The 112695-nt window shown below is 64.9% G+C and carries 113 protein-coding genes, 1 tRNA gene and 1 other RNA gene (1 of these 115 only partly in view); 52 read left to right on the top strand and 63 right to left on the bottom strand.

Features of this window, described 5'->3' with window-relative positions:
* From BH683_RS09600 to BH683_RS09555, 10 genes are all read right to left on the bottom strand, one after another.
* Positions 1–2122, bottom strand: partial view of an NADH-quinone oxidoreductase subunit G gene (locus BH683_RS09600; protein WP_084836011.1) — the 5' portion only. It extends 317 nt beyond the left edge of the window; the window shows 2122 of its 2439 coding nt (coding positions 1–2122); the start codon lies at positions 2120–2122; the stop codon falls past the left edge of the window.
* Positions 2119–3420 (bottom strand): NADH-quinone oxidoreductase subunit NuoF, encoded by a 1302-nt coding sequence (nuoF, locus tag BH683_RS09595; RefSeq protein ID WP_084836010.1) that lies wholly within the window; start codon positions 3418–3420, stop codon positions 2119–2121. Before nuoF ends, BH683_RS09600 begins: the two co-directional genes overlap by 4 nt.
* Before the next feature lies 1 nt (position 3421).
* Complete coding sequence (nuoE, locus tag BH683_RS09590; RefSeq protein ID WP_084836009.1) at positions 3422–4276, bottom strand: NADH-quinone oxidoreductase subunit NuoE; 855 nt, start codon at positions 4274–4276, stop codon at positions 3422–3424.
* On the bottom strand, positions 4273–5580 hold the full coding sequence (gene nuoD / locus BH683_RS09585; RefSeq protein ID WP_084836008.1) for an NADH dehydrogenase (quinone) subunit D: 1308 nt from the start codon (positions 5578–5580) through the stop codon (positions 4273–4275). Before nuoD ends, nuoE begins: the two co-directional genes overlap by 4 nt.
* A complete protein-coding gene (locus tag BH683_RS09580) occupies positions 5580–6272 on the bottom strand; it encodes an NADH-quinone oxidoreductase subunit C (RefSeq protein ID WP_084836007.1) in 693 nt (230 codons plus the stop codon). Before BH683_RS09580 ends, nuoD begins: the two co-directional genes overlap by 1 nt.
* Positions 6269–6823 carry an NADH-quinone oxidoreductase subunit B gene (locus tag BH683_RS09575; protein ID WP_084836068.1) on the bottom strand — a complete coding sequence of 185 codons (555 nt, stop codon included), beginning with the start codon at positions 6821–6823 and terminating at the stop codon, positions 6269–6271. The genes BH683_RS09580 and BH683_RS09575 overlap by 4 nt, the downstream gene beginning before the upstream one ends.
* Before the next feature lie 35 nt (positions 6824–6858).
* Entirely contained in the window at positions 6859–7254 is a 396-nt protein-coding gene (locus BH683_RS09570; protein WP_084836006.1) for an NADH-quinone oxidoreductase subunit A, read from the bottom strand.
* 262 nt (positions 7255–7516) lie between these two features.
* Positions 7517–7936, bottom strand: coding sequence for a response regulator transcription factor (locus BH683_RS09565; RefSeq protein ID WP_084836005.1), 420 nt, complete (start codon positions 7934–7936; stop codon positions 7517–7519).
* 42 nt (positions 7937–7978) lie between these two features.
* On the bottom strand, positions 7979–10138 hold the full coding sequence (locus BH683_RS09560; RefSeq protein WP_084836004.1) for an MMPL family transporter: 2160 nt from the start codon (positions 10136–10138) through the stop codon (positions 7979–7981).
* A gap of 35 nt (positions 10139–10173) precedes the next feature.
* A complete protein-coding gene (locus BH683_RS09555; RefSeq protein ID WP_084836003.1) occupies positions 10174–11754 on the bottom strand; it encodes a long-chain-fatty-acid--CoA ligase in 1581 nt (526 codons plus the stop codon).
* 146 nt (positions 11755–11900) lie between these two features.
* Between BH683_RS09555 and BH683_RS09550 the strand changes: the two genes are divergently transcribed.
* The 3 genes from BH683_RS09550 to BH683_RS09540 are packed head-to-tail and all read left to right on the top strand — an operon-like array spanning position 11901 to position 14852.
* On the top strand, positions 11901–12710 hold the full coding sequence (locus tag BH683_RS09550; RefSeq protein ID WP_084836067.1) for a crotonase/enoyl-CoA hydratase family protein: 810 nt from the start codon (positions 11901–11903) through the stop codon (positions 12708–12710).
* Complete coding sequence (locus tag BH683_RS09545) at positions 12646–13833, top strand: acyl-CoA dehydrogenase family protein (RefSeq protein WP_084836002.1); 1188 nt, start codon at positions 12646–12648, stop codon at positions 13831–13833. Before BH683_RS09550 ends, BH683_RS09545 begins: the two co-directional genes overlap by 65 nt.
* Positions 13833–14852 (top strand): acyl-CoA dehydrogenase family protein, encoded by a 1020-nt coding sequence (locus tag BH683_RS09540; RefSeq protein WP_084836001.1) that lies wholly within the window; start codon positions 13833–13835, stop codon positions 14850–14852. Before BH683_RS09545 ends, BH683_RS09540 begins: the two co-directional genes overlap by 1 nt.
* A gap of 142 nt (positions 14853–14994) precedes the next feature.
* On the opposite strand, the gene BH683_RS09535 is transcribed toward BH683_RS09540, so the two are convergent.
* The 5 genes from BH683_RS09535 to BH683_RS09515 form a co-directional block, all read right to left on the bottom strand.
* Positions 14995–16161 (bottom strand): thiolase family protein, encoded by a 1167-nt coding sequence (locus tag BH683_RS09535; protein ID WP_084836000.1) that lies wholly within the window; start codon positions 16159–16161, stop codon positions 14995–14997.
* 39 nt (positions 16162–16200) lie between these two features.
* Positions 16201–17358: an acyl-CoA dehydrogenase family protein gene (locus tag BH683_RS09530; RefSeq protein WP_084835999.1), complete on the bottom strand. Its 1158-nt coding sequence runs from the start codon at positions 17356–17358 to the stop codon at positions 16201–16203.
* Positions 17359–17458: 100 nt separating this feature from the next.
* Entirely contained in the window at positions 17459–17911 is a 453-nt protein-coding gene (locus BH683_RS09525; protein WP_084835998.1) for a DUF6764 family protein, read from the bottom strand.
* A 76-nt stretch (positions 17912–17987) separates the two neighbouring features.
* Positions 17988–18563, bottom strand: coding sequence for a TetR/AcrR family transcriptional regulator (locus tag BH683_RS09520; protein WP_084835997.1), 576 nt, complete (start codon positions 18561–18563; stop codon positions 17988–17990).
* Between the two features lie 2 nt (positions 18564–18565).
* Positions 18566–19060 (bottom strand): hypothetical protein, encoded by a 495-nt coding sequence (locus tag BH683_RS09515; protein WP_143696025.1) that lies wholly within the window; start codon positions 19058–19060, stop codon positions 18566–18568.
* Positions 19061–19220: 160 nt separating this feature from the next.
* Here BH683_RS09515 and BH683_RS09510 point away from each other — a divergent pair, with 160 nt between their 5' ends.
* From BH683_RS09510 to tgt, 3 genes are all read left to right on the top strand, one after another.
* Positions 19221–19850, top strand: a complete 630-nt coding sequence (locus BH683_RS09510) for a TetR/AcrR family transcriptional regulator (RefSeq protein WP_094647368.1) — start codon at positions 19221–19223, stop codon at positions 19848–19850.
* 63 nt (positions 19851–19913) lie between these two features.
* Positions 19914–22262 carry an MMPL family transporter gene (locus BH683_RS09505; protein ID WP_084835994.1) on the top strand — a complete coding sequence of 783 codons (2349 nt, stop codon included), beginning with the start codon at positions 19914–19916 and terminating at the stop codon, positions 22260–22262.
* A 52-nt stretch (positions 22263–22314) separates the two neighbouring features.
* Positions 22315–23577, top strand: coding sequence for a tRNA guanosine(34) transglycosylase Tgt (gene tgt, locus BH683_RS09500; protein ID WP_084836066.1), 1263 nt, complete (start codon positions 22315–22317; stop codon positions 23575–23577).
* A gap of 1 nt (position 23578) precedes the next feature.
* On the opposite strand, the gene BH683_RS09495 is transcribed toward tgt, so the two are convergent.
* Positions 23579–24259 (bottom strand): RDD family protein, encoded by a 681-nt coding sequence (locus BH683_RS09495; protein WP_084835993.1) that lies wholly within the window; start codon positions 24257–24259, stop codon positions 23579–23581.
* A gap of 454 nt (positions 24260–24713) precedes the next feature.
* Here BH683_RS09495 and BH683_RS09490 point away from each other — a divergent pair, with 454 nt between their 5' ends.
* Positions 24714–25694 (top strand): hypothetical protein, encoded by a 981-nt coding sequence (locus BH683_RS09490; protein ID WP_084835992.1) that lies wholly within the window; start codon positions 24714–24716, stop codon positions 25692–25694.
* Here BH683_RS09490 and gluQRS read toward each other — a convergent pair.
* Entirely contained in the window at positions 25660–26610 is a 951-nt protein-coding gene (gene gluQRS / locus BH683_RS09485) for a tRNA glutamyl-Q(34) synthetase GluQRS (protein WP_246833284.1), read from the bottom strand. The two genes, BH683_RS09490 and gluQRS, sit on opposite strands and share 35 nt — an antisense overlap.
* Before the next feature lie 34 nt (positions 26611–26644).
* Here gluQRS and BH683_RS09480 point away from each other — a divergent pair, with 34 nt between their 5' ends.
* Together BH683_RS09480 and BH683_RS09475 are read left to right on the top strand one after the other, a co-directional pair.
* Entirely contained in the window at positions 26645–27685 is a 1041-nt protein-coding gene (locus BH683_RS09480) for an ATP-dependent DNA ligase (protein ID WP_084836065.1), read from the top strand.
* The gene (locus BH683_RS09475) at positions 27682–28725 is read left to right on the top strand and encodes a DNA polymerase domain-containing protein (protein WP_084836064.1); all 1044 of its coding nucleotides are present in this window, start codon (positions 27682–27684) and stop codon (positions 28723–28725) included. Before BH683_RS09480 ends, BH683_RS09475 begins: the two co-directional genes overlap by 4 nt.
* Before the next feature lie 559 nt (positions 28726–29284).
* On the opposite strand, the gene BH683_RS09465 is transcribed toward BH683_RS09475, so the two are convergent.
* Positions 29285–30130, bottom strand: a complete 846-nt coding sequence (locus BH683_RS09465) for an ImmA/IrrE family metallo-endopeptidase (protein ID WP_246833283.1) — start codon at positions 30128–30130, stop codon at positions 29285–29287.
* Between the two features lie 458 nt (positions 30131–30588).
* Here BH683_RS09465 and BH683_RS09460 point away from each other — a divergent pair, with 458 nt between their 5' ends.
* On the top strand, positions 30589–32310 hold the full coding sequence (locus BH683_RS09460) for a sodium:proton antiporter (protein WP_084835989.1): 1722 nt from the start codon (positions 30589–30591) through the stop codon (positions 32308–32310).
* Between the two features lie 4 nt (positions 32311–32314).
* Here the strand turns inward: BH683_RS09460 and BH683_RS09455 are convergent, their stop codons facing one another.
* Both BH683_RS09455 and BH683_RS09450 read right to left on the bottom strand, forming a co-directional pair.
* Entirely contained in the window at positions 32315–32647 is a 333-nt protein-coding gene (locus tag BH683_RS09455) for an Lsr2 family protein (RefSeq protein ID WP_084835988.1), read from the bottom strand.
* A 224-nt stretch (positions 32648–32871) separates the two neighbouring features.
* Positions 32872–32960: transfer RNA gene (locus tag BH683_RS09450), tRNA-Ser, on the bottom strand.
* Between the two features lie 93 nt (positions 32961–33053).
* On the opposite strand from BH683_RS09450, the gene ffs reads away from it, so the two are divergent.
* The 5 genes from ffs to BH683_RS09425 all read left to right on the top strand — a co-directional run bounded on the left by ffs (position 33054) and on the right by BH683_RS09425 (position 39411).
* An RNA gene (ffs, locus tag BH683_RS09445) (signal recognition particle sRNA small type) lies at positions 33054–33148 on the top strand.
* An 85-nt stretch (positions 33149–33233) separates the two neighbouring features.
* Complete coding sequence (locus BH683_RS09440; protein WP_084835987.1) at positions 33234–34514, top strand: aminotransferase class I/II-fold pyridoxal phosphate-dependent enzyme; 1281 nt, start codon at positions 33234–33236, stop codon at positions 34512–34514.
* A complete protein-coding gene (locus tag BH683_RS09435; RefSeq protein ID WP_246833282.1) occupies positions 34498–35784 on the top strand; it encodes a glycosyltransferase 87 family protein in 1287 nt (428 codons plus the stop codon). Before BH683_RS09440 ends, BH683_RS09435 begins: the two co-directional genes overlap by 17 nt.
* Before the next feature lie 32 nt (positions 35785–35816).
* Positions 35817–37151, top strand: coding sequence for a glycosyltransferase 87 family protein (locus BH683_RS09430; protein WP_246833281.1), 1335 nt, complete (start codon positions 35817–35819; stop codon positions 37149–37151).
* A 37-nt stretch (positions 37152–37188) separates the two neighbouring features.
* Positions 37189–39411 (top strand): DNA polymerase III subunit gamma and tau, encoded by a 2223-nt coding sequence (locus BH683_RS09425; RefSeq protein ID WP_084835985.1) that lies wholly within the window; start codon positions 37189–37191, stop codon positions 39409–39411.
* Between the two features lie 86 nt (positions 39412–39497).
* Here the strand turns inward: BH683_RS09425 and BH683_RS09420 are convergent, their stop codons facing one another.
* Entirely contained in the window at positions 39498–41201 is a 1704-nt protein-coding gene (locus BH683_RS09420; RefSeq protein ID WP_084836062.1) for a nitroreductase family deazaflavin-dependent oxidoreductase, read from the bottom strand.
* Between the two features lie 121 nt (positions 41202–41322).
* On the opposite strand from BH683_RS09420, the gene BH683_RS09415 reads away from it, so the two are divergent.
* Positions 41323–41877, top strand: coding sequence for a TetR family transcriptional regulator (locus BH683_RS09415; RefSeq protein ID WP_094647360.1), 555 nt, complete (start codon positions 41323–41325; stop codon positions 41875–41877).
* Between the two features lie 13 nt (positions 41878–41890).
* Here the strand turns inward: BH683_RS09415 and BH683_RS09410 are convergent, their stop codons facing one another.
* Together BH683_RS09410 and BH683_RS09405 are read right to left on the bottom strand one after the other, a co-directional pair.
* Positions 41891–43216, bottom strand: a complete 1326-nt coding sequence (locus BH683_RS09410) for a class I SAM-dependent methyltransferase (RefSeq protein WP_084835984.1) — start codon at positions 43214–43216, stop codon at positions 41891–41893.
* The gene (locus tag BH683_RS09405) at positions 43213–44637 is read right to left on the bottom strand and encodes an FAD-binding oxidoreductase (protein ID WP_246833280.1); all 1425 of its coding nucleotides are present in this window, start codon (positions 44635–44637) and stop codon (positions 43213–43215) included. The genes BH683_RS09410 and BH683_RS09405 overlap by 4 nt, the downstream gene beginning before the upstream one ends.
* 151 nt (positions 44638–44788) lie before the next feature.
* Here BH683_RS09405 and BH683_RS09400 point away from each other — a divergent pair, with 151 nt between their 5' ends.
* Genes BH683_RS09400 through BH683_RS09370 form a run of 7 tightly spaced genes read left to right on the top strand, consistent with a single transcriptional unit; the run spans position 44789 to position 49292 of the window.
* Positions 44789–45229, top strand: a complete 441-nt coding sequence (locus tag BH683_RS09400) for an SRPBCC family protein (RefSeq protein ID WP_084836060.1) — start codon at positions 44789–44791, stop codon at positions 45227–45229.
* 25 nt (positions 45230–45254) lie between these two features.
* On the top strand, positions 45255–46172 hold the full coding sequence (locus tag BH683_RS09395) for a pseudouridine synthase (protein WP_246833279.1): 918 nt from the start codon (positions 45255–45257) through the stop codon (positions 46170–46172).
* Between the two features lie 27 nt (positions 46173–46199).
* On the top strand, positions 46200–46550 hold the full coding sequence (locus tag BH683_RS09390) for a hypothetical protein (RefSeq protein WP_084835982.1): 351 nt from the start codon (positions 46200–46202) through the stop codon (positions 46548–46550).
* A gap of 28 nt (positions 46551–46578) precedes the next feature.
* Positions 46579–46890, top strand: a complete 312-nt coding sequence (locus BH683_RS09385; protein ID WP_084836058.1) for a YbaB/EbfC family nucleoid-associated protein — start codon at positions 46579–46581, stop codon at positions 46888–46890.
* Between the two features lie 7 nt (positions 46891–46897).
* Complete coding sequence (recR, locus tag BH683_RS09380) at positions 46898–47509, top strand: recombination mediator RecR (RefSeq protein WP_084835981.1); 612 nt, start codon at positions 46898–46900, stop codon at positions 47507–47509.
* A gap of 7 nt (positions 47510–47516) precedes the next feature.
* The gene (locus BH683_RS09375; protein ID WP_084835980.1) at positions 47517–48080 is read left to right on the top strand and encodes a hypothetical protein; all 564 of its coding nucleotides are present in this window, start codon (positions 47517–47519) and stop codon (positions 48078–48080) included.
* The gene (locus BH683_RS09370) at positions 48081–49292 is read left to right on the top strand and encodes a CoA transferase (protein ID WP_084835979.1); all 1212 of its coding nucleotides are present in this window, start codon (positions 48081–48083) and stop codon (positions 49290–49292) included. It begins immediately after the preceding gene.
* A gap of 114 nt (positions 49293–49406) precedes the next feature.
* Here BH683_RS09370 and BH683_RS09365 read toward each other — a convergent pair whose 3' ends face one another.
* From BH683_RS09365 to BH683_RS09315, 11 genes are all read right to left on the bottom strand, one after another.
* A complete protein-coding gene (locus BH683_RS09365) occupies positions 49407–50069 on the bottom strand; it encodes a phosphoribosyltransferase family protein (protein WP_210405187.1) in 663 nt (220 codons plus the stop codon).
* A 23-nt stretch (positions 50070–50092) separates the two neighbouring features.
* Positions 50093–50623 (bottom strand): hypothetical protein, encoded by a 531-nt coding sequence (locus tag BH683_RS09360; protein WP_143696024.1) that lies wholly within the window; start codon positions 50621–50623, stop codon positions 50093–50095.
* Entirely contained in the window at positions 50624–51187 is a 564-nt protein-coding gene (locus BH683_RS09355) for a hypothetical protein (protein WP_084835977.1), read from the bottom strand. It abuts the gene before it with no gap.
* Positions 51188–51193: 6 nt separating this feature from the next.
* Complete coding sequence (locus BH683_RS09350) at positions 51194–51919, bottom strand: glutamine amidotransferase (protein ID WP_084835976.1); 726 nt, start codon at positions 51917–51919, stop codon at positions 51194–51196.
* A gap of 2 nt (positions 51920–51921) precedes the next feature.
* Positions 51922–53190 (bottom strand): MurT ligase domain-containing protein, encoded by a 1269-nt coding sequence (locus tag BH683_RS09345; protein WP_084836056.1) that lies wholly within the window; start codon positions 53188–53190, stop codon positions 51922–51924.
* A gap of 64 nt (positions 53191–53254) precedes the next feature.
* Positions 53255–54136: an SDR family oxidoreductase gene (locus BH683_RS09340; RefSeq protein ID WP_246833278.1), complete on the bottom strand. Its 882-nt coding sequence runs from the start codon at positions 54134–54136 to the stop codon at positions 53255–53257.
* Positions 54133–55065, bottom strand: coding sequence for an EamA family transporter (locus BH683_RS09335; RefSeq protein WP_084835975.1), 933 nt, complete (start codon positions 55063–55065; stop codon positions 54133–54135). Before BH683_RS09335 ends, BH683_RS09340 begins: the two co-directional genes overlap by 4 nt.
* 80 nt (positions 55066–55145) lie before the next feature.
* Positions 55146–56828 (bottom strand): VWA domain-containing protein, encoded by a 1683-nt coding sequence (locus BH683_RS09330; RefSeq protein ID WP_168187002.1) that lies wholly within the window; start codon positions 56826–56828, stop codon positions 55146–55148.
* A gap of 50 nt (positions 56829–56878) precedes the next feature.
* Positions 56879–58516, bottom strand: a complete 1638-nt coding sequence (locus tag BH683_RS09325) for an MFS transporter (protein WP_084835973.1) — start codon at positions 58514–58516, stop codon at positions 56879–56881.
* A gap of 59 nt (positions 58517–58575) precedes the next feature.
* Entirely contained in the window at positions 58576–59169 is a 594-nt protein-coding gene (locus tag BH683_RS09320) for a class I SAM-dependent methyltransferase (protein ID WP_084835972.1), read from the bottom strand.
* A gap of 66 nt (positions 59170–59235) precedes the next feature.
* Positions 59236–59853 carry a TetR/AcrR family transcriptional regulator gene (locus BH683_RS09315; protein WP_084835971.1) on the bottom strand — a complete coding sequence of 206 codons (618 nt, stop codon included), beginning with the start codon at positions 59851–59853 and terminating at the stop codon, positions 59236–59238.
* Positions 59854–59950: 97 nt separating this feature from the next.
* Here BH683_RS09315 and BH683_RS09310 point away from each other — a divergent pair, with 97 nt between their 5' ends.
* Positions 59951–61273, top strand: coding sequence for a cytochrome P450 (locus BH683_RS09310; protein ID WP_084836054.1), 1323 nt, complete (start codon positions 59951–59953; stop codon positions 61271–61273).
* Positions 61274–61353: 80 nt separating this feature from the next.
* On the top strand, positions 61354–62256 hold the full coding sequence (locus tag BH683_RS09305) for a LysR family transcriptional regulator (RefSeq protein ID WP_084835970.1): 903 nt from the start codon (positions 61354–61356) through the stop codon (positions 62254–62256).
* Between the two features lie 16 nt (positions 62257–62272).
* Here BH683_RS09305 and BH683_RS09300 read toward each other — a convergent pair whose 3' ends face one another.
* From BH683_RS09300 to BH683_RS09280, 5 genes are all read right to left on the bottom strand, one after another.
* Positions 62273–62536 carry a hypothetical protein gene (locus BH683_RS09300; RefSeq protein WP_084835969.1) on the bottom strand — a complete coding sequence of 88 codons (264 nt, stop codon included), beginning with the start codon at positions 62534–62536 and terminating at the stop codon, positions 62273–62275.
* Between the two features lie 98 nt (positions 62537–62634).
* Complete coding sequence (locus BH683_RS09295; RefSeq protein ID WP_210405186.1) at positions 62635–63027, bottom strand: thioesterase family protein; 393 nt, start codon at positions 63025–63027, stop codon at positions 62635–62637.
* Positions 63028–63032: 5 nt separating this feature from the next.
* On the bottom strand, positions 63033–64889 hold the full coding sequence (leuA, locus tag BH683_RS09290) for a 2-isopropylmalate synthase (protein ID WP_084835967.1): 1857 nt from the start codon (positions 64887–64889) through the stop codon (positions 63033–63035).
* Positions 64890–65014: 125 nt separating this feature from the next.
* Positions 65015–65617: a nitroreductase family protein gene (locus BH683_RS09285; protein ID WP_308203581.1), complete on the bottom strand. Its 603-nt coding sequence runs from the start codon at positions 65615–65617 to the stop codon at positions 65015–65017.
* 36 nt (positions 65618–65653) lie between these two features.
* On the bottom strand, positions 65654–67165 hold the full coding sequence (locus BH683_RS09280) for an MFS transporter (RefSeq protein WP_084835966.1): 1512 nt from the start codon (positions 67163–67165) through the stop codon (positions 65654–65656).
* 121 nt (positions 67166–67286) lie between these two features.
* Here BH683_RS09280 and BH683_RS09275 point away from each other — a divergent pair, with 121 nt between their 5' ends.
* Together BH683_RS09275 and BH683_RS09270 are read left to right on the top strand one after the other, a co-directional pair.
* Positions 67287–67985, top strand: coding sequence for a TetR/AcrR family transcriptional regulator (locus BH683_RS09275; protein ID WP_084835965.1), 699 nt, complete (start codon positions 67287–67289; stop codon positions 67983–67985).
* A gap of 348 nt (positions 67986–68333) precedes the next feature.
* A complete protein-coding gene (locus tag BH683_RS09270; protein WP_143696023.1) occupies positions 68334–68639 on the top strand; it encodes a hypothetical protein in 306 nt (101 codons plus the stop codon).
* Between the two features lie 94 nt (positions 68640–68733).
* On the opposite strand, the gene BH683_RS09265 is transcribed toward BH683_RS09270, so the two are convergent.
* Positions 68734–69996 (bottom strand): hypothetical protein, encoded by a 1263-nt coding sequence (locus tag BH683_RS09265; protein WP_084835963.1) that lies wholly within the window; start codon positions 69994–69996, stop codon positions 68734–68736.
* 157 nt (positions 69997–70153) lie between these two features.
* On the opposite strand from BH683_RS09265, the gene BH683_RS09260 reads away from it, so the two are divergent.
* The 6 genes from BH683_RS09260 to BH683_RS09235 all read left to right on the top strand — a co-directional run bounded on the left by BH683_RS09260 (position 70154) and on the right by BH683_RS09235 (position 76229).
* The gene (locus BH683_RS09260) at positions 70154–71419 is read left to right on the top strand and encodes an aspartate kinase (protein WP_084835962.1); all 1266 of its coding nucleotides are present in this window, start codon (positions 70154–70156) and stop codon (positions 71417–71419) included.
* 2 nt (positions 71420–71421) lie between these two features.
* Positions 71422–72447: an aspartate-semialdehyde dehydrogenase gene (locus tag BH683_RS09255; protein WP_084835961.1), complete on the top strand. Its 1026-nt coding sequence runs from the start codon at positions 71422–71424 to the stop codon at positions 72445–72447.
* Positions 72448–72456: 9 nt separating this feature from the next.
* A complete protein-coding gene (locus tag BH683_RS09250) occupies positions 72457–73395 on the top strand; it encodes a serine/threonine dehydratase (protein WP_084835960.1) in 939 nt (312 codons plus the stop codon).
* Between the two features lie 91 nt (positions 73396–73486).
* The gene (locus tag BH683_RS09245) at positions 73487–74893 is read left to right on the top strand and encodes a hypothetical protein (RefSeq protein WP_246833277.1); all 1407 of its coding nucleotides are present in this window, start codon (positions 73487–73489) and stop codon (positions 74891–74893) included.
* 22 nt (positions 74894–74915) lie between these two features.
* Positions 74916–75434 carry an SRPBCC family protein gene (locus BH683_RS09240; RefSeq protein WP_246833276.1) on the top strand — a complete coding sequence of 173 codons (519 nt, stop codon included), beginning with the start codon at positions 74916–74918 and terminating at the stop codon, positions 75432–75434.
* Between the two features lie 57 nt (positions 75435–75491).
* Positions 75492–76229 carry a hypothetical protein gene (locus BH683_RS09235; protein WP_084835958.1) on the top strand — a complete coding sequence of 246 codons (738 nt, stop codon included), beginning with the start codon at positions 75492–75494 and terminating at the stop codon, positions 76227–76229.
* Positions 76230–76237: 8 nt separating this feature from the next.
* Here the strand turns inward: BH683_RS09235 and BH683_RS09230 are convergent, their stop codons facing one another.
* Positions 76238–76951, bottom strand: a complete 714-nt coding sequence (locus BH683_RS09230) for an FCD domain-containing protein (RefSeq protein ID WP_084835957.1) — start codon at positions 76949–76951, stop codon at positions 76238–76240.
* 125 nt (positions 76952–77076) lie between these two features.
* On the opposite strand from BH683_RS09230, the gene BH683_RS09225 reads away from it, so the two are divergent.
* Complete coding sequence (locus BH683_RS09225; protein ID WP_084836051.1) at positions 77077–77577, top strand: gluconokinase; 501 nt, start codon at positions 77077–77079, stop codon at positions 77575–77577.
* Positions 77577–78974 carry a gluconate:H+ symporter gene (locus BH683_RS09220; protein WP_084835956.1) on the top strand — a complete coding sequence of 466 codons (1398 nt, stop codon included), beginning with the start codon at positions 77577–77579 and terminating at the stop codon, positions 78972–78974. The genes BH683_RS09225 and BH683_RS09220 overlap by 1 nt, the downstream gene beginning before the upstream one ends.
* A gap of 73 nt (positions 78975–79047) precedes the next feature.
* On the opposite strand, the gene BH683_RS09215 is transcribed toward BH683_RS09220, so the two are convergent.
* Positions 79048–80013, bottom strand: coding sequence for an SMP-30/gluconolactonase/LRE family protein (locus BH683_RS09215; protein ID WP_084835955.1), 966 nt, complete (start codon positions 80011–80013; stop codon positions 79048–79050).
* Between the two features lie 132 nt (positions 80014–80145).
* Between BH683_RS09215 and BH683_RS09210 the strand changes: the two genes are divergently transcribed.
* The 5 genes from BH683_RS09210 to crcB (BH683_RS09190) all read left to right on the top strand — a co-directional run bounded on the left by BH683_RS09210 (position 80146) and on the right by crcB (BH683_RS09190) (position 83658).
* Positions 80146–80586 (top strand): Fur family transcriptional regulator, encoded by a 441-nt coding sequence (locus tag BH683_RS09210; protein ID WP_084835954.1) that lies wholly within the window; start codon positions 80146–80148, stop codon positions 80584–80586.
* An 84-nt stretch (positions 80587–80670) separates the two neighbouring features.
* Complete coding sequence (locus BH683_RS09205) at positions 80671–82125, top strand: catalase (protein WP_084835953.1); 1455 nt, start codon at positions 80671–80673, stop codon at positions 82123–82125.
* A 57-nt stretch (positions 82126–82182) separates the two neighbouring features.
* The gene (locus BH683_RS09200; RefSeq protein WP_084835952.1) at positions 82183–82656 is read left to right on the top strand and encodes a DNA starvation/stationary phase protection protein; all 474 of its coding nucleotides are present in this window, start codon (positions 82183–82185) and stop codon (positions 82654–82656) included.
* A 157-nt stretch (positions 82657–82813) separates the two neighbouring features.
* Positions 82814–83296, top strand: a complete 483-nt coding sequence (crcB, locus tag BH683_RS09195) for a fluoride efflux transporter CrcB (RefSeq protein ID WP_084835951.1) — start codon at positions 82814–82816, stop codon at positions 83294–83296.
* The gene (crcB, locus tag BH683_RS09190) at positions 83293–83658 is read left to right on the top strand and encodes a fluoride efflux transporter CrcB (protein ID WP_084835950.1); all 366 of its coding nucleotides are present in this window, start codon (positions 83293–83295) and stop codon (positions 83656–83658) included. Before crcB (BH683_RS09195) ends, crcB (BH683_RS09190) begins: the two co-directional genes overlap by 4 nt.
* 12 nt (positions 83659–83670) lie before the next feature.
* On the opposite strand, the gene BH683_RS09185 is transcribed toward crcB (BH683_RS09190), so the two are convergent.
* The 3 genes from BH683_RS09185 to BH683_RS09175 are packed head-to-tail and all read right to left on the bottom strand — an operon-like array spanning position 83671 to position 85789.
* A complete protein-coding gene (locus tag BH683_RS09185; protein ID WP_084835949.1) occupies positions 83671–84429 on the bottom strand; it encodes an AIM24 family protein in 759 nt (252 codons plus the stop codon).
* A gap of 8 nt (positions 84430–84437) precedes the next feature.
* Positions 84438–85160: an AIM24 family protein gene (locus BH683_RS09180; RefSeq protein WP_084835948.1), complete on the bottom strand. Its 723-nt coding sequence runs from the start codon at positions 85158–85160 to the stop codon at positions 84438–84440.
* Between the two features lie 5 nt (positions 85161–85165).
* Complete coding sequence (locus BH683_RS09175; protein ID WP_084835947.1) at positions 85166–85789, bottom strand: AIM24 family protein; 624 nt, start codon at positions 85787–85789, stop codon at positions 85166–85168.
* A 163-nt stretch (positions 85790–85952) separates the two neighbouring features.
* Here BH683_RS09175 and BH683_RS09170 point away from each other — a divergent pair, with 163 nt between their 5' ends.
* Positions 85953–86426, top strand: a complete 474-nt coding sequence (locus BH683_RS09170) for a hypothetical protein (protein ID WP_246833275.1) — start codon at positions 85953–85955, stop codon at positions 86424–86426.
* A 7-nt stretch (positions 86427–86433) separates the two neighbouring features.
* Here the strand turns inward: BH683_RS09170 and BH683_RS09165 are convergent, their stop codons facing one another.
* The gene (locus BH683_RS09165; protein WP_084835946.1) at positions 86434–87390 is read right to left on the bottom strand and encodes a helix-turn-helix domain-containing protein; all 957 of its coding nucleotides are present in this window, start codon (positions 87388–87390) and stop codon (positions 86434–86436) included.
* Positions 87391–87472: 82 nt separating this feature from the next.
* On the opposite strand from BH683_RS09165, the gene BH683_RS09160 reads away from it, so the two are divergent.
* Complete coding sequence (locus BH683_RS09160) at positions 87473–87682, top strand: hypothetical protein (RefSeq protein ID WP_143696022.1); 210 nt, start codon at positions 87473–87475, stop codon at positions 87680–87682.
* Here the strand turns inward: BH683_RS09160 and BH683_RS09155 are convergent.
* Both BH683_RS09155 and bfr read right to left on the bottom strand, forming a co-directional pair.
* Positions 87660–88325 (bottom strand): peptidase S1 family protein, encoded by a 666-nt coding sequence (locus tag BH683_RS09155; protein WP_084836049.1) that lies wholly within the window; start codon positions 88323–88325, stop codon positions 87660–87662. The two genes, BH683_RS09160 and BH683_RS09155, sit on opposite strands and share 23 nt — an antisense overlap.
* A 156-nt stretch (positions 88326–88481) precedes the next feature.
* Positions 88482–88961, bottom strand: a complete 480-nt coding sequence (bfr, locus tag BH683_RS09150) for a bacterioferritin (protein WP_084835944.1) — start codon at positions 88959–88961, stop codon at positions 88482–88484.
* A 111-nt stretch (positions 88962–89072) separates the two neighbouring features.
* On the opposite strand from bfr, the gene BH683_RS09145 reads away from it, so the two are divergent.
* From BH683_RS09145 to BH683_RS09135, 3 genes are read left to right on the top strand one after another with little or no spacing between them, the layout of a single operon-like run.
* Positions 89073–89726 (top strand): fatty-acid--CoA ligase, encoded by a 654-nt coding sequence (locus tag BH683_RS09145; RefSeq protein WP_246833274.1) that lies wholly within the window; start codon positions 89073–89075, stop codon positions 89724–89726.
* Positions 89727–89739: 13 nt separating this feature from the next.
* Positions 89740–89919, top strand: a complete 180-nt coding sequence (locus tag BH683_RS09140; RefSeq protein ID WP_084835943.1) for a (2Fe-2S)-binding protein — start codon at positions 89740–89742, stop codon at positions 89917–89919.
* Between the two features lie 49 nt (positions 89920–89968).
* Positions 89969–91969 (top strand): SDR family oxidoreductase, encoded by a 2001-nt coding sequence (locus BH683_RS09135; protein ID WP_084835942.1) that lies wholly within the window; start codon positions 89969–89971, stop codon positions 91967–91969.
* A 28-nt stretch (positions 91970–91997) separates the two neighbouring features.
* Here BH683_RS09135 and BH683_RS09130 read toward each other — a convergent pair whose 3' ends face one another.
* From BH683_RS09130 to BH683_RS09120, 3 genes are read right to left on the bottom strand one after another with little or no spacing between them, the layout of a single operon-like run.
* Positions 91998–93200, bottom strand: a complete 1203-nt coding sequence (locus tag BH683_RS09130; protein ID WP_084835941.1) for a lipid-transfer protein — start codon at positions 93198–93200, stop codon at positions 91998–92000.
* A 40-nt stretch (positions 93201–93240) separates the two neighbouring features.
* Positions 93241–94398, bottom strand: coding sequence for an epoxide hydrolase (locus tag BH683_RS09125; protein ID WP_084835940.1), 1158 nt, complete (start codon positions 94396–94398; stop codon positions 93241–93243).
* A gap of 42 nt (positions 94399–94440) precedes the next feature.
* Complete coding sequence (locus tag BH683_RS09120) at positions 94441–95388, bottom strand: SDR family oxidoreductase (RefSeq protein WP_084836047.1); 948 nt, start codon at positions 95386–95388, stop codon at positions 94441–94443.
* A gap of 17 nt (positions 95389–95405) precedes the next feature.
* Between BH683_RS09120 and BH683_RS09115 the strand changes: the two genes are divergently transcribed.
* Positions 95406–95999: a TetR family transcriptional regulator gene (locus BH683_RS09115; RefSeq protein ID WP_246833273.1), complete on the top strand. Its 594-nt coding sequence runs from the start codon at positions 95406–95408 to the stop codon at positions 95997–95999.
* A gap of 139 nt (positions 96000–96138) precedes the next feature.
* Positions 96139–98295 (top strand): HNH endonuclease signature motif containing protein, encoded by a 2157-nt coding sequence (locus tag BH683_RS28910; RefSeq protein WP_246833272.1) that lies wholly within the window; start codon positions 96139–96141, stop codon positions 98293–98295.
* Here BH683_RS28910 and BH683_RS09100 read toward each other — a convergent pair.
* Together BH683_RS09100 and BH683_RS09095 are read right to left on the bottom strand one after the other, a co-directional pair.
* Positions 98292–99161 carry a TIGR03619 family F420-dependent LLM class oxidoreductase gene (locus BH683_RS09100; protein WP_084835939.1) on the bottom strand — a complete coding sequence of 290 codons (870 nt, stop codon included), beginning with the start codon at positions 99159–99161 and terminating at the stop codon, positions 98292–98294. The genes BH683_RS28910 and BH683_RS09100 overlap by 4 nt on opposite strands.
* A 64-nt stretch (positions 99162–99225) precedes the next feature.
* Positions 99226–100374 (bottom strand): acyl-CoA dehydrogenase family protein, encoded by a 1149-nt coding sequence (locus BH683_RS09095; protein ID WP_084835938.1) that lies wholly within the window; start codon positions 100372–100374, stop codon positions 99226–99228.
* A 194-nt stretch (positions 100375–100568) separates the two neighbouring features.
* On the opposite strand from BH683_RS09095, the gene BH683_RS09090 reads away from it, so the two are divergent.
* On the top strand, positions 100569–101981 hold the full coding sequence (locus BH683_RS09090) for a cytochrome P450 (RefSeq protein ID WP_084836045.1): 1413 nt from the start codon (positions 100569–100571) through the stop codon (positions 101979–101981).
* Between the two features lie 10 nt (positions 101982–101991).
* Positions 101992–102183, top strand: coding sequence for a ferredoxin (locus BH683_RS09085; RefSeq protein WP_084835937.1), 192 nt, complete (start codon positions 101992–101994; stop codon positions 102181–102183).
* Between the two features lie 11 nt (positions 102184–102194).
* Here BH683_RS09085 and BH683_RS09080 read toward each other — a convergent pair whose 3' ends face one another.
* Positions 102195–103490 (bottom strand): EAL domain-containing protein, encoded by a 1296-nt coding sequence (locus tag BH683_RS09080; protein ID WP_168187001.1) that lies wholly within the window; start codon positions 103488–103490, stop codon positions 102195–102197.
* Between the two features lie 175 nt (positions 103491–103665).
* On the opposite strand from BH683_RS09080, the gene BH683_RS09075 reads away from it, so the two are divergent.
* A complete protein-coding gene (locus BH683_RS09075) occupies positions 103666–104070 on the top strand; it encodes a hypothetical protein (protein ID WP_084835935.1) in 405 nt (134 codons plus the stop codon).
* 27 nt (positions 104071–104097) lie between these two features.
* Here the strand turns inward: BH683_RS09075 and BH683_RS09070 are convergent, their stop codons facing one another.
* The 7 genes from BH683_RS09070 to BH683_RS09040 all read right to left on the bottom strand — a co-directional run bounded on the left by BH683_RS09070 (position 104098) and on the right by BH683_RS09040 (position 109428).
* Positions 104098–104718, bottom strand: coding sequence for a response regulator transcription factor (locus tag BH683_RS09070; protein ID WP_084835934.1), 621 nt, complete (start codon positions 104716–104718; stop codon positions 104098–104100).
* Positions 104693–105868, bottom strand: coding sequence for a histidine kinase (locus BH683_RS09065; RefSeq protein WP_246833271.1), 1176 nt, complete (start codon positions 105866–105868; stop codon positions 104693–104695). Before BH683_RS09065 ends, BH683_RS09070 begins: the two co-directional genes overlap by 26 nt.
* A 5-nt stretch (positions 105869–105873) precedes the next feature.
* Positions 105874–106698 (bottom strand): ABC transporter permease, encoded by an 825-nt coding sequence (locus tag BH683_RS09060; protein WP_084835933.1) that lies wholly within the window; start codon positions 106696–106698, stop codon positions 105874–105876.
* Entirely contained in the window at positions 106695–107636 is a 942-nt protein-coding gene (locus BH683_RS09055) for an ABC transporter ATP-binding protein (RefSeq protein ID WP_084836043.1), read from the bottom strand. The genes BH683_RS09060 and BH683_RS09055 overlap by 4 nt, the downstream gene beginning before the upstream one ends.
* Positions 107633–107872, bottom strand: a complete 240-nt coding sequence (locus tag BH683_RS09050; protein ID WP_084835932.1) for a hypothetical protein — start codon at positions 107870–107872, stop codon at positions 107633–107635. Before BH683_RS09050 ends, BH683_RS09055 begins: the two co-directional genes overlap by 4 nt.
* Positions 107873–108029: 157 nt before the next feature.
* Positions 108030–108698, bottom strand: coding sequence for a TetR/AcrR family transcriptional regulator (locus BH683_RS09045; RefSeq protein ID WP_084835931.1), 669 nt, complete (start codon positions 108696–108698; stop codon positions 108030–108032).
* A 187-nt stretch (positions 108699–108885) separates the two neighbouring features.
* A complete protein-coding gene (locus BH683_RS09040; protein WP_084835930.1) occupies positions 108886–109428 on the bottom strand; it encodes a TetR/AcrR family transcriptional regulator in 543 nt (180 codons plus the stop codon).
* Between the two features lie 76 nt (positions 109429–109504).
* Between BH683_RS09040 and BH683_RS09035 the strand changes: the two genes are divergently transcribed.
* Together BH683_RS09035 and BH683_RS09030 are read left to right on the top strand one after the other, a co-directional pair.
* Positions 109505–110497, top strand: coding sequence for an alpha/beta hydrolase (locus BH683_RS09035; protein WP_246833270.1), 993 nt, complete (start codon positions 109505–109507; stop codon positions 110495–110497).
* Between the two features lie 69 nt (positions 110498–110566).
* The gene (locus tag BH683_RS09030; protein ID WP_084836042.1) at positions 110567–111205 is read left to right on the top strand and encodes a TetR/AcrR family transcriptional regulator; all 639 of its coding nucleotides are present in this window, start codon (positions 110567–110569) and stop codon (positions 111203–111205) included.
* Between the two features lie 52 nt (positions 111206–111257).
* On the opposite strand, the gene BH683_RS09025 is transcribed toward BH683_RS09030, so the two are convergent.
* Both BH683_RS09025 and BH683_RS09020 read right to left on the bottom strand, forming a co-directional pair.
* Positions 111258–111743 carry a globin domain-containing protein gene (locus BH683_RS09025; RefSeq protein WP_084835928.1) on the bottom strand — a complete coding sequence of 162 codons (486 nt, stop codon included), beginning with the start codon at positions 111741–111743 and terminating at the stop codon, positions 111258–111260.
* Positions 111743–112695, bottom strand: a 953-nt coding sequence (locus BH683_RS09020; protein ID WP_143696021.1) for an oxygenase MpaB family protein, incomplete at its 5' end; no start/stop codon positions are given. The genes BH683_RS09025 and BH683_RS09020, both read right to left, overlap by 1 nt.

Genomic DNA, 112695 nt, shown 5'->3' with positions numbered 1-112695 from the left:
TTGCCTCGCCGGCCCGCGCCACGGGCACAGTGGCGGACGGTGTCGCCGTGGCCCCGGACAAGGTGTCTCGCAGCGATGGTCCGCCGGGGAAGTCGCCGTCCCATACTCCGAGACGGGCCAGTTCGTTACGGGAATCCTCGGCGGTGGGCAACCCGAGGTCGCGGCCCATCTGGCGGGCGAGGGCGTCGAGGACTCGCTGGTCGGGCATGGCACCGTCGCTGGGCAGCGCGGCATCGAACGAGCGTGGCCGTCCCTCCCAGTCGACGAAGGTGCCGCTCTTGCGGACCACGGCCGACACCGGCAGCACGACGTCGGCGAGGTCGGTCACCGCGCTCTCCCGAAGTTCGAGGCTGACCACGAACGGCGCGGCGACGACTGCCGCGAGGGCGGCCACCGGGTCGGGGAGGTCCGAGATGTCCACGCCACCGACGACCAGGGCTCCGAGCTCGCCTGAGGCCGCCTGCGCCACGATCTCGTCGGTGCTCAGTCCGGCGTCGGCGGGCGGTTCGGTTCCCCAGATCCGGGCCACCTGCCTGCGGGCTTCCGGGTCGACGACAGGGCGGCCACCGGGCAGCAGGTTGCCCAGAGCGCCGACCTCCAGCGCGCCACGCTCTCCGGCGCGACGCGGAACCCAACCGATACGCGCGCCCGTCGAGATGGCCAACGCCGCAGCCGCACTCAACGCGCCGGGCGAGGTGGCCAGTCGTTCCCCCACCAGGATCACCGCGCCCGGCTGCCGGAGCAGTTCGGAGTCGCGGAGCAGTTCGAGTGCGGTGCGTTCGGTTCCGGGCATCGTCTGGATGAGACCGCCGGACAGCTTCTGGAGCCCGGTGCTCGCATGCGTCGCGATGGACACCACGGTCAGCCCGCCCTTGCGAACCGCCTTGCGCAAACGCAGGAAGACGATCGGGGATTCCTCTTCCGGCTCGAACCCGGCCAGCAGTACTGCCGGTGCCTTCTCGAGGTCGTCGTAGGTCAGGTTCATCGGCCGGCCCGCGATGTGGGTGGCCAAGAAGGAGGCCTCTTCCGCCGAGTGCGCGCGACTGCGGAAGTCGATGTTGTTGGTGCCGACAACTGTTCGGGCGAACTTGGCGTAGGCGTAGGCATCCTCGGCGGTGGCCCGGCCGCCCACCAGGACGCCGGCCCGGCCATGTGCAGCCGTCAACCCGGTGGCCGCGATGGCCAGCGCGGCGGACCAGGACGCCGCTTCCAGGTTGCCGTCGGCACCACGGATAAGCGGAGTGGTGATCCGGTCACGAACCGTTTCGTAGGCGAAGGCCCAGCGGCCCTTGTCGCAGTTCCATTCCTCGTTGACCTCGGGATCGTCACCGGCCAGGCGCCGCAGCACCTTTCCGCGCCGATGGTCGGTGCGCTGCGCGCATCCGCTGGCACAGTGCTCACACACACTCGGGGTGGAGACCAGGTCGAACGGCCGCGCCCGGAAACGGTAGGCCGCGCCGGTCAGTGCACCGACCGGACAGATCTGCACGGTGTTCCCGGAGAAGTACGATTCGAACGGTTCGTCCTCGGCGATCCCGACCTGCTGCTGGGCACCGCGTTCGAGGAGGTCGATGAACGGATCTCCGGCGACCTGCTCGGAAAATCGGGTGCATCGCGCACACAGGACGCAGCGCTCGCGGTCGAGCAGCACCTCCGATGACAGCGGGATCGGTTTGGGGAAGGTACGTTTGACGCCTTCGAACCGCGATTCGGTGCGGCCGGTGGACATCGCCTGATTCTGCAGGGGACATTCGCCACCCTTGTCGCAGACCGGACAGTCCAGCGGGTGATTGATCAACAGCAGTTCCATCACGCCGCGCTGGGCTTTCTCGGCGCTCTCGGAGGTCAGCTGGGTCTTGACCACCATCCCCTCGCTCACCGTGGTGGTGCAGGAGGCGAGCGGTTTGCGCTGGCCTTCTACCTCGACCAGGCACTGCCGGCACGCGCCCACCGGTTCCAGTAGTGGATGGTCGCAGAATCGTGGAATCTGCACCCCGATGAGTTCGGCGGCGCGGATCACCAAAGTGCCTTTGGGTACCTGCAGTTGGGACCCGTCGATGGTGATGGACACGAGGTCGCTGGGGGCCGTGGCGGCGGAGGTCGAGTTGCTGGTCACCGTCATGGCGCGCCCACTCTCTCGAACAGGGTTGATCGGGCGGGGTCGAAGGGACAGCCCCGGCCGCTTGCGTGCTCGACGTACTCGTCGCGGAAGTACTTCAGAGAGGACATGATCGGGCTCGCCGCACCGTCGCCCAACGCGCAGAATGATTTGCCGAGGATGCTGTCTGCGATGTCGAGGAGCTTCTGCAGATCGTCAGCGGTTCCGGTGCCGTTCTCCAGGCCCTGCAGGATCTGCACAAGCCAGTAGGTCCCCTCCCGGCACGGCGTGCACTTGCCGCAGGATTCGTGGGCGTAGAACTCGGTCCAGCGCAGGACGGCCCGGACCACGCAGGTCGTCTCGTCGAAGATCTGTAATGCCTTGGTGCCCAGCATGGACCCGGCAGCACCGACGCCTTCGTAGTCGAGGGTGACGTCGAGATGCTCCGCGGTGAAGATCGGCGTGGACGAGCCCCCGGGAGTCCAGAACTTCAGCTCGTGGCCGCCTCGCACACCGCCCGCGTAGTCGAGGAGTTCACGCAGGGTGATGCCGAGCGGTGCTTCGTATTGCCCCGGGGTGGTGACGTGGCCCGACAGCGAGTAGAGGGTGAACCCGGGAGACTTTTCCGTACCCATGCTCTGGAACCAGTCGTTGCCGTTCAGGATGATCGACGGCACGCTCGCGATCGACTCGACGTTGTTGACCACGGTGGGGCTGGCGTACAGGCCGGCGACTGCGGGGAACGGGGGACGCAGGCGCGGTTGCCCCCGCCTGCCTTCCAAGGAATCGAGCAGCGCGGTCTCCTCACCGCAGATGTAGGCCCCGGCGCCCGCGTGTACGACGATGTCGAGGTCGAAACCCGAACCGAGGATGTCGGTGCCGAGCAGGCCTGCCTCGTGGGCCTCCGCGACGGCGGTCTGCAGCCTGCGCAGTACCGGAAGCACCTCTCCTCGTACATAGATGAACGCCTTGGCTGCCCGGATCGCGTACGCGGCGATGATGATGCCCTCGATCAGCACGTGTGGGGTCGCCAGCAGCAGCGGCATGTCCTTGCACGTGCCGGGTTCGGACTCGTCTGCGTTGACCACCAGGTAGTGGGGCTTGCCGTCACCTTGCGGGATGAACGACCACTTCATGCCCGTCGGAAAGCCTGCTCCACCGCGACCCCGTAGGCCCGATGCCTTGACGCTCGCGATGAGGGCGTCGGGATCCATGTCGAGGGCCAGTCGTAGCGCCGAATAGCCGTCGTGGCGGCGGTAGCTGTCGAGAGTCCACGACTCGGGTTCGTCCCAGTAGCGCGACAGCACAGGCGACAGTGGCATGTCAGACTCCCTCACCGTGCGGTGTGGTCTCCGGCGATCCGGATCGCGGAGGCGCAGTTGCATCCGGTGCGGGTGCAGGTTTGTCGGCCGTCGTCTCCGCAGCGGCCTGTTGGTCGTCCGGGCCCGCCGCATCACCCGAGGCGTTCACCGAAGGTGCCTGCATGTCGAGTTCGCGGGCGATCCGGAGGCCTGCAAGCGTCGCGTCGCCGGGTAGAGCGGCGTCGGATGCACCGGGACGGGTATCGGTGAAACCCGCGAGAATCCTGGCGGTCTCGCGGAACGTGCACAACGGTGCACCGCGCGTCGGCGTCACCTGCTCGCCGCTGCGTAGTGCGTCGACGAGATCGCGACCTGAGCGGGGTGTCTGATTGTCGAAGAACTCCCAGTTGACCATCACCACCGGTGCGTAGTCACACGCGGCGTTGCACTCGATGTGCTCGAGTGTGATCGTGCCGTCAGCGGTCGTGCCGCCGGGCCCGACGCCGAGGTACTCGCTCAGGTCGGCGAGGATCTCGTCCCCACCCATCACCGCGCAGAGCGTGTTGGTGCAGACCCCGACCAGGTAGTCGCCGGTCTCCCGGCGGCGGTACATCGAATAGAACGTCGACACCGCGGTCACCTCGGCCGGGGTCAGGCCGAGTTGCTCTGCGCAGAAACCGATTCCGCTCGGGCTGATGTACCCCTCTTCGCTCTGCACCAGGTGCAGCAGCGGGAGCAGTGCCGAGCGCGGACTCGGATAGCGCGCGATGATGACCGCGGCGTCGGCCTCGAGCCGAGCAAGGATCTCGGCCGGGTAGGTATCGATCGTGCTGGCATGGCGCACCGCGAAATCGATGAACACCGGTTCGGCAGTCATCGGTCGACACCCCCCATCACCGGGTCGATGCCCGCAACGGCAGCGATGACGTCCGAGATCATCCCGCCCTCACACATCGCCGCTACCGCTTGCAGATTCGTGAACGACGGGTCCCGGAAGTGGACCCGGTACGGCCTGGTGCCGCCGTCGCTGACCATGTGCACTCCGAGCTCGCCGCGCGGTGATTCGACGGAGACGTAGACCTGTCCCGGTGGGACGCGCATGCCCTCGGTGACGAGCTTGAAGTGATGGATCAGACCCTCCATGGACGAACCCATGATGTTGGAGATGTGTTCGGGTGAGTTGCCCAGTCCGTCCTTGCCGACGGTGAGATCGGCGGGCCACGCGATCTTCTGGTCCTCCACCATGATCGGGCCGGGCCGCAGCCGGTCGAGGCACTGCTCGACGATCTTGAGCGACTCCTTCATCTCCTTGATCCGGATCTGGTAGCGGCCATACGAGTCACACGCGGTGTCGGTGATGACATCGAACTCGTAGTTCTCGTAGCCGCAGTACGGGGCTGACCGGCGAAGATCGTGAGGCAGTCCGGTGGCCCGCAGGATGGGGCCGGTGATGCCCAGCGCCATACAGCCGGTGAGGTCGAGATAGCCGATTCCCTGGGTGCGGGCCTTCCAGATGTAGTTCTCGCTCAACAGGTCTTCCACGTCACGCAATCGACCAGGCATCACCTTGAGCAGATCGCGGATCTTCTCCACCGCACCGTCGGGAAGATCCTGGGCGAGGCCACCGGGGCGAATGAATGCGTGGTTCATCCGCAGGCCGGTGATCATCTCGAAGACGTCGAGGATCAGTTCCCGCTCCCGGAACCCGAACAGCATCGCGGTCACCGCGCCGAGTTCCATACCGCCGGTGGCCAATGCGACCAGATGTGAGGAGACCCGGTTGAGTTCCATCAACATCACGCGGATGACGTTGACCCGCTCGGGAATGGCGTCGGTGATGTCGAGCAGTTTTTCCACACCCAGGCAGTACGCGGTCTCGTTGAAGAACGGGGACAGGTAGTCCATGCGCGTCACGAACGTGACGCCCTGGGTCCAGTTCCGGAACTCCAGATTCTTTTCGATTCCCGTGTGCAGGTAGCCGATCCCGCATCTGGCCTCCGTGACGGTCTCACCGTCGAGGACCAGGATCAGCCGGAGTACCCCGTGTGTGGACGGGTGCTGCGGCCCCATGTTGACCACGATGCGTTCTTCTCCGGCCTCGGCGACGGCGCTCGCCACCTCGTCCCAGTCCTGCCCGGACGCACTGTAGAGGTTCTCGGCCTGTTCGATGTGCTCGCTCATCAGTTGTACGACCTCCGCTGATCGGGCGGTGCGATACGAGCGCCCTTGAACTCGACCGGGATGCCGCCGAGGGGGTAGTCCTTGCGCTGGGGATGGCCCTCCCAGTCGTCGGGCATCTCGATCCTGGTCAGCGACGGGTGGCCGTCGAAGATGATCCCGAAGAAGTCGTACGTCTCCCGTTCGTGCCAGTCGCAGGTGGGATAAACGTCGTACAGCGACGGGATGTGAGGATCAGCATCGGGCACTGCGACTTCCAGCCGGACGCGCCGGTTGTGGGTGATCGACAACAAGGGATAGGTCGCATGAAGCTCTCGGCCGGTCTCATCCGGATAGTGCACACCGCTGACGCCCAGGCTGAGCTCGAATCTCAGTGCGGGGTCGTCCCGGAGGACCGAAGCGACAGCCGGCAAGTGCTGCGCCCGCACGTGCAGCGTCAGCTCGTCGCGAAAGACCACCACCTTCTCCAGTGCGTCCTGGGCACCCGGATTCCCCTCGGCGGCGAGCGCCTCGGTCAGCAGGTCGACGACCTCGTCGAAGTAGCCTCCGTAGGGCCGTGGTGTGCTGCCGGGCAGCGAGACAGGACGGATCAGCCGGCCGTACCCCGAGGTGTCGCCGCTGCCGCGGACCCCGAACAACCCACGCCGGATGCCGATGACCTCACGGTCGCCCCCGCGGCTGTCGTCGGCCGTCATCGCAGCAGTCCCTTCATCTCGATGGTCGGCGTCGCCGACATCGCGGCCTCCTCGGCGGCTGCGATCGCCGCTTCGCGGTCGACACCGAGCGGCATCTCACCGATCTTCTCGTGCAGCTTGAGAATTGCGTGCAGCAGCATCTCCGGCCGCGGCGGGCAGCCGGGCAGATAGATGTCGACCGGGACAACATGATCGACACCCTGGACAATGGCGTAGTTGTTGAACATCCCACCCGAGGACGCGCAGACACCCATCGCCAGTACCCATTTCGGCTCGGCCATCTGGTCATAGATCTGACGCAGCACCGGCGCCATCTTCTGGCTGACCCGGCCGGCGACGATCATCAGATCGGCCTGCCTGGGGGAAGCGCGGAAGGCCTCCATACCGAAGCGGGCGATGTCGAAACGGCCACCACTGGTGGCCATCATCTCGATGGCGCAGCAGGCCAACCCAAATGTCGCCGGCCACAGTGAGCCTTTGCGCATGTACCCGGCGAGTCCCTCGACGGTACTCAGGAGAAATCCGCTCGGTAGCTTTTCTTCCAGACCCATGATGGTCACTCTTTCCGAAACTGCTTGGTGTGCGGTCAATCCCAGCTGAGCCCGCCACGCCTCCACTCGTAGGCGTAGGCCACCGAGACGTTGAAGATGAACAGCGCCATGGCGATGAGACCGAAGAGGCCGAGGGAGTCGAAGTACACGGCCCAGGGGTAGAGGAACACGATCTCGATGTCGAAGATGATGAACAGCATCGCGGTCAGGTAATACTTCACCGGAATGCGCTGTCCGGTCCCGCTCGCCGCGAGATTGCCGGATCCCAGTCCGCCCAACGGGTTTGGAACAGGTTCGATGCCGCACTCGTATGCTTCGAGTTTGGCCCGGTTGTATCTGCGCGGGCCGACCAGGTTTGCGAGCATGGCCGACACCACGGCGAAGGCGACCGCGATGGCGCCGAGAACGAGGATGGGGACGTAGAGATTCATCGGGTGCGATCCTCCTTTCGCGGGTGAGGCGGGCGGAGGTGGTCGGGGCGATCGGGCGGGTGATCGGGAGTACGTCCGGTCGCGGTGACCACTCAGGGCTGTGTGTGATCTGGAACACACACTACCGGCGATTGTGGCGATGCCGTCGGCGTTATGGGGGCGGCGAAAGGTGCCGATTTGTCATTGCAGTTATCTGTTCTGCTCATAAATGGTGGATGACAGCACAGCGCGTCGACGCACAAGGTTGGGCGCGAGCAACGGATTACGCGGTGGGTGTGAAGATACCGACGACCGCTTCGGTGAGCCGGAAGGGATCGATCGGCCGCGACACCACGGCCTCGGCCTGCGACCAGTTCGCCAGCCACCGGTCTTCGGGGCGACCGGTCAAGACCAAGACGGGCGGGCACGGATCGATCTCGTCCTTGAGCTGTTTCGCGATACCCATACCCCCGGCGGGCGCTGCCTCACCGTCGAGGATCACCAGATCGATGGCGCCCGCATCCATCTCGCGGAGTACCCCCGGTGCGGTGGCGACCTCGACGTAGACGAACGGGGCCAGACCTGACGGTGGATGGTCCCCGAGGGCGGCGATGATCTGTCGACGAACACTGGCGTCGTCGCTGTAGACGAGAACACGCGTGGCATCGAGACGATTGGTCGCGCGTACCGGGGCGTCGGTCACGACGCCGATGCTACTCGCCGGAACACGTCCGTTTACTCGCCTTCAGGATTTCACCAACGATGAATCGTCCGGACTGGTCGGGCCCTCCGGGAGTTTCGCATCCCCTTCGGGGCCTGAGGGTTTGGTCTTGTTCGCGGGCCACCAGAAAGCCCCACGCTGTAGTACGGACAATCCTGGTACCAGCATCGGTGCCATCACCAACGAGGCGAGGAGTACCCCGATCGCCACACCGGCGCCGAGTTCCCTGAGATTGTCGAGGCCGGTGAGCACGAGGGAGGCGAAGGTCAGCGCGAGGATCGTGCCCGAAGCTGCGACGGTGGGGCCGTCGTTGGCAATGGCGATCTCCGCGGCTTTCTGCGGTGAGTGCCCGTTCTGGAATTCTTCGCGTAATCGTTCGGCGAGCAGGATGTTGTAGTCCGTCCCGATCGCGATGACGAAGAGGTAGAGCACGATCGGGGTGGAGAAGTCGATACCGACGAGTCCGCCTCCGTGTAAGAACACGATCACCACTGCTCCGAGAGTCGCAGCGAAGGTGAGTCCCACGCCGAGCAACAGATTGAGTGGGGCGAGTACCGACATGAGCAACAATCCCAGGATCACCCCGACGATCGCGAAGGCCACCGGCATGACGAGCTTGGTGTCGGCCCTGAGTTGAGAGCGGACATCGACGAGCGTCGAGGTCTGACCGCCGACCTCGACCTCTGCATCCGGTACCGAACTGCGTGCGGTGTCGCGGACCGGTCCCTCGACCGTGTCGATGGCGTCGGTCGTGTACGGCCCCTCGGTCAGGATCACGTTCACGAGCGCTGCCGTACCGTCAGCGCTCAGCTTGGGTGGCTCCACTGCTGATACACCGGGCACTTTGCTGAGATTTGTTGCCAGCGTCGCCAATTCGTCCTGTGGAACGGGCCCGGGTGTCTTGACATACACCTGGGTCGGGCTCAGCGCCCCCGGCGGAAGGGAATCGGCGAGCGTGTCGTACGCCTCCTGCGACGGCGTATCCGACGGCATCTCTGCGAGCGTGTCGTATGTGGCCTTGTAACCAGAACTGAAGATGGCCAACACGATGAGCCCGCCGGCGACGATCGCGACCACGATCGCGGGGCGGCGCCCGACGAAACGCCCGAGTGCGCCGTAGGGGGACCGCTTGGAGTCGCGGCCGGGCCCGAGCGGCCAGAAGAGGTGCCTGCCGAGAATGGTGAACACGGCGGGGATCAGGGTCAGGGCCGTGAGCAGCATCAGCGCCACCGCGATGATGAGCCCGGGTGCCATGGAACTCAACGATCCGAGTTTCGCGAGGAACAGAGCAGCGAACGCGCCGATCACCGTCAGGGCGGACGATGCGATGACCCGGCCGACGACCCTGGTCGACAGGGCGATGGCATGAGGCGGGTTGTCGCCCTGCCGGAGCTCTTCGCGGTAGCGGAAGAGGAGGAAGACGATGTAGTCGGTGCCGACGCCGAACAGGACGACGACCAGGATCGCACTGAGCGAGTTACTCACCTCGAAGTCGAAGATGCTCGCGGCCATGGCCGTCACACCCTGCACGGCGGTGAAGACCAGACCGATGACGACGATCGGCAGGATCGCGATGATGGGACTGCGGAACACCAGGCCCAAGGTGAGCAGGATGAGCGCGATCGTGGCGATGGTGATGACCTTCGTGGCGTCGCCGTATGCGGTGACGGTGTCGACCTCGATGGCCGCGTTCCCGGTCAGACCTGCCTCGAGGTCGGTGCCCTCCAGGGCCTTGTCTGCGTCTGCGCGGACGAGCGGTACCGCGGCGTCGACGTCGTCTTCGCCGGGCTGCCCCGCGAAGACGACCTGCAGCGCCGCGACCTTCCCGTCGGGGGAGAACGATTGTGGACTGCCGACGACATCGGTCACCCCGGGGATCTTCTCGTTCTGCAACGTCGTGGCCAGGCTCAGGGCCGTCTGCTGGTCCTGCGGCGACATCGGCGCGCCATCGCTCCGGGAGACCACCAGCGAACCGGTGGCGCCGGCCGTATCCGGAAAATATGCGTTGCCCAGGTCCTGGGCTTTGACCGACTCGAATGAGCTGGGCAAGAAGTCTTGCTCGTTGCCACTCGTGTGATCGTCGAGACTCGGGGAAAAGATCGCGATTGCCACAGTCACGAGGACCCAACCGGCGATCACACGCCATGGATGGCCGACCACGACTCGGGCTATGAATGCGAACATGGGCAGATCTTATTGGCAGCCGGCCGAAGTTGGTCTCAGTTGTTCAACGGCAGCTGCGTTCGCAGCTCTGCCTTGATCACCTTGCCGCCCGCATTGCGTGGCAGTGCGGACATCAGGGTGATGTGCCGCGGACACTTGTACGCGGCCAGACGGTCTCGGCACCACTGCTCGACATCGGCGTCAGAGGGAGGTATCGCCCCGGGCCGGGCGACGATCACGGCATGTGGGACCTCTCCCCATCGGGGATCGGATAGGCCGATGACCGCGACCTCGGCGACCGCCGGATGTGCGGCGATCGTGTTCTCGACCTCTGCGCAGTAGACGTTCTCACCACCCGAGATGATCATGTCCTTGAGGCGATCGACCAGGTAGAGGTAGCCGTCCTCGTCTTCGCGTACGAGGTCGCCCGAGTGGAACCAGCCACCCCTGAATGCCGCTTCGTTCTCGTCTGGTTTGTTCCAGTACCCACTCATGATCGATGGCCCGCGGTAGACGATCTCACCGACCTCGCCGCGAGGGACATCGTTCATCTCGGGGTCGACGATGCGCACTTCGACATTGAGCAGGGGCGTGCCGATCGATCCGATCTTCCGCCGCGCGTCGGCGCCGCGCAGCACGGTCGTGATGGGACAGCACTCGGTCTGCCCGAAGGAGGTGCTCAGTTCCGCGCCTGCGAACGTGTCGATCAGCGAGCTGAGCAACGTCGTCGAGGCGGGGGCTCCGCCCCACGCGATCATCGTCAGCGCGGACAGGTCGCGCTCGGAGATACCCGGCACCGCGCAGACCGCCTGCCACTGCTGCGGTACCAGGAAGCACGACGAGACGCGTTCGCGTTCGAAGAGATCGACGATCCCGGCAGGGTCGAACTCGCGTGAGCCGGCGATCACCAGGGTGCCGCCGAGATACGTCGACTGCAGCACGGCACTGATCCCGCCGATGTGGAACAACGGGGTCGCGACCAGCCACACCCGGCAGGTGGTCGGGATTCCGGAATGGGCGATCCGGCTGGTCACCTGGACGAAGAGATTCTGGTGGGTCAGCACCGCGCCCTTCGGCCTTCCGGTGGTTCCAGAGGTGTACATGATCAGTGCGGGAGTCCGTTCGTCCACCACGGTCTCCACCGGGGTGGCGGACGCCGCGGCCAGTGCGTCGGTGTAGTCGTCGAAGGGCAGACCGGCCGACGTACCCGGGCCGCCGACCACCAGGCCGCCGCGCACGGCGTCCACCGCCGGGAGCGCCGCGGCCGCCACCGCGGTGCAGTGGGTGTCGACGATGAGGAACACGGCACCACAATCGCCGAGCATGTATTCGATCTCCGCGGCCACGCACCGGAAATTCAGCGGTACCGCGATCGCGCCGATCCGGGTGCAGGCGAGGATTGCCGCGACGATCACCGGGTGGTTGTGCGCCAGCACCGCAACCCGATCGCCTGGTCCGACCCCGCGGTCGCCGAGGACCCGGGCCAGACGATTGACCTCCTGGTCCAGCTCGCGGTAGCTGGTCCCGGCATCGTCGTACCGGATGGCGACCGCATCCGGTGTCCGGCGCGCGTGCCGGCCGACCTGATCGCTGAGTGTCATGCCGCCGCCCGCGGTTGGCGAATCCTGAAGCTGCATCCTCCAGTTGTATCGCGATGAGGTGGCTAGGCTGGGACGCCTGCGCTGAAATGGTGGCACGCCGAAGGCGTAGACCTCGTTACCGGGCCGGCCCTGCAGCGGGCCGATCCGCGCCGTACGACCCCCGACACAGAACGGATCGAATGATGTCTGACTCGACCGATGTCGTCCTTGCCCACACCGAGGGGCACGTCACCACCTGGACGTTGAACCTGCCGGACTCCCGAAACCCGATCTCCGGGGACGATGTGGTGACTCGGCTGGTGGAGTTGGTCGAGACAGCGAACACCGATCCGCAGGCTCGGGTGGTGATCCTGACCGGTGCGGGCAGTGCCTTCTCGGCGGGCGGCAACGTCAAGGACATGGTCGACGGTAACGGGATGTTCGGGGGAAAGCCTCACCAGATCTATCAGGGTTACCGGCGGGGCATCCAGAAGCTGGCCCGCGCGGTGTACTCGTGTGAGCTTCCGTTGATCGCGGCGGTGAACGGGCCGGCGGTCGGTGCCGGGTGCGATCTGACGCTGATGTGCGACATGAGGATCGCTTCCACGAAGGCATTCTTCGCGGAGAGTTTCGTCAAGCTCGGCATCATCCCCGGCGACGGCGGAGCCTGGCTGCTGCCGCGCGCAGTGGGCGCTGCCCGCGCCGCGGAGATGGCGTTCACGGGAGATCGGGTGGACGCGAGCACCGCACTCGAGTGGGGGCTGGTGTCCAGGGTGGTCGAACCCGATGAACTTCTCGCCGCCGCTCAGGATTTGGCTGCGAGGGTCGCCGTCAACCCGCCGCATGCCCTGCGGGCGACAAAGCGATTGCTGCGCGAGTCCGGTAGGCAGGATTTCGACGGATTCCTCGAGCTGTCCGCGGCGATGCAGGCACTCTCGCACCCCACCGATGATCACCGTGAGGCACTTGCCGCTTTCGGGGAGCGACGCACCGGACAGTTCACCGGTGAGTGAGCAGCCGTCGCAGGAGCAACTCGATGAGTTGCGCGGCGAGGTACGTGCATTCCTGAACGATTGTGTGGCTGAGGGTGTTTTCACACCTGCCGTCGATTGCTGGCTCACCGGCTGGGATCCGGATTTCAGCCGCATGTTGGCTGAGCAGGGCTGGCTGGGTATGACCATCCCGGTCGAACTCGGCGGTCACGGCCGCGGATTCGTAGAACGTTTCGTCGTCACCGAAGAACTGCTTGCCGTGGGCGCCCCGGTGGCTGCGCACTGGATCGCCGATCGTCAGGCGGCGCCGACACTCGTCCGGTTCGGAACCGATGCCCAGAAGGCCCGTTTCCTGCCGGCCATCACGGCAGGGGAGCTCTTCTGGGCCATCGGGATGAGCGAATCGGAGTCCGGATCGGATCTCGCCAGCGTGCGGACCAAGGCGACCCGGGTCGAGAACGGCTGGCAGATAAGCGGAACCAAGCTCTGGACGTCGGGGGCTCATCTCGCACACGGGTTCTTCGCCCTGGCGCGGACTGAACCTGTCGATCCCGCGAACCGGCATGCCGGTCTCAGCCAGTTCATCGTGATGCTCGATTCCCCGGGCGTCGAGATCAGCCCGATCATCACGATGGGCGGCGACCACCATTTCAACGAGGTGCGTCTCGACGGCGTCTTCGTACCGGACGATCTGGTGCTGGGGACGATCGGCGACGGCTGGCATCAGGTGACGTCGGAGCTGGGATTCGAGCGCAGCGGACCCGAGCGGTTCATGTCGACATTCGGGGTGCTGGCGTCGGCGTGCGACGAGATCTCTGCGGGACGCCTGCCGGCCGACCCCTCGGTGGGGCAACTCACGGCCCGGATGTTCGGTCTGCATCAGCTCTCTCGCAATGTGGCGACCACGCTGTCGCACGGAGAGGATGCCGATGTCGAAGCCGCTGTCGTGAAGATGCTCGGTACCAGGACAGAAGGCGACATCGTGGATCTGTTCGACCTCATGATCGACGACAGCGACGCGGCGAGCGCCGACTTCCGGCGCGAGGTCGACGTGGGCGTGACGCAGAGGCCGGGCTTCACCTTGCGCGGCGGCACCACCGAAGTGCTGCGTGGCGTGATCGCCCGTGGATTGGGGATGCGCTGATGAGCGGCCCCAACCATGAACTCGCTGAGCTGCTTTCGTCGCTTTTCGGTCGCCACGTGGACTCCGACCCGGACTCCGCGGGGATCGATCAGAACCTGTGGACGACCTTGCGCGAGACCGGCCTCGACCGGCTCACCGGTGGTCCCGGCCGGGAGGGCGGCGAGGCCGGATGGGCCGAGTCCGCTCTGCTGCTCTGCGCTGTGGGGGCGAACGCCGCCAGGGTGCCGGTCGCCGAGAACGATGTGCTGGCCGGCTGGCTCCTCGACACGGCGGGCATTACCGCCCGCGACAACCATATTCGCGTTGCGGCGGTGCTGGACTCCGCCGGCCGGGCCGGCGGAGTGCCGTGGGCCGGTGAGTTCGACAGGCTGGTTGTGTTGTGGCGCAACGGAGATGGCTGGAAGGTGTCGGACCTCGCGCGGTCGGAGGTTGGTATCGAGTCCGGTCGGAGCAGGGCGGGCGAGTCGCGTGACGCGGTGGTCGTCGACACCTCTGGGCTGGACGGAACCCCGGTACCCGCCACGGTGGTATCCGAGTATCGCTTGCGTGGGGCCCTGACGAGAAGTCATCTGATGGTCGGTGCCATGAGCCGCATTCAGCAGATCGTCGTCGAACACGCCGGGGCCCGGGTGCAATTCGGCCGTCCGCTGGCGAAGTTCCAGGCGGTGCAGCACATGGTCGCCGACCTCGCTGCCGAGACCGCGCTCGCGGATGCCACGACCGTAGCCGCCGCGGACCTGGCCGCGGCACACGGTTTCGATGACCCGAGAACAGCTCTGGGGGTTGCGGCGTCGAGATCGGTGTCCGGCCACGCCGCCTCGGTGGTGGTACGCAACGCCCACCAGACGCTGGGGGCCATCGGCTTCACCCGCGAGCACGACCTGCACCGCTACACCAACAGATTGCTTTCGTGGAGAGCCGAATACGGATCTGTCAGATCCTGGGACGACGAGCTCACCCGGGCGGCGGTAGACGCCGGCACGAAAGGGCTTTGGCCTTTGCTGGCGAGTGGCGGCTGAGAACTGAAGCGGCACGTGGCCGCGTGAGCGCAGGGGAGGGCCGCGCGTGATGCAGCGAGGAGTGCGACCGCGCAGCGGCCACATGACGAGCGAAGAACGCGCATCATGGCCCGCGACGAAGCGAACCATCAAACACAGGCAGCTAGCAGAGCTCAAGGATCGTGGCGTTCGCCATGCCGCCACCCTCGCACATCGACTGCAGCCCGTACTGAATGCCGTCCGCACGCATGCGGTGGATCATCGTTGTCATCAGGCGCGCTCCGGAACCGCCGAGGGGGTGGCCGAGCGCCATGGCGCCGCCGTCGGGGTTGAGTCGGCTGTAGTCCGCTCCGGTGCTGCGTTGCCAACCCAGGGAGACCGACGCGAACGCCTCGTTGATCTCGAAGGTGCCGATGTCGTCGATCGACATCCCGGCTCGTGAGAGCACTTTGGCGGTGGCGGGGATCGGGCCTTTGAGCATGGTGATGGGGTCGGCGCCGACGACGGATACCGCGTGCACCCGCGCGATCGGGGTCCAGCCGTGGACCGACGCCAGTTCGCTGGTGGTGATCAGCAGCGCCGCCGAGCCGTCCGAGATCTGCGAGGCGTTGCCTGCGGAGATGACGCCGTCTTCTTTGAACGGGGTCTTGAGTCCCGCCAGTTTGTCGATGGTCCCGCCGCGGCGAATGCCTTCGTCGGTGGTCACCACGGTGGTGGTGCCGTCGTCGGCGGTGACGGTGATGGGCGCGATCTGGTCGACGAAGCGTCCTTCGTCGATGGCTGCCGCCGCTTTTTCGTGGGAATCGAGGGCGTGCTGGTCCAGATCGGTTCGGCTCAGTCCGAATTCGTCGGCGATCATCTCGGCGCCGATGCCCTGGTTGAACGCGAAGTTGTCGTAACGCTCGCGAACCATGGGTCCGAATGGCTTTCCGTGCGCACCCTCCGCCTTCGCCGCACCCATCGGCACCCTCGACATCGATTCGACGCCGCCGGCGATCGCGACGTCGTAGTGTCCGGCGATCACCCCGGCAGCGGCGAGATGCACGGCCTGCTGTGATGACCCGCACTGACGGTCGACGGTGAATCCTGGCACCTCTTCGGGCCAGCCGGCAGCGAGTACGGCGTATCGGCCGATGCAGCCTGCTTGTTCGCCGACCTGGGATACGCAACCCCAGATGACGTCGTCGACCCGTGCGGGGTCCAGATTGTTGCGGGCGGCCAGCGCCTGGAGAACTTGGGCCGACAGATCGACCGGGTGGAGTCCGGACAGTCCGCCGCCTCTTTTGCCGACCGGGCTCCGGACGGCGTCGACGATCACGGCATCGCGCATGTGAGTTTCACTCCTGAGTGGTTGTTCCGTCGAGAGAGGCTAGATGCCAAGGGATTTCGCGATGATGGTCTTCATGACCTCGCTGGTGCCGCCGTAGATCCTGGAGACGCGCGAATCGGCGTAGAGCCTGGCGATCGGATACTCGGTGACGTACCCGTAGCCGCCGTGCAGCTGTAGGCACTTGTCGATGACGCGACCGGCACCTTCGGTGCAGAACAGCTTCGCTTTGGCGGCGTCGGCCACCGACAGGTCGCCGGCGTCGTGCAGTTCCAGCGCGCGATCGGCCATGAGGACGATGGCGTCGACCTCGGTCGCGCATTCGGCCAGGACGAACTTCGTGTTCTGGAACGCTGCGAGCGGCTTGCCGAAGATCGTGCGTTCTTTGACGTAGTTGATGCCGTGCCGCAGTGCCGCCTGCGCGGACGCGGATGCCTGGAGGGCGATCGTGAGGCGTTCCTGGGCGAGGTTGTGGGTGAGGTAGTTGAAGCCCTCTCCCTCGTCGCCCAGGCGGTCGGCCACCGGCACCCGGACGTTGTCGAAGTTCAGTTCGGCGGTGTCGGAGGCCTTCAACCCGATCTTGTCGATCTTTCGGCCGACCGAGAAGCCTTCGGATTTGGTGTCGACGCACAGGATCGTCAAACCGGACCGGCGGTTGTCTTCGGTGCTGGCGGCGGTTCGGCAGACCACGAGGATGAGATCGGCGAGCGCGCCGCCGGTGATGAAGGTCTTGCCGCCGTTCAGGATGTAGTGGTCGCCCTCGTCGGACAGCTTCGCCATCGTGGAGATGTTCGCCAGATCGGAGCCTGTTCCGGGCTCGGTCATGGCGATCGCGGTCATGATGTCGCCCGAGACGAATCCGGGTAGCCAGCGTTGCTTCTGCTCTTCGGTCGCGTACTCGACGAGGTACGGGAGGATCAGGTTCGAGTGCACCGAGTACGAGCCGAAGGTGACTCCGGCGCGGGCTGCCTCTTCGGTGACGACTGCGGTGAACTTGAACGTCTTCGCGCCGCCGCCGCCGAACTCTTCCGGCGCCTCGATGCCGAGGATGCCCAGTTCGCCCAACCTGTTGTAGAACTCGCGCGGCGGATGGCCCTGCAACTCCCAGTCGTGGTGCACGGGAGCGACCTCTCGACTGATGAAGTCGCGCACGACTTTACGAAAAGCCTCATGTTCCTCGTCGAACACTGTCCGAAGCACTGCCCCTCCATCCACAGGTGCCCAGGCCGCAACAGTGCGACACAGGTGTGAATTCGAACTTAGAGCACCTGTGGATGAAGTGAGGGCAGTATCGGTTTTCTCAGCCGAGAGGAATCTGCACGGTGCCGTTGTTGAAGCAGCCCTTGCCGGTCTGGAAGTCGCCTGCGAAACCGAGGCCGCCCACGCAGGTCGGAGCGGTTTGGCCGTTCACGGTCACTTCGCCACCGGGGCCGGCGATGCCGATCGAGAGACCGGGGTTGACGCCGGTCATGTTAACTGTGGCTCCTTCACCGATGGCGATGGCAGCGGGGCCGGAGAAGTTGTCGCCCTGCACGCTCGCCTGGCCACCGTCGACGGTGATGGCCAGCGTGAGTCCGGTGGGGCCGGAGCTGACGATGCACTGGTCGGTGGACGTCGCCTGACCGGGAAGGCCTGGACAGATGGACACCTGCGGCGGCGCTGCCGAAGCTGCGGGTGCGGCGGCGAACGCCAGTGCGGCGGTGCCGGCCGTGGCAGCGAGAACACCCAGGGTCGTACGCGCGATTCGAATCATTTGAACTCTCCTCATCATGTGCGGTAAAGCGGGCTCCTGTTATTCGAAGCCGCACCTGATAGGGATGGTTCCTAAACTATTGATTTTCTAAACTACCGCTGACGTTCAACCCGGCCTGCAGCGCTAATGAGTCGAGCATCTGCTGGGCCACCCAACCGAGCGAACTCACGTCGTGGGGCAGGGCCGCTTGCTCGTAGCCGATGAGGATGTAGATCGCCCAGCTGGCGAACCCCTGCGCCTTCTCGACGTCACCGAGCAGGTCGAACGCCGATTCGTAGACGATCGCGTAACGGTTCTTGTCTACTTCTTCCTGGATCGGCCGGACCTCGGGGCTCACACTGCTCCAGGTGCGGATCGCCGCTTCGGCGCCGTGCGGAAGGGCCAGACCCACCTGGATGAGCAGGCTGACCCGCTCGAAGGGGTCGGTGATCGCCCGGGCGGCCTCCATCTGCCTGACCGTGCGGGTCTTGAGCCAGTACTGGAGTAAAGCCTCGGTGTAGGCGCCCCAGTTCTTGAAGAAGTGGTAGAACGACCCGGTGGTGACACCGAGACGGTTGCACACCTCCGAGAGCTTCAGGGCTCCGTAACCCTCGTTGGCCAGGATGTCGAGCCCGGTCTCGAAATATGCGTCGCGCGACGCCGGTGTTCCCATGGCTATTCGATCGAGAATCCGAAGGCGTCGCTGCCCTTGGTGCAGCGTGACAGCACCCCGCGGGTCTGCGACGGGCCACAATCCCAGCCGCTCACCTGTTGGGGACTCCCGGTGGCGATCTTCGGGCCGTATTCCTTCGCGATCGGCATAACCACAGCGCAGTCCACAGAACCTCCAGGAAAGATGATGACGTGCAACGCACCGTCGGGGCCGTTCACAGTCTCGCATCGGGTGCCCTCGACGTCGGGCAGTTTCTTCGAATCGGGTATCGACGTCGCGGGGGGAAGCGAGGGGCCGGGCACCGCGGGGGCGTTGGAATTCTCGGCGGATGCGGTACGGCTCGGGCTGGGGTCGGTCGTCGCCGCCGAAGCGGGTGGCGACGTATCGGAAGGCGTTTCCGAGGCAGTCGAATCATCGCCACCGCAGGCGGTCAGCGCGGTCACCAGGCCGCCGACCATCAAAGCACTTCCGACGAACCGGGGTAGGCGTGTGCGCATGGGGACAACCGTATCGAACGAATCCCGCGTCAGTGACCGATGGTGACCGTGGCGGTCATGTGTGACGCCGGTCATTGCCGAGCGAAGCAGTGACTGATTCGACAAAATTGCACCCCAAGGAAAATTTGCAGTGTTCTGCAATTTCCGTACGCTGGCAGTCATGCAGCAGATGGGTCTACGTGAATCGAAGAAGGCGGCCACCCGGCTGGCCTTGGCGACCGCGGTGCTCCGTCACGCGGCGGACCGCGGGCTCGAGTCGGTCTCGGTGGACACGGTTGCGGCTGAGGTCGGCGTCTCGACCCGGACGTTCCACAACTACTTCTCGGGCAAAGAAGACGCACTCATCTACTTCGTGGGTGTGATGCTCGAGCGCCTGGCCGAGCTCATCGAATCGCGGCCGGCGACAGAAGTGCTCTGGGACTCGGTCGAGTACGCGCTGACCGAGATCGCCTGCAGCCCCGACGCCGAGCCCGGACAGTTCATGACCCTGATCCGGCTGCTCGAGAGCGAGCCGGCCCTGGCTGACCACCACACGCACGACGGGGTGGTCTCCGAGCAGAAGGCCCGGTTCGAAGGGGTCATCAGTGCTCGCGGACAGCAGACCGAACTGGGTCTGATCGAACGACTCGTCTTCGCGAACGCGGTCGGCACCTTGCGGGTCGCGTTGGAGATGTGGACCGAGGGCCTGGTCCCGGCGGAGACAGATCTGCGCACGTTCCTCGGTGAAGCCTTCCGACTCACCAGGAGTGGCCTGGCCGGACCCGTTCCGGCGGCGCCCCACCCAACCTGAGATCGCGCAAGCGACCTCAAGCGACAAACCTCCCTGTACGACCAAGAACGGAAGGACCAGCACGTGGCCACTTATCTCTATCGGATAGGCAGATGGGCCTATCTGAACAAATTCAAGATGATCGCGATCTGGTTGCTGGTGCTCGTCGGGATGGGAGTCGCCGCCGCGACTCTGTCGAAGCCCACGTCCGAGAGCTTTTCGATCCCGGGTATCCCGTCGGAAAAAGCCCAGAACCAGATGATCGAGGCCTTCCCCGAAAAGCCCAAGTTCGACGAGAACGTCAGCGTCAAATACGTCATCAAGGCTCCTGGTGGCGCGGCACTGACCGAGCCCCGGTATCAGGGCGCGATCAACACCATGGTCGAGCAGATGAAGCAGTTCGACGGGGTCAAGGCTCCTGAGGAGTCGATTGCCAATCCGTTCGACACCTTTGGGACGCAACAGAATCCCGGTCCCGGTCGCGACGCGATCGTGCAGTACCAGGAACAGACCTTCGGCAAGACGCCGGAACAGGCCCAGGCTGATGCGCAGGCGAGCTCACCGATCAACGCCGATGCCACCATCGCTCAGCTCGGTGCCGCCTTCGATGTCGAGGCAGCAGCAGACGTCTCGTCGACGGCTCACACCCAGATGGAAGATGTGGCCAACTCGGCGCGCGACAGTGGTCTGACGGTCGAGATGTCGGGTACGGCGTTGCCGCAGCCCGCGATCGGGTTCACCTCCGAGCTGATCGGCATGGGCGTCGGAGCCATCGTGATGATCCTGACCTTCGCCTCACTCGTGGCCTGGGGCATGCCGCTCATCACCGCGCTCATCGGCGTCATCATCGGCATGCTCGGTGTCACCGCGGCGACGTTCTTCTTCGACCTGAGCTCGGAGACCCCGATCCTCGCGACGATGATCGGGCTGGCGGTCGGTATCGACTACGCCCTGTTCATCGTCTCGCGGTACCGACATGAGGTGCACTCGTCGAAATCCCGGGCCGAGGCGGCCGGTAAGGCCGTGGGCACAGCCGGTTCGGCAGTGGTCTTCGCCGGTGCCACCGTGTTCATCGCCCTCGCGGCACTGTTCATCGTCAACATCCCGTTCTTGACCGCCATGGGACTGGCAGCAGCCGGCACCGTGCTGGTTGCCGTGTTGGTTGCGTTGACCCTGCTGCCCGCGATCCTGGGGATCTTCGGCAACAAGGTGTTCGCCGGACGGCTCAAGTTCCTCAATCCGCCGGACGTCACGCCGCACGACCCGGCCCGTCGCCACAACGGTCAGCGCTGGGTCAACCAGGTCGTCAAGCGTCCCGCGATCTTCGTGATCGGGTCGATCGTGATCCTCGGGCTGCTCGCCATCCCGATCGGCGGACTCAAGCTCGGCCTGCCGAACGACGGCAACGGCGACCCCAGTACCACCCAGCGCAAGGCCTACGACCTGGTCGCCGAGGGCTTCGGTCCGGGCCAGAACAATCCCTTCGTGGTGGTCGCCGACGGTAGCGGTATCGCCGACGAAGGCCAGCGGATCGAGGCCTTCAACGGCCTGGTGAACCAGATCAAGGGTGTCGACGACGTCGCCACCGCCGTGATCAGCCCGGGTGACCTCAACGAGTCCAAGGACACCGCGATCATCTCGGTGCTCCCGGCCAGCGCTTCCGGGGACGATGCGACACAGCAGTTGGTCAAGGACCTGCGCGGGCTCGAATCGACGGTCACCGAAGACACCGGGCTGACCTACGGGGTGACCGGCCAGACGGCCATCGAGATCGATGTGTCCGACCAGTTGTCCTCGGCACTCATCCCGTACCTGATCGTCGTCGTCGGACTGGCATTCATCTTGCTGATGATCGTCTTCCGGTCGATCCTGGTCCCGCTCACCGCAGCGCTGGGCTTCCTGCTCAGCATCGGCGCAACCTTCGGCGCCACGGTGGCGATCTTCACCAACGGTGACTTCGGTCTGGTGGGCAACCCGCAACCGCTGGTCAGTTTCCTTCCGATCATCCTGATCGGGATCGTGTTCGGTCTCGCGATGGACTACCAGGTGTTCCTGGTCAGTCGAATGCGTGAGGCGTACGTACACGGAACCCCGGCCAAGGAGGCTGTGGTCAGCGGGTTCAGCCACTCGTCTCGCGTGGTGGCCGCTGCCGCAGCCATCATGATCTCGGTGTTCGCGGCCTTCATGCTGCAGGACATGGTCTTCATCAAGGCAATCGGGTTCGCGCTCGCGGTGGCGGTCGTCTTCGACGCCTTCATCGTCCGGATGACCCTGATCCCGGCAGTGCTCGCAATGCTCGGTGACAAGGCCTGGTGGCTTCCGAAATGGCTGGACAAGATCCTGCCCGACGTCGACATCGAGGGCGAGAAGCTGAACAAGACCCTCGCCGCCGAGCAGGAGAAGTTCGACGAGCGCGAGGCAATGAAGGTCTGATCGATCGCCGAGCGTTTTGCCGGGCAGGGCCACTGACTGGGAAGATGCATCGGTGAGTGATACCGATCAAGGTCCCGACCGTACTTTTACGGTCGGGACCTCATTGTCTGGCACCCTCGGCCGAACCGGGGTGATCAGCACTCCGCACGGGCAGATCAATACCCCTGCGTTCGTGCCGGTCGGAACCAAGGCGACCGTGAAAACGGTTGTACCCGAAGCCGTCAGTGAGCTGGGCGCGCAGGCAGTGCTCGCGAATGCGTATCACCTGTACCTGCAGCCGGGCCCCGACATCATCGACGAGGCCGGCGGTCTCGGACAGTTCATGAACTGGCCCGGCCCCACCTTCACCGACAGCGGCGGGTTCCAGGTGATGTCGCTCGGCGCGGGGTTCAAGAAGGTCATCGCCATGGATGTGACCGGCATGCAGAACGACGAGGTCATCGCCGAAGGCAAGGAGCGCCTCGCCAGGGTCGACGACGACGGCGTGACGTTCAAATCGCATCTGGACGGGTCGACCCACCGGTTCACCCCGGAGATCTCGATGCAGATCCAGCATCAGCTCGGCGCCGACATCATCTTCGGGTTCGACGAGTTGACCACGCTGATGAATACCCGTGACTACCAAGAGACCTCGCTCGAGCGCACCCGCTTGTGGGCGATTCGCTGTCTCGCCGAGCACAATCGCCTCACCGCGGCCCGTGCTCACCGGCCGGTGCAGTCGCTGTGGGGTGTGATCCAGGGGGCGCAGTACGAGGATCTGCGCCGCAAGGCGGCCCGCGACCTCGTGGTCATGAGCGACATCGACGTCGCCGAGGGCGGCAGGGGGTTCGGTGGCTACGGCATCGGGGGCGCGCTCGAAAAGCAGAACCTCGGGACGATCGTCCGGTGGGTCAATGAGGAATTGCCGGACGACAAGGCGAGGCATCTGCTGGGGATCAGTGAGCCCGACGACATCTTCACCGCGATCGAGAGCGGCATTGACACCTTCGATTGCGTCTCCCCGTCGCGGGTTGCGCGCAACGGGGCGATCTATTCACGAGATGGCCGCTACAACGTGACCAACAGCCGTTTCCGCCGAGACTTCAGTCCGCTGGACCCCGAGATGGACAATTACACAACGCAGTACACCCGCGCATACATCCATCATCTGTTCAAAGCCAAAGAAGGCCTGGCGGCAACCCTCTGCACCATTCACAACGAACATTTCATCGTGACGTTGGTGGAGCGGGCGCGCCAGGCCATCATCGATGGCACCTACTACGAGTACCGGGACGATTTTCTACGCAGGTACTACGCGGGCGCCAACAAGGCGTGAACTAGCCGGTCCGGACGACGGTGGTTCCGCCGGCGAACTTGTCGTGCCAGCCCTGATTTCTCGGGTCGCTGTTGATGGTGACGGCGATGGCGATGACCAGGCCGAGCCAGATCAGACCGAAGATGAATCCGAGGAAGATTATCGGCAGCGACGACAGGACCCCGAGCAGCATCCAGCTGTTGCGCTTGGCCGATTCGTCCGTCGTCGGTACCCCGCCCTGGGCGCCGACGACCTTGAGCTTGAGCAGTTTCTTGCCGACCGTGGTGCCCTGCTTCTGCGTCTCGAAGTACACGAAGTAGAGGAACCCGGCGAACGCGAGCACGATCGAGACGAGCAGGGCAAGGATCCACGGCGCCGTCCAGAACAGCACCAGGTTGATGACGTAGACCGGGATGCCGACCACGAGCGAGTCGATGACGCGGGCGCCGAAACGAACTCCGAGGCTGGCGGTCTCGCCGACACCGGCGACCGCGCCGGGCTGTCCGTACTGTCCGGCGTTCACAGGCGGGGCCGGTGGGGGGAAGCCACCCTGCTGCGGCGGTGGCGGGTAGCTGCCCTGGGGCGGCGGGGGATAAGAACCGGGAGGCGGACCCGCGGGGCCGCCCTTACCCAGATCCGGGCCTTGGGGAGGATTGCCGCCGGGATTGTTGGGGTCGGGGCCTGGGTACTGCGGTCCACTCATGTCGCCTGATCCTCTCGCGCGAAGATGTGCTCCGCGGTTCGCCTATGTGTGGTGTGAGTGTAAACCGGACAAACCTGCGATGCCGCTGGATTCAGGCCCGGGGGCGCCTCCGCGACGCGACCTTCGAGATCGCTGACGCATCGTCATCCTCGGCGTATGCGCTGGTGAGAGGGTTGGAAATCGCTCAAGGATTTGCCTATTCCACGGCGACGCGCCCTTATTCGCGTCATGAGCCGAACAATCGATGAAGTTCTCTTGTCTGAATGACTCACCACCGCTGAGGCCGAACGCGATTCACCGATCGCGAATCGACCGGTGTGAAAGTGACCGGCTCGAAGAGCTTTTCGCGCCTGCCACGCCGCCCCTGACCGGTATGGTTGTCGCGTGCTCCGGGGCGCATCTGTGGTCCGGGCCGCCCGCTGCACCGCCGGCGACAACGACACAGGGAGTTTCGATGACCAGCAATTATCCTCCGAATGACGACGAACCGAATCTGAACAAGCCGGATGGCTCGAATCCGCCTCCGCCCCCTCCAGGCAGTTATCCGCCGCAGGAGGGCAATTACCCGCCGCGGCAAGGCAGCTACCCGCCGCCACAGGGCAGCTACCCGCCGCCGGGCGGGTATCCGCCACCGCAGGGCAGCTACCCGCCGCCGCAGGGCGGGTATCCACCGCCGCCGGGGCAGGGTCCGGGTGGCTTCCCGCCGCCCCCACCGCCGTCCTACGGCGATCCGGGTCAGCCAGGTTTTGGTGGACAACCCGGGTACGGCGGTCAGCCCGCCACGGTGAGCGTCGGTGACGCACTCGGATACGGCTGGGCCCGCTTCAAGGCCAATGCCGGCGTCTGGATCGGCATGTGTCTCATCGCCGTCGTGGTGTCGGGCGTGATCAATGCGGCGTTCAGCTGGGACCGATACACCAATTCGGATGATCTGACCGTGGCCGCCAGCTTCTCGATCCTCAGCATCATCGGCTCGCTGGTCTCGGTCATCGTGTCGATCATCTTCCAGGCCGCGTTCACGCGCGGTGCGCTCAGTGAAACCGACGGTGTGAAACCCGGATTCGGTGATTTCTTCAGATTCAAGAGCTTGGCCCCAGTCTTTGCCGTGGCCATCCTGGTCGGTTTGATCAACGCGGTTGCGTTCATACTCTGCTTCCTCCCGGTCCTGATCACCGGTTACCTGCTCTGGTACTCGCTGACATTCGTGATCGATCGTGATCTGGATCCGATCGCCGCGATCAAGGCGAGCTTCAAGTTGACGACGGACAACGTGGGTCAGCTGCTCCCGCTGGCATTGGTGTGTGTCCTGTTGAACATCGGCGGTGCGATCCTGTGCCTCATCGGTCTGCTCGTCACCATCCCGGTGACCTTGCTGGCCGGTGTCTACGCGTATCGCGTGCTCACCGGTGGGCCGGTGGCTCCCGTCGCCGCTTGATCTTCTCCACCAGCTCGGCCGGTTCGACCCGCCACGGATGCTTCGGCAGCGTCCGCGGATCGAACCGGCCGAGCATCTTTTGTGCGGAGACCTGCTCGCCCGGCGCACCGAGCCCCAGCGATTCGGCGATCAGTGACAAGACCTGGTGCGCGTCCACGCCTTTCGCCGTCAATTCGTCGAGGGTCACGGCGCCGTCCCGTTTCGCCAGCCGTTTCCCGTCGGTGTTCACAACCAGCGGCACGTGGGCGTAGGTCACGGCCGGAAGTCCCAACAGGCTCGCCAGATAGCTCTGTCGAGGGGCCGAACTCAGAAGATCGTCGCCACGCACCACCTGGTCGACACCCTGGGCGTGGTCGTCGACGACGACGGCGAGGTTGTACGCGGCGATCCCGTCGCCCCGGCGGAGAACGAAATCGTCGACGACACCTGTGTACGCACCCTTGACCATGTCGGTGACCGTGAACTCGCCACGCTCGCAGCGCAGTCTGATCGCAGGGGGCCTGCCGGCGTCGATCTTCGCCTGGCGAGCGGAGGTGCTCAGGTCGCGGCAGGTCCCCGGGTATGCACCTGCTGCGGCGTGCGGCGCGGTCGGTGCTTCGAGTATCTCGCGTCGGGTGCAGAAGCACTCGTAGGTCAGGCCGCGCTCGCCGAGGTCGCTGATGACGGCGTCGTAGTGGGGCAGTCGCTGCGACTGCCGCATCACCGGCGGGTCCCAGTCGATCCCGAGCGTCGCGAGATCATCGAGCTGGCGTTGCTCCGATCCTGCGCGGACCCGGTCGAGATCTTCTACTCGCATCATGAAGGCACGATCGGTGGTGCGCGCAAACATCCAGGCCAGCAAGGCCGTCCGCAGGTTTCCGAGGTGCAGGTCTCCCGACGGTGACGGCGCGTAGCGTCCGGCGGGGCGTTTCTCCACGGCACCGAGCCTACAAGTGGAAGGATGGAACATCGTGGACCTACCAGTGAAGCCCCCGGTGACGCCGATGCTGGCAAAAGCTGCTGCCAGGATCCCGGATGAGACGGGCGCCGCGGTGTGGTCGCACGAACCCAAGTGGGACGGGTTCAGAGCGATCATCTTTCGTGATGGCGACGAGGTGGTCATCGGCTCCCGCGGTGGCAAGGACCTGGGCCGGTACTTCCCGGAATTGGTCGAGGCGGCGCGAGATGAGCTGCCGGACAAGGTCGTCGTCGACGGTGAGATCGGGGTGCAGGCGGTGTTCGACGGGGTCCGTCGACTGAGCTGGGACGCCCTCTCGGTCCGGATCCACCCGGCGAAGTCCCGGGTGACCATGCTCGCCGAACAGACGCCGGCGATGTTCATCGGGTTCGACGCACTGGCAGCTCGCGGCAAGGATCTGACACGGGAGCCGTTTTCGGCGCGCCGCGAAGCGCTGCTCGAATCCATTCCGGGTGCCGGCCGGTGCCGCGTGAGCCGGGTGACCACCGATGCCGACCTGGCCCAGAACTGGTTCTCCGAGTTCGAGGGAGCCGGGCTCGACGGGGTGGTGAGCAAGCGCCTCGACGGACTCTATGTGCCCGGCAAGCGGGAGATGATCAAGGTCAAGCACAAACGCAGCGCCGATTGCGTGGTGATCGGCTACCGCGTGCACAAGAGCGGCACCGGACTGGGGTCGATGCTGCTGGGTCTGTACGCCGACGGCGATCTACGCATGGTCGGTGGTGCGGGTGCGTTCTCCGACGCGAAGCGGATCGAACTGCAGAAGCTGCTCGAACCGATGCGACTGGACCCCGACAACGTCGCAGAAGGCGAGCCGAGCCGGTGGAAAGAGAAAGGGTCCTCGCAGTGGATCCCGATCAGGCCGGAACTCGTGGTCGAAGTCGGTTACGACCAGATGGAAGGGCCGCGCTTTCGGCACACCGTGCAGTTCGTGCGGTGGCGTCCGGACCGCGACCCCGAGAGTTGCGGCTACGAGCAGCTCGAGGTCCCCTTGACCTACGATCTCTTCGACGTGTTGGAGGGGCAGGACTGATGGCCAGATCACCCGCGGAGGAACTCGACGTCGACGGTACCGCCGTGCGGTTGTCCAACCCCGACAAGATCTACTTTCCACAGCTCGGCGAAAACGGTGGACGCAAAAGAGATCTGGTCGAGTACTACCGAACCGTTGCTCTCGATGGTGCATTACTGAACGCACTTCGGGACCGGCCGACTTTTCTGCAGCGGTTCCCCGACGGCATCGAGGGGGAGGAGATCTATCAGAAGCGGGTTGCGGCGAAACGTCCTGAGCACGTGCAGTCGACGTCGATCACCTTCCCGTCCGGACGCAAGGCCGACGCCATCCGCACCACCAGCGCCCCGGACATCGTCTGGGCAGCCAACCTGGGCACGGTCACGTTCCACCCGTGGCCGACCATCGCACCGGACAACGACCATCCGGACCAGTTGCGCATCGATCTCGATCCCCAACCGGGGACCGACTTCTCCGATGCCCGCCGAGTTGCACTCGAGGTGTTGCGGCCGCTGCTCGACGAACTCGGGCTGCACGGCTACCCCAAGACCTCAGGCGGCCGCGGACTGCACGTGTATGTGCCCATTGAACCGAGGTGGGATTTCATCGTGGCCCGGCGTGCGGTGATCGCGTTGGCCCGCGAGCTGGAACGTCGTGACAACTCGGCGATCACGACCTCGTGGTGGAAGGAAGAGCGCGGGGAGCGGATCTTCATCGACTTCAACCAGAACGCCCGCGATCGCACCATCGCCGCCGGCTATTCGGTACGGCGGACCCCAACCGCGACCGTCTCCACCCCGGTGAGCTGGGACGAGCTGGTCGACGTCGACCCGCTGGACTGCACCATCGCCACCGTTCCGGCCCTACTGGAGCGGCGCGGCGATCCGATGTCCGACATCGATTCGCGCCGCGGCAGTCTCGATTCCCTGATCGAACTCGTCGAACGGGACGAGCGCGACGGGCTGGGGGACATGCCCTACCCACCGAGCTACCCGAAGATGCCGGGAGAACCCAAGCGGGTGCAACCGTCCAAGGCGCGGCCGGAGGAACCTGGCGACTGAAGTCGTGAGAGTCTCGGCGGAGTAGATCGGCAGCAGTAATCGGGAGCCGCGGATGCTGGCCGGCCTGCACCATTTCTAGCATCAGCTCGAAGCCTTTTTCTGCGGACAGGCATCCTTCGATCACCGCCATGCCAACAACATCAACGGTCTCGAGGGTCGATATCCCACTGTGTCGGGCGTATCGCAGTGCTGATTTGTCATCCGATATCCAGTAGGAACTCTTGAACTTCGGAGAAGAACGGATCAGTACGCAGGTCTGCGCCTCGCCGAGGTGTTTCAGTGGTTGTTCGTCGGTCCCGTCGAAGACAGCTCGGCGAGTAATTGAAACGGCCTTTTGCAGCTCGGGGTCTACGATTTCGATTGGTTCAGCAAGCCAGCCGTCCTTCGAAATTGATTCCAACGCCGGAATGAAAGTGCTCGAATTGGCGACCTCGTCCGCTATGGCTTCTGTCCAGCGCCCACGCTGACGAAGGACGTCACGCAAGATGTCCAGCCGATCGACAATTCCGAAGTTGCACAGCACAGTGTTGTCGGGAAACCAGAAGACTTCTTCCACGGTTCAGGCGAACTCGTTGGTGGGTGCGTCGAGATCATTCTGGAGCTCATCGACATTCATGCCGAGGAGATTGGCGTACGGACGCAGGGTGGTGGCCCCATCGGTGTAAGCCCTGAAGGCGTCGCGGACCAGCGTCTGCGGAACACGGGTCCTGCGGCTGGCATCCAGCCACTCGGCGAATTCTGCGGTACGGTCAGCGATCCGTGCCGCTTCCGGCGCGGTGAGCCGGCCGAACGACGCGCATGCCTGCTCGTCTATCAAACTGAGGTTGTTCATCCGATAGGCGAGCGAGCTGGGAGATACTGACAGCGAGCAGGATAGGTCGGCGAAAGATTCTCGGGTGAGGCTGGTTGCCGCAGCTTCTTGGAGCACGTCCACCGGCATCAGAAAGGACGCGGAGAATGCGTTCGCGCGAATCTCGGAGTTCAGCTTCTTGTGCTCTTTGTCGTGAATGTCGACATCCACACTTGTTTGGTGTTGCGCGTCGTTTGCGAGCAGATGTCCGAGCTCGTGGGCCAAGGTAAAGCGCTGCCGCCCAGGAACGGATGACGTGCTGATCAAAATCAGGCGAGAGTTATGGCTCTGCCAAGCGATACCGTCGAACTTTCCATCCAGCTCAACAACTGCGACGTCGACCGAGAACACGTCTTCGACAACGCTCGCAAGGTCTCGGGTTCGGATATCCAGATCCCATTCACGGACCTGCGCAAGCGCCCATTCCGCCAGTTTTTGTCCCTGGTGGTACATGAGTCCGGAGAACCTCGGTACTTCGCCGTGCTTCGGGGTCAACGGGTAGCCGAGATACGCCAGATCCTCACGACGCTGTGCGTAGCGCTCGGCCTGCTTCATTGCTGAAGTCACGGAAATGGGTTCGTCAGATGCAGCGACCCGAGCGGCGATCGCCGCGGTGGGGCGTTCCACTCCCAGGAGGTCATCGACAGTCACTCCGCAGGAAGTCGCGATCTTGGCCAACTCGAGCGAGGTGAAGCGGCGACTGCCTGACAGAGACTTGGAGAGTTTGGTCGGTTCGAGGTCGATCCTTCTGCCGAGCTCCGATTGCGTGAGTCCACGGGCAGACATTGCTGCTCGTACCCGTTCGCCCAGACTGTCACCCATCTTGTTCACGGTATGCGCAGACTTGCGATTTTCGCAACCTGCGCGGACATTCTTCAGAACCGCCAGCAGCGCCAGGGCGACTCGGGGTGGTTGGGCCATGCTGATTGGACGCGCCGCGAGGTCGATCGGATCCGTCGGGGCCTTGAAGTGGACACCCAGCGAAAACCCACCCCAGCTGACACAATCCGGCCATGGAACTGCTCCTTCTGGTGCTGGTGGGCGCCGTTATCGTCACCGCCTTTGCAGATCGCCGTGGCATGCAGCCGGCCTTGATCATCCTGGTGGTCGGACTGCTCATCTCGTTCATTCCTGGCCTGCCCCGAGTCGAGCTGGAGTCGCACATCCTGCTCACTGTGGTGTTGCCTCCGCTGTTGTATTCGGCGGCGCTGAATTTCTCGTTCCCCAGCTTTCTGCGCAACATCAAACCGATTCTGGGTCTCGGCGTCGCGATGGTGGTGGTCACCGCCTTCACCGTGGGTTTGGTGGCGACGCTGTTCATCCCGGAGTTCACGTTCTTGCTGGCGTTGTTGCTCGGCGCGATCGTCGCGCCACCCGATGCCGTGACAGCGGTGGCGATCGGGCGCAAGTTGGGTCTGCCCAAGCGGGTCATGGCGATCCTCACCGGTGAGTCACTGGTGAACGACGCTGCCGCACTGTCACTGTTCGCGATTGCGGTGTCACAGATCGCAGGCACGCACTCGTTCATCGGTAACCCGTTGCTGCTCTTCGGCTACAACGCGGTGCTCGGGCCCATCGTGGGTGTGGTCATGGGATTCGGGACGCTCTGGATACGCAGGCACCTCAAGAATCCGGCACTGGAAACGGTTCTCGGGTTCGTGGTGCCGTTCGCGGCTTTCGTTGCCGCCGAGCACCTGCACGCTTCGGGCGTGCTGGCCGTCGTGATCGCAGGATTCGTGGTGGGGTCGGGATCGGTGCACGCCGGCTACCAGACCAGGTTGCAAGAGCGGTACGTGTGGAACTCGGTGGATGTCCTGCTCGAGGCGTTTGTGTTCGCCTACATCGGATTACAGCTGCGGTTCATCATCGACGACCTGCGGGAGGCGCGGGAATCGCTGGTGGGGGTCGCCGTCGCATCGGTGGTCGTCCTGTTCGTGGTTCTCGTGATCCGGCCGCTCTGCGTGTTCCTCATGTTCGGTCGTGGGTTGCTGAGTAGTCACATGTCGAGCACTGCGGCGGAAATGGAGATCTCTGCCGGTCCGCGGGCACCTCGTCCGCGAAAGAAAGCGGCCGACAAGCCCGACAGGCCTCCGCGCCGCGCCGGTCAGAGGATGAAGTCGTGGCGGGACAAGATCGACCGCAGAAAACTGACTTTTCAGGAAAGCCTGGTGGTTTCGTGGACCGGCATGCGTGGGGTGGTGACCTTGGCTGCCGCATCGGGCATACCGGCGACGCTTGAGTCCGGAGAACCGTTCCCGGAGCGATCGGCGATCCAGGCGATCGCGTTCGTGGTGGCTGTGGGGACGATCTTGATCCAGGGCACCACGCTGCCGTGGATGATCGCCAGACTCCATCTGCACTCGGAAGAAGAAGAACGGTACGTCCAGCGGGAGACGTCGAAAGCTGAGAGCATCGTGCACTTCGCGTCGGATGGCGTTATCGAGGACTTTGTCGCCGCGCCGCCGGACGGTCTCGACTCCTCCACCGTGGACTACATCCGCACCACGGTCGCGAGGCAGTCGCGCGACGCCGAACAGATGCCGGATCCCGAAGCGCACACAGAACGGGCCGAGACCTTCGCGACGCTGTATCGGCGTGTGCTGCAGGCACAACGAGACGCGCTCATCGACAGTCGGGACGCAGGCGACATCGACGATGAAGCCGTCCGCGCGATGCTCGAGCGGCTCGATCTCCAGGAGGCCGGCCTGTCGGCGCGCCTGGAGAGTCGACTTTGATCACTCAGTTCGCGGCGTCGAATGCTTCGATGATCTGGGCCGGGAGGCGTCCACGGGCATTGACCTCGTAACCGTTCGCGCGGGCCCACTCCCGGATCACGGACACATCCCGGGAGGGCTGGGCGGTGCGAGAGCTGTTGCGGCTCTGACGAACAGAGTCGGCGCGGCGGGATACTGCAACGTACTTCTCGAGCGACTCGTAGAACTCGTCGGCGTGCTCCGGAGACGTGTCGAACTCGTACTGCTTGTCGCCCAGTGCCCACCGGACCGTGACGAAGTCGTCGAGCACGCTCCCGTCGATGTCGTCGATGAATTGAACGATCTGTTTCCTTGCCATCGAGCCCCCACTATTCGCGCCGCATGTTGGACGTATTCGTCTCAGACGCCAGAACTATAGCAAAAGGCTCCGTAGGATCGCTTATTTCGGTGCGACGGTGAACTGCTTTTCCCGAAATCGGTAGATAGATGCGTTTTCGAAGCCTGCAGGTGGCGGTGATCCTCGCGGGAGGGAAAAGAAAAACCGGCGCACACTGCTCGTGTGCGCCGGTCCGGTCTTGCCTTTGGCGGAGGATAGGGGATTCGAACCCCTGAGGGCTATTAACCCAACCCGCGTTCCAGGCGAGCGCCATAGGCCACTAGGCGAATCCTCCGTCCGGCAGCCTACCGGTAATTCGGTGGCCTCCCAAAACGCGCTCGACCAGTTGGTGGGTTTTCGCCTGTGGATCGGGCCCGCTACACTCGACAACGGATCCCGCGCGGCGTGCATCCTGTGAACTCCCCCAGGGCCGGAAGGCAGCAAGGGTCAGCGGGCTCTGTCGGGTGCGCGGGGTCCCCTAACTTTGTTCGGAGCAATTGCGTCCTGCGGGTGCTCGCGCCCACAACTACAGTTCCGGGGCGAGCGATGTTCCGGGCGAAAGGCCGACGTGAACTTTCACTCGATGAGTGCCAGCCAGCTGACCGCCACCCAGGCGGACCTGCGCGAGCAGTACCAGAAGCTCATCGAAGCCGGTCTGAAGCTCGATCTCACCCGCGGCAAGCCGTCGCCGGAGCAGCTAGACCTGTCCGCGGACCTGTTGTCGATGCCCGGAGCCGATGTCTACCGCGATGCCAACGGGACCGATTGCCGCAACTACGGCGGCCTGACCGGTCTGCCCGAACTTCGCGAGATCTTCGGTGAGCTCCTCGGCATCCCCGCCGACAATCTGCTCGCCGGCGGCAACGCGAGCCTGGAGTACATGCACGACCTGGTGATCTTCGGGCTCCTGCACGGAACACCGGATTCGGCGGCTCACTGGGTGCACGGCCCGATCAAGTTCCTGTGCCCGTCGCCGGGCTATGACCGGCACTTCTCGATCGCCGAGTCGTACGGAATCGAGATGATCGCGGTCCCGATGAATCCGGACGGCCCCGACGTCGCGGTGTGCGCTGAACTCGTGGCTGCCGATCCCCAGATCAAGGGCATCTGGTGTGTCCCGACATACTCCAACCCGACCGGCGCCACCTACAGCGACGAGGTCGCCCGTGCGCTGGTGTCGCTGCCCGCGGCGGCCCCCGACTTCCGGATCTTCTGGGACAACGCCTACGCCGTCCACACCCTGCTCGAGGCGCCGCCCGAACCGATCGACATCCTCGGTCTCGCCGCCGAGGCCGGTCATCCCAACCGCGTCTACCTGTTCGCCTCGACCTCGAAGATCACCTTCGCAGGTGCCGGCGTCGCCTTCTTCGGGTCTTCGGCCGAGAACCTGGCCTGGTATCAGCGTCACGCCGGAGTGAAGACGATCGGTCCGGACAAGCTCAACCAGCTGCGGCATCTGCGCTTCTTCGGCGACGCCGACGGCGTCCGGGAGCACATGGCGAAGCACCGCGCACTGCTGCTGCCGAAGTTCGCGTTGGTCCTGGAGATCTTGTCCGACCGGCTGGGGGATGCGAAGGTCGCGTCCTGGACCGAACCCGAGGGCGGCTACTTCATCAGCCTCGACGTGGTGGACGGTACCGCTCGCCGCGTGATCGAACTCGCCAAAGAAGCGGGGATCTCGCTGACCGGTGCTGGTTCGGCATTTCCTTACAAGAGCGACCCCGACGACCGCAACATCCGCTTGGCGCCCACATTCCCCGGTATCGAAGAACTCCGTTCGGCGATGAACGGGGTGGCAACGTGTGTGTTGCTGGCTGCAGCGGACAAGTTGCTTGCAGAACAAATCTGACCCGACCCTGCCGCGTCCGGCGCTGATCGTCGCGGGAGCGGTGGTCCTCGGCCTGCTGGCCGTATACCTGCAACATCTCGCGGTGCCGCTGGACACCCCGTATTGGGGTCTGTTCGGCAACCAACTCGATCTCGAGGTGTACCGGCAAGGTGCCCAGGCGGTGTTGGACGGTGACCGGCTCTACGAGGCGAAGTTCGTCGGAGTCATGGACTACACCTACGCCCCGGCATCGGTGGTCGTGTTCATCCCGTTCGCTGTGATGACGGTCGAGATGGCGCGGGTGGTCTGGATGGCGGGCATCTTCATCGCGCTCTACTTCGTGATCGTCATGTGTTTCAAATACCTCGGTTACCGGATCGATTGGCCGATCCGCACGTTGTCGATCGCGTTGGTCCTGGTGAGCACGCTGATGGAACCGGTTCGCACCACCATGTGGTACGGCCAGATCAACGTCTTCCTGATGCTGCTCATCATGTGGGATCTGTTGCAGGGCAAACACAGTCGTATCCGCGGGCTGGGCGTCGGTATCGCCGCCGGGATCAAGCTGACGCCCTTGATCTTTGTGTTGTACCTGGTGATCAATCGGAACTGGCGGGCGGTGTGGCTGGCGTGCGCCGGATTCGCCGGAACCATCGCGCTGGGTTTCGCGATCCTGCCCCGCGATTCGTGGCAGTACTGGACAGGCACGTTCATCGACTCCAAGCGTGTCGGCGCGCCCAACACCGTCGGGAACCAGTCGATCCGCGGCGCATTGGCCAATCTCTGGCAGACCGAACACCCCAACGCGCTGGTCTGGATCACCTTGGCGGTGGCTGCACTGGCTCTCGGGATGGTGGCCGCCTCCATGGCCCATCGCCGGGGGCACGAACTGCTGGCGGTGACGATGGTCGGCATGACCGGCACCGTCGTGTCTCCGATGTCGTGGGGTCACCACTGGGTCTGGGTGGTCCCGCTGCTGGTCATCGGGGTGCACATGGTGCTGCAGTCGAGGCGGTGGGTGACGCTGGCGCTGTCCGGTTCGGCAGTGCTGGGCTTGTTGCTGGCGACGTTCGTCTGGCGGACCTATCGCGGGTTTCCGGTCACCCAGATCGACCGCATGGTCCCCGACGCGTATTACACGGGCCTGTTCCACAAGTTCGGGATCCCTTGGCTGCGCTGGTTCACCTACGACCCGTACAACTGGGTTTTCGTGGTCGCCGCAGTCGCGGCTGTCATCTGGTTGAAATCGCAGTCGCCGGTGGTGCGGCCTGTGGAGGTCGAAGCGCGCTAGCATCGCGGCAACGGGGTGTGAGGAGTTCAGGCGTGGTGGCAGACCAGGTGGGGACCGATGGTGGGCAGCCGGTGGATCGCGCGAGGTTCCCCAGCAGCCCCTTGGTGTTGGCGGCGTTCGTGGTCGGAGCGCTGATCGCGCTGTACGTGCAGGTGAGGTTCATTCCCCTCGACACCCGACATTTCGGACTCTTCAAGAACCAGGTCGATCTCGACGTCTATCGCGCGGGTGCCGAGCACATGGCCGACGGCAGGCCGCTCTACGACATCCCGATGCTCCGGAACGGGCTGCTGTACACCTACACGCCGTTCTCCACCATCGTGTTCCAGCCGACCACCTGGGTGAGCGCTGCCATGGCCGTGAAGCTGTGGAGCGCGGCCATCTTCGTGGCGCTCTACTGGGTGGTCGTCGCCTCGTTCCGGAGCCTCGGCTATCGCGCCGATTGGCGACTGCTGGTGGTGGCCGGCGCGATCGTCTGCATCTCGACGCTGATGGAGCCGGTGCGGACGACGATCTGGTACGGCCAGATCAACGTCTTTCTGATGGCGATCGTGCTCGCCGACCTGTTGCGCCCGGATGGCAGCCGCCTCAAGGGGATCGGGGTCGGGATCGCGGCGGGCATCAAACTGACTCCGGGTTTCTTCGTGATCTACCTCGCCATCACCCGGCGCTGGCGGGCCGTTGTCGTGGCGATCGCCACCTTCGTCGCAACGGTGGTGATCGGCGCTCTGGCGACCCCGCGGCAGTCGTGGAACTACTGGACCGATCGGGTGATCAACTCGGGCCGGGTCGGTCCGACCGACGCTCCCAGCAACCAGTCCATCAAAGGTGCGCTGGCCAGCGTGTTCCACACGACGACGCCGAACGATGCGTTGTGGCTGCTGCTGTCCGCGTTCGCCGTGGTACTGGGGCTGTCTGCCGCCTACCTGGCGTATCGGCACGGTCAGGAACTGCTCGCGTTGTGCCTGACAGGGATGACGACCACCGCGGTGTCGCCCTTCACCTGGGGGCATCACTGGGTGTGGTTCGTTCCGTTGCTGGTGATCGCGGTACATCTGCCCATCGCGGCGTGGGGCCGGGGCAGCAGGACGGCCGCCGGATGGTCGCTGCTCGCTGCACCGGCCCTGTTCGTCACCGTGTTCGTCTGGCGCAACTATCTTCCCGGTGGCGCGCTGGGTATGAAGCCGTTCTATGGCACCGGCATGTTCATGACCCCGTTCCCCGATTGGCTGCGCTGGTTCTCTGCGGCCCCGTATCTCTGGGTGTTCGGTGTGAGCGCCGTCGGCACGCTGATCGTGTGGGGACCGGGCGAATTTCGCGGCTGGCGTGCGCGCGCCGCAGACGAACGCGCGTCGGCTTCTGCCTGACGCCGCGGCCGTCACACCTCGCCGGTAGTCTCGCAGCGTGGCTCTATACCGGACTTATCGCCCTGCGACGTTTGCCGAGGTCGTCGGACAGGAGCATGTCACCGAGCCGCTGGGACGTGCGCTGGATTCAGGACGCATCAATCACGCGTACCTGTTCTCCGGACCGCGCGGTTGCGGTAAGACGTCGTCGGCCCGCATCCTTGCGCGTTCACTGAACTGCGAGCAGGGCCCGACGTCGACGCCATGCGGGGTGTGCTCGTCCTGCGTCGCGCTGGCGCCGGGCGGTCCGGGCAACATGGACGTGATCGAGCTCGACGCCGCGAGCCACGGTGGCGTCGACGACACCCGTGAACTGAGGGACCAGGCCTTCTACGCCCCCGCGGAGTCGCGGTACCGGGTGTTCATCATCGATGAGGCCCACATGGTCAGCCCCGCCGGCTTCAATGCGTTGCTCAAGATCGTCGAGGAGCCGCCGGAGCATCTCATCTTCGTGTTCGCGACCACCGAACCGGAGAAGGTGCTCGCAACAATCCGCTCGCGGACCCACCACTATCCCTTCCGGCTGCTCGCACCGACGGTGATGCGGGGTCTCCTCGAGAACATCTGTGCCAGCGAACAGGTCACGGTGGAGCCGACGGTCTTCCCCCTGGTGATCAGGGCGGGCGGTGGTTCGCCCCGTGACTCGCTCAGCGTGCTCGATCAATTGCTGGCCGGCGCAGGACCAGAGGGTGTCACCTATCAGCGCGCCCTCATGCTCCTCGGTGTCACCGACGTGGCGCTCATCGACAACGCGGTCAACGCGCTTGCCGACCACGACGGCGCCGTGCTGTTCGGAACGGTTGAGTCGGTGGTCGACGCAGGCCATGATCCCCGCCGGTTCGCCGTCGACCTACTCGAGCGACTCCGCGATCTGATCTTGATGGAAGCCGTTCCCGATGCCGCCGAGCGCGGTCTGGTGGAGGCACCCGACGATCAGGTCGAGAGGATGAAGGCCCAGGTGGCCAAGCTTGCACCCGGCACGTTGGCCCGGTTCGCCGAGACCGTGCATGCCGCACTCGGTGAGATGCGGGGCACCACCTCGCCGAGACTGCTGCTCGAGGTGATGTGCGCCCGCATGCTGCTGCCCGCAGCGAGCGACTCCGAATCTGCCGTGCTGCAACGTATCGAGCGCATCGAGGCCCAGCTGGCCGGCGGCGCGCCGATACCGTCGGCAGGGGTGGCGAAGGCCGGGGGGCCCGCGCCCCTCCAGGCGTCGGCTCCTGCACCTGCACCCGCGGACGATCCGGCGGCGAAGTTCGTCCGCCCGTCCCAGCGCAAGCCCCAGGAAGACAAGCCCCTCGAGGACAAGGCTCAGACATCCGAGGCCGCTCCGGTCCCGTCGCCTGCGCCCACCCCGGAACCAGCTCCCACTCCTGAACCAACTCCCACCCCGGAACCTGCTCCCACCCCTGCCCCGGCGCCCACCCCCGAACCTGCTCCCACCCCCGAACCTGCTCCTACCCCTGAACCGGTCCCGACGCCTGAACCGGAACCTGCTCCGGAACCCGAGCCCACCCCGGAGCCGGTTGCGGCATCGGAACCCGACATCCCACTGCCGCCGGAACCGGAGTACGAACCGGAGCCCGCGCCCGAGCCCGATCCCGAACCGGTCGCCGCCCCATCGGCTCCTCCTGCCGCAGACGGGCCGGATCTGGCTGCGGTGCAGGCCAAGTGGCAGGAGGTCCGCACTGCGGTCCGAACCGCCAACAAGGTCACGGAGGTGATGTTGTCGGGAGCGTCTGTGCGCGGTGTCGATGGCAGCACCCTGATCCTGAGTCATGAATCAGCGCCACTGGTCGAGCGTTTGAGTTCGAAGCACGCGGTCGACGTCATCACCTCCGCGCTCCACTACGTGTTCGGTGGAACCTGGCAGGTGTCGGTGCATTCCGCGTCGTCGCTGCCCGCCGAACCGAAACCTGCTGCGGCGACTCCCACCAAGGCCCGCAAACCCGAGGCGAAGCAACCCTACGTCCGCCCCAGCCGGGGTGGTGGCGGTGCCGCGAAAAATGCCGGAGACAGCGAGCAGCCGCCCGAACCGGAGCCTGAACCGGAACCTCTTCCGCCGGAGCCCGAACCCGTCAGCGATGAAGATCTCACCGACGACGAACGAGACGAGATGATCGCCACCGCACGCGATTCCACGCCTGATCCGCGGCAAGATCCTGAGCAGATCGCCATTGCGCTGCTCGCGACGGAGTTGGGCGCGAAGCCGCTGCTCTAGCCCGCCCTGACACATGCACACAGTTCAGTCACATGCACACGTTCAAACGTGTGCATGTGACTGAACGAGGTGCTTTTGTAGTCCTACTACCGGTCGGTGAACGAAATGCGCACCGAGACCGGGTCGCTCTGCAGGGCCCGGAACGAGGCTGCGGTCAACGACGCGAACACCGGATTCGGTGCGAAGGTACGCACCCGCTTGGCTACGTCATCATCATGAACGAATGCGGCTGTGCCGCTTCGCCATTGTCGTCCCTGCTTGATATGAACTGCCGGGTTGGCGCTGATGTTGTTCGCCCAGCCCGACCGCGCGCCGTGCTGGCTGATCACCCAGGCGCCGGTCTCGTCGAACGCCGCCGAGACGGGCACGGTCCGCCGCCGGCCGGTCCGGCGTCCGATTGTCTCGAGTTCGGTGGCGAAGCTGGTGGTGATGCCGACCCGCGTCAGTGAGGCCACCACCGGGTTCGCGATGTACCGGCCGACGGCGCGTTCGATCCGGAACTTCCGAACGGCCTTCTTGTCTGAGGTGCCGAGGTGCCCACGCTGACTGCGAAACGCGTCGACCCCATTGCGTCGGACGGTGGTGATCGCTGTGCGCCACAGTGATCGGTGTGGATCAGGGTCGCCACCGGCTCCCATCGCGTGCAGCTGGTCGGTGTGCCACTGCAGGTCCAGGGCGCCGTTGAGGGCTTTGACCTGGGCGGTGCCGGTGAGGCGACGCGGTAATTTGACGGATCGTTGCGTGGTCGGGAGCGTCGCCGAGGTATCCGCCATGACGCCCTGTGCCGCGTTGGGGGCCAAAACTGTCGGGCGTCCGAGACCGACTACGTCGCAGGCGCCCGAGGCGATGGCGTCGGCCATGCCGGTGTGGGTGCGGAAGCCGCCGGTCACGGCCAGTGGTACGGCTGCCGCGACTTCGCGAATCGTCTCGGCGTAATCGAGAAAGTATGCCTCGCGGTCACGGGTGCGCGCCGACACCGCCGGGCGGCCCATCATCGCCGGTGATTCGTAACTGCCACCGCTGATCTCGATGAGGTCGATTCGCTCCGCCGCGATCATCTCGACCACCGTGCGCGACTCCTCTTCCGAGAAGCCGCCGCGTTGGAAGTCGGCAGAGTTCAATTTGATACCGACGGCAAACCCCGGACCGACGGCTTCGCGGACCCGCCGGATGATCTCCAGGACGAACCGTGCGCGGTTCGCCGTCGAGCCACCCCAGCGGTCGGATCGCTTGTTGGCCAGGGGTGAGAGGAACTGGGAGATGAGATAGCCGTGCGCGCCGTGGATCTGGACGCCGTCGAACCCGGCGACCTCGGCGATGCCGGCGGATACGGCGAACCGCTCGATGATGTCGCGGATCTCGGTGTCGGTCAGCTCGCGGGGAGTGGGGATGCCCGGGATGTCCAGTTTGACGGCCGACGGGGCTACGGTCGGGCCGTCGGTGGTGATCGGATTGGCCTGCCGACCAGGGTGGTTGAGCTGCATCCAGATCGGGGAGCCGCCATCCTGAGCCGTCTTGGCCCAGCGCTGGAATGCGTCGAGTTCGCTGTCGTTCTCGAGGACGACGTTGCCCGGTTCGCCGAGATACCGCCGATCGACCATCGCGTTGCCGGTGACGATCAGGCCGTAGTCACCGGCCGCCCAGCGTGCATACAGGCGTTCGAGGCGGACATCGGGAGCATGATGCGCTGTGCCGAGTCCCTCGCTCAGGGCCGACTTCATGATCCGATTGGGAAGGATCTGTCCGCATGGCAGATCCAGTGGCGTCGACAACGACACGGTCTTCGTCATGATGTGGTGCTCCATCCCTGGGTTCGAGTCAAGCTATATCGATCGTTCTACTCCTCGATGACGGTAGTAGAACGAATGGTATATTTCAAGCCTGACGGCGAGCGATGGACGAGGTGATGGTGTGAGTGTGCGCGACAGGCTGACGGGGGCGACGGCTGATCTGATGCGGCGGCACGGGGTTGCCGGCACCGGGGTCACGGAGATCTTGCGCTGCAGCGGTGTGGCGCGAAGGTCTATCTACCTGAACTTTCCCGGAGGCAAGTCCGAGCTGGTGACCGCCGCGACCCGATCTGCGGGCGATTCGATGACGGCACTGCTGAAGACGTTCACCAACCGGCCGGATCCGGTGGCCGCATTCGGCCAGATGTGGTCGAAGCTCTTGGTGGACAGCAATTTCGAAGGTGGCTGTCCGGTGGTCGCAGCAGTTCAGGGAAGGGCTGAGGCCCCGGATGCTGCGGACGCCGCGGCCGTCATCTTCCGTGAGTGGAGCGATGCCATCCTGACGCGGCTGACCGCAGACGGGATGGATGCCGCGACCGCAGAGTCCCTTGCCACGACGATCATCGCCACGGTCGAGGGCGCAGTGATCCTGTCTCAGGCAGCGCGGTCGACGCGACCTCTGGAGCAGGCGACCAAGCACATCACCGAACTGATCGAGCTGCACTCGCCGCGCTGAGAAGCCGGTCCGGTCAGGCGTTCCACCACGGGCGCAGCGGAAGATTGCCGTTGCCGCCCTTGTCGTCGAGTTTGACCGCCAAGACCTGATGCAGCTGGATGATGTTGCGGTCGAAGCCCAGTCGGCATGCCGCCATGTACAGCCCCCACAAGCGGGCGGTACCTTCACCGACTTCTTCGAGTGCCCCGTCCCAGTTCGCCACCAGGTTCTTGTTCCAGTCGCGCAGGGTCATCGCGTAGTGCTCGCGGAGGTTCTCCTCGTGCATCACCTCCATCGACCCGATGTCTTGGATGGCGGTGATGATGGTGCCTGATCCCGTGAGCTCCCCGTCGGGGAACACGTATCGGTCGATGAACGGGCCTGCTTTGCCTCGACTCCGGTTGTCCGGCCGGGTGATGCAGTGGTTCAACATGATTCCGCCGTCGCGCAACTTGGCGCGGATGAACTTGAAGTACGAGCGGTAGTTGGCGATGCCGATGTGCTCGGTCAGCCCGATCGACGACACGGCGTCGAACCCGGTTTCCGTGACGTCGCGGTAATCGCTGTGACGTACCTCGGCGAACTCGCCGAGGCCCTGGTCGATGATCGCCTGCTGCGCCCATTCGGCCTGTTCGGCGGACAAGGTCACGCCGATCACGTGGACTCCGCGGCGAGCGGCGTAACGGACCATCGAACCCCAGCCGCAACCGATGTCGAGCAGTCGGTCGCCGGGCTCGAGCTTCAGCTTCTCGAAGATGAGCCGGTACTTGTTCTCCTGCGCTTCCTCGAGCGTCGCTTCGCGATTCGGGTAGCACGCGCAGGTGTAGGTCATCGAAGAACCGAGAACGTACTCGTAGAAGGTGTTCGAGACGTCGTAGTGGTAGTGGATTGCCTCGGCGTCGCGGGTTTTGCTGTGCCGAAGTCCTTCCGCGATGCGGCGCCACCGGGGCAGCTGCTCCTGCGGCGGTGGGGCGATCGGCTTGAAGTGTTCGAGGCCGATCGACCGCGTGATCTGCGCCATGGTCCGTGCAGACGGCCGATGGAAGCTGATGTCCTCGGACAGCGCATGCAGTGCGTCGTAGGGGTCGCCGCCGTGGGCGCCGTGGAGCAGCAGATCTCCGGAGATGTAGGCGCGCGCGAGCCCGAGGTCGCCAGGAGCTGTTGCGAGATACGTCAATCCGCGGGGCGTCAGCAGCTCGACCCCGTACTCTGCGTCTTCCGGGCCGGCGGAACTACCGTCGTATGCGGTCACCCGCACCTTGAGATCCCCGCCGGCAACCGCCTCGACGACCTCGGCGAGGCTGAGTTTCGGGCCGACGACCGACGTGGGGGAGAGTTCGCCTTCTTTGAATGTGGTCACTGACGTTGCACCGCCTTTGCGTAGAGGTCGAGGAGCCGCGACCCGGGATCGTAATGTTTCTTCAGTAGGCGGTAGGGCTCGCCGCCGTAGAGTTCGTCGAACTCCTCTTCGCTGTAGAACGATTCGGAGTAGAGAGACTTGTGGCCGTCGAGTTCGGACACCTTGATCTCGATCTGCCGATTGGCGTAACCGTCAGGTTTGTCGGCCCGCTTGGGCACCGCCGACCAGAACCCTATGTTGACGTACGTGCGGTGCGGTTCCAGGGGATACAGGGGCCACGGCCGATTCGAGTCGGCACCGGCCGGAGAAGGGTCGCGCAGCCGCAGCGGGCACAACCAGATCGGCTCGATGGGGATGTTCTCGAGGAACCAGGCCGTGAACTCCGCGGTCCGCTCGATGGGAACCTCGATGTCCTGGACCACCCGCTCGCCCGGCGGTTCGCCCTTGCGGGCATTGAGCTTGTCGCCGATGTCGAAACGATGGTCGAGGGCGATGAGCTTCCAGTAGAAACTGCTGCGCAACAGTTGTTTTGGCCAGAATCGACGGATTCGGGGGTTCTGGGCGCCGAACGCACGTGAGCACCAGAACCAATCGGTGTCCCAGCGCCACAGGTAGTCGGCGATGGTGAGCCGGTCACGCAGCGGAGTCGAATCGGCGCCGTGCTGGATGGAGCGGTAGAAGATCTGGTCGCCGGTGTAGTCACTGACCGGACCTGCATCCGCGCTCTGCCGGCCGAGGATGAGGTAACTCTCCGTGGCCGAGAAGACCACGCCGTCAAGGTAATCGACGCGTTCACCTTGGTATTGCGGGTCGTCGACGATCTGGTTCATGGTCTCTTGCAAGGTCTGCAGGTCGGAGAACCGGACGTGACGGAGCTCGACGAACGGTGTGACCTCCTCCAGCTCGATCTTCAATCTGGTGGAATAGCCGAGCGTGCCGTACGAGTTCGCGAAACCGAAGAAGAGGTCGGAGTTCTCGCTTGTCGCCGAGGTGGTGACGATCTCACCGGCGCCGGTGAGGATGTCGATCTCGAGGACTGATTCGTGCGGCAATCCGTTGCGGAAAGAGGTCGACTCGATCCCGAGGCCGGTCACCGCGCCACCCAGGGTGATCGTCTTGAGCTGCGGCACCACTTTCGGGGCGAGGCCGTACTTCAGCGTGGTCGCCACCAGCTCCTCGTAGGTGCACATGCCGGCGACGTCGGCCGTGCGGGCCCCGGTGTCGACCGAGATCACTCGATCGAGGCCCGATACATCGAGGCCGGGAAACGGATTCTTGGCGCGTTTGCGGAACAGATTCGAGGTCTTCTTCGCCAGGCGAACCCGCCCCTCCGCGGGTATCGCACGGTAGCTGGCCAGCAGGTTCGCCACGCCCTGATCGAACACGTCGCGACCTGATTCGACCCCTCTTACCTTCGACACAGGTAAGAGCCTAGGACTACCGTCCAGTACTTGCCACTTCATTGCAGGACAGGGGTCGTATATGTCCGATTGTGGACCGCCCGGGAGCCGGTAGGGCTGTTCTGGCAGGCTCTGGAGTGAATTGCTCGCAAAACCGGAAGGTGATTTCTTCGTGGCACAGGTAACCGCATCCCAGTCGATCGACATCAATGCCGCACCCGAGCAGGTCCTCATCGCCCTGTCCGACTACCGGACCGTGCGCCCGAACATCCTGCCCGGTCAGTACCTCGACTACGCGGTCCTCGAGGGTGGCGAAGGCGCAGGCACCGTCGCCAAATGGACGCTGCAGGCAACCAAGAAGCGCTCCAGGAACGTGCAGGCGTCGGTGGATCTGGTCGGTTCGACCATCACCGAGACCGACGCGAACTCGTCGATGATCACCACCTACCAGGTGCAGCCCGCGGGTTCAGGTGCCAAGGTCACCACTGTGACCACCTGGCAGGGCGCAGGCGGGATCGGTGGCTTCTTCGAGAAGACCTTCGCGCCCAAAGGACTTGCCAAGATCCAGGCCGAACTGCTCGGCAATCTGAAGTCCCACGTCGAACGCGGCTGACCGTCGCGAGGACAAGGCCGGTTCGGTGAGGAACCGCAGACCGGCGCCCCTGCCGCTGCGCGACGGGGTCGACGCGACCCGGGTGGTGCTGCGGAGCGGTGAGGGCACGGTAGGCGACGCAATGCTGGCCGCACCGGCGTGTGCAGGCCTGACCGCGGCCGATCTCTGGGCCCGGGCAGAGCGCGGTCAGGTGCTGGACGTGAGCGGCGAACGAGTCGACCTGGCTGCGCCCGCGACACCGGGACGTCCGATCTACTTCTATCGCGACCTGCCGACCGAGACCGAGATCCCTTTCGAACTCGACATCATCCACGTCGATGACGACCTCGTCGTCGTCGACAAGCCCCATTTTCTCGCGACGATGCCCCGCGGAGCGCACGTGGTGCAGACAGCGCTGGTGCGCCTTCGCAGGCAGCTGGACAACCCCGTGCTGAGCCCTGTGCACCGGCTCGACCGACTCACCGCGGGGGTGCTGATGTTCAGTGCCCGACCTGCGGCCCGGGCTCCCTATCAACAGCTGTTCGCCGAGCGCCTGGTCAGCAAGGAGTATCGGGCGCGTGCGCCCATCGCCGAAGGCCTCGACCTTCCGGTCACCGTGCGCAGCCGGATCATGAAAGATGCCGGTGACCTGCGAGCGCGCACCGAGCCCGGTCCCGAGAACGCCATCTCGACGATCGATCTGGTCGACACGGCCGGTGACCGAGGGATCTATCGTTTGCTGCCGCAGACCGGACGCACCCATCAACTGCGCGTGCACATGTCCGGACTCGGTGTCCCGATCGACGGAGACCCGCTGTATCCCCAGGTGCGGCCCGAACTCGCGGCCGCGCCTGATCACGGCGACTTCTCTGAGCCTCTGCAGCTGCTGGCCTACGCTGTGGAGTTCGACGATCCGCTGTCCGGTGCGCGCAGGCGGTTCGTCAGCGGCCGCTCACTCGGCTGAACTGCATCGACCCCGGGAGGTAGCCCGATGGCAATTGTCGTCTCCTATGACCACTACGACGACCTGCGCTGCGAGGTGGTCGTCTTTCTGGACGACGAGACCGGGGACTGCTTCCAAATCCAGTGCGACCTGCCCGCAACCCCGGGGTCGTACCAGATCAGCGCAGGCGTTGGTGCCCCCGTCGAGCAGGGGGTCGTGGCCTGGCAGCGCACCGGTGACGGGTTCCGCTTCGCCCTGTCGGCCAAGGCCGCGGCGATGTTCGGAGGCAACGCGCGACTGCACTTCGAGGTGCAGCCATCCGGCGGCGATACCATCGACAGCATCGCCGCTCATCTCGAGAGAATGATGCGCCTGCAACAACACGAACGCCGAGAGTGAAGAGGACGCAGTGGAACCAGACAACCCGATGGCCGGACTTCTGCAACAGGCCCAGCAGATGCAGCAGCAGCTGCTGGCGGCTCAGGCGGAGATGGCGGCGGCAGAGGTCACAGGTACCGCAGGTGGCGGGCTGGTCAGCGTGACCGGCAACGGCACCGGCGAGGTGACCGCGGTCGCGATCGATCCGAAGGTGGTCGATGCGGACGACGTCGAGACCCTGCAGGATCTGATCGTCGGTGCGCTCGCCGATCTGAACACCAAACGCGATGCGCTGACCCAGCAGAAGATGGGTCCACTCGCCGGTGGCCTGGGCGGCGGTTTCCCGGGCTTGGGCGGATAATCTCTCCGTGTACGAAGGACCGATCCAGGATCTGATCGACGAGATGGCCAAGTTGCCAGGGCTCGGTCCGAAGGGTGCGCAGCGGATTGCGTTCCACCTGCTGTCCGCGCCTGCCGCCGACATCAACCGGCTGACGGCGGCGCTGGTGCACGTGCGCGACGATGTCGTCTTCTGCGAGGTGTGTGGCAACGTCTCGGCCCAGGTGCGGTGCCGAATCTGTCGGGATGCCCGTCGCGATGCCAGCAAGATCTGCGTGGTCGAAGAACCCAAAGACGTGCAGGCGATCGAGCGGACGAAAGAATTCACCGGCCGGTACCACGTACTCGGCGGCGCCCTCGACCCCCTCGGGGGCATCGGGCCGGATCAGCTACGGATTCGGGAGTTGCTGCGCCGCTTGGCAAACCAGGAAGACGGTGTCGACGTCAGCGAGATCATCGTGGCCACCGACCCGAATACCGAGGGCGAGGCGACTGCAACGTACCTGCAGCGCATGCTCAAAGACTTTCCTGGACTGTCCGTCACCAGGTTGGCGTCGGGTCTGCCGATGGGCGGCGACCTGGAGTTCGCCGACGAACTGACGCTCGGCCGGGCGCTGTCAGGCCGCAGGATACTCACCTGAGGCCGGTGTGACCGACGACTCGTGGCTCGATACCTTTGCGCGACAATTGAAGTCGGGAATTGTCGCGATCGACGGACCTTCCGGTGCCGGGAAGTCGACACTCGCGGACGCCCTTGTGCGGTCGCTGAACGACCTCGGCACGCCGGTGGTGTTGATCCGCACCGACGACTTCGCCACGTGGGACGACCCGGTGGGGTGGTGGCCAGAGCTCGACGAAGAGGTGCTCCGGTCGTACTGGCGTGGCCACGACTTCCGTTTTCACCCTCGGGTCTGGAGCGACGGCATTGCAGAACCCGGCCCGCGCGTCTGGTTGCGCTGGGAACCCCTGCTCATCATCGAAGGAGTCTCGAGTGCGCGGGCGCCCGTCCGTCCACAACTGCGGCATGCCCTGTGGCTCGACGGCGGCACCGAAGCCGAACGACTCGAGCGAGGCGTGGCACGCGACGGTGAAGGCGAACGCGACAACCTGCGGCGCTGGCAAGACTTCGAGCGTGGCTGGTTTGCGGTCGACAACACCCGCGCGCACTGCGACATCGTCCCTGATTCCGTTCTACGGCAAGCGATTCAGTAGATGAACACCGGCGAGGGTGCCGGCCCGCTGGCCGGGCTTCGTATCGTGGAGGTGTCGAGCTTCGTCGCCTCGCCGCTGTGCGGTCTGACGTTGTCGCAACTCGGTGCGCAGGTCATTCGCGTCGATCCGATCGGCGGCGCCTCGGACTACCGGCGCTGGCCCGTGACGGCTGATGGCGAATCGATCTACTGGACCGGACTCAACCGGGGCAAGCATTCGATCGCCTGCGACTTCCGGAACCCGGATGCGCAAAAGCTCATTCAGCAGCTCGCCACAGCGCCGGGCCCGGGCGGCGGGATCTTCGTCACCAACGCCGGTGGCCGCGACTGGATGGGCCATGAGGCGCTTGCTGCCCTACGCGACGACGTCATCACCCTCGAGATCCTCGGGAAGCGCGACGGCACTGCGGGGGTCGACTACACGGTGAACGCCGCGCTGGGATTTCCTCAGGTCACCGGTCCGGGTGGCGGCCAGGTGGTCAACCACGTGCTGCCCGCCTGGGACATCGCATGCGGCCTGCATGCCTCTACGGCGCTGCTGGCCGCGGTGCGTCGCCGCGACCACACCGGCGTGGGGTCGCAGATCACGCTGCCACTCGAGGACGTCGCCCTCGCGACTGCCGGCGCGCTCGGGTACCTCACCGAGGTGATGATCAACGGCAGGCAGCGACAGGCGACCGGCAATGCCATCTATGGAACCTACGGAATCGACTTCGAGACAGCAGATCACGCCCGTTTCATGATCGTCGCCCTGACCAACCGGCACTTCCGGGATCTGGTGGGTCTCACGGAGACGGGGGCGGCCGTCGACGCCCTCGAGGCCGCACTCGACACCGACTTCCGCATCGAGGGCGAGCGGTATGAATACCGTGACGCGCTGACGGCGCTCTTCGCTCGATGGTTCCGTAGGCACACCGCTGCGCACGTGTATGACGCGCTGAGAAAGACCTCTGTGCTGTTCGAGCAGTACCGATCGTTCACCGACGTCGTCGAATCCGATGCGCTGGAGAGCAATCCGTTGTTCTCGACGCTTGATCAACCGCGGATCGGCCGGTATCTCGCGGCGGGCCATCCGGCACGATTCGACCGCAGTCACCTGTCGGCGACACCGGCCTCGGCTGTGGGTGAGGATTCCGGAAGTGTGGTGGCGGAGGTACTCGGTCTCAGTGCCGAGGAGATCGCGGGGCTGTTCGAGCGTGGGGTCATCGGCTAGTTCATACGGAGCCACTCCTCCACCCGAATTTGCGCGCTCCACATGTTATTTCCACTGGGCCGAGCGAAAACGGGTGGGTGGAGGTCGAGGGAGTAGCGACGGCAGAGTCCCGGGCTACTCCGTCGCGAGCAGGTTCTGCACCTCGGTGTCGGTCACCTGGGTGAAGTCGCGATAGGACTGTCCGACGGCCCAGAAGTCAGGAGGTATTGTGGCGCAGACGATCTCGTCGGCATTCGCGATCTGGGTTCCGGCCGGCCCCGTCCCCACCGCGACGATGATCTGCCGGGGGAGGCGCCGGCGGGTGCTGTCGACTGCTGCCCGCATGCTCGATCCGGTTGCCAGTCCGTCATCGACAAGGATCACGACTCGGTCTGCGACAGGTGTCGGCGGTCTGCCCTGACGGTAGACGGCCTCTCGGCGTAGCAGTTCTACGGATTCCTTCTCGATGACCGCATTCACGTCGTCTGGGGTCAGCCCGAAGTCGCGAACCGTGCGATCGCTGATCAACGGCTCGCCACCCGACGCCACTGCGCCGAAGGCGAGTTCTTCCCGCAGAGGGACGCCGAGCTTGCGGATGACGAACGCGTCCAGAGGAGCATGCAGGGCGTCCGCGATCGGCGCCGCGACGGGGACGCCGCCGCGTGCGAGACCCAACACCACGACGTCGGGGTCCCGCACCAGTTCGGGATGGTCGCTTGTCAGCAGTCGTGCCAATGCCTGCCCGGCGTCGTCGCGGTTCCGGAAGGTTCTCTGTCCATGATCCCGGCGCAGTCTCACAGCGGGTCACCTCGGCACGTCGACTAGAGGAACTGCGCCCTGGTGACGCAGGTCTTACCATTCTGGACGATCAGGTCGTAGACCACACGGGTTTTGTTGACGGCGTCCCCCGACTGCCACGTGGACGCGACGATCGCCTGGACCACGGGTGCCTGCGGCGGGTGTGGCACGACCGCGACGGACTGGAATGTCACTGCTGCACTGCGGTCTTGGCTTTTGAGCTCGTCGGTGAACGACACCAGGTTGGGCAGTCCGTCCTTCGCGAGGTCGCCGCAGGTGTTCGCCTTGAACGCAGCGATCTGGGCATCGGCGGTCGTGGGGGTGATCTCGAACATGCTGCGGGTGAGGGTGGTCGCGACGTCGGTCGCCTGCTGGTCGGTGATGACCGGAGCGGCGACACTCCGGTCGTTGTCGCTGCCCTCGTCGGGGACCGTGAGCGCGGCGATGGTGGCGGTGAGGGCGATGATGATCGCGATCCCGACGACTGCCGACAGCAGCATGATGATCCGGCGCCGGGATGGGCGGGGCCTGGTCGGCGGTGGAGCGGCGGACATCTACAGAACCTTCATCGTGGTGATGCACACCGGGACCGCGTTGCGGTCGACGGTGAACTCGATCGCAGTCGGTTCGGGCGGCGGCGGATCCGTGTTGTCCTCGCTGGCCGCGAGGTCGAATATAGCGAGGACTGTGGTGCTCGATTGGTCGCTCCGCACCACCCCGTAGTGCGCGTTGCTCGTGGTGACGCTGCGGCCGGTGTCGTAGACGATGTCGGGCAGAGTCCCGGCGGTCTCGTTCCACTGCTCGAGGGCCTCGCCGCAGAGCGTCGCCTGCGCCGTCTTGATCGTCGCCTCGACGGTGTCGGGTGTGAAGTTGTACAGCGATTCGGTGGTGGCACGCACTGTCTCGACGGCAGCGTCGACTCCCGGAGCCTGCTTGTCGTCAACCGATCCGCTCGATGGGGGCTGCGCCGACGCGTCGTCGCCCGCCACCGACCAGGTGATCGCCCAGGTGGCAGTGACCACCACGGCCAGCACGATCAGGCCGAGTGCGAACAGGACCGGTGCCTTGGGTGAGGCGCGGCGCCTGGTCGGGACGTTCGTAGGCGCGGGACTGGTCATGGTCGCTCAGCCACGCCTCCCGGCGGCCAATCGCTCGCGCCGCAGCAGCTCGACCTCCGCAAGTGGCAGGGCATCCAGTTCGTCGACGCCCAGGGCGCGCGACAACAACAGGTCGGCCAGCTCGGGGTTACGGGCCAGCGCAGGCCCGTGCAGGTACGTGCCGATCACCGAGCCCTGGATGGCGCCTTCGATCTTCTCGCCGGCACCGTTGCCGACACCGTGTTTGACCCGCGCCAGCGGTCGCGCGTCGGACCCCAGAGTGGTTCCACCCCGATGGTTTTCGAAGCCGGTCAGTGGTTTGGTGAGGCCCGAGTCCAGGGCCGGCTCGGTGATCAGTTCGCCGATGCTGCGCTTGTCCTGCGGGACGGTGGTCAGGTCGAGCATCGAGATACCTTCGACCCGCTCACCGGCGGATGTCTCGTACCAGTGGCCGAGCACCTGGATCGCGGCGCAGATGGCGAGTACGGGCTTGCCGGCCTCGGCTGCGCGCTGCAGACCGGGATAGCGGGTCAGGTGCCGGGTGGCCAGGCGCTGGGCGTAGTCCTCGGCGCCGCCGAGGGTGTAGACGTCGAGGGACTCGGGCACGGGGTCGGTCAGGTTGATCGAGACGATCTCGGCGTCGATACCGCGCATGCGTGCGCGCTGGCGCAGGACGAGGGCGTTGCCGCCGTCACCGTAGGTGCCCATGACGTCGGGCAGGACGAGTCCGATGCGGAGCGTGGAATCAGACACCGTCAGACCCCTTTCTGGGCACGCGCGAGGGCCGTACCCAGGTCGCGGAAGGCCGTGTAGTTCGCCAGCACCTCGACGCGGCCGGGTGGGCACGATGCGATCGCGGCCATCGGGTCCGCGATGGTGGTGTGTTCGGCGCCGGCGTACAGCAACCGCACACCGAGATCGGTGGCACGTTCCCCGGCCGCGACGACCTGCATGCTCTCGAAGGCCTCGAACCGGACGTCCCACAGCCACGACAGATCCTCACCGTCGGGGACCTGACCGTTCACGGCGATCACCAGGCCGTCGGCGTCCTGATCGATCATGGCCATGGCTTCTTGCCAGCCCGCAGGGTTCTTCGCGAGCAGCATGCGGACCCGGTGTTGGCCGATCTGCTGAACGCTGTAGCGCCCGGCGACCTCGCCGACGGTGCCCACCGCGATGGTGGCCTTCGCCGGGTCGGCCCCCATGGCGACCGCCGCAGCTATCGCCTGGGTTGCGTTGCCGCGGTTGGCTTTGCCTGGCACCGCGAGCTCCATCGGATGACTGAATCCGTCGGGACCGTAGACGTGGGTGTCGTCGAACCACCAGACCGGCTCGGGACGTTTGAAGTCGGCTCCGGTGGAGTACCAGTGGTCACCGTCGCGCAGGATCGGTTCCCCCGACCGCGGGCAACTGACCGAATCCCCCGCCCAGCCGGCGCCGGCGGCCACCCAGATCGCATTCGGGGCATCGTAGGCCGCCGACGTGATGAGCACGTCGTCGCAGTTGGCGATGACAGCGGCCTGCGGATGCTTGTTGATGCCTTCGCGCAGCCGCCGTTCGATCATGTTGATCTCGCCGACGCGGTCGAGCTGGTCGCGCGAGAGATTCAGCAGCACGAACGCCTGCGGGTCGGTGGCGTCTGCGACGTGGGGCACGTGGAGTTCGTCGACCTCGAGTGCGGCGATCCTGGCCGGGCGATTCAACGACAGCGCGGCGACGATCCCGGCGTCCATGTTGGCGCCATCGGCCTGGCTCGCGACGTCGCCGAGCTGGGCGAGCGCGGCGGCCGTCATGCGGGTGGTCGTGGACTTGCCGTTGGTCCCGGTGATGATCACGGTCCGCTTGTTCCGGGCGAGTGTGCCGAGCAGGTGTGGATCGATCTTCAGTGCGACGAGGCCGCCGATCATCGACCCCTTGCCGCGACCCGTCTTCTGCGACGCCCAGCGGGCGCCGGCGGCGGCCCGCAGTGCGAGTCGGGCCCGGATCGGGAGTCGGCTGGAGCTCTTGCGGTCCTCGTCGGGCATGGCAGCGAGTTTGTCATAAGTCGGGGTGTGAGCCATGTCGGCACCGCTGCCGAGCTCTGCGGGCCTACCCCGACCTGCGCCCGAATCGCCAGAACCGGAGTAGATAGGCCGGCAGTCGCAGCAGCGGCACCGCCCGCGGCCAGTCGTCGGGCCGAAAGTATGCATCGGATCCACCATCGACGAAGATGACACTTCCACACAGGAAATCTGCCGCGTCCGAGAGCATGAAGACCGCCCAGTCCGCGAGTTTGTCCGGATCGCCGTATCCGCCGATCGGCACGGGGAAACGCTGAACGGCCTTGGACTCTGTCGGTGAGGCGAGTTGCTCTTCGAGCAGCGGCGTGAGGATCGCGCCCGGTGCCAGTGCATTGAGGCGGATACCGGCACCCGCCCAAGCCGGTGAGGTCGCGCGCCGGCGTACCCAGCGGCTCACCGCGATCTTGGATGCCGCATACGCCATGACCGGCCCCACGCGGCCGTGCAACCGCAGCGACGCGACGGCTCGGTCGCCGTTGCCGTCGAGTAGAGCCTTGATCGTTCGCCGCGGTACGGCGGGCACCGTGGTCGTGGAGTTGCTGGAGAAGACGACCACCTTCGCATCCCCCGAGGCGGCGAGGGCGTCGCGCCAGCCTCCGAGTAACTCGACCACACCAAAGAAATTGACCTCGACGATGAGTCGGGAGCGCTCTCTTCCTCCGCCGGGTCCGAGGCCGGCGGCAAGCACAGCGCCGGTGAGCGATCCCGCGGCGGCGGCCAGCACCGCCGCGACAGCACTTTCTCGGCCCGCGGGTGTCGACAGGTCGGCGATCACATCCGCGTCCCTCTGGTCGACCCCGATGACTCGATGGCCGGCCGCGGAGAGCTTCGCGGCGACCTCGTAACCCATTCCTGACGCCGAGCCGGTGACGACGTACACGCCCGGTGGTCCACTGTTGTCTGGAGTCATGGGCGCGATCCAATCAGTTTCGGTTCATCCGACGCGTCGTCGGGAGTAGTTTTCGCTCGCCTGGTGCTGAGCCCCGCGAAACAACCGAGGATCACCACGGCGCCACCGAACAGTTCCCAGCCGGTCGGTGTCTCGCCGAGAAACGCCCACGCCGCGGTGAGTCCGACGATCGGCACCAGCAAAGAGAACGGTGCAACTTTGGACGCCGGGTACCGGGACATCAGGTACGTCCACAGGCCCGATCCGACGATGGTGCCCAGCACCGCGACGTAGGTGAGTCCACCCAGCGCGACCAGCCCGGAATGCGATCCGACGCTCGACATCGCGTCCCACCCCGCTCGTGGACCCTCGACGGCCAGGCTCAACGCGTACAGCGGCAGCACCGGCACCACACACATCCACAGGGTCAGGTGTAGCGCGTTGTCCGGCTTGGCCAGCCGGGACCCGATGTTGCCGAATGCCCATCCCAACCCGGCGATCAGGGTGAGGAGAACGGGCAGCACGGCTGCGGTGGCGCCGTGCGCGGCGCGATCGATACCGATGATCGCCATGCCCCCGACTGCCACGGTGATGCCGATGATCTGCCGCGCACTGAGCTTCTCGCGGAGGAACACGACGCAGAGAATCACCGTGAACGGTGCCGACGACTGCAGAACCAGCGAGGCGAGCCCGGTGGGCATCCCGTTGTCCATGGCGAGAAAGAGGAATGCGAACTGGATTGTGCCGAAACCGATTCCGTAGAGCAGGAACCATTTGAGCGGAACCTTGGGTCGTGGGACGAACAGGATGACCGGGACCGCCATGACCGCAAACCGGAGGGCGGCGAAGAACAGCGGGGGAAAGTGTTCGAGGCCGGCGTGGATGGCCAGGAAGTTCAGGCCCCACAGCACCACCACGGTGAGGCCCAGCATCCGGTCGCGAGTGCTCATGGTTCATATCTATCCGGCCGAACAGTTCAGTTCAATCTAAATATATTGCAATCACAATGTAGCTGAGCTACACAGTGGGATCAGCGGTCGGCGGATTTGATGTTCCACACCTTCGTGACGCCGACAGCGGTCTTCTGATCGCCGGGTCCATACAGGGCGGTCCAGGTCGGAGTGCTGGTGTCGAGAGCTGACCGTCCGTTGGGTGCGAAGAGGTAATTGTCCTGACCGCACAGGTACATCACCCGCGTTCCGTCCGCCTCCGGCCCGCCGAAGCGAATCCCGTACCAACACACGGTGCCGTCGGCGATCTGGACGGCCAGCGGGTGTGGTGCAGGTATCGGCGTATCGGATGTCGACGCTGGGTTCGGCGTCGCGGGGTTGGACAAGAAGCGCAGCGCCTCGGGAGATGACTTCGAGTCGGGGCACAGGGAGCGACCACCCGCGAACGAGCACATGTAGATGATGTAGTCGGTCTGGTACTGCCCGCAGGTGAAGAGCCCGGGGTCCCCGAAGGTCGAGGCAGCCGACCTACACCCCCACGGTTTTGTCCCGGTGATGGCGGTGGCGGCGTACTCGGGAGTCAACGCGCCGTCGGCCTGGTACGGCCGGATGTCGACGACCTCGGTGCCGGCCGGCTTCGCTTGCGTGGCAGGGAGACACTTGCACAACCCGATGGCGGTGATTGCGACACCGTCGTCGTGGGTGATACGCCATGCGGTCCCTGCCGAGACATCGGCGGTGTAGAGGTTGGTCGACCCCTGCGTCGCCACGGCGTCGCCATAGAGATCGTCGGCTCTCGCGAGCGCATCGCCGATTCGCAATCCGTCGATGGTCTGAGCTCCCGGAACGATCGCTATCGATGCCAATCGGCCGTCGGCACCGAAGACGAATGTGCAACCGCCCCAGGCGATGGTGACCGTCCCATCTGCCGCCGCCCTCGCCGACGACAGCGGCGGGAAGTCGCCGTGCCGGTCCCGGATCGCCTCAGCGGTGCTGCCGAGCTCGATCCCGTCGACGCCCCGCGGCGACAACCGGGTTCGCGCGATATCAGGGTCCTGCGTCGCCAGCAGGCGCGCACTCAGTTGCTCGGCGTTGTCGGCGGTCACGAAGAGGCCGCCGGTCGCAGCGGCAACGCATTCGAGTTGATCGGAATCTGTTTTGAAACCGATTGTGGAGATCGACAATTCGGGATGGGTGCCGGCGATCTCGGCGGCGACGTCGCACGGCGGCGGCCCGCAGGTGTCCTCGCCGTCGCTGACCAACACGATCGCCGTCGGCTCCGTGGACGGCAACGCATCGGCTGCTTGCCGGAGAGCATTACCGATCGGCGTGAAGCCCAGGGCAGCAATCGAACTCAGTGAATGCTCGGTCGCCGACCGGTCCAGGGGGCCGAGTTCGCGCAAGACTGTGATGTCGAGACAGCCGGGTGCCAGATTCTCTGGGGTCACCGCGACACTGCTCCCGTAGACCATCACGCCGAGTTGTGCGTCCGACGGCAACTCTTCGAGCAATGATCCGACGGCTTCGCGCGCCGCCTCCACGCGCGGACCCGGCGCGTCGGCGGTCCTCATCGATTCGGAGAAGTCGACCACGAGCATCGTCGGAACAGACCGTGGCGCAGGCGAAGTGCTCACCGCACTCGGCGCCCGCGCGTCTCCGCCCACCACCGAGGTGCATGCCGTCGCCACCACGACGAGGGCGAGGAGCATCACCAAGGCCGCGCCGGCTCGACGTCCACACGAGGTGATGTCCGTCCTGCTCATCGTCGGAGCGTATGTGATCACCACTGCTCGCGGTGTCATACGAACGTGCTCTACATCGACGCCTCTGCCGTCGCGACCGGCGTGCCGGTCGGCGTACGGGGGATACGTCCGGTCGCGAACAGCGCCGCGATGGCCAGCAATCCGGCGAGTGCGAACGCTGTCCGCAACGCTTTCAGCCGGGCATCGGAGTTCACGTCGACAACCGCTGTCGCGGTCTCAGCAGGAACCCCGGCCTCGTCCAGGGCTTTCTGCAGCTGGGTGTCCGACAAGAACGGCACACCCGACGCGAGTTCGGTGGTTGCCCGCTCGGCAACAGTTGCCGGGACGCTCGGGTTGTCCGCCAGACCGGCGACGGCCGTGGTGGTGAGCGTTGCGATGAGGATGGAGCCGATCAGCGCCGTGCCCAGGGACGCACCGAGGTTGGTGGCCGTGTTCTGCAGCCCGCCGACTTCGGCGCTCTGCGAGTCCGGAACCGCGGACACCGTCACCGCGCCCAGTTGCGAGGACAGCGCGCCGAGTCCGAATCCCATGAAGAGCATGGGGATCATGACCACACCGGCGTTGGCACCTGGGTCCATACCCGCGACCAGGATCAGGATGCCGACGATCATCGACGTCAACCCGATACGGATGACCCGGCGCGGGTTGGCTTGTGGCCTGAGCTTCGGGATCCCGATGGCCGCGAGGATCAGCGCGATCGACAGCGGCAGGATCCGGAGTCCGGTCTGCAGGGCGGTCAACTCGAGTACGACCGAGAGGAACAGCGGCACCGCGAAGAACACGCCTGCCTGAACAAGGAACTGGGCGAAGAACATCGACAGGCCACCGGTCAGCTGCCGATTGCGGAACATTGCCGGATCGATCAGTGGGTCGCCGCCGGTCTCGGCGAGGTGGGTCTCCCATCGCAGGAAGCCGTAGATGACCAGGAGGCCGCCCATGAGCAGCCAGACGACCGGTGACACGCCGGCCAGTTCCGTTCCGCCAGGCTTGGCCTGCACCCAGCCCCACTCGCTCGATCGCAGGACCCCGTAGACGAACATCCCCAGACCGATCACGGACAGTGCCGAACCGACCACGTCGAGTCGGATGCTGACCGGCGGCACGTCGTTGATCTTGCGCATCACCAACAGGATTGCGACGACGAGCACCACCTCGCCGACGAAGACGTACCGCCAGGAGGCGAAGGTCGTGACCGCCCCGCCGAGCAGCGGCCCCACCGCCACGGCCATCGCCCCGGCGGCGGCCACCAGCCCATACGCGCCGGCGCGGCGGTCGGGTGGAAAGTTGGCGGCCACCAACGCAACGATCGCGGGCATGATGAGCGCTGCGCCGATCCCCTCGAGCAGCGACCACCCGATCAGGAGGACCGTCAGGTTGGGTGCGATGGCGGTGACAGTCGAACCCACGCCGTAGATCACCAGGCCGATCGCGAAGGCACGGCGCCGGCCGAGCATGGTGCCGATCTTGCTGCCCGTGATCATCAGGCTCGCCATCACAAGGGTGTACATCGTGATGGCGGTCTGGATACCCGTGATCGTCGTACCGATATCGTCGGCCACGGTCGCCATCGAGACGTTCATGACCGAACTGTCGAGGGTCATCAGGAACTGCCCTGATGCCAGCACTGCCAGGACTAGCCCCGAACCTGTTTTCGTCGCCACCGCAGGAGCCCCTTTTCGACTGGTCAGGCGACCTTAGCCTCGTTTGATCAGGGTTTTCTCACCCGACTCGGATGATCCTGCCCGTGTCAGGACAGCCGAACCGCCAGTAGGACGGTGTCGTGGGTGTGATGCGCGCCCTCGGGCGGGGCTGTGGTGCGGACCTGCGTCCGATCGATGTCGATGCGCCAGTCGTCGCCGAGGAGCTCGGCGATGTCATGGGGCTCGTAGAAGTCGTGCGGGTCGAGGTCATGCCAGTGCTCCGGATCGTCCGGGATCTCGTGAAAGACCGAGAGCAGGGTGCCGCCGACGGCCACCGCGTCGATGATCCCGCGTACGGCGAGGTCATCGGGGGTCTTGAGGATGGTGAAGTACTGCAGGGACACGAGGTCGAAAGCGCGCGACGGTGGCGGGGTGACGACCACATCGGCCTGTTGCCAGACGATGGCGGGTTCGTCTCCCAGGGCGCGGGCTCGGTCGATCGCAACCGGCGAGATGTCGACAGCGGTCACCTGCCAACCGCGGCCGGCGAGCCAGCGCGCATCTGCCCCTTCGCCGCAACCGAGGTCGAGGGCTCGCCCCGGCGTCAGAGTGGTCGCGTGTTCGAGCAGCACCGGGTTCGGGTTGTTGCTCCAGATCTGCTCGGTTTCGAGGTAACGCTCATCCCAGAATTTTTGGTCCATGTGCAGAGAATGGCCGGAGCGACCCGAGGGTGGCAAAATACCGTGCTGAAACGGCAAGAAGCCCGTTCAGCGCGGAAGAAGCAGGGCGACGCACGCGTCGACCATCGTCTCCGTCGTATCTGACACCGGCTGTCCGTCTTCGACTGCAACGGCAGTCAATTCGCGTAGGCCGCCCAGCATCAGCAGCGCCAGCGACCGCGAGATCGTCGAGATGCCCGCGGCGTGCATCCGGTCGGTGCCGGTCAGCGCGATCAAGGTTTGGATGAAATCTTCCATCGCCTGTCGCTGCACCGGCCGCGCAGTCGGGCCCAGCGCGGGGAGCTCGCGAATCCAGCTCAGGGTGAGGGCGGGCCGCGCCTCGATCGATCGGACGTAGGCCTCGACGGCCTGCCGGATCTGGGTTCGCCACGGGGCCTCGGGATCGACCGCTGCGACGATGTCGTCGATCATGTCGGTGTTGGCGGTGTGGAGAAGCTCGATGAAGCACTCCTCTTTGGTCCCGAACTCCTGATAGAAGGTGCGGCGGGAGGTGCGGGCCTCTCTGACGATGTCGGAAACGGTTGTCGCCCGGTATCCGCGTTCTTCGATCGAGACTCCCAGGGCGTTGAGCAAGCGTGCGCGATGAGATGGTTCGGCGTCCTCGTCGGGATGCGAACCTGCACGGGCGGTCGGCGCGGAAGTCATCACGTACCAGGTTACGGGCCCTTGTCCACCGGTGGTACTTGGGCGTACCGTCACGTGGTACGACGAAGTACCAGTCCGGGGCGAGGAGTTCATCGGTATGTGCGCAGTGCATCACGCAGCATCGGACGTTGTCGAGACAGACGTGCCGCCGGGGCCGAGATTGCCCCGTGCGGTCCAGGGCATCGCATTCGTCGCCGCTCGACGGCAGACGATGGCGGCGCTCTCACGTCGGTACGGACCGGTCTTCTCGCTCGACGTGCCGGTGTTCGGCCGAACTGTCGCGGTCTCCGATCCGAAGCTGGCAAAGCAGGTGTTCACCACTCCCGCAGGCGTGCTGAGCAATGTGCAGCCCAACCTCGGCCGCATCCTCGGCGAGCGGTCGATGTTCTCGCTCGAAGGAGACGAGCACCGCAGGCGGCGGAGGTTGCTGACCCCGCCTCTGCACGGCAAGAGCGTGAAGAGTTACGAGCGCATCATCGAGGAAGAAGTCTTGCGGGAGACCGCCTCGTGGCCGCAGGGGCGCGAGTTCGAGAGCCTGGATCCGATGATGCGGATCACGCTCAACGCGATCCTGCGGGCAGTGTTCGGTGCCGATGGGGCACAACTCGATTCGCTACGGCGGCTCATACCGCCCATGGTGGAGCTCGGCTCTCGCCTCGCCACGCTGCCGAACCTGCCCACACGCCTGGGAAAGCTGAACCCCTGGGAGCGTTTCCTGGCGCGCCGCGGGGAGTACGACGCCGTCATCGCCGAACTCGTCGCCACCGCGAAGGATGAGCCGAACCTGGAGTCGCGCACCGACATCGTGGCCCTGATGCTGCGGAGTACCTACGACGACGGCACCTCGATGACCACCAGCGAGATCGCCGACGAGCTGCTGACCCTGCTGGCCGCCGGTCACGAGACGACAGCGACCACACTCGCGTGGGCCTTCGAACGGTTGCGCCGACATCCCCAGGTCCTGGCCGACCTCGTTCGAGAAGTCGACGACGGTGGAGATGAATTGCGCCAGGCCACAATTCTGGAAGTGCAACGCAGTCGCCCGGTGATCGATCTCGCGGGCCGAACCGTGCAGGCGCCGGTGTTCGAGCTCGGGCCGTGGCGCATTCCCCGGGGCTACACCGTCCTCGTGAGTATCTCGTTGCTGCACGATGACAGCGCCGAGTTCCGCGATCCCGAACGTTTCGACCCGACGCGTTTTCTGGGGTCGAAACCGTCCGGATCCTGGGTTCCGTTCGGTGGCGGGACGCGCCGCTGCATCGGCGCGGCGTTCGCGAACATGGAGATGGACGTGGCTCTGCGCACGATCTTGCAGACATTCGAGGTGATCCCGACCGACGCGTCGGGTGAACGGTGGCACAGCCGTGGGGTGGCCTATTCGCCGAGGCGCAAGGGCCGACTGGTCGTTCGCCGACGATGACTCCTTCGAAGGCCGCCGCTCGAATCATGTGGATCAAGTAGTGCTGAACGGTCGAGGTCGAACTCTGTAGCCTTACTTCAATGGACCTGCAGCGACTCCGCATCCTCCGGGAGTTCGCCGACCGCGGGACGGTGGGTGGTGTCGCGGGGGCGATGAACATGACGCCGTCTGCGGTGTCGCAGCAACTGAAGGTGCTCAGCCGTGAGGCAGGGATCGCATTGCTGGAACAGGACGGTCGTCGGGTCCGACTCACCGATGCCGGTCGGGCGCTCGTGCTGCGCGCCGACGAGGTGATTGCCGCCGTCGCGCGGGCGGACTCGGAGATGGCGTCCTATCGCGACGACGTGGTGGGGTCGGTGCGGCTTGCGATGTTCCCGTCAGGCGCTGCCGTGTTGCTGCCTGGCGTGCTGGATCGTATGAGCAACTTGGGTATTCGGTTGGTGGTGTCCGACGAGGACGTCAAGTACTCGGACGCCCCGGCGCTGTTGGCGGACTTCGACGTGGTGCTCACACATCGCGACGAGAGGGCTCCGCAAGTGGTGGATGCCCGGGTGTCGGTGACCACGGTGATGCGTGAACCGATCGATCTGGTGGTCGGGGCCGCGCATCGGCTGGTCGGACGCACCGAGGTCACGCTCGGTGAACTGGAGGACGAGGACTGGATCAGCGTGCGTGGTGGATTCCCCGTGGACGACGTCCTGCTGTCGCTGGCTGCGGTGACCGGTGTGCAGCCCCGGGTCGCCTACCGCATCAACGATTTTCGGGCGATCGAGGCGATGGTGGCCCGCAACCACGGGATCGCTCTGATGCCGCGGTTCTCTGTGCGCGACCCCGACGTCCACCGCCTCGTACTCACAGGGGTCCGCGCTGCCCGGGTGTACGAGGGGCTGAGCCGGCCTGGGGCCACGGAGCGGGCATCGGTACGACAGTTGCTCAGCGAGCTGATCTCCGAATCATCCGTGGTCGACGCGGCGGCCGAGTGAACGGTCGCCGGGGTGACTACCGGGTCTGTCGGGCGATGCTCCCGAAGACCGACGGGTAGCGAGCATGTAGCGCGTCGATCTGCCGGCGCACCTCGTAGAGTTCGCGGCGCTGTGCGTGACCGATGCTGTCAGACGTTCTGCGGGCGGCGATGTCCTGCTCGATCTTGGTCGCCCACGCCTCGAGTTGGTCGACGAAATACTTGGCCTGAATGGCGTTGGAATCGGGACGCATTCCCGTCGGGGCCCCGGCCGACAGGGTGTTGGTCAGTTGACGCTTCACGTGATGATTCTAGTTCAGCTCACCCGAGGACACGTTCTGGCGGAGCCTGGGGGAGTGGACTGAATGGACACATATATGTGTGCGTTGTGACCTCGGACTCAGCGAGTGTCGTTTTCCGGCAGGAGAACTTGTCTTATGGTGTCCGGTATCGGTTGGGGCGCACCTGCGTCATCGGCGTAGACGTAGACCGTGTCGACGGTGCAGCACGACCGTTCGCCCACCCTCAACTCGAACTGAATGCTGACGCTGGTGCGGCCCAGACCGGCGACCGATACGAAGACGTCGATCGTGTCGCCCCAGCGCGCCGGAGCATGCCAGGTGAGAGTAGAGGTCTTGAGTCGGACGAGCTGGGCGAACTCGAGTATGTGGTGCTGCGCGCAGAATGCGCCCATGGCTTCATCGCAGTAGAGCAGATAGTGGGCGTTAAAGACCACACCCTGCTGGTCGGCCTCGGCATAGCGAACCTCGGCCGACCAGCAGGGTGGTGTCACGCGAATCAGGGCGCCCAGGTGCGTGGTGCCTGCTCACCGGAGTCCGGGACGACGCCTCCGGAGGCGACCTTCGTGGCGCGGTTCACGGCCGAGACGACCGCGCGCAACGACGCCGTCGTGATGGAGGGCGCGATGCCGCAACCCCATACGGTTTCGCCGCCCACCTGAACCTCGACGTACGCTGCTGCATTCGCGTCTCCACCAGAGGTGAGTGCGTGTTCGGCGTAGTCGAGCACCTGGACCTCGTAGCCGACGGTGGAGAGAGCATCGACGAACGCGGCCAACGGTCCGTTGCCCGACCCGTAGATCTCTTTCTCCACGCCGTCGACCTTGACGGTTGCGGTGATGCGATCTTCGCCGCCGTCTTCCTCTGCGGCATCGACCTTCTGCTTCATCCGCTCGAGCGGGATCAGTGGATGCAGGTACTCGTCCGCGAAGACGTCCCACATCTCCTTCGGAGACACCTCGCCGCCTTCGCCGTCGGTGATCTTCTGGATCTCGCGACTGAACTCGATCTGCAGTCGGCGGGGGAGTGCCAGGCCATGGTCGGCCTTCATGATGTATGCGACGCCGCCCTTCCCGGACTGGCTGTTGACCCGGATCACCGCTTCGTAGTTGCGGCCGACGTCCTTGGGGTCGATCGGCAGGTACGGAACCTGCCAGAGGATGTCGTCGATATCCGCTTCGGCGTTGTCTGCGTCGATCTTCATCTGATCGAGGCCCTTGTTGATCGCATCCTGATGGCTGCCGGAGAAGGCGGTGTAGACCAGGTCGCCGCCATAGGGATGGCGTTCATGCACACCGAGCTGGTTGCAGTACTCCACCGTGCGGCGGATCTCGTCGATGTCGGAGAACGTGATCTGCGGATCCACGCCGCGGCTGAACAGATTCATCCCCAAGGTCACCAGGCAGACATTGCCGGTCCGCTCGCCGTTGCCGAATAGACAGCCCTCGATGCGGTCGGCGCCCGCCTGGTAGCCCAATTCGGCTGCAGCGACGGCGGTTCCGCGGTCATTGTGGGGGTGCAGACTCAGGATGACCGAGTCGCGGCGGGCGAGATTGCGGTGCATCCACTCGATCGAATCGGCGTAGACGTTCGGCGTCGCCATCTCGACCGTGGCGGGCAGGTTCAGGATGATCGGGTTCTGCGGCGTCGGCTCGATGATCTCGCTGACCGCGTCGCACACCTCCTTGGCGAAGCTGAGCTCGGTCCCGGTGTACGACTCGGGGGAGTACTCGTAGCGCCAGTTGGTGTCCGGGTACTTGACCTCTTCCGACCGCATCTTGTGTGCGGCATCGGTCGCGATCTTCTTGATCGCGGCCTTGTCGGCGCGGAACACCACGCGTCGCTGCAGGACGGACGTCGAATTATAGAAGTGCACAATCACATTGGCGGCACCACGGCAGGCGTCGAAGGTGCGCTCGATGAGCTCGTCGCGACACTGGGTCAGCACCTGGATCGTGACGTCGGACGGGATGGCGCCGTCTTCGATGATCTCGCGGACGAAGTCGTAGTCGGTCTGGCTCGCCGACGGGAATCCGACCTCGATCTCCTTGTAGCCCATCCTGACCAGGAGGTCGAACATGCGGCGCTTACGGGCCGGGCTCATCGGGTCGATCAGGGCCTGGTTGCCGTCGCGAAGGTCGACGGCGCACCACATCGGCGCGCGGTCGATGGTCTTGTCGGGCCAGGTGCGGTCCGGAACGGCGACGTTCTCGACCTCGTCGGCGAACTGGCGGTAACGATGCGACGGCATCGCGGAATTGCGCTGGGGGTTCCACGACGGCTGGCCGTCGGGAATGGGTCCGGCCGGTTCGTTGATTCGGCTGGCACTCGAGGTGAAGGCATCTGCGGCAGGCATGGGGGTCAAACTCTCCGGTTGTGGGGCAAGAGACCGGCGCGTCACAAAACCCGCGACGGGAAGCCGGTCTGGATCAGACCCCGCCGCGGCAGAGGAGAAGGAGCACGCGCTGCATTTTTTGGACTCTACTCCGCAACCTCGGGAAGTCCAAAGGTGCCCCCAGAACTGAATGGGGCACCCCAGCTGTCTGCATAGGTGATCTCGGCGAGCGGCAGTCGGGTCCGAGGGCGACGGTCACGCTCGGCGATGTCGGGGTCGACGGTGAGCGCGTCGGCGATCCGCCCGATCGCCAGGATCAGCAGCGGTCGCATGCCCGCGGGGATGGTGAACCGGTCGGTCAGCGCGTCGGACCGGAATCCGCCGAGCGGGTGCGCGTTCAAGCCCTCGGCCTGGGCCTGGATGATCATCTGACCGGCAGCCAGGCCGACATCGATGGCGCCGTAGTCGTGCATCTTCGGCTCGTCGGGTTGGTCTGTCGTGCACAGCACGATCACAGCCGCGGCTGCCGGTACCCACGACTGATTGCCTCGTTTGAGGCCGTCGACGATTCCGGTGAACGTCACATCTCCGCGAAGCCCGACGATGAAACGCACCGGTTGCACGCCGCCGCCGGTGGGAGCCCAACGACCCGCTTCGAGGATCGCTTCGAGTGCGGTCGGCGCGATCTCGGCGGCCGGATCGTAGCCGCGGGCACTCCACCGGCCGGCGAGCAACGGGTGCAGGGTCATGGCAGGCAACTCCTTGTGAGAGAGCCGATCCGGCTCCTAGAAGGTGGCCGGAGACTCACGGCGCAGAACCACTGCGACCGTGAACGCGACCGCCACCAAGAGTGCCACGCTGACTGCGGATGTGACGTGTAGGCCGTCGACGAATGCGGTACGTGCCGCCTCCGCCATTGCACTCTGAGCGCTCGGGTCCAGAGATTCCGCGTGGGTCAGTGTCTCGGACAGCGTGTCGCTGACACCGGCGTCGGCGCCGTTCTGCCGGAACACCATCGTCGCCACCGAGCCGAGCACCGCGAGCCCGAAAGCGGTCCCCAACTCGAAGCTGGTCTCGGAGATACCTGCCGCCGCGCCACTGCGCTCCACCGGAACGGAGGAGACCGCGACGTCGGAGACGAGCGAGAAGATCACGCCGTAACCGATGCCGGCGACCGTGGAGCTGATCAGGTAGACCAGCACACCATTCGAGACGCCGAGGCCCAGCATTCCCGCGTTGCCTGCGGCGGCCGCCAAGATCGCCAGGACGAAAGCCCACCGGACCGAGACGAACCGGGCGATACGCGATGCACTCATCGAGAAGATCGCCACCGCGATGGCCATGGGGATACCGAGGACCGCGGCGGTCAGTACGTCACGACCGAGCACCGACTGGAGATAGATGCCTGCGAGGTAGCTCAGCGAGGCCAGGGTCATCATGCCGGTCAGCGCGCTGCCGATCGCGACCGAGAAGCCCGCGTTCTTGAAGAGCTTCAATTCGAGGAGCGGGTGCGCGGTCCTGCGCTCGTGCCGGATGAACAGCCACATGCCGATCATGCCGATCGCGGCGAAGACTGCCGTGGTGGTGTCGAGGCCTTCGGCCGCGCCGTGTTTGATCGCGTACACCAACGGCAGGATGCCGACCAGAGACAAGACGATCCCGAGGATGTCGAACGGGTCGGAGGTGCCGGATCGGTACTCCGGGACGAGCCGGGGGGCGAACACCAGGAGGATGAGCAGCACCGGAACGTTGATCAAGAACACCGAGCCCCACCAGAAGTGGTGCAGCAGAACGCCGCCGATGACCGGGCCCAGGGCCGACCCGCCGGCGAACGCGGCAGTCCACACGCCGATGGCCTTTGCGCGGGCGACGGGTTCGGTGAACATGTTGCTGATGAGCGACAGGCTCGACGGCAGCAGGGTTGCCCCACCGATACCCATGATCGCGCGAGCCGCGATGAGCGAGGTGGCGTCGGGCGCAAACGCGGCGATCGCCGATGCGATGCCGAAGAGGGTGGCGCCGACCAGCAGCAACTTGCGCCTGCCGAAGCGGTCACCGAGGTTGCCCATGGTGATCAGCAGGCCGGCGATGAGGAAGCCGTAGATGTCGACGATCCAGAGTTGCTGGGTTGCCGATGGCAACAACTCGGCGCTCAGTGTCGGGATGGCGAGGTAGAGGACAGAGAAGTCCATGGAGACCAGGAACACCGGGAGGGTGAGGACGGCCAGTCCCATCCAGACCCGTCGGTCCGGGCGGCTGATCTTCGCCTCGGCTCGCGGGTTGGTCGGGCGGTCCATGATGCTCACTTCAGATCTCCTGCTTCTTCCTTGTTGGGTACAACGTACGCATATGGGTACGTTGTACGCAAAGCCTTTATTCCGCGGGTGGCAGGACAATGGGCGAGTGAAGGAGGTCCAGATGAGTGCCGTAGATGCTGACTCGGGCGCAGAGAGTCCCAAACTCACCCGTGCCGCCGTGGTCAGTGCCGCGATCGAACTGGCCGACGCCGACGGGTTCGGCGCGGTCACCATGCGCAAGATCGCGGACCGCCTCGGGGTGGGGACGATGTCGCTGTATCGGCACGTTTCCGACAAGGATGCCCTGCTCAGGGCCATGTCGAACGAGATCGGCGTGCGCTTTCCGTACCCGCCGCCAGGGGAGGCCAACTGGCGAGAGCGGGCGATGATCGCCGCCGAGGTCGACTGGGGTCTGTACCAACGACACCCGTGGGTGCTGCTGGCGTTCGCATCGCCGCGCACCAGCATGGGGCCGCAGAGTCTGAACTGTCTCGACTGGCTCGTCGAAGCGTTCTTGGAGTTGAAGGTCACCACCGCCGAAGCGACCGAGATGGCGCTGACGCTGTGGAACCACATCGCGGGTTGCGTCCTGACGACGGTCGCCGAGCGTCTGCTGCTCGACCGGGCCGACGATGACGACGAAGGACAGAGCGGGCTGACGCACCTGCTGGCCGGACATCCCGAGGCCTCTCCGCCGCCCCATCTCGCCGAACTCGTCGGGACGGGCAACCCGCAGTTGCACGATCCGCGCTACTTGCTGAACCAGGGCGTCGAGGCATTGTGCGACGGTTTCGAGGCCCGCGCCACGCGCCGGCGCTGAGTGGCGTGAGTCCTGCACGCGCCTCACCGGCTGTGTTCTTGGCTCGCTTCGCTCGCGGGGCAGGCGGCCGTCATCGCGTCGTCTTCCTTCCTCCTCGCATCGCTTCGCTCGCTCCTCGTCTGTCCAGACGACGCGGGCCGCCTGCCGGGCGGGCGAGTTCGCCTTGCTCACCGCTCCCAGGTGGGTTCCGTCGACCGGGCCGATATCGCCGTTGATCGGGCCGATTCTGCCGTTGACAGTGCCAAAGCCAGGCGTCCCCGGTCGGGTCCACGTTCAAAGGTGGGCGCCGTTCATCGGTTGACAGCCGACGAGCCTTTCTGAACCATCGGCCTCGGGGGTGGGGACAACATGGTCGATGGTCTACGGCAACGGTGGGTGTCAGGCCTGCTCGCGCTGGTGCAATTCGTCGTGGGAATACCGCTCGGCTGGTTTCTCGGCCTCGGCTTGACGGCTGTCAGCCCGAAAGTCCTGGTCCTTCTCTTGAGCGCCGCGGTGGGCACCGGAGCAGTCCTGTCGGCCACAGTGGCAGCATTCTTCTTCCGATGGCGAGCGAACTGGCTGCTGGCCGGGATGTCGATCGGGATATCGGTTGCGCTCTGGTTCATCTGGTTTGTGCTGATCCCCTTCGGACAGTCGATGACTGATTTCGATTGACGGATCGGCTGCTGATTCAAGAGGACCCCGTTCGCCGTCTGGATCGGCACGTTCGCCGACAAGAAGGGCACGTTCGGCGTTGTGGAGGGCTTGATCACATGGCGTGGGGATAGACCGTCAGCATGTGGGCGCCGAACCACGAGCTGAACGTGATCACGACGAGAGATGCGATCACCTGTGTTGACATCGAGCGCTTGGCCAACCCGATCGCGATCGGGATGAGCAGGACGAAGGCGGGCAGCAACAGTCGCGGCCTACTCATCATCAGACCACTCGACGCCACGATGGACACCACCACCAATGCGCCGTATACCGACACCGGCCACGGCACCCGTTCTGCGAAGCTGAACAGCGCCAAACCGATGGTCAGCACGATGATCCACGCCGTGGCGACGGGCGCGATCTCCGATGAATTGACCAGCGCGTAGTTGACGAATTCCCAGGCGGCTTTGCCATAGTCGACGCCGGTGTTCCAGCCCTCGGTCTGGATCCGGAACCACCCCAGCGGCTCTCCGGTCTTGTGCCACACAACTGCCAGGTATCCGAGATAACCGAGCGGGCTGAGAACAATCGCTGTCCACGCCCGCCATCCGTCGCGACGGTTCAGCAGTGCGGCGAGTATCACCACGGCGATCAGCACGACGGCTGTCGGGCGAGACAGTCCGGACAGCAACGCGCACCCGCCGGCCAGCAGCCATCGGTGCTCGAGCACCCCGACCAGTGCCCACGCGGCCAGCGCGCAGAACAGGGCCTCGGTGTAGGCCATGGACAGCACTATGCCCATGGGCGCCGCGGCGAACAGCACCGCGAGCAGTAGGCCGGCCCGTCGTGGGTCGGCACGCCCAGCCGGTGGTGTCGGTTCGGATCCGTCCGATTCTTCGGCGAACCATCCGCTGATGCGGGCAGGCATCCAGCGCGTCGGCGTGGCGCGGTTCTGCATCTGCGTACAGCACAGCGCGCCGATGCGGGCCACGCCCACGGCTGCGAGTGACCCGAGCACCACGTTGACTGTCAGCGCGGCTCCGAACGGGCTGAACCCGGGGATCTTGTCGACGGCGCCGGCGAGCAGTGGGTAGCCGGGAAAGAACGCGTACGGGGTGTCGGAGTCACGCATGCCCTGGGCGTCGGTCTGGGTCAGCGGAACCCCGCCGTACCCGTGTTCGGCGATGGCCAGCATCCACTTGCCGTCCCAGGCCGAGAGGGCGGATCCGAGGCTGCCGCCACGCAGCTGGGTGAATCGCTCCAGTGCGAGCATTCCGATCAATCGGATGACGAGGAACACCGCGATCGGTTCGATCCAGTCACGCCGTTGGTACAGCCGATCGCTGATGGTGTCGATTGTCGCTCGGCGCAGCACGTGAGCGATCCTAGTGCCACATCTGACAGGACCGCGGACACCTCGGCGCGCGAAAAAATGCAGGTCGCTATCCTTGCACGGGGCGGACGACGGTACGTACCGTTGCCCGCTCGTCGATTTTCAAGAAGCTCGACACAAGCGAGAGAAGGGAAACTGCGTGGCTCTGGTCGTGCAGAAGTACGGTGGTTCGTCCGTAGGCGACGCCGAACGCATCCGCAGGGTGGCCGAGCGCATTGTCGCGACGCGCAAGGCGGGCAACGACGTGGTCGTCGTCGTCTCCGCGATGGGCGACACCACCGATGAACTCCTCGATTTGGCAGAGCAGGTGTGCCCCTCACCACCACCGCGCGAGATGGACATGCTCCTCACCTCGGGCGAGCGCATCTCCAACGCCCTGGTCGCGATGGCCATCAGTTCACTCGGGGCGCAGGCCCAGTCCTTCACCGGGTCGCAGGCGGGTGTGATCACCACCAGCAGCCACGGCAAGGCGAAGATCATCGACGTCACACCCGGGCGCGTGCGGTCCGCTCTCGACGAGGGCAAGATCGTGCTGGTCGCCGGGTTCCAGGGCGTCTCGCAGGACACCAAGGACGTCACCACCCTGGGTCGCGGCGGTTCCGACACCACCGCGGTTGCCCTGGCTGCGGCGCTCAAGGCGGACGTCTGCGAGATCTATACCGACGTCGACGGCATCTACACCGCCGATCCGCGCATCGTGCCGAACGCCAAGCACCTGGCAACGGTGTCGTTCGAGGAGATGCTCGAGATGGCCGCTTGCGGCGCCAAGGTGCTCATGCTTCGCTGCGTCGAATACGCCCGCCGCTACAACGTTCCTGTTCATGTGCGCTCGTCGTACTCAAACAAGCCGGGCACCATGGTGTCCGGATCGATGGAGGACATCCCCGTGGAAGAAGCCATCCTCACCGGAGTCGCCCACGACCGCAGCGAGGCCAAGGTCACGGTTGTCGGGCTCGACGACAAGCCGGGCTTCGCCGGTCGGGTGTTCCGCGCTGTCGCCGACGCAGAGATCAACATCGACATGGTGTTGCAGAACGTCTCCAAGGTCGAGACCGGTAAGACCGACATCACCTTCACCTGCCCGAAGGAGGTCGGTCCGCTGGCGGTCGAGAAGCTGACGTCGATCAAGGACGAGCTCGGTTTCAGCTCGATCCTCTATGACGACCACATCGGCAAGGTCTCGCTGGTGGGTGCCGGAATGAAGTCGCACCCGGGCGTCACCGCGACTTTCTGTGAGGCCCTCTCGAATGCCGGGGTCAACATCGAACTGATCTCCACCTCCGAGATCCGTATCTCGGTGCTGTGCCGTGACACCGAACTGGACGACGCTGTGCGCGCGCTGCACGACGCGTTCGACCTCGGTAGCGATGAAGAAGCCACTGTCTACGGCGGAACGGGGCGTTAGCCATGGGTGTGAAAGTAGGCGTTGTCGGCGCGACCGGTCAGGTCGGCGCCGTCATGCGACAGCTGTTGGAAGAGCGGAACTTTCCCGCTGACGAGATCCGGTTCTTCGCGTCGTCGCGCTCGGCGGGCAAGAAGTTGCCCTGGCGCGGTGGGGAAATCGTGGTCGAGGATGCATCGACCGCCGATCCCACCGGTCTCGATATCGCGCTGTTCTCCGCGGGCGCCACGATGTCCCGGGAACAGGCTCCACGATTCGCGGCAGCCGGTGTCACGGTGATCGACAACTCGTCGGCGTGGCGCAAGGATCCCGATGTGCCGCTGGTGGTCTCGGAGGTCAACGGCGAGGAGGCGAAGAATCCCAAGAAGGGCATCATCGCCAACCCCAACTGCACCACCATGGCTGCGATGCCGGTCCTCAAGCCGCTGCACGACGCTGCCGGTCTGCAGCGCCTGATCATCTCGTCCTACCAGGCGGTCTCCGGCAGCGGCCTGGCCGGCGTCGAAGAGCTGGTGACGCAGTTGCGCGCCGGTATCGACGACGCGGAGAAGCTGGTGCACGACGGTTCGGCCGTCACCCTGCCCGAGCCCGTGAAATACGTTGCGCCCATTGCGTTCAACGTGCTCCCGCTGGCGGGCGCGATCGTCGACGACGGCTCGGGTGAGACCGATGAAGATCAGAAATTGCGCAACGAGTCGCGCAAGATCCTCGGACTGCCCGACCTCCTGGTGAGCGGTACCTGCGTGCGGGTGCCGGTGTTCACCGGTCACTCACTGTCGATCAATGCCGAGTTCGAACGGCCGTTGTCGGTCGAGGAGGCCACGAAGATCCTGGGCGACGCCCCGGGTGTCACCGTGACCGAGGTCCCCACCCCGCTCGAGGCGGCAGGCAAGGACAACTCCCTGGTCGGGCGCATCCGGCAGGACCCGGGCGCTCCCGAGGGTCGCGGTCTGGCGTTGTTCGTCTCCGGCGACAATCTCCGTAAAGGCGCGGCGCTCAACACCATTCAGATCGCTGAGTTGCTGGTCTAGCTCGGCCCGTTGCCTGCCATCTCGCTCGAAGAGATCATTGCCGCGCGCGGCCGGATCGGTTCGCTGATCCGGCCCACGCCGGTCCTGAGGGCTGAGGTCCGGACGCCGTCCGGACCGGTCACGGTCGCTTTCAAGCTCGAGTATCTACAGCTCGGTGGATCGTTCAAGATCCGCGGCAGTCTGAACGCGATCCTGCACGCGCACGAAGGCGGTCGGTTCGCCGACGCCGGTGTTGTCATCGCCTCTGGCGGTAACGCCGCCATCGGTGCCGCGACGGCGTGCCGGATGCTCGATCTGCGGTGCACTGTCGTGGTGCCGACCACTGCTCCGGCGGTGAAGGTCGCGCGCCTGAACGCCCTCGGTGCCGACGTCCACCAGGTAGGTGACCGGTACGCGCTCAGTGCCGAAGCGGCTGCGGTGATGGCGGAACAGACCGGGGCACTGCAGCTTCACGCCTACGACCTCCCCGACATCGTGGCAGGAGCCGGGACGATCGGCCTCGAACTCCGCGAACAACTCGACGTACCGCTGGATGTCTTCGTGGCCGTCGGAGGCGGAGGTCTCGTCGGGGGTCTGACCGCGGCGCTGGCACCGGAACACACGGTCACCGGAGTGGAGCCGATCGGCGCCTCCGCGCTGCATCAGGCCCTGGCCGCCGGCAGGCCGGTGCCCGTGGACCTCGACAGCGTCGCCGCCGACTCCCTCGGGGCCACCCAATTGGGTGAGATCTGCTGGGACACCATCTCTGCCTTGCCGATTGGCAGTATCACCGTCACCGACGGCGAATTGATCGCGGCACGGAACCTGTTGTGGGACGAGTTCCGCATCGTCGTCGAGCACGGGACGGCGGCGGCGTTGGCGCCACTCCTGTCCGGTGCGGTGGAGCCTGATCCGGGCCGGCTGCCCTGCGTCATCCTCTGCGGCGCCAACACGTCCGTCACTCCCTGAAAACCGGCAAATAGCAGTCCGCCGAGGGTGAATAGCCCTCGGAGGCTCGTTATCTGTCAGTTTTCAGGGCGCATCGTGTTTGTATGTCTGGGTGACATGGGTCCGGGGGATTGTGGCAGGTCTGGCACTGGTGGCGTTGGTGGCGCCGGCGAGTCCGGTTTCGGCCGCACCCGTCGGCCCCGATGTGGGCCCGGCCGGGACCTCGTTGATCCACGGCGACCTGGCCTCCACCGATACAACACCGCACCCGGGACCCGGCGCGGGTGGAAAGCTCACCGCGTCGTCGTTGCCCGCAGGTGCCTGTGCGGCGACGTTCATCGGCAGCGATTCTCTGCCGGTTGCGTTGTGCACCGGCTACATCGGCGCTGATCCGGTGAATGTTGCGGTCCCCACCGTCCAGCTCTTCGACCCCGCGACCGCGCAACCGATTGCGTCGCTCCAGCTCACCAAAGGCGGATTGCTCGGCGGGGTCTACGGCTACCTCGACAACCGCGATCGGGTGGTCGTCGCTGACGGCTCCGGCTCGATCCTGAAGGTTGCGCATCGAAAGAACGTCGACAACCGCTGGCAGCTGTTCATCGACGAGCGCATCGACGTTCGCGCGCGCATCCCCGCCGGCGACGCGATCACCGGCCTCGCGCCGGACCATCAGGGGCGCATCTGGTTCGCGACGACCAACGGCGTGATCGGCACGGTCGACCCGGCCGGTGTCATCGGCTCGACGCACCTACCGGCAGGAGAGAAGCTGACGAACGGGCTGAGCGTCAGGCCCGGCGGCGTCTCGATTCTGACGAGTCGCGCGCTGTACGAGATGACGGCCGACGCGGACGGCACCCCCACGACGGTCTGGCGCCAGACCTACGACACCGGCGACTCCAGGCGCCCTGGTCAGCTGGCGCCCGGGTCAGGGACCACGCCTACCTACTTCGGCCCCGGCGGCGACGAGTGGGTCGCCATCGTGGACAACGCGGACCGGCCGAATCTCATCGTCTACCGCAGCGACGACGGTTCGCAGGTCTGCTCGACCCCGGCGTTCGGCACATCCGGGCAGGGCACCGAGAATTCTCCGATGGCGTGGGGGAACTCGATAGTCATCCCGAGCACGTACGGATTCGGGTATCCACCGTTCGCAACGTCGGGCCCGAGTGATCCGCCGGCCGCGGCGTTCACCGGCGGGATGACCCGCATCGATGTCTCGGAGACCGGTTGCCGGCGGATCTGGGAGAGCCAGGATCGTGTCGCGACCCTGCCCAAGTTGTCCCGCGCCGACGGCCTGATCTACGCCCTCGCGTACGGACCGTTGCCCCCGGGCGGAGGTATCCAACAGGCCGGCCCGGTGTACTTCACGGCAATCGACTTCGAGACCGGAGGACGCAAGGCGTTCACCCAGGTCGGCATTGCGCCGCTGGACGAGCCGCTGCAGCTCACCGGCACCATCGGTGCCAGCGGAGCTCTCTGGCAGGCCACCGTCGGGCGCATGCTGAAGATAACGCCGTAAGGCGTGCCGCTACCGTGCAGTCATGGCCATGGAACCGAGAAGAATGCAGGTATCGGACAGCATCGACATCGCCGCCACCGCGCAAGCGCTGTACTCGATGGTCAGTGATCCGACCCGGATGGGGGAGTGGAGTCCCGAGAACCTCGGCGCGACCGTCGTCAATCCAAGGCCCGATGGTGAGGCCTTCGTCGGGATGGTGTTCGAGGGCACGAACCGCCGAGGGCGGGCACGGTGGATCACCCGTTGCACGGTGACCGCCGCCGACCCCGCGGAGAGGTTCGCGTTCCGCGTGCACGCGATCGGACGTAAGGCGCCGAAGATCAACGGAGCCAACGCATCGTGGGAATACCGGTTCGAGGCGAACGATTCAGGCGGCACCGCGGTGACGGAAACCTGGTTCGACGACCGCCGCCGGTGGCCTCGCGTGGTCGTAGAGATCTTCGATCGCGTCGTCACATCGGGGAAGACCTTCCCCGAGTTCCAGGAGAAGAACATCGCGCGGACCTTGCAGGCTCTGAAGTCGGCTGCCGAAGCGTCCTGACAGCCCCGCGCACCGGCTGGGTGGGGCCGGGGCGGACCTAGTGCAACAATCGGGGGTGTGACGCAGGACCCAGAAGAGCAGCCGACCGATCCGCAGTCCGACCGCCCGAACCTCGAGAAGTCGAGCGCCGGGTCCTCGGACTCGATTCATGTGCCGCCAGATCTGTCTGGAATGCCGACCCTCGCCGAGCTCGACGCCCTCGACATGGCCGAGCTGGCCGCCGGGCGGAAGTCCAAGGACAAAGACCACGCCAATTTCGACGAGCCGGCCCCGCCGCCTGCGTCTTTGCATCACGCCTGGCTACTGTGGGTCGGCGCCGCAGTGGCCGCGCTCGTCAGCGTCGTCTACGGGTTCGCCAATCTCGGCGCGATCAGCGATCTGCTGAACGAGCGTCTACAGGTCGGTGTCGCGCAGGACCCCAACAATGCGGCCCCCGCCGATCGCATCGACTCCTTGTCCGGACTGTTCCCGCCCGCATTGCTGATCATCACACTCGTCCTGCTCGCGATCCAATACCCGCTTCTCGTAGCGACCTCTCGCCGTCGCAGTCGCGGCGCCAGGAACATCTACGTCACGATGGTCGTGGTGATGTTGCTCTGCATCCCGATGGGGATGGACCTGCTCTTCGATTACCCATCGGTGCCCGGCGCGCTCCGGATCGTCGGCTGGATCCAGTTCGCGCTGCTGCTGCTGTCGGCGTTGTTCACGTTGCGCCGCAGTGTCGATCGGTGGTTGCCGCCGTCGGAGCGGATGAAACCCAGCCATCTGATCAGGCCGGGTAATCGCCTCAAGTAGAGAACTGTTCAGTCGTTTCGAGTCGGGTCCTGTACCGCTGCAGCGGCTTCGACGATGATCTCTCTCATCGCGAGTTCGGCGGCCTCGGGGTCCCTGAGTCTGATCGCCCGCGCCACGTCGTCGTGTAACGCGATCGCCGCCGGGTTGGGGCGCGTCGGCATCATGCCGTGATGGGTCCGTCCGGCGAGCACCTCGCCCACCACGTCGCTGAGCGCGCGAAACATCTCGTTGCCGCTCGCCTCCAGCAGTGTGCGGTGAAAGATCTTGTCGGCCAGCAAATATTGCGTCAGGTCGCCGGAGCGTCCGTGCACGACCATGTCGGAGACCGCCGCCGCAAGAATGCGGCACTGGTGTTCGTCGGCGCGCTCCGCGGCCAAGGCGGCTGCGACGGGTTCGAATCCGCGACGTAGTTCCGAGAGGGTCAGCAGGAAGCCGGTCCGTTCGCCGGCGTCGAGCCGCCAGCGGATGAGCCGTGGATCGAAGACGTTCCAGCGGTCTCGTGCTTGCACCGTGATGCCGACGCGTCGACGCGAGGCGACCAGACCCATGGATTCGAGGACGCGGATCGCCTCTCGGGCGACCGTGCGTGAGACCCCGTACTCGACGCCGACGCTGTCGAGGGTCAGTACCGCACCGGCCGCGTGATCACCGGACACGATTCTGGTCCCGATTCCGGTCAGAACACTGCCATGGAGTTCGCCGACAGCCGCATCTGAAGCCATGACAAATATCCTCTCATTCCGGTGTGCTACGAGTAAACAGCTGCCTTATCAGTAGTGCGGGTTGCAAAAGTATGATCTTTGGAGCAATATGTGTGACCGGCAGCACAGACGGGCAAGGAGAAGTCATGGGATCACCACTGGTCGTGATGGGTGTGTCCGGTTCGGGTAAGTCGACGGTCGGTGCAGCGATTGCCCAACGTCTTCGGGTCCCCTTCGCGGATGCAGACGACTTCCATCCACCCGAGAACATCGCGAAGATGTCGTCGGGTCAGGCACTGGACGACACCGACCGGTATCCCTGGCTCGACACGATCGGGGAGTGGCTCGCCGGCCACCCCGACGGTGGCGTCATGAGTTGCTCGGCGCTCAAGCGCAAATATCGCGATCAACTGCGGGCTCACTGCCCCGATGTTCGTTTCGTTCACCTGGACGGAACTCACAGCGTCATCACCAAGCGGCAGGCCAGCAGGCCCGGACACTTCATGCCGCCGTCGCTGCTCGCCTCACAGTTCGAGACCCTCGAAGCGCTCGGCGACGACGAGCGCGGCGTGGTCATCGACATCGATCAATCCATCGACGACATCGTCGACGACTTCATCGCCACAACCACAACCGAGGAGAACTGATGTCCGCACAATCGGTGGTCTTGCTTGCCGCCGACGCTGAACTGCCCGAGCCGGTAGCCGCCGGCTGGCAGCTGATCGTGGCAGCGCTGGCCGGTATCGCGGTCATCGTCGTCCTCATCACGATCGCGAAAGTCCACCCGTTCCTGGCGCTGGTCTTCGGCGGTCTGACGGTGGGTGTGGTTGCCGGGGAGGCGATCCCGACTGTCCTGGAATCCTTCACCGACGGCTTCGGGTCCACGGCAGCGGGGGTCGGCATCCTGATCGCGCTGGGCGCGATGTTCGCCAAATTGCTCGCCGATTCCGGCGGCGCCGACGAGATCGTCGACACCATCGTCGGCCACGCCTCGCCGCGTATGTTGCCGTGGGCGATGGCCCTGGTGGGCGCCATCATCGGGTTGCCGATGTTCTTCGAGATCGGCCTCGTTCTCCTCATGCCGGTCATCTACCTGGTGGCCCGACGCTCGGGTCTGTCGCTGATCACCGTCGGTATCCCCGCCCTTGCCGGCCTGTCTGCCATGCATGGCTTCGTGCCGCCCCATCCGGGACCGCTGGTCGCGATCGACGCGCTCGGTGCGGACCTCGGCACAACACTCGCACTCGGTGTCGTGGTGGCTGTCCCGACGATCATCGTCGCCGGCCCACTCTTCGGGAAGCTCGCAGGCAAATGGGTTGTGCTTCCGGTGCCGACCACGTTCGATGCCGACCCCGCCGACGGCGTGACCACTAAACGACCGTCCTTCGCGATCACCCTCTTCAGCGTTCTGCTCCCGGTCGTGTTGATGCTGGGCAAGGCCATTGCCGAGATCTTCATCGAGAACGACGACCAGATCGTGCGTCAGATCCTCGACGTCTTGGGTACGCCTGTCATCGCCCTCCTGATCGCGGTGGTGGTCGCGATGTTCACGCTTGGCCGTGGGTCAGGGATGGACCGGGACACCATCGCGAAGTGCACCGGTGCAGCCCTCCCGGCCATAGCCGGGATCCTGCTCATCGTTGCTGCCGGTGGTGGCTTCAAGCAGGTGCTGGTCGACAGCGGAATCGGCACGCTCCTGGCGGACTGGGCGAGCGACGCGAACGTGTCGGTGCTCCTGCTCGGCTGGGTTCTCGCGGCCCTGATCCGGCTCGCGACCGGCTCGGCGACGATTGCGACGATCACCGCGTCCTCGCTGATGCTCGGACTGATCGACGGTCTCAGCAGCGGTGAGATCTCCCTGCTGGTGCTGGCGATCGGCGCCGGCTCGGTGTTCTTCTCCCACGTCAACGACGCCGGCTTCTGGCTGGTGAAGGAATACTTCGGTATGAGCGTCGGACAGACGATCAAGACCTGGTCGATCATGGAGACGGTGTTGTCCGTGAGCGGTCTGATCGTGGTGCTGTTGCTCGGGTTGGTGATCTAACCGGAAGACGCACTGCGCCACAGCGAAACGCGCCGGTTGCTACCGGCGCGTTTCGTGGTGGATAGCGCCTTGTTCAGGGGGCGGCGGTACGGGCGTTCGGATCGAAGCCGCCGGGGATCTCGTAGATGTCACCGTCGAACCCGGCCCGGAACAGCCGCCCGTCCGAGAAGCCTGCTCCGCCGCGGCCGTAGGTGACGACACTCGAGCCCGGGAGCCCGGAGGCCAACGCGCAGAACTGGTTCGGCCCGGTCACCCGCAGGATCTCGCCGCTGATGTCGGTGGGCACGATCGGACGGTCGCGGGAATCGAGCGTCAGGCCGTCGGCCGCTGCGATGACGTCGCCGCCACCGAATGTGACCAGGGACTGGGGCGCGCCGGGATTGCGGAGAGGAATGCGGCTCACGCCGGGATTGACGAAGGTACGCGAAACGTACAGGTAAGCATCGTCATTGCCGAGCACGGCGCCGTTGGCACTGGGCAGCCGCGCCCAATCTGCCTGGACGGCGCCGTTCGGGAACACCCTGCCGACCAGAGATCCGAAGTCGTTGGTGGCGAAGGTGACCCCGTTGGCCGCGACCGCCAGGCCGTTCGCGGCGCTGAGTCCGCCGGCGAATGGTGTCAGGCGCCCGGTCGCCGGAGTGAACTTCGCGATCGATGCCGCGCGTAGGGCATCGCCGACCAGTACGCGGGGATCCGCCCCGTAGCCGACCAGGAGCGTTCCGTCCGGGGTCCAGGCCAGGGCGCCTCCGCCGTTGCCGCCGGGGACGGTTGCGACCGGCACGGCTCTGGCTCCAGGGCGGTCGACCCGATAGAGGCGACCGGTGACGATGTCGGTTGTGTAGAGCCTGCCCGCCGGATCGACCGTCACGCCTTCGAGGGCGGCTCCGGGGATGCGGGCGACCAACACGGGGGCCTGCCCGGCACCGGGGCAGATGCCCGCGGCACTCGCCGCCGGGATGCTCACCAAGGACACGGTGACCGCGACCAGCGCGCTGACCACTGCGAGACGAAGAACCGATCGCACATTTGACTTCGACATGGTTGCCTCCCGGGCTGGGCTGAGAGTTCAAGACTAGGTGAGGGCGGTCACGGACGGCCTACCTGTCGGGTTTGTCGCGATTCGGAAACCCCTTTTCTGGACTGATTCCAGATAAGCGCGTAGGGTGGTGTCATGGCAACGGAACATGAACACCACGACGTGCGGCAGCAGCTGCGCGACGTGGGCCTTCGTGTGACGGCGCCGAGGGTGGCGGTGCTCGATGTACTGGAACGCCATCCGCACTCGACCGCCGATTTCGTGGCCGATCAGGTTCGCGGCCGACTGGGCGGCGTATCGACGCAGACGGTGTACGACGTCTTACGGGTGTCCTCCGAGCGCGGGCTCCTGAGGCGTATCGAACCCGCCGGGTCGCCGGTCCGGTATGAGAGAAGAACCGGCGACAATCACCACCACGTTGTCTGTCGCAACTGCGGTGTGATCCGGGATGTCGACTGCGCCACGGGGGTGGCTCCCTGCCTGGCCCCGGACGTCGACCACGGTTTCGTCATCGACGAGGCAGAGGTGACGTACTGGGGACTGTGCCCGGTCTGTCACGCGGCCGGCGCGCACTGACTCTGCCAACACACGCTTTTCCGCTCGCAACATCACTTGTGCGGCGAACACTCTTTTCGTCGTACTCGAAACAGGAGGCAAGCAATGACCCCGACAACGACCACCAATTCCGGAATTCCCGTCGCGAGCGACAATGAGTCGTTGACCGCAGGAACCCAGGGCCCGATCCTCCTGCATGACCACTACCTGATCGAGAAGCTCGCCCAGTTCAACCGCGAGCGAGTGCCTGAGCGGGTCGTCCACGCCAAAGGTGGTGGCGCCTATGGTGAATTGACGATCACAGGCGACGTCTCCAAGTACACGAAAGCCAAGTTCCTGCAGCCGGGCAAGACCACGGAGTCGCTGGTGCGGTTCTCTACGGTCGCCGGCGAACAGGGCAGCCCTGACACCTGGCGCGATCCCCGCGGTTTCTCGATGAAGTTCTACACCGAGGACGGCAACTACGACCTCGTCGGAAACAACACGCCGATCTTCTTCATCAAGGACCCCATCAAGTTCCCAGACTTCATCCGGAGTCAAAAGCGGCTTCCCGGTTCAGGTTTGCGTGACCACAACATGCAGTGGGATTTCTGGACCCTGCGTCCGGAGACGGCACATCAGGTGACCTGGCTGATGGGGGATCGCGGCATACCCAAGAGCTGGCGACACATGGACGGGTTCGGTTCGCACACCTACCAGTGGGTGAACGAAGCGGGAGAACGGTTCTGGGTGAAGTATCACTTCAAGACGGACCAGGGCATCGAGTTCCTCACCCAGGCGAAGGCCGACGAGCTGGCAGGCACCGACCCGGATTACCACCGCCAGGATCTCTACGAGGCGATCGAGCGGGGCGAGTTCCCCACCTGGACCTTGAAGATCCAGGTCATGCCCGTCGATGAGGCGGAAGGGTATCGGTTCAATCCCTTTGACCTTACCAAGGTCTGGTCGCAGCAGGACTATCCGCTGATCGAGGTCGGCAAGTGGACGCTGAACCGCAACCCGGCCAACTTCTTCTCCGAGATCGAACTCGCTGCGTTCGAACCATCGAACGTGGTTCCCGGCATCGGGTTCTCGCCCGACAAGATGCTGCTCGGACGTGTCTTCAGCTATGCGGATGCGCATCGCTACCGGATCGGCGCCAACTATTCGCACCTCCCGGTGAATTCAGCCAAAGCGGCCGTCGTCAACACCTATTCCAAGGAAGGTGCGATGGCGTACAACTTCAGCGCACCCGACGTGCCTGTGTACGCGCCGAACTCCTTCGGTGGACCGCATGCGGACCCGAACGCCGCCGGCGATGAAGGGGTGTGGGAGTTCGACGGGCAGGCGGCCCGGGCCGGCTATATCGACCATCCCGAAGACGGCGACTTCACGCAGGCCGGCACCCTGTACCGCGAGGTGCTCGACGATGACGCGCGAGAACGGTTGGTGGGCAACATCGTCGGACACGTTTTGGGCGGCGTCACAGAACCGGTCCTGTCCAGGGTTTTCGAGTACTGGAGCAATGTCGACCCGGAACTGGGCAAGAAGGTCGAAGAGGGTGTACGTGCCGGGGCATGAATCAGCGCACGGCAGCGCCCGAACCGTACAAGCAACACCGCAAGGAAAGGATCAATCATGACAAACCCCATCACCAGCACATTGAACAATGACCAGCAGGGTGTCGCCGGAAAGGCGTTGCAGGACACAGTTGTCGATCTGATCGACCTGTCTCTCATCGCCAAGCAGGCGCACTGGAACGTGGTCGGTCAGCAGTTCCGGTCGGTCCACCTCGAACTCGACGAGCTCGTCACCGCGGCACGTGATTTCACCGACGCCGCAGCAGAGCGGGCCACCGCGATCGGAGTGAGTCCCGACGGCCGCTCCGAGACGGTGGCAAAGACCGCAGGCACCAAGGGTTTCGGTGCGGGCTGGACCAAGGATGTCGACGTGGTGACGGCCATCGTCGCCAATATCAAGACCGTGGTCGACGGATTGCGCCGGCGCATCGAGGTGACCGAGAAGGCCGATCCTGTCACGCAAGATCTGTTGATCTCGATCGCTGCACGCCTGGAGCAGCTGCATTGGATGTGGCAGGCACAGGTCGCATGACCTGACCTCGAAGACCGACAGGTGTCATCCCCCCGTGATGCCTGTTGTCGAGAGCCCCCTGGCGGCCCAGCCCGATGGCCGCAGGGGGCTTTCGTGTATCCGTGTGCGGTTGGTCGACTCGTGTGCACGGTGAGGCCTGGCGACGTACATTCTTGTCGTGGTAAATCCGCAGGACTCACATCCCGAGTTGCCCTCGGACCCGGACACCGGACCCACCCGGCCCCTGCACCTGCGACCGGGTGCACTGACGTGGATCTTCGCCGGAGGCGTGGTCGGTACCAGCGCTCGGTACCTGCTCGAGAAGGCATACCCCTTTCACGCTCCCGAGTGGCCGTGGGCGACGTTTGTGATCAACCTGATCGGTGCTTTCATGCTGGGGGTCGCCCTGGAAGCACTGGCCCGCCTCGGTGATGACACCGGATGGCGTCAGCGGGCCCGCTTGCTGTTCGGAACCGGATTCTGCGGCACCTTCACCACCTACAGTGCGTTCGCGCTGGAGACGTCGTTGATTCTTCGTGAAGGAGATGTCGCGACTGCGGCGGGTTATACGGTCGCAACAGTGGTCGCGGGCGCGCTGCTGGCCTGGGCGGGTATCGCGGTGGCCGCGGCCATCCATACGCGAGCGGCGGCAGACCGGTGATCGTCTGGGTGGCGCTGGCAGGTGCGTTCGGTGCGGTCGTGCGTTTCGTGATCGATTCCGAGTGCAAGCGGCGCCTGCCGTCGCCGTTCCCATGGGGCACCGCGATCATCAACGTCACCGGATCCCTGATCATCGGCCTCATCGCGGGGATCGTCATCTTCCACGCCGGCGCGTCAGAGTTACAGGCCATCGTCGGCACCGGATTCTGCGGCGGCTACACCACTTTCAGCACGGCCAGTTTCGAGACGGTGCGTCTGACCCAGCAGGGTCGCTCAGGGCTGGCGGTGGGCTATGCCGCCGGATCCCTGATGATTTCCGTGGCCGCCTGCGCCGCGGGCCTGGCGCTGGTCTACGCCGTGTGAGCAACGACTGCGTCAGTAGGCCTGCTGCTGGCCCATCTGCTGCTGAATCCGTTGATTCAGACGCTGCAGACCCATCGTGGACAGTCCCGGGATCTGGCTCTCCAACGTGCGCACCAGGTTGTGATCGTTGATGACCTTCTCGCTGGACTGGATCAAGACCGTGCCCGAGCCGGTGAAGTCGAATTGCTGTTCCTCACCACTCGCGGCCCCCATCATCGCAGCGCCCGCTGCCATGAAGCCTGTGATCCAGCTCTGGTCGTAGTGGTGGCTGGGTGAGGGGCAATCGGCCCATCCGACAAGGGCTTCGGGATCCACGCGCAGCGGGGGTTCGGCGAACATGACCGGACCGTTCGACGAGGCGAGAAACTTACCGGTGCCGATGAGCGTCAGGTAGCCGGGCACGATCGATTGATTGAGCTGCAGTCCTGGTTCGAAGGCGAGGAGATTGGCCGCCCGCACCGTCAGATTGCCGTCCTCGAGGTCGTAGGAGTTGATGTCGTAGCCACGGTCGCCGATGATCAGGGTGCCCTGACCCTGGGCGATGATGTAGTCGCCCATGTACAAGGGGGCGCTGATCGTACCTGCCAGCTGCTGCATCATCGCCGTCTGCATGCCTTGGATCAGCGCTTGGAACTGCATCTGTCCGTAGTACGCGATCATCGCGCCCTTGGACATGATCCACGGCTTGGTCAGCTGCATGTAGTAGGCGTAGGTGTTGCCGGGGATGTTGTCGTCGCCCTGCAACATGGACGGGTTCAAGATGTCGCTCATGGCTTTCCCTACAGCTTCTCTTCGGAGGCTTGCACGAATACGGTTCCCTGGCCTTGGCATTGCAGTTGCATAGCTTCTCCGGCGCCGCGGCCGACAGCGTCACGCCAGCCCGCCGTCGACTTCAACTGGGTTTGCACGTTGCCGAACGTGCCGACGAAGGCCTGTGGGTCGACGATCACCGGGTACTGCCCGCCGACCTGGATCTCGAGCACTTCACCATGCGCGAGGAGCACCACCGACCCCGTGCCCTGCAGTTGGGTGGTGAACATGCCGTCGCCGGTGAGGGCGCCGGTCGCCGCGCCCCGCAGGGCCCCCATCAGGCCGCCGCCGCGACCGCCGCCTCCGCCGCCACCCTGCGACGTCATCGAGACGATCGAGGCCTGCAGCCCGGCGGTGTACCCGAGGGTTCGCGAGGCGTCGGCGGTGACTTGTCCGCCCTGTGGCATGTCGATGACATGCACTGCGAGACCGGCGAATCCGTAGTGGACCTCACCGTTGCCCTGCGCCAGCATGGTGGCCTCGTGCTCGCCGCGCATCATGCGTCCGGCCATGCCGGCGATCGCCCCCATGCCGCCCATCCCCGGCATGCCTCCGCCGCCACCCGGTACCTGATGGGGCGAGAAATGGACCTGCCCGGTGTAGAAAAGCATCGCACCCTTGCGTGCGACCACACCGCCCGCTTGTCCGACGTTGACCTTCACGACCTTTGAGTTGATCTTCTGGAATACCATGCCATTCACCGTTCCGCCGGTTGGATCGACACGACGCCCTGGCCCTGCCAGCGCAGAGAAAATGCCTCGCCGCCGTCCTGCCCGATCATCGAACGCCAGCTGACGTCAGTCACAAATGATTGCTGCAGTTGGCCTTTCGCAGAAACGAAGGCGTCCGGATCCACGACGAGGGGAAGGTTGGGGTTGACCTCGAGGTGGATCAGCGGCCCGCCCGCCGACAAGAGGGCGACCTGACCCGTTCCGGTCACGGTGGTGGTGAAAAGACCCTGTCCGCTGGACATTCCGCCCAGTCCGGAGAACTGGACATTCGTTTGCAGATTGCCTGCCATCGCGAGCAGCTGCCGCGATTCCACCTGGATGGTCTCGTTGTTCAGTTGCAGCACAGTCGTGTACTGCGCCTGGATGGCCAGGTGCACGATCCCGTTGCCGGTGCACTCCATCAGTTTGAGCGACTCGCCCGTGGCCTTCTGTTTCAGGCCGGCCACCAGGCCGGAGCCGCCGCCGAATCCGGCCGACTTGAACTCCACCTGACCCTGGTAGGAAACCATCGATCCGCTCACGGCCTTGATCGAGGAGTTGTTGAGCCGCGCCTCCACGATGCGCTTGGTCAATCCTAGTAACTCGGCCATGTCACCGATTCCCCTTCAGAGGTGATCCCTCGCGTCTGCGATACCGGAGTAATCGTAGGCACCCCAGGCCATGGAGAACAGCTCAATAGACAGTTCAAATGACTGCACCCGCGGGGCGAAGGGGAGGGAGCTCGACCGTCGTGACAGCTGTAACGTGTTACAGGTGGATGATGTCGCGTGGGGTGGAGTCGGTGCCGGGATCTTTGTATTCGCGCTGGTGGTCGGGGTCGGTCTGTACGTCCGGTACCGACAGCAGGAGGCGACCCGCCTCGACCGAGACGTCGATCTTGCGGGCAAACTGCGGGCGATCGCAGCTGATGACCCGGTACGCGGCGCGGCTGTGGACGAGTTCGAGACCGCCATCTACGAGCGTCTGTTCTACGTTTCCACGGTCGGCCCGCGGGCCAGGGGTGCGGCGTGGGCACTGCTGGGAGCCGTTCTCGGCGCATTCGGATCGCTCTGGGTGGCTGACGGTTCGGCGATTGTCCAGAAGTCTGTCCATTACGGTTTCGCCGCGCTGGCAATCGGTTTCGCCCTGACGTTCCTGGTGTTCCTGGCGCTGACGATCTACGCGGCCACCAGCTTGCCGAGGATCTCGTTCGAGGATTCCTACCAGGCCGAGTCCGACGCCGACTGATCTGGCCTCAACTGGCCGCGGTGCCGAACCGGGTGCGGAAGGCGGTCGGTGTGATGCCGACGATTGCCGCGAAGTGATGGCGCAATAGGGTCGCCGAACTGAAGCCGACCTGGCGGGCGACCTCTTCGATCCCGAGATCGGTGGTCTCGAGCAGACTTTGAGCGGCGAGTACACGCTGCTCGGTCAGCCAGCGCAGGGGACTGGTGCCCACCTCGTCGGCGAACCGGCGCGCAAACGTCCGGGCCGACATGTGCGCCCGGGTCGCCAGGTCCGCGATGGCGATGTCGGCGCTCAGGTTCTGCAGCATCCAGCCGAGCACCTCGCCGAAACCATCCGTGTCACACACGGGGACGGGCGCTTTTACGAATTGACGTTGGCCGCCCTCGCGCTGCGGGGGTACGACCATCCGGCGGGCGATCTTGTTCGCGATGGTGGGTCCGTGTTCTTTCCGGACCAGGTGCAGGCTGGCATCGATCCCCGCGGCAGTGCCTGCGCTGGTGATGATGTTGCCCTCTTCCACGTAGAGGACGTCGGTGTTGACCTGCACGTGGGGGAACAGCTCGGACATCTCTTTGCCGTATCGCCAGTGGGTGCTGGCCGACAGGCCGTCGAGCAGACCGGCTGCGGCGACCACGAAGGACCCGGTGCACACCGACAGGATGTACGCCCCTCTTGCATCGGCGGCCCGCAAGACGTCGAGCACCTCTTCGTTGAAGTCGGAGCGCACCTGGCCGGCGGGGATGGCGATGAGGTCGGCGTCGGCGCACGCGTCGAGTCCGTACTGGGGGATCACCTGGGCGCCGGTGGTGAAGTTCAGTGGCGTACCCGGATTGATGCCGCAGACCCGGAAATCGAAGCGCGGCACTCCTTCGTCTGTCCGGTCCACACCGAACACCTCGCAGACGACGCCGTACTCGAAGGCGGCGACCGGTTCTTGCAGGATGACGGCGACGGATCGGAGCATGCAGCCATTATGGCAGAAAATTTGTGGAGACTGTCAAAATGGCCAGTGGTGGCAAGAAATGTTCGCAAGCACAATTTCAGACATGGAATTCTTGTACGTTTTGATCCCAGCATTCATCGGCGTCTTCATGGTGTTCAAGGAGAACGCAAAGAAAACCGCCCACCTGCCGCGAGCTCCCTTCGGCGCCGACGCGGAGTACGGGCTCGAGGAGTGGCGGAGGTGGGCGGAAATCGAAGAACAGGACCGTCGGCGGAAGGCCGAGATGTCGGTCAGGCGACCCGGAACTCCGTGACGCCGTGGCGCTTCATGTCGTCGAGGATCGGCTTGATGTTCGTGCCGGTCTCCGGTCCGATGCAGCCGATGAAGTAGTAGGCGTTGACCATCCCGATGAGCCTGTCGCCGACCACGACCGGGCTGCCCGAGTCACCTTCGACGACACAGATCTGGCTGTAGTGCGCGAAACCGTCAGAGAACCAGGTGATGCCGCAAGTGTTGGCGGTGGTGCGTCCTTCTTTGCAGCTGATCTCGGGGAACTGCGGCGCCTGCGTACGGAGGCTGCGAATCGTCACCCCACCGATCTTCTGGACCGGGTTGACCTTGTTCGCGTCGAATCGGATGATCGCGTAGTCGAGATCGGCGTTCTTGTAGGTGACCTCACCGACGGGGCCCGCACTCTGGGCCGCCTCCGCGAAGACCTTGGTGCCGGCGGGGCCGCAGTGACCGGCGGTCAGTCCGACGAGTGCGTTGTCTTGGTCGCGACCGATCGTCGTGAGGGTGCACGCCGAGGCTTGTCCGTTGCGTTCCGGCAAGAGAATTCCGGATCCACCGCCGAGGTTGACCTTCGCGGGCGCGGCCGATGCGGTGGACACCCCCAGGGCGGTCAGTGCCAGAACAGCGCACAGAGCAGCAAAGAAGGTGCCGGTCTTCTTGATCATCAATTCCTCACGGTGGAACTTTGGTGTTGACATGAGGAACCTACCAGGTAGAGGGCGCGCAACGGTCATCGTCGGAGCCGCGCACAACAGCTCCGACGAATGACCTCACGGCCTACTGGTGCATCGGTATTTCTCGTGCTGAGAACGCTTTTCGGATCAGGCCGGCGGACGGCTGACGCACTGGGCGAGATACAGGTTTTCGCCCAAGGTCGTCATCAGCTGAAGCTGTGTCTGCAGGTAGTCGACGTGCTCTTCCTCATCGGCCAGGATCTTCTCGAGCAAGTTGGCGCTCGTGGTGTCCTGCTTCTCGCGGCACATCACGATGCCGGGTTTGAGGCGGGCGACCACATCGATCTCGATCTGCAGATCGCTCTCGAACTGTTCGCGCAGCGTTTGCCCGACCTTCAGCGAGAACAGCCGCTGATAATTGGGCAGTCCGTCGAGAAGCAGGATGCGATCGGTGATCGCCTCCGCGTGGTTCATCTCCTCGAAGGACTCTGCGCGGGTGTGCGCCGCAACTTCGGTGAAGCCCCAGCTGTCCTGCATCTTGGAGTGCAGAAAATACTGATTGATCGCCGTCAATTCACTGGTCAACTGCTCATTGAGCAGCTTGAGAACTTCCGGATCGCCTTGCATGGTTTCTCCTCACGTCAATGACACCTGACGTCTCTCATCGGGAGGGCTGTTCCTGATGGGGCTGTGGACATCACGTGTGAAAGCAATTTATCTCGGTACGATGCAGTTCGGGTGACATCCACCGGCACCGACGAGCAGGGATTGAAATTGTCCGAGCATTCGCGCATCCTGGCCTCTGATTTTTCCCTGCCCAGCGGTGAGGGAATCGTCGAGCGACTGTCCGAGAACAACGACTCACTTGCTCGGCTCGGCGCCCGGCATCTGGTGGTCTACCGCGGCCTGGACGACCCTCGGCGGGTGTTCGCGACGCTCGGACTGCATGATCGCGGCTCGATCGAGAAGCTCGTTCGTAATCCGGCGGTGTTCGATTGGTTCGACGCGGCGGGTGTGGAAGAGATTCCCCCGCTGTTCGCCGGCGAGGTGGTGGAGAAGATCGATCTGGCCTCGGCGGAGTCCGATCACTCGGGCATTCTCGTCGCGGCGATCGCTCCGGTGGCGAGCGTGCCCGCCCTGGTCGGTGCGGTGCGGAAGAGTCTGCGGAGGTTCATCTCCGCCGGCGTCCGCCGGGTCTGGATCTACCAGGCGCTCGACGACCGCCAAGAAGTGATGATCTTGCAAGAACTCGACACCGAGGAGAACGCGGTCGCGTGGGTGGAGCATCCCGACGCCGCCGCCGAGTGGATGTCGGGGGCCGGTGTCGGGGTGTATCCGCCGTTGTTCGTAGGAAAGCTACAGCGGATCCTGGACCTGCAGCCGCAGACCTAGTCCGGGACCCCTCATGTACGTCTGTCTGTGTCAAGGAGTCACCAGTCACGTCGTCGAACAGACGGTGGCAGATGGTGCCCGGACCTCGAAGGAGGTCGCCAACGCGTGTGGCGCGGGGGCGGACTGCGGACGGTGCCGCAAGACGGTCCGGGCCATCATCGAGGCCCACTTCGCAAACAGCTCCACCGGTTGACGCCGACCGGAGGTGACGTAGCGGCTGCGCCACACTACTGTCAGCGGGTATGGCGTATTTTGTGACGGGGGCCACAGGTTTCATCGGTCGAAATCTGCTCGGCGAACTACTGGACAATCGCGACGGCGAGATCTTCGTGCTGGTGCGCAGAGGCTCGCGCCGCAAGATCGAGCGACTCATCCGGCAATGGGATACCGATCGGGTCACCCCGGTCGTCGGGGACCTGCAGGCCGACAATCTCGGAGTCGACCCGGCGTGGATCGCCGACCATCGGGGCGACATCGACCACTTCTTCCACCTCGCGGCGATCTACGACATGACCGCCTCGGACGAGGCCAACGAGATGCTGAATGTCGGCGGTACCCGAGCGGCAATCTCTCTGGCCGAGGCACTCGACGTCGGGTGCTTTCATCAGGTTTCCTCCGTCGCGGCGGCAGGTGAGTTCCGCGGCCGGTTCGACGAATCGATGTTCGACGAGGGCCAGGAACTGCTGTCGGCGTACCACCGCACCAAGTTCGAATCCGAACGCATCGTCCGTGACGAGGCCACTGTCCCCTGGCGCGTCTACCGGCCGGCGATCGTCCTCGGACACTCGGAAACGGGCGCGATGGACAAGATCGACGGGCCGTACTACTTCTTCCCGCTGTTCAGGCGGATGCGAGATGCGCTGCCAGGGGCGCTACCGCTCCTGGGCGTCGACCTCGGGGACACCAACGTGGTCCCGGTCGACTACGTCGCGCGAGCAATGGATCACCTGGCGCATCTGCCCGGCCGAGACGGCGAAGCCTTCCACCTGGTGAACCCGAAACCACAGAACACGGTCGGGATGGTCAACACGTTTGCCGCAGCCGCGGGCGCACCCAAGTTCGCGGTACCAGTCGACCGTTCGGTGACCGACCTGGTGCCGACGTATCTGCTGCCCCGCGCCCTGCAACCGAGCTCCCTGCTCGGCACCGTCGTACGGTCGGGTCCGGCGCAGTTCGCCCTCCGGCAGACCATCGGGCGGTTGGGAATACCGCCCGAAGTCCTTGCGCACGTGTCGTTCCCGGGAACCTTCTCCTCCTACGCGACGGAGGAGGCCTTGGCGGGGTCCGGCATCTCGGTGCCCGAACTCGACACGTACGCGGCCAACCTGTGGACCTATTGGGAACAGTTCCTCGACGACTCGATCAAATCCGATCGCAATGTCGTGAAGGCGCTGTCGGGCAAAACGGTGGTGATCACCGGCGCCTCGTCCGGAATCGGACTCGTCACGGCCGTCAAGGTCGCGAAAGCCGGTGGCATCCCGATCCTGGTGGCCCGCGGACTCGACAAACTCGAGGCGACCAAGGATCTGATCGAGGGGCAGGGCGGCACCGCCTACGCATACGGCTGCGACCTGTCGGACCTCGACGCGATCGACGCGCTGACCAAGCAACTCGGCGACGATTTCGACCACATCGACTTCATCGTCAACAATGCCGGCCGCTCGATTCGCCGGTCGTTGAAGCTGTCGGAAGACCGGTTCCATGATTTCGAACGGACCATGCAGCTCAACTACTTCGGTGCGATCCGGCTCGTGATCGGTCTGCTGCCGACGATGCGTGCACAGGGCGGTGGCCACATCGTCAACGTCTCATCCATCGGGGTGCAGACCAATCCGCCTCGATTCAGTGCCTATGTCGCGTCGAAGGCGGCGCTGGATTCGTGGTCGAACGTGGTGTCGTCGGAGTTGGTCGGCGACGGGATCTCCTTCACCGGGATCCACATGCCGCTGGTGCGGACACCGATGATCGCCCCCACCAAGCTCTACGACCGGTTCCCGACCATCAGTCCAGGTCAGGCCGCAGACAAGGTGATCACGGCGCTGGTCGACCGGCCACACGAGATCAACACTGCCCTGGGCAATCTCGGGTCCGTCGCGCATACCGTCACGCCCAAGCTGGCGTTTCGAATCTTGCATCTGGCCTATCAGGTGTTCCCGGACTCCGCCGCGGCGCGCGGTGATCAAGGCCGCAGCGAGTCCGAGCAGATCCTGCTGGCACGCGTACTCAAGGGCGTGCACTGGTAGCTCCCCGACCTACCCGAGGTCGGGGCGCTCAGCGTTCGGCGGGACGGTAGGCGGTCACCACCACGGCGCCACCGAGCCCGATGTTGTGTTGGAGCGCGATCTTCGCGCCGTCGACCTGACGTTTGTCGGCGGTGCCCCGGAGTTGCCACGTCAACTCGCTGGCCTGCGCCAGCCCGGTGGCTCCGAGGGGATGGCCTTTCGAGATCAGACCACCGGACGGGTTCACCACCCAGCTGCCCCCGTAGGTGGTCTCCCCGCCGTCGATCAGCTTTCCACCGTCGCCCTCACCACACAGGCCCAGCGCCTCGTATGTGAGCAGCTCGTTCACGGAGAAGCAGTCGTGCAGTTCGATGACGTCGACGTCGGCCGGCTCGATCTCCGCCTGCTCGTACACCTTTCGAGCTGCGTGGCGGGTCATGTCGGCGCCGACGATGGTGATCGCACTCTTGTCGGTGAAGGTGGTCTCGAGGTCGGTGACCATGGCCTGACCGACGATCTCCACGGCCTGCGCGGCCAGACCGTGCTCGTCGACAAAACGCTCGCTTGCCAGGACCACCGCGCCGGAGCCGTCGGAGGTCGGTGAGCACTGGAGCCTGGTCAGCTCGATCGGCTCGTAGATCATCTTCGCGGCCTTGATCTCGTCGAGCGAGTACTCGTCCTGAAACTGGGCGTACGGGTTGTTGATCGAGTGCCGGTGGTTCTTCTCGCCGATCTTGGCGAAGTGCTCGGCGGTGGTCCCGTAGCGCTGCATGTGTTCGAGGCCTGCGGCGCCGAACATCCACGGCGCGGCGGGGAATGCGAACTCGAACAGTTCCGACTCTGCGGCGATGTGGCGCATCAGTGGCTGTTCACGGTCTTGGGCTCCACCCGCGAGCGAGCCCGGTTGCATCTTCTCGAATCCCAACGCCAGCACACAATCTGCCAGTCCGCCGCGGATCGATCGAGCTGCCAGATACAGCGCCGTCGAGCCAGTGGAACAGTTGTTGTTCACGTTCGTGATCGGGATACCCGTCATGCCGAGCTCGTAGATGGCACGTTGACCACACGTCGAGTCGCCGTAGACATAGCCGACGTGCGCTTCTTCGATCTGGTCGAAGGTGATGCCGGCATCCTCGAGTGCGCTGGTGCCCGATTCCTTGGCCATGGCCGGATAGTCCCAGCCCTCCTTGCGGCCAGGCTTCTCGAACTTGGTCATCCCGACACCGATCACAAAGACACGATTTCCGCTCATCGTGTCAGCGTCTCATGATCAGGCCGATGGTATGTGCGGATCAGCGGTAGGGGCGAAAGAACTCCCGCAGTTCCTGTGCGTACAGCTCGGGCTCCTCGAACGGCGCGAAATGCCCGCCCCGAGCCGGTTCACTGACGCGCGTAACGTTCGCCGTGCGATCGAGCCACTCTCGCGGCGGCAGGACAACGTCTCCGGGAAAGAGCGAGAAGCCGGACGGCACCTGAACTCGTCGAGCGTATTGCTCGGGCGGAATCGCGCCGTTTGCCCGGTACATCCGTATCGATGAGCCGATCGTCTCGGTGAGCCAGTAGATCGTGATGTTCGTGAGGATTTCGTCTTTGCTGAAGGCGCGTTCGACGTCACCGTCGCAGTCACTCCACGCTCGCAGTTTTTCGACGATCCATGCGGCGAGGCCCGCCGGTGAGTCGTTCAATCCGACCGCAGCGGTCTGTGGTTTGGTGCGGTGAATGGCCGCGTATGCGCCCTCGGATTGTCCCCACGCCACGGCGCCGTCGACCCACTCCTGTTCGGATGGGGTGAGATTCGTTGGCGCGCCGGGGTAGAGAGGGAGTCCGGCGTCGGTACGGTGGACCGCCACGACCCGGTGCGGATTGTCGAGGGCGAGATAGCGACTCACGTGGCTGCCGATGTCGCCTCCTGCTGCGCCGAACCGTTCGTAGCCGAGGACGCCCATCAGTTCGGCGAACAGACCGGCGACAGCGACAGAGTCCAACGGATCCCCCGGCGGGCGATCGGAGTATCCGAAGCCGGGCACGTCTGGCACCACGACATCGAACGCGTCCGCGGGGTCTCCGCCGTATCTGCCCGGATCCGTCAGCAGTGACACGACTTTGGAGTACCGCCAGAAGGAGTCCGGCCAGCCGTGGCTGAGTATCAGCGGGAGTGCTGCGATGTCGGAATTCGCCCGCGCATGAACGAAGTGGATACCGAGTCCACCGATCGGGACCCGGAAACGGGGAAGCGCGTTCAACGCAGCTTCCTGAGCAGGCCAGTCGAATTCCTCGACCCAGTAATCAACCAGTTCTCGGAGGTAGTCGACATCGGTGCCGAGCGCCCATCCGCAGTCCTCGGGAGCATCTGGCCACCTGGTCCTTCGCAGACGTGCCCGCAGATCCTCGAGCGCGGCGGTGGTTGTCTTCGACGTGAACGGTTCGGGCTGCGGTGACAGGTCCGGCATAAGGTGGGATTTTATCCGAGCGCGCACCTGGTCGACCGAACCTCAGGCATTCGACGGCGTGCGGAAGTACGATCCGGCGTCGAGGTCGGCGATGAGACCGGGGCCGGTGGGCGACCAGCCCAGCAGCTCCTGGGTCACGGCGCTCGACGCCGGGACATCGAGACCGAAGAACGCTCCGATCCAGCCGAAGTGGGCTGCGGCGTCGGCAGGATCGACCGATCGGGTCGGGAGGCCGAGACCGCGTCCGATGGCTTCGGCGATCTCGCGGGTGGGGATGCCCTCTTCGCCCACTCCATGGACGACCGACCCGGCGGGGGCTTTCTCGAGTGCGAGTCGAACCAGTCGGGCGGCATCGGTCCGATGAACCGCAGGCCAGCGGTTCTCGCCGTCGCCCACATAGCCCGAGATGCCTCGTTCTCGAGCGACACCGACGATCGTGGAGATGAACCCGTGGTCGCCTTCCCCATGAACGGAAGGCGAGAATCGCAGGCTCACCGTCCGCACACCGCGTTCGGCGTACCCCAGGGCCAGGGTCTCACCACCGCCTCGGGGTGAGTCGGGTGCGCTGTTGGGATTGGAATCATGTTCGGTGAGTACACGTCCCACGCCAGCGATGGCGACGCCGGAGGCGAACAGCAGTGGCCGGTCCGAGCCAGCCAGCGTCTCGCCGAGCGCCTCTATCGCGGCCCGCTCGGTGCGGCCGGCGCCGGCGTAATCGGAGAAGTCGTGCTTGAAGGCGAGGTGGATGACGCCGTCGGATGCCTCGGCACCCGCGCGCAGGCTGTCGAGATCATCGAGGCTGCCGCGGTGTACGTCGGCCCCGATCTCGGAGAGTGCTGCGGCCGCCGCGTCCGATCGGGCAAGGCCCACGACCTGGTGGCCTGCGCCCTGGAGTTGGGGCACGACGGCTGAGCCGATCCAGCCGGAGGCTCCGGTGATGAAAATGCGCGTGAGGTCTCGCTTTCTCGAAGTGATGTCAGTAACTGACATCACCGACTGTAGCACTGATGTCAGTCACTGTCATCGTCTACTGTTGGTCGGTGGGACGATGGGAATCAGATGCGCGTGGCCGACTCATGGCAGCGGCGATGGAGCTCTATGGTGAGCGTGGGTTCGAGCAGACGACCGCCCGTGAGGTCGCCGACCGCGCCGGCGTCACCGAGCGCACCTTCTTCCGGCATTTCACTGACAAGCGCGAAGTGTTGTTCTCGGGATCTCAGCTTCTGCAAGAGCTCATCGTCGGCGCCGTTGCCGAGGCGTCGCCGGAGATGGATCCGGTTGCGGTGGTCGGGGTCGCGATGGAAAGTGCCAAGGTCTATTTCGATCGGGATCAGGCGCGGCGCCGGAATGCCCTCATCATCTCCAATCCGAGCCTTCGCGAGCGGGAGCTTCTCAAGCTGGCCAATCTGACCGTCGCTGTGGCGCAAGCACTTCGGGAACGAAACGTCGCTCATCTACCTGCGCAACTTGCCGCCGAGGTCGGGGTGAGTGCCTTCAAGGTCGGATTCGAGGTCTGGATAACCGACGGCTGCACCGACGACTTCGACGTGTGTGTCCGGCGCACGCTCGATGTGCTGCGCGAGATCGTCTCCGAGGATTGACCTTTCGACTTCACAGATGCACCCGTTTCGGTCAAACGCTCCAGCTTGCAGCCGGAGCGTTTGACTGAAACGGGTGGATTTGCAGTCACTTTCGGCCAGGGCGGCCGAATTGTCAGAGGCCCGTGGCATAGTCGACAATATGTTCGAAGAGCGGATGGAAGCAGCGTTCCGGGGTCTGGGGGTGTCGACCCCACATCTGCTGCGTCCGCGCGAACTCACCACATCTATGCAGCAACTCGCTCACGTGAAAGGCCTTGCTGCCTGGTCTGAATATGCGACCGCTGCCGAGATCCATCGGCAGTTGGCCCAGCCCACCGCCGAGGTGGACGTGCGCCAACTAGACGGATGGGCACATTGCTCGGCGCGGGTAGGAGCAGCGCTCGGGGTGACGCCGGGATGGGCCGACAACGTGATCCGCCGGGGCCTGGCCTTGCGCGACCGACTGCCGCAGGTGAACGAGGCACTGCGAGCAGGCCGGGTCGCGCCCCATCACGTCGGCGATATCGTCTCGCGCACCGAACTGGTCGACGGCATGCCGTGGTCGGCGTCGGTGGATGGGGAAATTGCCGAGATGTTGTGGCGCGACGGTGCCTGGTCCGCCGATCGGATGCGAAACATGGTCGATCAGATCGTGTTCCGCCATGACCCCGAGGGGGTACGGGAACGCCGGTCCCGGGCCAGAGACGGCCGGAACTTCAAGCGGTACGCCACCGCCGACGGCATGGCCGATGTGGTGGCGTCGATGACCGCCGAGAACGCCCTGCTCTTGGAGAAGCGGGTGCAGCAGTTGGCCACTCAGGTCTGCGGGAACGATCCCCGCACGACACCGCAGCGTCTGTCGGATGCGATGTTCTGTGCCACCATGGACGTCGACTTCCTTTGCCAGTGCGGTGATTCCGAAGGTTGTGAGTTCGCGCGTCCGCACGACAGTGACGGTGACAGCGACGGCGGCACACAGTTCGTGGTTCACGTCGTGATGGATCAAGCGACCGTCGAAGGGCGAGCAAACAACGCCGCGCTGATGGACGGTCATGGGGTGATCTCAGGTGACCACGCCCGCGAGATCGCCCGCAGGCCCGACGCCCGAGTTGCTCCGCTCGGTGGTGAACTGGCTAAGGACGTCCTCGATCAGCCGTCATCGGTGCCCGACTCTGCCGCAGATGACCTGCATACCCCTGCGGCGAAGGAACTTAGTCCCGAGGAGCTGCTTGACGAGATCAAGCGCCTGGTCAAAGCCAAAGAAGACGCGAAACGTCCACCGACGAAAGAACCAAACGTCCGCGCAGACGAAAATGGCGCTCGGGCAGAGGAATCCTCGTCAGCTGACTTTGACGATTCGATTGATGACAAGGGCCACTCCGAACACGACCACGACCACGACCACGGCCACGGCCACGATCGTGCGGACAACGATCGTCTTCCGCAGCCCGAAGGAGAAGCCGACTCGACCCATCCGGCGCACGGTGCCCAAGCTTCGGAGGATGTGCCGCCCGACCACAGTTCCGAAGCAGCGGAATCTGGGCACACCGACACGGCCAAGGCCGGTAATACTGCCGAACCCGAGGATCCCGTCGACGCACACACCGAGCATCCGAGAACCGAATCGACAGAAACCACAGGTGAGGATTCACAACCGAACACACCGGAGCCGAAGCCTCCCGCGCCAGAATCAGAAGCCGCATGTGAGCGCCCGAACCGGGCCGAACGTCGCCGGCGGCGCACACGGAAAACCCAGACAGCACTGCCGAAGTCGCAACCGGGCAACGCTTATCGGCTGTCGGCTGCCCTCAACAGGTTTGTCCGGATCCGTGATGCCTACTGCACCTTCCCCGGCTGTCGAAGGCCCGCTTGGAAATCGGAAGTCGACCACACCGACGAATACGACCACGACAACCCCGACGCTGGGGGACAAACCAGCGCCGAAGGCACCAAGTGCCTGTGCAAGTTCCATCATCTGCTCAAGACGTTCGGCAACTGGATCGACTTCCAGGTCACCGACGAAAACGGACGCACCCGCATCGTCTTCATCAGCCCCGAAGGAGTTCGATTCCACGGACCGGCATGGTCAGGAGAAGACCTCTTTCCTGCGCTGTTGGACATGACGTGGCGCGACGCTGGACCTCGCCGGGGAGCGCCGCCCGACATGCCAACGCGCGGGCGAACCCGACTGGCGGATAAATACGCCCGCCGCCGCGCAGAACGGAACCGCAACCGTCGACGGATCGAAACGCCGACACCGCCGCCGCCTCCTCCGGAACAATGCGCCGAACACGACGGCCCGCCGCCACCGTTCTAGGTCGTCGGCCAATGGACGAGCACGTCGTCGCGAAAACGTTTGAGGTCGAGAATCTTCTGCTCAGTGGAGACATCGCCGCCGCTGTAGAGGAGCCACGGCATCGTCAGGATGTGGGTGATCCCGGCGGCCTCGGCATACCGGTAGTGGTCGGTGGTGAAGGCGTCGGTGAGGGGCGCGATGATGGAGAAGTCGGTGCTCGTCCGTCCGTATTGCTCTCGGAGTTCTTGCAGGCGGACCGTTGTGGTGATCGCCTCGTCCGTGGTCATGAGGTCGCCGATCCAGCCATCGTGCTGGGCGGCCCGGTGGAACGCGCGGTCGGACAGTCCACCGATCAGAATAGGGATTCGTGGTGGTGTAGGAGACATCTCCACTCGGGGGACGCTGTAGCTCTCGCCGTCGAACTCGGTCCAGCCCGGAGTCCACAGAGACTTCATCAGTTCGACCATCTCGTCGGTCCGCCGGCCGCGGCCCTCGAAACGCGCGCCCATCAGCTCGAACTCATCTCGACTCCAGCCCACCCCGAGACCGAGTTCTACCCGGCCACCGCTGAGCACCGAGGCCGTACCGATGGCCTTGGCGGCGGTGAAGGGGTCACGCAGGGCCGCGATGTACACCGTGTTGACGAATCGCAGTCGGCTGGTGCACTGCGCGAGGCTGCCGATCAGAACCCACGGATCTGGCCAGTCGGTGAACCGATCCCAGCGTCTCGCTCCGTCCTCGGTGTAGGGATACGGCGTTGCCATCTCTTCGAAGTCGACGACGTGGTCGGGGATGCCCAAACCGTGATAGCCGAGTTCGTCTGCTGCGCGGGCAATTTCGATAACCTCTGCGGTGGGTAGAAACGCAGTGCTGATGTAGAACTTCACAAAGTGGACAGTAGTCTATTTCTCGGTCCGAGCAGAAGGTCCTCGCAGACCCACTGCCACGGCGTCAGAATCCGAGGTCGCGGCCGATCAGATCCTTCATGATCTCCGTGGTTCCACCGAAAATCGTCTGGATTCGCACATCGACGTAGGCTCGGGCCACGGCGTATTCGTTCATGTACCCATAGCCGCCGTGCAGCTGGAGGCAGTTGTCGATGACCTTCTTGCCCAGCTCGGTACACCACCACTTCGCCTTGGCTGCGTCGACTGCGGTCAGCTCGCCGGCAACGACCCCCGCGAGGCATCGGTCCACGAACTGCTCGGCGATGTCGAGTTCGGTGGACATCTCGGCGATGGTGAACCGGTTGGCCTGAAAAGAACCGATGGGCTGGCCGAATGCCTTGCGGTCCTTCGCGTACTGAAGGGTTTCCTCGTAGATGGCCCGGGCGCCGGCAATGGCCCCGATGGCGATGGACAGCCGTTCGGACGGAAGGTTCTGCATCAGATGGTAGAAACCCCGGTTCTCGGTTCCCAACAGATTCGCCGCCGGAACGCGCACGTCCGTGAAGTGCAGTTCGGCGGTGTCCTGTGCCTTCTGTCCCATCTTGTCGAGCTTGCGGCCACGCTCGAAGCCGGGCATATCGCGTTCGACGACCAGCAACGAGAACGCCTTGTGCTTGGCGGCGGGGTCGGGGTCGGTGCGGCAGACCACGATGACCAGGTCGGAGTTGATACCGGCGGAGATGAAGGTCTTGGAGCCGTTGAGCACCCAGTCATCGCCGTCACGCTTCGCGGAGGTCTTGATGCCGGAGAGGTCGCTGCCCGCCCCGGGCTCACTCATCGCGATCGCCCCGATGATCTCGCCGGAGGCAAACCCAGGGAGCCATCGCTGCTTCTGTTCGTCGGTTCCCAGTGATACGAGGTACGGCGCGACGATATCGTTCTGGAGACTAAAAGACGGTGATGCGGAACCGAACTTGGTCAGCTCCTCGACGATGACGGCGTTGAAGCGGAAGTCGTCCACCCCGCCGCCGCCGTATTCCTCGGGGATGTTGAAACCGATCAGCCCGACCTCGCCGCCCTTCTTGTACACCTCGCGATCAACCTGCCCCTCGCGTTCCCAGGCGTCGGCGTAGGGCTTGATCTCACGTTCGATGAAGTCTCGCGCCGTGGCGCGGAGTTGTTCGTGCTCGGTCTCGAAAACAAGTCTCTTCATCGAAGCTCTCCCATGCCGGTGCGGTTGCGGCCGCGGTCCGGCCAAAACCTGAGATCGGATTCACTTTACAGGTAGACTCCCAACTTGGAATGAAAAACTGAGTTTGTTCCATTGTGGGTAGAGTCCTGATGTGGCCGCTCGATTGGTCGGCCCGAAGCGATGGGGATGGTCACGCAGTGCAGACAGAAACGAAGATGAAGCTGCAGGCAGCAGCCGCAGCGGTCGTGGAGAAGTACCCGAGTTCGCCACATGCGCTGGCGCAACCACCGGTCGGTTCCGACCTCAAGCCGGTGATGGGAGATTTCGGCGCCCCGGGAATCGGGCACACCCTCGCGGGTATCGCCGACCCGCTCCGGGTCGCGCGAGACCGCTACGACGAGTTCGGGCCGGTGTCCTGGTCCGGCGTCCTCGGGATGAAGATCGTGAACCTGGTCGGCCCGGAGGCGCTGCAGCAGGTCTGGTCCAATCGCGACAAGGCCTTCTCCAGCGAAGAGGGCTGGGAGCCGATGATCGGCCCGTTCTTCCGTCGCGGAGTGATGCTGATGGACTTCGACGAGCACCTGCACCACCGCCGGATCCTGCAGCAGGCCTTCACCCGGCCACGGCTGGTCGCCTACCTCGACATGATGACGTCGCGGATCGTGAAGACGATGGATGCGTGGGAGCCGGGAGCCGACTTCCCGATCTACACCCGCAGCAAGGAGATGCTCCTGGCGATCGCGACCGAGGTCTTCGTCGGTGCCCAACTGGGACCCGAAGGGTCGAAGCTGGAGCACGCCTTCGAAGATGCGGTGAAAGGTGGGCAGGCAATCGTCCGGGCAAACATGCCCGGTGGCACGTGGTCGAAGGGTCTGAAAGGTCGTCGGATACTGCAGGAGTATTTCCGCTCTGAGCTGCCCGCCCGTCGCGCCGGGGACGGAGACGATCTGTTCAGCGTCTTGTGCCACAGCGAAAGTGATGAGGGACATACGTTCTCGGATGAGGACATCGTCAATCACATGATCTTCGCGATGATGGCCGCGCACGACACGAGCACACTCGCGGTGTCGATGCTGACCTATTACCTCGGACTCAATCCGCAATGGCAAGATCGGCTCCGCGCCGAATCCCTGGCCTTGGGGAAGCCCACGCTCGAGTACGGCGACCTCGACTCGCTACCGAGCCTCGACCTGGCCTTCAAAGAAGCGCTGCGCTTGAATGCCCCGGTCGGCATGCTGTTCCGAAAGACCTTGAAAGACACCGATGTGATGGGACATTTCATTCCGGAAGGAACTCTGGTCTCGATCAATCCGTACGCCACCATGAGGATCGCCGACTTCTGGCACGACCCCGACGTGTTCGATCCCGAGCGCTTCACCCCCGAGCGGGCCGAGGACAAGTCGCACCGATTCGCATGGGCGCCGTTCGGCGGTGGCGCGCACAAGTGCATCGGCCTGTATTTCGGTGGCATGACGGTGAAGGCGACCATGCACCAGCTCCTCCAGCGTTTCGAGTGGAGTGTGCCCGACGACTACGAGATGCCGCTGGTCTGGGGCACGGGGCCGACGCCCGCGGACGGCCTCCCGATCACGATGCGCCGCAGGACCGCGGACCGGCCGACGTCATGAGGGAGTACCGATGAGGGCGATCGCGAATCGGGAAGTCTGTGAGGGCCACGGGATCTGCGAGTCCATCGCGCCTGATGTGTTCCAGGTCGATGACGACGGAGAGGTGTCGGTGTTGGCCGACAACCCTCCCGAATCTGAAGCGAACGCGGTGCGTCTAGCCGTCGAGAGTTGCCCCGTTGCGGCGTTGTTGATCGAGGACTGACACCACAACGCTCAGCCCAGGTGCTGCAGCAACGCCCGGGCTGCCGCGACCACCGTCAGGCGATCGTGGGTGATCGCATACGTGTATTCGCGGTCCGTTCCGTCCTCGGGGCCCGGATCAAAGGCGATCAAAGCGGCGAAGAAGTGTCTGCCCAATACGATCACCGTCCACTCGCGGGCGAGCGGATGGTCATTCGGTATCGCTGTGCCCCGCACGCCGGGCGCAGGTTCGGTCGGCATGTCCACGGCAACCACGGCGACAAGGGAGTTCGACGCCGCCAGCTCGCCGTATCGTTGCTGATCGGCGCCGGTGAAGTGAACTGCCTGTTGGAAATTCGCCAGAATCGTCAGGGGCTCCCCTGACGCGAGTGCCTGCTCCTCGAAATAGTGCGAATAGCGCACAAGAACGGGACGGGTCGCCGTACGAGGTGGATCGGCGTCGAGCAGATCTGAGGGTTTCGCCGGAATGTGCAATGGATTTCCGCTGAGATGCACCCTGCGGCCGGCAGGCACCGGTGGCCAGCGCGTCGGTGGTAGTTCGGCGGGCCTGCCGAGTAGCCATCCCTGCCCGAGCGTCGCACCGAGATCGACGGCGCGCTGCAGGTGGGCCTCGGTCTCGATACCTTCGGCGAGGATCACCGCGCCGGTGGCCTCGGCATAGGCAGACACGGCCATGATGATGTGTAACTGCTCGTGATTGGGTGAACCGGCGATGAGGGTCCCATCGAGTTTCACCACGTCCGGTGCGATGAGAGACAACAGCGTCAGGGAGTCGGCATTGCGCCCCACATCGTCGAGCGCGATGCCCAATCCGCGGTGGCGGGCATCGGCGACGACGTTGAGCAATTGCGCAGGATTTCCGAGCAGGGCGCGCTCGGTCAACTCCAGGACCACCCGAAGTCCACTGGTGGAGGTGTCGAAGATGTTCCCCGAGTCCGGCGGCCGGTCGATCAGTGCGTCCGGTTCGACGTTCACGAAGATCGTCATCCCGTCGTCGAGATAGCCCAGCGACGTAACGGTGTCCAGCGCGGCATTCCGACATGCCCGATCGACCTCGGAGACGCGACCGAGTGCCCGGGACCTTTCGATGACGAGGGACGGATCGACCCCGGGCGCGTGCGGCCAGCGGGCCAGCGCCTCGGCCCCGACCACCGAATCCGCACCCAGGTCGACGATGGGTTGATACAGCGGGCGGACCTGCAGCACCGAGGCCGGTGACTCCAGGACGCGTTCGACCAGGCTCTCTTGCGTGATATCCGAGCGCGCCGGGACAGGGCGCTGCGCGGGGTCGTTCCCGGGATTTTTCACGAGCACCGGCTTTCCGGTAGGTCGCCCTCGAACGAAGTGATCGACAAATCGTCGACGCGCTGCGGCTCACGATAGTCCGCGTACGCCGCGTCGGAGCGTGAACGGTGCTCTGGACGCGGCGGCCACCGAGGCGAGAGGTGCACACTGGAGGTCGAACCCATCGACAGGAGACCCCATGAGCAACAACGGACCGTTCGGATTCGACCCTGACGATCTCGACCGCATCGCCCGCGAGGCCAGTGAGGGCTTCCGCGACATGCTGGGGCAGGTGGCCAAGGGTATGGGCCAGTCGGGAGGCGGGGGCAACCCCCTCGCGGCGATGTTCGGCGAGACGATGTTCCGAGGCGCCACCCAGCAGACCAAGCAGCCGGCGCCGACACGTGAGACGACGGGGGAGACCGGCGACGGCGTGTGGGCCATCTACACCGTCGACGACGACGGGACGGCCCGCATCGACCAGGTCTTTTCCTCCGAACTCGACGCCCTGCGCGCGCACAAGGACAACGTCGACGCGCGCCGCCGCGTTCGTTTCCTGCCCTACGGTGTCTCGGTCGGGGTCCTCGACGACGCAGAGTCGTGAACCAGCCGTCAGCTCGACCGGGCGGCCCTAGATCCACCCGTGTTCGCGGGCTTTGAGCGCGGCCTCGTACCGGTTGGACGCACCTAGTTTGGCCATCGCCGACGACAGGTAATTGCGGGCTGTTCCGGCGGACAGGTGCGCACGCTTCGCGATCTCGTCCACCGAGGCGCCATCGATCGCGAACTCCAGGACATCGGCTTCCCGGGCGGTGAGCATGCTGTCGCCCGCACTGATGGCCTCGGCAGCCAACTGAGGGTCGACGTGTCGACCACCGCCGTGGACGGTCCGGATCACCTCGGCGAGAGTCGCTGCGGATGCCGTTTTCGGGAGGAAGCCGCGCACTCCGGCGGTGAGAGCCTTCTTGAGGTAGCCGGGCCGGCCGTGGCTGGTGACGATCAGAATCCCTGCGCCCGGGCTGAGTGACAGGATCTCGATGGCCGTCTCGATTCCGTCGAGACCGGGCATCTGCAGGTCGATGACCGCGACCGCCACGGCTTCGTCGTCAGCGACTCGGGCGCGCCATGCGCTGAGAAGCTCCTCGCCCGAGTCGACATGGGTGATGACCTCGAGGTCGTCCTCGAGGTCGAGCAATGCGGCCATGGCGGAGCGGATGAGGGTTTCGTCATCGGCCAGCAGTACTGGAATCATTGTTCTCCCATAGTATTTCGAGCAAGAAACCATCGCCGGTGACAGTGGTGTCGAGGCGGGCGCCGACCGCGGTGAGACGTTCGGCGAGCCCGACGAGTCCCGAACGTTCGTCGGTGCTGTGACCGGCATCGGGGGCGCCGTTGTTGCGCAACGACATTCCACCGTCGCCGAGGGTGAGTGTTGCGGACGTTGCTGCGGAGTGCTTGACGATGTTCGTGGTCCCCTCACGAACCGCCCAGGCGGCGACCTCGTGGAACGCGGCGGGCACGCGTGCCGGCTCGCCCTCGACGACGAGGTCACAGCCGGCAGCTGACAGCAGTGAACGGGCGCCCGCGACCTCGGTCACGAGGTCGATGCCGCGATAGCCCCGCACGAGTTCCCGCATCTGGTCCATCGATTCGACGGCGAGGGCTTTGACCTCGTCGATCTCCGCGGTCGCGCGCTCGGCCGCTCCTGCCCGGGAAAGCGTCGCCGCCAGTTCGCTTTTGACCGCGATTGCCGAGAAACTCCGGCCCACCACATCGTGGAGGTCACGGGAGAAACGCAGTCGTTCCTCGGCCACCTGTAAACGGGCCTCGACGTTCTTGGTGCGTTCGAGCTCATCGACGACCCTCAATCCCCACAGCGTGAGCAGTGCGGTCAAGATGATGAAGCCTCCGGTGAAGAAGATGATCGTCGCCACCTGCAGACCCGCGGTCGCCGTCGATCCGAGTCCGAGGCCGGTCGCTGTGCTCATGGCCGCCAGGAACCACCACTTGCGGCGCGCGAACGACACCACCGACAAGATCGCCAGCAGTGTGACATACGTGCCGGTCAGCCGTGCCGCATCGAGCACGGCGTCATCGGATGCGCGGTTCGCGATGATGACGCAGCTCGTCCACGCGATGATCGGCACCGCGATGCCGATCGGGAGTGCCCAGCGCCGCAATGCTTTCGGCGACCAGGCGGCCAGTTCAGGCTGAGCCGCGACGGCCACAATGGCGGCGATGCCCGCCGCTACGATCATCGCTACCGACCACGGGACGTCCACGGCGCCGATTGCCGCAGCTCCCGCCACCACGGCGATCGCCCCCTGGAGCGTGAGTTGTGTGTACAGCCGGAACTTGTCCGGCGCAGACAGCTCACGCCACCAGGAGGCCACCGAGGTCACTCTGTTCACCTGCGATCGTCCCACCGGAAGCTTGTCTTGATCACGGCAAGCGTCAGCACGGTCCATAAACCCAGTGTTGCAAGAGGCTGGCCCATCTCCGTGAAGGTACCCGCGAAGTCTGCCGCTGCGGTGGCCTCGCCGGCTGTGGCGAGCTTGCCGGATGCGCCGAGGGAGATGAGGTCGGACAAGGCGGCGAACGGCGTCCAGTCGACGATTCCTGCCATCCGGTCCGGTAGCACGTCGCGAATGGAGGTGAGGCCGACGAACGCGAGGATCATGACCGGCATCGACGTGATCTGCGCCGCCTCGGCGTTCTTGGTGACGGCGCTCGTGGCCAGACCCAGAAGCGAGAAGACGATGATGCCCGCGACCAGCGCGATCACCAGGGCTGCCGCGTTGATCGGCGCCGGCGAACCCGCGCCGTAGATCACACCGGCGACGATCGCGCCGCCGAGCACGGTGAGCAGCGCGCTGGGTACCGCCGGGGCGGCCTGGATCTGCCAGTCCGAGGCCTCACCGGTGCGCAGTCGCTTGAGCACCCCTTCACCTCGGCGGGTGGTGATCAGCGACAGGACCGAGTAGTACTGCACGAACAGAAATGCCATCAGCGCGAACATCTCCAGCCCGGTGGTCGCGACCTCGGCGGTGGTCCCGGAGTCGTTGCGGGTCAGGAAGAACGTGATCAGCGGTAACGCGACCGGGAACACCGTCCCCATGATCACGAGCGTCTTGTTTCGACGGAACTGGCGGTACTCGGCCTTGGACAGGGCGGTCAGCGGACGCCGGCCGAAGCCGACGCCGGCCGTGGTGGGTGGGCTCATGGTGGTCATCGTGATGCTCCGATCATGTCGGGGGTGGGTGCCGATGTGTCGGCAGGGTCGTCGGCGATGTCCAGGAACACCGACTCGAGTGAGGCCGCTCGTGCTTCGAGACCGTTCAGCTGCAGTCGGTGCGCGCCGGCCCAGGCCAGCAACTCGGACAGATGGGCCTGGAGGTCGTGGGTGTGGATCGTCACTCGCGACTGCGCGTCGATGCCCGCGCCCTGCAGCGGTGGCAAAGGCAATCCCGGGTGATCGAACACGATGCGTGCCGGGTGCTGGTCGACGATCTCGCGCAGCGACCCGCGGCGGGCGATCTGCCCCTTGTGCATGATCGCGATGGTGTCGGCCAGGGCCTCGGCCTCGTCGAGATAATGGGTGGTCAGGACCATCGTGACGCCGGCGGCCTTGAGGCCGGCGAGCAGACGCCAGGTAGCGCGTCGACTCTCGGGGTCGAGCCCGGTGGTGGGTTCGTCGAGGAAGAGCAGTCGCGGCTGACCGAGCAGTGCGCAGGCCAGGTCGACCCGTCGCTTCTCGCCGCCGGACAACGATCCGACCCGGACGTCCGCACGGTCGGTGAGCCCGACCTGCTCGAGAACCGCTTCGGCGGTCGTGGGGTTGCTGCAGGTGCCGCGCCACATCTCCAGTGTCTCGGCGATGGTCAGTTCGGCGGGCAGGCCACCGGACTGCAGCATGATGCCCACCTGCGGGCGGACCAGCTTGCGGTCCTTGCGTGGGTCCAGGCCGAAGACCTCCACGGCACCTTCGGTAGGTGCTTCGAGACCTTCCAGGAGGTCGAACGTCGAGGTCTTGCCTGCACCGTTGGTGCCGAGGAGGGCGAACACCTCGCCCTCTGCGACGTCGAGGTCGATGCCCTTGACCGCTTCGAAGGCGGAGTCGCCCTGGCCGTAGACCCGGCGGAGGCTGCGTGCGGAGATCACGTTCCTCATCGCGAACCCCACTTCCGGCTGCCGACGGCCCAGCGGATCGCGAACATCACGACGATCGCTGCTGCCGCGATCGCCATCACGACGACCGGCGCTGCTGCGACCAACGAGATGATTCCGAACAGTACGAAGGTGCTGACGATGACAGCCACCTCTCGAGACCGTGTCGGTGCGGGACCGAAGCGCATCGAATCCGACATGAGATTGCCTAGCGGTGAGTCGTTCTGTGTTGTGGTCATGGCAATAACCCTGGTCGAGTTCAGGCGTCGGCAGTAGTGCGCGCGATCATCGATAAAGCCTGGTTATTGCACTGAAGCACCATGACAAAAGTCATCGGTTGCAGTTTGTCTTCGGACCGCTTGTCAGATTGGCAGGCGTCAGGGTCCTTCTCCGGCGTCAGTCGGTTACGACTCGGTCATCAGAAATCGCAAACCCGTTGACGCAGAACTGCCAGACTTCGGCAGCATCGATTCGTTGGCTCGCCTCGTCGCCAGCGCTGGACTGCGCCAAGAACATCACGGTCCGCGTGGTCATCGATGCCATCTTCGCGGGGTTTGCGTCGGGGTGCAGATCGCCGGCTACCGCTGCGGCGTCCATCAGCTCGGTGAAGAGCGCGAGAAGTGGGGCATGGGCAACCCTCACCTCGGCGGGATGAGTGAGGAGCAGCTGCGGAGCGAACACACCGAGTAGTGGGCGGGTGCCTACGAGATCAGGGCGGCAGATGTCAAACAATGACTGGACTGCAACCTCGAGACGCCGGATCGGTTCGGTCTGCTCCGAGGTCGATGCGCGGATCTGATCTGTCGATCGGCCGATTGTGTCTTCAAGCAATGCCAGAAGCAGTTCGTGCTTACCGTCGAATTGCAGGTAAAAGCTACGTAGCGACTGTTTGGAACGATCCACAACCTCTTGGACTGTGAACTCGGTCGTCCCCCTCTCCGCAATTATGGCTTGGGCGGCGTCGAGGAACTTCTGAACGCGCTGCTCGGCCCGCACTTTCGCGGTTTTGATGGACCGCTCGACCGCGCGCTGCTTCCATGCGGGCTCTTCGTTTGGAATGGTCACGAGGCGTCCGCTTCGAAACACCTATCGGGTGCCGATCCGGCGCCCAGTCCCGATGTCGACCGGCGGCCAGATGTGGAGAACATGGCTGGCACACTACCGGAACTGAGGTTGACAAAAATCGGTTGGGGACGTCGCAGACAGTGCAAGTAGATCGACCACACGCGCATCCGGGTGTCCGAGCGGTGGCTCACGTAAGCCCGTCAGAGTCGGTGATGCGAGCGACGAGTAATTCGATGATCTCGCGTCGCTCGGTTTCGTTGCCGGGATGTGTGAGTAAGCCTTCGACCACGAACGCAATGATGTGGCTCGCCGGCCCTGCATCATCGGGTGGCAGATCGGCGCGGGTCAGTGAGTCGGCCATCGTGTGGAAAGTGTTGTGCCACTGGTCGATCACCGTTGAGCTGGCGCGTCGCGAATGGACGGTGTCGACGAGGTTGCGCATCGCGGACAACTCTTCGACCGCGAACATGATCTTGTCCGCCAGGGGACGCTGTGCCATTGGTTCGTACCGCGCCATCGCCTCGGCAAGTAGTTCTTCCAGGACAGCCACCAACACGTGGTCTTTGTCGGGGAAGTACCAGTAGACGGTGTTCGCGGTGACGCCGGCGTCGGCGGCGATCTTACTCAGCGCTGTGTCGTCGTAGCCGTTGTCGACAAAGAGTCGGCGAGCGGAGGCGACGATCTCGTCCCGCTTCTCCGCCCGTGCTCGTGGACGACGATTGGCGGGCATGCGAACAGGTTACTTGATCGGCGATCAAGAAGGCGGTACGGTTCTTGAACACCAATCAAGAAAAGGGGGCCGCGCCGTGTCCAGTGGTGACCAATACACCCAGGCCGAAGAGTTCTTCACCAGTCACGGGGTCCGATGCGCCGCGACGGTGTACCGGCCCAGCGCGCCGGTGGGCCCGGTACCGGTGGTCGTCATGGCTCATGGTTTCGCCGCGACGAGGGGGATCCGGCTACCTGCCTACGCGGAACGCTTCGCGGCCGCCGGGTACGCCGTGGTCCTGTTCGACTATCGCTACTTCGGAGACAGTGAGGGTGAGCCCCGCCAACTGCTCGACGTCCGATCGCAACTCGATGACTGGCGCGCAGCGATCACGTTCGCCCGGTCTCTGCAGTGTGTCGATGCCGAGCGTGTCATCGCCTGGGGCACATCATTTGCCGGAGGTCATGTGCTGACGTTGGCCGGCCATGGTGAGCGGCTGGCCGCGGTCATCGCTCAGGTGCCCCATGTCAGTGGTCCCGCGGCGGTGCGCGCCACGGGTCTGCGGCAGGCGTTGCGGCTGGCGCCGGTGGGGCTGAGCGATCTGGTCGGATCCTACTTCGGGCGACCGCCTCGATACGTCGCGGCGGTCGGATCCGAAAATTCAGTCGCGGCTCTAGCCGCCCCGGGCGCGATGGCCGCGTTCGAGCGACTGATTGCCGAATCGAGTATTCGGCGCGGTGATCACCCGGAGACCGTCGCCGCGCGAATCCTGGTCAAGATCGGGCTCTACTCGCCGGCGCGAACGGCCCGGAAGATCACCTGTCCGGTGTTGATCCAGGTGGCGGCGTCAGACAACATCGCGCCGGCTGCCGCTGCGATGAAAGTCGCCCGGGCCGCCCCGGATTCGACGCTGCTGCGCTACGAGTGCGGTCACTTCGGCCCCTACGTCGATCCCTTTTTCCCGGCCGTGGTCGCCGATCAGCTGTCGTTCCTGAATGAGAGGGTGCCCCCAGCTCCCGAAAGGGATGATCGCCAGTACTTCGTAGGGCCGGACTTCGCGACGGGTAAGAATTCGCCTAACGTGAAGTGAATCGTGGACCATGTTGCTCGGCGATTCGGCGGCGTTTCCACCAGGCGAAGTAGGACGGAGATGACGGGTATGGCGTCACCACGCAGGCTCGGCGCACCGGATGCGAAGAATCGAACCGTGCTCTTGGACGCCACCGAACGATTGATGGTCGAGCAGGGGTACGCCGCAGTCAGTTCGCGCCGAGTTGCCGAGGCAGCGGGTCTCAAGCCGCAACTCGTCCACTACTACTTCCGTACCATGGATGAACTTTTTTCCGCGGTTTTTGCGCGCAGCGCCGAGCGGCTAATCGAAGTCCACACGCTCGCTCTACAGGCTTCTCAGCCGCTATGGGCATTATGGCGATTCAGCACCGATCCGGCAGCGACCGCGCTGACCATGGAGTTCATCGCTCTGGCGAACCACCGAAAGGACTTGCGAGCGGAGATAGGGCGCTACGTCGAGCACGTTCGGCTCGACGCAGCGCGCGTGATCGAAGAATCGTTGACGCGCTACGGAGTTGACCCCGAGGACATGCCGGCGGTTGTGGCCATCACGCTGATGACGAGTGTCTCACGGGTGCTGATCGTGGAGGAGTCACTCGGCATGAAACCAGGGCAGAAGGAGACCCTCGAGTTCGTCGAGTCGTATCTCCGCAAGCTGGAGGGCGAGCCGCATATCGACGAGCTCGAGGCATTGACGGGCGTGTCCGCCCCGAATAACCCTGCGTAAAGCCGGATTGGGAGACCGTCCCGTAGAAGCCTCTAACCGACGCTGCCCGTGCTCACCGCCTCGACGATGACCCCAAAGGTGTTGGCGATGACGTCGAAGAGATAGAAGATTGTGGAGAGCATGTTGTTTCGTCCTTTGCTTCTGTTGGATAGGCGTCGAGCATGATCACGGTCACTGCGGTGAGCGCTTCGTTCCAGGCAACCGACATGTCGTCAGTCCATGTGTCGCCGCCGACGGCGGCCATGGTGGTCACCAATGTTGTTGCGACCCAGCCATACATCTGAGGGGTGACCCCAAGCGAGGCGTGGACTCGCCCCAGTGACCCCACCGACTCTTGGAGCCAGCCAGGGTCATCGAGATGGTCCAGTACGGCGACGATGGCCTGCTGCAACATGGCAGCCTGCGGACGTATGTTCGTTCCGAAAAGATCTCGCACCGAGGGATGTTCGTCGAACAACCTCTCGTAGAAACGGATGGTGAAGTCCGGATCGCCTGCCCCGACCAGTGTCAGGCTGTGTTCCAGGAGATCTTTGTCCATCAGGGGTGGTTGGGGTTGTTGATGACGGGGATGCTGATGTTGATGGGCATGCGTAGTTCTGACATGTAGAACAGGACGAATTGGCGGAGGAATTCGTCGAAGAGCCAGTAGGCTTCTTCGGGTACGCCGAGGTCGAGTCCGCCTTCGCGGACGATGACGTAGGGGCCCCAGGCGGTTTCGAGTAGTGGTGTCCATACGGGTTCGGTGGGGATGTGGAGCCAGTTGGCGATGTCGTTGCCGAGCATGAAGCGGGTGAGGGCGCCGAGGATGGGTCTGCTGAGCAGGGTGAGGTCGAGGTTCATGCCCAGGCTCAGGAGGATGTCGGCGAGTTTGATGCCTTCGGGGGTGGGGGCGAGGATGGGGTCGAGGACTTGTTTGGCTTGGGAGTCGGCTTCGTTCCAGGAGGAGGGGATGTATTGGTCTTCGACGCCGAGTAGGTGCGCGGCCAGTTGCCAGGAGTGCAGGAACCCTTCGGATTCGTCGGCGGCGATGGGGACTTTCCACTTTGTGAGGTTGCGCATCACCGTGGTGGGCAGTGAGTGCCAGGTGACCATGATGTCGGCTTGGCTGATGGGTATGTCTTCGGGTGCTGAGTTCACCCAGTGCGGCGATTGGGGTAGCAAATGGCGAACGGCGGCGTGTGCGAGGCGGGTTTTGACGCAGGTGACGACCATTTCGCCGTCGGGTTGGTAGGCGTTGAGTGAGCCGATGTCGTAGCCGAGTTTGGCGGTTTTGGTGATGCGGTCTTTCATGTCCGCGCCGCCTTTGGAGTAGTAGACCGCGCGGGCTTCTTTGGGGATGACGGTGCTCATCATGCCGCTGGCGAAGCCGTAGAGGACGCCGAGGTAGGTGCCGCGTTTTTGGTTGAAGTTGACTGCGCTGACGAGTTTTTGTTCGTCGGCCCAGTCGGGGAGTTGTTTGGCGTGTTCCATGAAGTCGCGGAGTTCGCTGG

The sequence above is a fragment of the Williamsia sp. 1138 genome, assembly GCF_002095435.2.
Lineage (GTDB): Bacteria > Actinomycetota > Actinomycetes > Mycobacteriales > Mycobacteriaceae > Williamsia.
The sequence above is the reverse complement of the archived record's forward strand: the minus strand, read 5'-3'. Positions and strand labels throughout refer to the sequence as shown.

What these genes read in the sequence shown, in the direction of transcription:
- nuoF (WP_084836010.1), bottom strand. Translation starts at nt 3,420, where the DNA reads ATGCCACTGTCGCCTGTGCTGTCGCGCTACTGGGACGAACCCGAGTCG.
- nuoE (WP_084836009.1), bottom strand. Translation starts at nt 4,276, where the DNA reads ATGACTGCCGAACCGGTGTTCATCGATTTCGCGGTGCGCCATGCCAGC.
- nuoD (WP_084836008.1), bottom strand. Translation starts at nt 5,580, where the DNA reads ATGAGCGAGCACATCGAACAGGCCGAGAACCTCTACAGTGCGTCCGGG.
- BH683_RS09580 (WP_084836007.1), bottom strand. Translation starts at nt 6,272, where the DNA reads ATGACGGCCGACGACAGCCGCGGGGGCGACCGTGAGGTCATCGGCATC.
- BH683_RS09575 (WP_084836068.1), bottom strand. Translation starts at nt 6,823, where the DNA reads ATGGGTCTGGAAGAAAAGCTACCGAGCGGATTTCTCCTGAGTACCGTC.
- BH683_RS09570 (WP_084836006.1), bottom strand. Translation starts at nt 7,254, where the DNA reads ATGAATCTCTACGTCCCCATCCTCGTTCTCGGCGCCATCGCGGTCGCC.
- BH683_RS09560 (WP_084836004.1), bottom strand. Translation starts at nt 10,138, where the DNA reads ATGTTCGCATTCATAGCCCGAGTCGTGGTCGGCCATCCATGGCGTGTG.
- BH683_RS09555 (WP_084836003.1), bottom strand. Translation starts at nt 11,754, where the DNA reads ATGCAGCTTCAGGATTCGCCAACCGCGGGCGGCGGCATGACACTCAGC.
- BH683_RS09550 (WP_084836067.1), top strand. Translation starts at nt 11,901, where the DNA reads ATGTCTGACTCGACCGATGTCGTCCTTGCCCACACCGAGGGGCACGTC.
- BH683_RS09545 (WP_084836002.1), top strand. Translation starts at nt 12,646, where the DNA reads ATGATCACCGTGAGGCACTTGCCGCTTTCGGGGAGCGACGCACCGGAC.
- BH683_RS09540 (WP_084836001.1), top strand. Translation starts at nt 13,833, where the DNA reads ATGAGCGGCCCCAACCATGAACTCGCTGAGCTGCTTTCGTCGCTTTTC.
- BH683_RS09535 (WP_084836000.1), bottom strand. Translation starts at nt 16,161, where the DNA reads ATGCGCGATGCCGTGATCGTCGACGCCGTCCGGAGCCCGGTCGGCAAA.
- BH683_RS09525 (WP_084835998.1), bottom strand. Translation starts at nt 17,911, where the DNA reads ATGATTCGAATCGCGCGTACGACCCTGGGTGTTCTCGCTGCCACGGCC.
- BH683_RS09520 (WP_084835997.1), bottom strand. Translation starts at nt 18,563, where the DNA reads ATGGGAACACCGGCGTCGCGCGACGCATATTTCGAGACCGGGCTCGAC.
- BH683_RS09515 (WP_143696025.1), bottom strand. Translation starts at nt 19,060, where the DNA reads ATGCGCACACGCCTACCCCGGTTCGTCGGAAGTGCTTTGATGGTCGGC.
- BH683_RS09510 (WP_094647368.1), top strand. Translation starts at nt 19,221, where the DNA reads ATGCAGCAGATGGGTCTACGTGAATCGAAGAAGGCGGCCACCCGGCTG.
- BH683_RS09495 (WP_084835993.1), bottom strand. Translation starts at nt 24,259, where the DNA reads ATGAGTGGACCGCAGTACCCAGGCCCCGACCCCAACAATCCCGGCGGC.
- BH683_RS09490 (WP_084835992.1), top strand. Translation starts at nt 24,714, where the DNA reads ATGACCAGCAATTATCCTCCGAATGACGACGAACCGAATCTGAACAAG.
- BH683_RS09465 (WP_246833283.1), bottom strand. Translation starts at nt 30,130, where the DNA reads ATGAAGCAGGCCGAGCGCTACGCACAGCGTCGTGAGGATCTGGCGTAT.
- BH683_RS09460 (WP_084835989.1), top strand. Translation starts at nt 30,589, where the DNA reads ATGGAACTGCTCCTTCTGGTGCTGGTGGGCGCCGTTATCGTCACCGCC.
- BH683_RS09455 (WP_084835988.1), bottom strand. Translation starts at nt 32,647, where the DNA reads ATGGCAAGGAAACAGATCGTTCAATTCATCGACGACATCGACGGGAGC.
- BH683_RS09420 (WP_084836062.1), bottom strand. Translation starts at nt 41,201, where the DNA reads ATGACGAAGACCGTGTCGTTGTCGACGCCACTGGATCTGCCATGCGGA.
- BH683_RS09390 (WP_084835982.1), top strand. Translation starts at nt 46,200, where the DNA reads ATGGCAATTGTCGTCTCCTATGACCACTACGACGACCTGCGCTGCGAG.
- BH683_RS09385 (WP_084836058.1), top strand. Translation starts at nt 46,579, where the DNA reads ATGGCCGGACTTCTGCAACAGGCCCAGCAGATGCAGCAGCAGCTGCTG.
- BH683_RS09370 (WP_084835979.1), top strand. Translation starts at nt 48,081, where the DNA reads ATGAACACCGGCGAGGGTGCCGGCCCGCTGGCCGGGCTTCGTATCGTG.
- BH683_RS09360 (WP_143696024.1), bottom strand. Translation starts at nt 50,623, where the DNA reads ATGTCCGCCGCTCCACCGCCGACCAGGCCCCGCCCATCCCGGCGCCGG.
- BH683_RS09355 (WP_084835977.1), bottom strand. Translation starts at nt 51,187, where the DNA reads ATGACCAGTCCCGCGCCTACGAACGTCCCGACCAGGCGCCGCGCCTCA.
- BH683_RS09345 (WP_084836056.1), bottom strand. Translation starts at nt 53,190, where the DNA reads ATGCCCGACGAGGACCGCAAGAGCTCCAGCCGACTCCCGATCCGGGCC.
- BH683_RS09340 (WP_246833278.1), bottom strand. Translation starts at nt 54,136, where the DNA reads ATGACTCCAGACAACAGTGGACCACCGGGCGTGTACGTCGTCACCGGC.
- BH683_RS09335 (WP_084835975.1), bottom strand. Translation starts at nt 55,065, where the DNA reads ATGAGCACTCGCGACCGGATGCTGGGCCTCACCGTGGTGGTGCTGTGG.
- BH683_RS09330 (WP_168187002.1), bottom strand. Translation starts at nt 56,828, where the DNA reads ATGAGCAGGACGGACATCACCTCGTGTGGACGTCGAGCCGGCGCGGCC.
- BH683_RS09320 (WP_084835972.1), bottom strand. Translation starts at nt 59,169, where the DNA reads ATGGACCAAAAATTCTGGGATGAGCGTTACCTCGAAACCGAGCAGATC.
- BH683_RS09315 (WP_084835971.1), bottom strand. Translation starts at nt 59,853, where the DNA reads ATGACTTCCGCGCCGACCGCCCGTGCAGGTTCGCATCCCGACGAGGAC.
- BH683_RS09310 (WP_084836054.1), top strand. Translation starts at nt 59,951, where the DNA reads ATGTGCGCAGTGCATCACGCAGCATCGGACGTTGTCGAGACAGACGTG.
- BH683_RS09305 (WP_084835970.1), top strand. Translation starts at nt 61,354, where the DNA reads ATGGACCTGCAGCGACTCCGCATCCTCCGGGAGTTCGCCGACCGCGGG.
- leuA (WP_084835967.1), bottom strand. Translation starts at nt 64,889, where the DNA reads ATGCCTGCCGCAGATGCCTTCACCTCGAGTGCCAGCCGAATCAACGAA.
- BH683_RS09285 (WP_308203581.1), bottom strand. Translation starts at nt 65,617, where the DNA reads ATGACCCTGCACCCGTTGCTCGCCGGCCGGTGGAGTGCCCGCGGCTAC.
- BH683_RS09280 (WP_084835966.1), bottom strand. Translation starts at nt 67,165, where the DNA reads ATGGACCGCCCGACCAACCCGCGAGCCGAGGCGAAGATCAGCCGCCCG.
- BH683_RS09275 (WP_084835965.1), top strand. Translation starts at nt 67,287, where the DNA reads ATGAGTGCCGTAGATGCTGACTCGGGCGCAGAGAGTCCCAAACTCACC.
- BH683_RS09270 (WP_143696023.1), top strand. Translation starts at nt 68,334, where the DNA reads ATGGTCGATGGTCTACGGCAACGGTGGGTGTCAGGCCTGCTCGCGCTG.
- BH683_RS09255 (WP_084835961.1), top strand. Translation starts at nt 71,422, where the DNA reads ATGGGTGTGAAAGTAGGCGTTGTCGGCGCGACCGGTCAGGTCGGCGCC.
- BH683_RS09240 (WP_246833276.1), top strand. Translation starts at nt 74,916, where the DNA reads ATGGCCATGGAACCGAGAAGAATGCAGGTATCGGACAGCATCGACATC.
- BH683_RS09230 (WP_084835957.1), bottom strand. Translation starts at nt 76,951, where the DNA reads ATGGCTTCAGATGCGGCTGTCGGCGAACTCCATGGCAGTGTTCTGACC.
- BH683_RS09225 (WP_084836051.1), top strand. Translation starts at nt 77,077, where the DNA reads ATGGGATCACCACTGGTCGTGATGGGTGTGTCCGGTTCGGGTAAGTCG.
- BH683_RS09220 (WP_084835956.1), top strand. Translation starts at nt 77,577, where the DNA reads ATGTCCGCACAATCGGTGGTCTTGCTTGCCGCCGACGCTGAACTGCCC.
- BH683_RS09215 (WP_084835955.1), bottom strand. Translation starts at nt 80,013, where the DNA reads ATGTCGAAGTCAAATGTGCGATCGGTTCTTCGTCTCGCAGTGGTCAGC.
- BH683_RS09210 (WP_084835954.1), top strand. Translation starts at nt 80,146, where the DNA reads ATGGCAACGGAACATGAACACCACGACGTGCGGCAGCAGCTGCGCGAC.
- BH683_RS09205 (WP_084835953.1), top strand. Translation starts at nt 80,671, where the DNA reads ATGACCCCGACAACGACCACCAATTCCGGAATTCCCGTCGCGAGCGAC.
- BH683_RS09200 (WP_084835952.1), top strand. Translation starts at nt 82,183, where the DNA reads ATGACAAACCCCATCACCAGCACATTGAACAATGACCAGCAGGGTGTC.
- BH683_RS09185 (WP_084835949.1), bottom strand. Translation starts at nt 84,429, where the DNA reads ATGAGCGACATCTTGAACCCGTCCATGTTGCAGGGCGACGACAACATC.
- BH683_RS09180 (WP_084835948.1), bottom strand. Translation starts at nt 85,160, where the DNA reads ATGGTATTCCAGAAGATCAACTCAAAGGTCGTGAAGGTCAACGTCGGA.
- BH683_RS09175 (WP_084835947.1), bottom strand. Translation starts at nt 85,789, where the DNA reads ATGGCCGAGTTACTAGGATTGACCAAGCGCATCGTGGAGGCGCGGCTC.
- BH683_RS09165 (WP_084835946.1), bottom strand. Translation starts at nt 87,390, where the DNA reads ATGCTCCGATCCGTCGCCGTCATCCTGCAAGAACCGGTCGCCGCCTTC.
- BH683_RS09160 (WP_143696022.1), top strand. Translation starts at nt 87,473, where the DNA reads ATGGAATTCTTGTACGTTTTGATCCCAGCATTCATCGGCGTCTTCATG.
- BH683_RS09155 (WP_084836049.1), bottom strand. Translation starts at nt 88,325, where the DNA reads ATGATCAAGAAGACCGGCACCTTCTTTGCTGCTCTGTGCGCTGTTCTG.
- bfr (WP_084835944.1), bottom strand. Translation starts at nt 88,961, where the DNA reads ATGCAAGGCGATCCGGAAGTTCTCAAGCTGCTCAATGAGCAGTTGACC.
- BH683_RS09140 (WP_084835943.1), top strand. Translation starts at nt 89,740, where the DNA reads ATGTACGTCTGTCTGTGTCAAGGAGTCACCAGTCACGTCGTCGAACAG.
- BH683_RS09135 (WP_084835942.1), top strand. Translation starts at nt 89,969, where the DNA reads ATGGCGTATTTTGTGACGGGGGCCACAGGTTTCATCGGTCGAAATCTG.
- BH683_RS09130 (WP_084835941.1), bottom strand. Translation starts at nt 93,200, where the DNA reads ATGAGCGGAAATCGTGTCTTTGTGATCGGTGTCGGGATGACCAAGTTC.
- BH683_RS09125 (WP_084835940.1), bottom strand. Translation starts at nt 94,398, where the DNA reads ATGCCGGACCTGTCACCGCAGCCCGAACCGTTCACGTCGAAGACAACC.
- BH683_RS09120 (WP_084836047.1), bottom strand. Translation starts at nt 95,388, where the DNA reads ATGTCAGTTACTGACATCACTTCGAGAAAGCGAGACCTCACGCGCATT.
- BH683_RS09115 (WP_246833273.1), top strand. Translation starts at nt 95,406, where the DNA reads ATGTCAGTCACTGTCATCGTCTACTGTTGGTCGGTGGGACGATGGGAA.
- BH683_RS28910 (WP_246833272.1), top strand. Translation starts at nt 96,139, where the DNA reads ATGTTCGAAGAGCGGATGGAAGCAGCGTTCCGGGGTCTGGGGGTGTCG.
- BH683_RS09095 (WP_084835938.1), bottom strand. Translation starts at nt 100,374, where the DNA reads ATGAAGAGACTTGTTTTCGAGACCGAGCACGAACAACTCCGCGCCACG.
- BH683_RS09090 (WP_084836045.1), top strand. Translation starts at nt 100,569, where the DNA reads ATGAAGCTGCAGGCAGCAGCCGCAGCGGTCGTGGAGAAGTACCCGAGT.
- BH683_RS09085 (WP_084835937.1), top strand. Translation starts at nt 101,992, where the DNA reads ATGAGGGCGATCGCGAATCGGGAAGTCTGTGAGGGCCACGGGATCTGC.
- BH683_RS09075 (WP_084835935.1), top strand. Translation starts at nt 103,666, where the DNA reads ATGAGCAACAACGGACCGTTCGGATTCGACCCTGACGATCTCGACCGC.
- BH683_RS09070 (WP_084835934.1), bottom strand. Translation starts at nt 104,718, where the DNA reads ATGATTCCAGTACTGCTGGCCGATGACGAAACCCTCATCCGCTCCGCC.
- BH683_RS09060 (WP_084835933.1), bottom strand. Translation starts at nt 106,698, where the DNA reads ATGACCACCATGAGCCCACCCACCACGGCCGGCGTCGGCTTCGGCCGG.
- BH683_RS09055 (WP_084836043.1), bottom strand. Translation starts at nt 107,636, where the DNA reads ATGAGGAACGTGATCTCCGCACGCAGCCTCCGCCGGGTCTACGGCCAG.
- BH683_RS09050 (WP_084835932.1), bottom strand. Translation starts at nt 107,872, where the DNA reads ATGACCACAACACAGAACGACTCACCGCTAGGCAATCTCATGTCGGAT.
- BH683_RS09040 (WP_084835930.1), bottom strand. Translation starts at nt 109,428, where the DNA reads ATGCCCGCCAATCGTCGTCCACGAGCACGGGCGGAGAAGCGGGACGAG.
- BH683_RS09030 (WP_084836042.1), top strand. Translation starts at nt 110,567, where the DNA reads ATGGCGTCACCACGCAGGCTCGGCGCACCGGATGCGAAGAATCGAACC.
- BH683_RS09025 (WP_084835928.1), bottom strand. Translation starts at nt 111,743, where the DNA reads ATGGACAAAGATCTCCTGGAACACAGCCTGACACTGGTCGGGGCAGGC.